97 protein-coding genes, 1 tRNA gene and 1 riboswitch (2 of these 99 running past the window's edge) are annotated in these 115,343 nt (G+C 42.0%); of the genes, 56 read left to right on the forward strand and 42 right to left on the reverse strand.

Annotation, left to right across the window (positions count from 1 at the left end):
* From AS141_RS14065 to AS141_RS14080, 4 genes are all read left to right on the forward strand, one after another.
* Nucleotides 1-347: the end of an MFS transporter gene (locus AS141_RS14065; RefSeq protein ID WP_057938305.1), read on the forward strand. Its footprint begins 835 nt before the window's first position; 347 of the gene's 1,182 nt are visible here — the last part of the coding sequence; its start codon lies beyond the left edge, outside the window; it ends in the stop codon at nucleotides 345-347.
* A 196-nt stretch (nucleotides 348-543) separates the two neighbouring features.
* The gene (locus tag AS141_RS14070) at nucleotides 544-1,653 is read left to right on the forward strand and encodes a lipase family protein (RefSeq protein WP_057938306.1); all 1,110 of its coding nucleotides are present in this window, start codon (nucleotides 544-546) and stop codon (nucleotides 1,651-1,653) included.
* 344 nt (nucleotides 1,654-1,997) lie between these two features.
* Nucleotides 1,998-3,002 carry a YncE family protein gene (locus AS141_RS14075; protein ID WP_057938307.1) on the forward strand — a complete coding sequence of 335 codons (1,005 nt, stop codon included), beginning with the start codon at nucleotides 1,998-2,000 and terminating at the stop codon, nucleotides 3,000-3,002.
* Nucleotides 3,003-3,006: 4 nt separating this feature from the next.
* Nucleotides 3,007-4,035: a 6-bladed beta-propeller gene (locus AS141_RS14080; protein WP_157243480.1), complete on the forward strand. Its 1,029-nt coding sequence runs from the start codon at nucleotides 3,007-3,009 to the stop codon at nucleotides 4,033-4,035.
* 155 nt (nucleotides 4,036-4,190) lie between these two features.
* On the opposite strand, the gene AS141_RS14085 is transcribed toward AS141_RS14080, so the two are convergent.
* The gene (locus AS141_RS14085; protein ID WP_232424922.1) at nucleotides 4,191-4,997 is read right to left on the reverse strand and encodes a glycoside hydrolase family 130 protein; all 807 of its coding nucleotides are present in this window, start codon (nucleotides 4,995-4,997) and stop codon (nucleotides 4,191-4,193) included.
* A 2-nt stretch (nucleotides 4,998-4,999) separates the two neighbouring features.
* The gene (locus AS141_RS27100; protein ID WP_232424923.1) at nucleotides 5,000-5,290 is read right to left on the reverse strand and encodes a hypothetical protein; all 291 of its coding nucleotides are present in this window, start codon (nucleotides 5,288-5,290) and stop codon (nucleotides 5,000-5,002) included.
* A 103-nt stretch (nucleotides 5,291-5,393) separates the two neighbouring features.
* Here AS141_RS27100 and AS141_RS14090 point away from each other — a divergent pair, with 103 nt between their 5' ends.
* Together AS141_RS14090 and AS141_RS14095 are read left to right on the forward strand one after the other, a co-directional pair.
* On the forward strand, nucleotides 5,394-5,864 hold the full coding sequence (locus AS141_RS14090; RefSeq protein WP_057938309.1) for a GAF domain-containing protein: 471 nt from the start codon (nucleotides 5,394-5,396) through the stop codon (nucleotides 5,862-5,864).
* Between the two features lie 112 nt (nucleotides 5,865-5,976).
* On the forward strand, nucleotides 5,977-6,321 hold the full coding sequence (locus AS141_RS14095; RefSeq protein ID WP_057938310.1) for a hypothetical protein: 345 nt from the start codon (nucleotides 5,977-5,979) through the stop codon (nucleotides 6,319-6,321).
* Nucleotides 6,322-6,400: 79 nt separating this feature from the next.
* On the opposite strand, the gene AS141_RS14100 is transcribed toward AS141_RS14095, so the two are convergent.
* The 5 genes from AS141_RS14100 to AS141_RS14120 form a co-directional block, all read right to left on the reverse strand.
* Nucleotides 6,401-7,561, reverse strand: coding sequence for an efflux RND transporter periplasmic adaptor subunit (locus AS141_RS14100; RefSeq protein WP_057938311.1), 1,161 nt, complete (start codon nucleotides 7,559-7,561; stop codon nucleotides 6,401-6,403).
* A complete protein-coding gene (locus tag AS141_RS14105) occupies nucleotides 7,561-11,883 on the reverse strand; it encodes a CusA/CzcA family heavy metal efflux RND transporter (protein WP_057938312.1) in 4,323 nt (1,440 codons plus the stop codon). Before AS141_RS14105 ends, AS141_RS14100 begins: the two co-directional genes overlap by 1 nt.
* 74 nt (nucleotides 11,884-11,957) lie before the next feature.
* Nucleotides 11,958-13,337 (reverse strand): sensor histidine kinase, encoded by a 1,380-nt coding sequence (locus AS141_RS14110; protein WP_057938313.1) that lies wholly within the window; start codon nucleotides 13,335-13,337, stop codon nucleotides 11,958-11,960.
* Nucleotides 13,334-14,002: a response regulator transcription factor gene (locus AS141_RS14115; RefSeq protein WP_057938314.1), complete on the reverse strand. Its 669-nt coding sequence runs from the start codon at nucleotides 14,000-14,002 to the stop codon at nucleotides 13,334-13,336. The genes AS141_RS14110 and AS141_RS14115 overlap by 4 nt, the downstream gene beginning before the upstream one ends.
* Nucleotides 14,003-14,461: 459 nt before the next feature.
* A complete protein-coding gene (locus AS141_RS14120; protein ID WP_057938315.1) occupies nucleotides 14,462-15,718 on the reverse strand; it encodes a PepSY-associated TM helix domain-containing protein in 1,257 nt (418 codons plus the stop codon).
* 490 nt (nucleotides 15,719-16,208) lie between these two features.
* On the opposite strand from AS141_RS14120, the gene AS141_RS14125 reads away from it, so the two are divergent.
* The 8 genes from AS141_RS14125 to AS141_RS14160 all read left to right on the forward strand — a co-directional run bounded on the left by AS141_RS14125 (nucleotide 16,209) and on the right by AS141_RS14160 (nucleotide 27,181).
* The gene (locus AS141_RS14125) at nucleotides 16,209-16,763 is read left to right on the forward strand and encodes an RNA polymerase sigma-70 factor (RefSeq protein WP_057938316.1); all 555 of its coding nucleotides are present in this window, start codon (nucleotides 16,209-16,211) and stop codon (nucleotides 16,761-16,763) included.
* Between the two features lie 251 nt (nucleotides 16,764-17,014).
* Entirely contained in the window at nucleotides 17,015-17,938 is a 924-nt protein-coding gene (locus AS141_RS14130; protein ID WP_057938317.1) for a FecR family protein, read from the forward strand.
* Nucleotides 17,939-18,137: 199 nt separating this feature from the next.
* Nucleotides 18,138-21,614, forward strand: coding sequence for a SusC/RagA family TonB-linked outer membrane protein (locus tag AS141_RS14135; protein ID WP_057938318.1), 3,477 nt, complete (start codon nucleotides 18,138-18,140; stop codon nucleotides 21,612-21,614).
* Between the two features lie 115 nt (nucleotides 21,615-21,729).
* A complete protein-coding gene (locus AS141_RS14140; protein WP_057938319.1) occupies nucleotides 21,730-23,190 on the forward strand; it encodes a SusD/RagB family nutrient-binding outer membrane lipoprotein in 1,461 nt (486 codons plus the stop codon).
* Between the two features lie 225 nt (nucleotides 23,191-23,415).
* A complete protein-coding gene (locus AS141_RS14145; RefSeq protein WP_057938320.1) occupies nucleotides 23,416-23,859 on the forward strand; it encodes a hypothetical protein in 444 nt (147 codons plus the stop codon).
* Between the two features lie 57 nt (nucleotides 23,860-23,916).
* The gene (locus AS141_RS14150) at nucleotides 23,917-25,086 is read left to right on the forward strand and encodes a pyridoxal phosphate-dependent aminotransferase (RefSeq protein WP_057938321.1); all 1,170 of its coding nucleotides are present in this window, start codon (nucleotides 23,917-23,919) and stop codon (nucleotides 25,084-25,086) included.
* 15 nt (nucleotides 25,087-25,101) lie between these two features.
* Complete coding sequence (locus AS141_RS14155) at nucleotides 25,102-26,238, forward strand: AEC family transporter (protein ID WP_057938322.1); 1,137 nt, start codon at nucleotides 25,102-25,104, stop codon at nucleotides 26,236-26,238.
* Between the two features lie 160 nt (nucleotides 26,239-26,398).
* Nucleotides 26,399-27,181 (forward strand): DUF6503 family protein, encoded by a 783-nt coding sequence (locus AS141_RS14160; RefSeq protein WP_057938323.1) that lies wholly within the window; start codon nucleotides 26,399-26,401, stop codon nucleotides 27,179-27,181.
* Between the two features lie 20 nt (nucleotides 27,182-27,201).
* Here the strand turns inward: AS141_RS14160 and AS141_RS14165 are convergent, their stop codons facing one another.
* Together AS141_RS14165 and AS141_RS14170 are read right to left on the reverse strand one after the other, a co-directional pair.
* Entirely contained in the window at nucleotides 27,202-28,188 is a 987-nt protein-coding gene (locus AS141_RS14165) for an alpha-E domain-containing protein (protein ID WP_057938324.1), read from the reverse strand.
* Nucleotides 28,189-28,203: 15 nt separating this feature from the next.
* Nucleotides 28,204-29,628, reverse strand: coding sequence for a circularly permuted type 2 ATP-grasp protein (locus AS141_RS14170; RefSeq protein ID WP_057938325.1), 1,425 nt, complete (start codon nucleotides 29,626-29,628; stop codon nucleotides 28,204-28,206).
* A 264-nt stretch (nucleotides 29,629-29,892) separates the two neighbouring features.
* Here AS141_RS14170 and AS141_RS14175 point away from each other — a divergent pair, with 264 nt between their 5' ends.
* The gene (locus AS141_RS14175) at nucleotides 29,893-30,798 is read left to right on the forward strand and encodes a YitT family protein (protein ID WP_057938326.1); all 906 of its coding nucleotides are present in this window, start codon (nucleotides 29,893-29,895) and stop codon (nucleotides 30,796-30,798) included.
* A gap of 47 nt (nucleotides 30,799-30,845) precedes the next feature.
* Here the strand turns inward: AS141_RS14175 and AS141_RS14180 are convergent, their stop codons facing one another.
* The 5 genes from AS141_RS14180 to AS141_RS14200 are packed head-to-tail and all read right to left on the reverse strand — an operon-like array spanning nucleotide 30,846 to nucleotide 34,405.
* A complete protein-coding gene (locus AS141_RS14180; protein WP_057938327.1) occupies nucleotides 30,846-31,301 on the reverse strand; it encodes a DUF4268 domain-containing protein in 456 nt (151 codons plus the stop codon).
* A 2-nt stretch (nucleotides 31,302-31,303) separates the two neighbouring features.
* Nucleotides 31,304-32,167 carry a ChaN family lipoprotein gene (locus AS141_RS14185; RefSeq protein WP_232424924.1) on the reverse strand — a complete coding sequence of 288 codons (864 nt, stop codon included), beginning with the start codon at nucleotides 32,165-32,167 and terminating at the stop codon, nucleotides 31,304-31,306.
* Nucleotides 32,160-32,525: a dihydroneopterin aldolase gene (folB, locus tag AS141_RS14190; RefSeq protein ID WP_057938329.1), complete on the reverse strand. Its 366-nt coding sequence runs from the start codon at nucleotides 32,523-32,525 to the stop codon at nucleotides 32,160-32,162. The genes AS141_RS14185 and folB overlap by 8 nt, the downstream gene beginning before the upstream one ends.
* Nucleotides 32,525-33,487 carry a DivIVA domain-containing protein gene (locus AS141_RS14195; RefSeq protein WP_057938330.1) on the reverse strand — a complete coding sequence of 321 codons (963 nt, stop codon included), beginning with the start codon at nucleotides 33,485-33,487 and terminating at the stop codon, nucleotides 32,525-32,527. Before AS141_RS14195 ends, folB begins: the two co-directional genes overlap by 1 nt.
* 3 nt (nucleotides 33,488-33,490) lie before the next feature.
* The gene (locus AS141_RS14200; protein WP_057938433.1) at nucleotides 33,491-34,405 is read right to left on the reverse strand and encodes a WD40 repeat domain-containing protein; all 915 of its coding nucleotides are present in this window, start codon (nucleotides 34,403-34,405) and stop codon (nucleotides 33,491-33,493) included.
* 34 nt (nucleotides 34,406-34,439) lie between these two features.
* Here AS141_RS14200 and AS141_RS14205 point away from each other — a divergent pair, with 34 nt between their 5' ends.
* Nucleotides 34,440-35,069: a 4'-phosphopantetheinyl transferase family protein gene (locus AS141_RS14205; RefSeq protein ID WP_057938331.1), complete on the forward strand. Its 630-nt coding sequence runs from the start codon at nucleotides 34,440-34,442 to the stop codon at nucleotides 35,067-35,069.
* On the forward strand, nucleotides 35,070-35,639 hold the full coding sequence (locus AS141_RS14210; protein ID WP_057938332.1) for a redoxin domain-containing protein: 570 nt from the start codon (nucleotides 35,070-35,072) through the stop codon (nucleotides 35,637-35,639). It begins immediately after the preceding gene.
* Here AS141_RS14210 and AS141_RS14215 read toward each other — a convergent pair.
* Both AS141_RS14215 and AS141_RS14220 read right to left on the reverse strand, forming a co-directional pair.
* Nucleotides 35,633-36,478: a transglutaminase-like domain-containing protein gene (locus tag AS141_RS14215; protein WP_057938333.1), complete on the reverse strand. Its 846-nt coding sequence runs from the start codon at nucleotides 36,476-36,478 to the stop codon at nucleotides 35,633-35,635. The genes AS141_RS14210 and AS141_RS14215 overlap by 7 nt on opposite strands.
* Nucleotides 36,479-36,535: 57 nt before the next feature.
* On the reverse strand, nucleotides 36,536-38,131 hold the full coding sequence (locus AS141_RS14220) for an acyl-CoA carboxylase subunit beta (RefSeq protein ID WP_232424927.1): 1,596 nt from the start codon (nucleotides 38,129-38,131) through the stop codon (nucleotides 36,536-36,538).
* 264 nt (nucleotides 38,132-38,395) lie between these two features.
* A riboswitch (TPP riboswitch) is annotated at nucleotides 38,396-38,499 on the forward strand.
* Between the two features lie 37 nt (nucleotides 38,500-38,536).
* Between AS141_RS14220 and thiS the strand changes: the two genes are divergently transcribed.
* From thiS to AS141_RS14260, 8 genes are all read left to right on the forward strand, one after another.
* On the forward strand, nucleotides 38,537-38,740 hold the full coding sequence (gene thiS, locus AS141_RS14225) for a sulfur carrier protein ThiS (protein ID WP_057938335.1): 204 nt from the start codon (nucleotides 38,537-38,539) through the stop codon (nucleotides 38,738-38,740).
* Between the two features lie 3 nt (nucleotides 38,741-38,743).
* Nucleotides 38,744-40,591, forward strand: a complete 1,848-nt coding sequence (gene thiC / locus AS141_RS14230; RefSeq protein WP_057938336.1) for a phosphomethylpyrimidine synthase ThiC — start codon at nucleotides 38,744-38,746, stop codon at nucleotides 40,589-40,591.
* Nucleotides 40,591-41,190: a thiamine phosphate synthase gene (locus AS141_RS14235; protein WP_057938337.1), complete on the forward strand. Its 600-nt coding sequence runs from the start codon at nucleotides 40,591-40,593 to the stop codon at nucleotides 41,188-41,190. The genes thiC and AS141_RS14235 overlap by 1 nt, the downstream gene beginning before the upstream one ends.
* 87 nt (nucleotides 41,191-41,277) lie before the next feature.
* A complete protein-coding gene (locus AS141_RS14240; protein ID WP_057938338.1) occupies nucleotides 41,278-42,027 on the forward strand; it encodes a hydroxymethylpyrimidine/phosphomethylpyrimidine kinase in 750 nt (249 codons plus the stop codon).
* Nucleotides 42,020-42,652, forward strand: a complete 633-nt coding sequence (locus AS141_RS14245) for a thiamine phosphate synthase (protein WP_057938339.1) — start codon at nucleotides 42,020-42,022, stop codon at nucleotides 42,650-42,652. The genes AS141_RS14240 and AS141_RS14245 overlap by 8 nt, the downstream gene beginning before the upstream one ends.
* Complete coding sequence (locus tag AS141_RS14250) at nucleotides 42,639-43,406, forward strand: thiazole synthase (RefSeq protein ID WP_057938340.1); 768 nt, start codon at nucleotides 42,639-42,641, stop codon at nucleotides 43,404-43,406. Before AS141_RS14245 ends, AS141_RS14250 begins: the two co-directional genes overlap by 14 nt.
* Nucleotides 43,399-44,523 (forward strand): 2-iminoacetate synthase ThiH, encoded by a 1,125-nt coding sequence (gene thiH, locus AS141_RS14255; RefSeq protein WP_057938341.1) that lies wholly within the window; start codon nucleotides 43,399-43,401, stop codon nucleotides 44,521-44,523. Before AS141_RS14250 ends, thiH begins: the two co-directional genes overlap by 8 nt.
* Nucleotides 44,516-45,226 (forward strand): HesA/MoeB/ThiF family protein, encoded by a 711-nt coding sequence (locus tag AS141_RS14260; protein WP_057938342.1) that lies wholly within the window; start codon nucleotides 44,516-44,518, stop codon nucleotides 45,224-45,226. The genes thiH and AS141_RS14260 overlap by 8 nt, the downstream gene beginning before the upstream one ends.
* Before the next feature lie 103 nt (nucleotides 45,227-45,329).
* Here AS141_RS14260 and AS141_RS14265 read toward each other — a convergent pair whose 3' ends face one another.
* The gene (locus AS141_RS14265) at nucleotides 45,330-46,130 is read right to left on the reverse strand and encodes an N-acetylmuramoyl-L-alanine amidase family protein (RefSeq protein ID WP_057938343.1); all 801 of its coding nucleotides are present in this window, start codon (nucleotides 46,128-46,130) and stop codon (nucleotides 45,330-45,332) included.
* A gap of 118 nt (nucleotides 46,131-46,248) precedes the next feature.
* Between AS141_RS14265 and AS141_RS14270 the strand changes: the two genes are divergently transcribed.
* Complete coding sequence (locus AS141_RS14270; protein WP_232424925.1) at nucleotides 46,249-48,927, forward strand: putative LPS assembly protein LptD; 2,679 nt, start codon at nucleotides 46,249-46,251, stop codon at nucleotides 48,925-48,927.
* 301 nt (nucleotides 48,928-49,228) lie between these two features.
* Here AS141_RS14270 and AS141_RS14275 read toward each other — a convergent pair whose 3' ends face one another.
* Nucleotides 49,229-50,443, reverse strand: coding sequence for an arginine deiminase (locus tag AS141_RS14275; RefSeq protein WP_057938344.1), 1,215 nt, complete (start codon nucleotides 50,441-50,443; stop codon nucleotides 49,229-49,231).
* 198 nt (nucleotides 50,444-50,641) lie between these two features.
* Between AS141_RS14275 and AS141_RS14280 the strand changes: the two genes are divergently transcribed.
* Nucleotides 50,642-51,382, forward strand: a complete 741-nt coding sequence (locus tag AS141_RS14280) for a DUF4197 domain-containing protein (protein WP_057938435.1) — start codon at nucleotides 50,642-50,644, stop codon at nucleotides 51,380-51,382.
* Nucleotides 51,383-51,404: 22 nt separating this feature from the next.
* On the opposite strand, the gene AS141_RS14285 is transcribed toward AS141_RS14280, so the two are convergent.
* The 3 genes from AS141_RS14285 to AS141_RS14295 form a co-directional block, all read right to left on the reverse strand.
* Complete coding sequence (locus AS141_RS14285) at nucleotides 51,405-51,791, reverse strand: VOC family protein (RefSeq protein ID WP_057938436.1); 387 nt, start codon at nucleotides 51,789-51,791, stop codon at nucleotides 51,405-51,407.
* A gap of 324 nt (nucleotides 51,792-52,115) precedes the next feature.
* Nucleotides 52,116-53,819, reverse strand: coding sequence for a lysine--tRNA ligase (gene lysS / locus AS141_RS14290; RefSeq protein WP_057938345.1), 1,704 nt, complete (start codon nucleotides 53,817-53,819; stop codon nucleotides 52,116-52,118).
* Between the two features lie 116 nt (nucleotides 53,820-53,935).
* On the reverse strand, nucleotides 53,936-55,138 hold the full coding sequence (locus tag AS141_RS14295) for a proline dehydrogenase family protein (RefSeq protein WP_057938346.1): 1,203 nt from the start codon (nucleotides 55,136-55,138) through the stop codon (nucleotides 53,936-53,938).
* A gap of 557 nt (nucleotides 55,139-55,695) precedes the next feature.
* Here AS141_RS14295 and AS141_RS14300 point away from each other — a divergent pair.
* The 10 genes from AS141_RS14300 (at nucleotide 55,696) to AS141_RS14345 (ending at nucleotide 67,572) form a co-directional block, all read left to right on the forward strand.
* The gene (locus tag AS141_RS14300; RefSeq protein ID WP_057938347.1) at nucleotides 55,696-56,793 is read left to right on the forward strand and encodes a chorismate mutase; all 1,098 of its coding nucleotides are present in this window, start codon (nucleotides 55,696-55,698) and stop codon (nucleotides 56,791-56,793) included.
* Nucleotides 56,794-56,877: 84 nt separating this feature from the next.
* The gene (aroB, locus tag AS141_RS14305; RefSeq protein WP_057938348.1) at nucleotides 56,878-57,921 is read left to right on the forward strand and encodes a 3-dehydroquinate synthase; all 1,044 of its coding nucleotides are present in this window, start codon (nucleotides 56,878-56,880) and stop codon (nucleotides 57,919-57,921) included.
* Between the two features lie 27 nt (nucleotides 57,922-57,948).
* Nucleotides 57,949-59,175, forward strand: a complete 1,227-nt coding sequence (locus tag AS141_RS14310) for a 3-phosphoshikimate 1-carboxyvinyltransferase (RefSeq protein ID WP_057938349.1) — start codon at nucleotides 57,949-57,951, stop codon at nucleotides 59,173-59,175.
* 1 nt (nucleotide 59,176) lies between these two features.
* Nucleotides 59,177-60,001 carry a prephenate dehydratase gene (locus tag AS141_RS14315; protein WP_057938350.1) on the forward strand — a complete coding sequence of 275 codons (825 nt, stop codon included), beginning with the start codon at nucleotides 59,177-59,179 and terminating at the stop codon, nucleotides 59,999-60,001.
* Nucleotides 60,001-61,146 carry a pyridoxal phosphate-dependent aminotransferase gene (locus tag AS141_RS14320; RefSeq protein ID WP_057938351.1) on the forward strand — a complete coding sequence of 382 codons (1,146 nt, stop codon included), beginning with the start codon at nucleotides 60,001-60,003 and terminating at the stop codon, nucleotides 61,144-61,146. The genes AS141_RS14315 and AS141_RS14320 overlap by 1 nt, the downstream gene beginning before the upstream one ends.
* A gap of 6 nt (nucleotides 61,147-61,152) precedes the next feature.
* On the forward strand, nucleotides 61,153-62,001 hold the full coding sequence (locus tag AS141_RS14325; RefSeq protein WP_057938352.1) for a prephenate dehydrogenase: 849 nt from the start codon (nucleotides 61,153-61,155) through the stop codon (nucleotides 61,999-62,001).
* A gap of 248 nt (nucleotides 62,002-62,249) precedes the next feature.
* The gene (locus AS141_RS14330; RefSeq protein ID WP_057938353.1) at nucleotides 62,250-63,221 is read left to right on the forward strand and encodes a Kelch repeat-containing protein; all 972 of its coding nucleotides are present in this window, start codon (nucleotides 62,250-62,252) and stop codon (nucleotides 63,219-63,221) included.
* A 188-nt stretch (nucleotides 63,222-63,409) separates the two neighbouring features.
* Nucleotides 63,410-64,111, forward strand: coding sequence for an SIMPL domain-containing protein (locus AS141_RS14335; protein ID WP_082632299.1), 702 nt, complete (start codon nucleotides 63,410-63,412; stop codon nucleotides 64,109-64,111).
* Nucleotides 64,112-64,157: 46 nt separating this feature from the next.
* Nucleotides 64,158-64,733, forward strand: coding sequence for an O-methyltransferase (locus tag AS141_RS14340; protein WP_057938355.1), 576 nt, complete (start codon nucleotides 64,158-64,160; stop codon nucleotides 64,731-64,733).
* Between the two features lie 310 nt (nucleotides 64,734-65,043).
* On the forward strand, nucleotides 65,044-67,572 hold the full coding sequence (locus AS141_RS14345) for a phosphocholine-specific phospholipase C (protein ID WP_057938356.1): 2,529 nt from the start codon (nucleotides 65,044-65,046) through the stop codon (nucleotides 67,570-67,572).
* A gap of 479 nt (nucleotides 67,573-68,051) precedes the next feature.
* Here the strand turns inward: AS141_RS14345 and AS141_RS14350 are convergent, their stop codons facing one another.
* Nucleotides 68,052-70,226 carry a B12-binding domain-containing radical SAM protein gene (locus AS141_RS14350; protein ID WP_057938437.1) on the reverse strand — a complete coding sequence of 725 codons (2,175 nt, stop codon included), beginning with the start codon at nucleotides 70,224-70,226 and terminating at the stop codon, nucleotides 68,052-68,054.
* Nucleotides 70,227-70,440: 214 nt separating this feature from the next.
* On the opposite strand from AS141_RS14350, the gene AS141_RS26600 reads away from it, so the two are divergent.
* From AS141_RS26600 to AS141_RS14370, 5 genes are all read left to right on the forward strand, one after another.
* A complete protein-coding gene (locus AS141_RS26600) occupies nucleotides 70,441-70,632 on the forward strand; it encodes a hypothetical protein (protein WP_157243481.1) in 192 nt (63 codons plus the stop codon).
* Nucleotides 70,633-70,642: 10 nt separating this feature from the next.
* Complete coding sequence (locus AS141_RS14355) at nucleotides 70,643-71,533, forward strand: dienelactone hydrolase family protein (RefSeq protein WP_057938357.1); 891 nt, start codon at nucleotides 70,643-70,645, stop codon at nucleotides 71,531-71,533.
* A gap of 168 nt (nucleotides 71,534-71,701) precedes the next feature.
* Nucleotides 71,702-73,030, forward strand: coding sequence for a polysaccharide deacetylase family protein (locus AS141_RS14360; protein WP_057938358.1), 1,329 nt, complete (start codon nucleotides 71,702-71,704; stop codon nucleotides 73,028-73,030).
* A 131-nt stretch (nucleotides 73,031-73,161) separates the two neighbouring features.
* Complete coding sequence (locus AS141_RS14365) at nucleotides 73,162-73,944, forward strand: NYN domain-containing protein (RefSeq protein WP_057938359.1); 783 nt, start codon at nucleotides 73,162-73,164, stop codon at nucleotides 73,942-73,944.
* 314 nt (nucleotides 73,945-74,258) lie between these two features.
* Nucleotides 74,259-74,954: an NAD-dependent epimerase/dehydratase family protein gene (locus tag AS141_RS14370; protein ID WP_057938360.1), complete on the forward strand. Its 696-nt coding sequence runs from the start codon at nucleotides 74,259-74,261 to the stop codon at nucleotides 74,952-74,954.
* A gap of 59 nt (nucleotides 74,955-75,013) precedes the next feature.
* Here AS141_RS14370 and AS141_RS14375 read toward each other — a convergent pair whose 3' ends face one another.
* From AS141_RS14375 to AS141_RS14400, 6 genes are all read right to left on the reverse strand, one after another.
* Nucleotides 75,014-76,177 carry a DUF4221 family protein gene (locus tag AS141_RS14375; protein WP_082632300.1) on the reverse strand — a complete coding sequence of 388 codons (1,164 nt, stop codon included), beginning with the start codon at nucleotides 76,175-76,177 and terminating at the stop codon, nucleotides 75,014-75,016.
* Between the two features lie 4 nt (nucleotides 76,178-76,181).
* Nucleotides 76,182-77,318, reverse strand: a complete 1,137-nt coding sequence (locus AS141_RS14380; RefSeq protein WP_057938362.1) for a hypothetical protein — start codon at nucleotides 77,316-77,318, stop codon at nucleotides 76,182-76,184.
* 50 nt (nucleotides 77,319-77,368) lie between these two features.
* A complete protein-coding gene (locus tag AS141_RS14385) occupies nucleotides 77,369-78,250 on the reverse strand; it encodes a formate/nitrite transporter family protein (RefSeq protein WP_057938363.1) in 882 nt (293 codons plus the stop codon).
* A 139-nt stretch (nucleotides 78,251-78,389) separates the two neighbouring features.
* Nucleotides 78,390-79,058 carry a 3-keto-disaccharide hydrolase gene (locus tag AS141_RS14390; protein ID WP_057938364.1) on the reverse strand — a complete coding sequence of 223 codons (669 nt, stop codon included), beginning with the start codon at nucleotides 79,056-79,058 and terminating at the stop codon, nucleotides 78,390-78,392.
* A 271-nt stretch (nucleotides 79,059-79,329) separates the two neighbouring features.
* Complete coding sequence (locus tag AS141_RS14395; protein ID WP_057938365.1) at nucleotides 79,330-79,725, reverse strand: group III truncated hemoglobin; 396 nt, start codon at nucleotides 79,723-79,725, stop codon at nucleotides 79,330-79,332.
* A gap of 7 nt (nucleotides 79,726-79,732) precedes the next feature.
* Nucleotides 79,733-80,971, reverse strand: coding sequence for an alkaline phosphatase family protein (locus AS141_RS14400; RefSeq protein ID WP_057938366.1), 1,239 nt, complete (start codon nucleotides 80,969-80,971; stop codon nucleotides 79,733-79,735).
* A 333-nt stretch (nucleotides 80,972-81,304) separates the two neighbouring features.
* Here AS141_RS14400 and AS141_RS14410 point away from each other — a divergent pair, with 333 nt between their 5' ends.
* Nucleotides 81,305-81,982: an OmpA family protein gene (locus AS141_RS14410; RefSeq protein WP_057938368.1), complete on the forward strand. Its 678-nt coding sequence runs from the start codon at nucleotides 81,305-81,307 to the stop codon at nucleotides 81,980-81,982.
* A 65-nt stretch (nucleotides 81,983-82,047) separates the two neighbouring features.
* On the opposite strand, the gene AS141_RS14415 is transcribed toward AS141_RS14410, so the two are convergent.
* The 3 genes from AS141_RS14415 to AS141_RS14425 form a co-directional block, all read right to left on the reverse strand.
* Nucleotides 82,048-84,423 carry a tetratricopeptide repeat protein gene (locus tag AS141_RS14415; protein ID WP_057938369.1) on the reverse strand — a complete coding sequence of 792 codons (2,376 nt, stop codon included), beginning with the start codon at nucleotides 84,421-84,423 and terminating at the stop codon, nucleotides 82,048-82,050.
* 148 nt (nucleotides 84,424-84,571) lie between these two features.
* The gene (locus tag AS141_RS14420; RefSeq protein ID WP_057938370.1) at nucleotides 84,572-85,087 is read right to left on the reverse strand and encodes a GNAT family N-acetyltransferase; all 516 of its coding nucleotides are present in this window, start codon (nucleotides 85,085-85,087) and stop codon (nucleotides 84,572-84,574) included.
* A 139-nt stretch (nucleotides 85,088-85,226) separates the two neighbouring features.
* Nucleotides 85,227-86,228: an SGNH/GDSL hydrolase family protein gene (locus AS141_RS14425; protein WP_232424926.1), complete on the reverse strand. Its 1,002-nt coding sequence runs from the start codon at nucleotides 86,226-86,228 to the stop codon at nucleotides 85,227-85,229.
* Between the two features lie 148 nt (nucleotides 86,229-86,376).
* Here AS141_RS14425 and AS141_RS14430 point away from each other — a divergent pair, with 148 nt between their 5' ends.
* The 11 genes from AS141_RS14430 to AS141_RS14480 all read left to right on the forward strand — a co-directional run bounded on the left by AS141_RS14430 (nucleotide 86,377) and on the right by AS141_RS14480 (nucleotide 99,265).
* Complete coding sequence (locus tag AS141_RS14430) at nucleotides 86,377-87,246, forward strand: DUF808 domain-containing protein (RefSeq protein WP_057938371.1); 870 nt, start codon at nucleotides 86,377-86,379, stop codon at nucleotides 87,244-87,246.
* A 107-nt stretch (nucleotides 87,247-87,353) separates the two neighbouring features.
* Nucleotides 87,354-88,916: a serine hydrolase domain-containing protein gene (locus AS141_RS14435; protein ID WP_057938372.1), complete on the forward strand. Its 1,563-nt coding sequence runs from the start codon at nucleotides 87,354-87,356 to the stop codon at nucleotides 88,914-88,916.
* 153 nt (nucleotides 88,917-89,069) lie between these two features.
* Entirely contained in the window at nucleotides 89,070-89,699 is a 630-nt protein-coding gene (locus AS141_RS14440; RefSeq protein WP_057938373.1) for an NAD(P)H-dependent oxidoreductase, read from the forward strand.
* Between the two features lie 105 nt (nucleotides 89,700-89,804).
* A complete protein-coding gene (locus tag AS141_RS14445) occupies nucleotides 89,805-90,140 on the forward strand; it encodes an MmcQ/YjbR family DNA-binding protein (protein WP_057938374.1) in 336 nt (111 codons plus the stop codon).
* Nucleotides 90,141-90,188: 48 nt separating this feature from the next.
* Nucleotides 90,189-92,489, forward strand: coding sequence for an FdhF/YdeP family oxidoreductase (locus tag AS141_RS14450; RefSeq protein ID WP_057938375.1), 2,301 nt, complete (start codon nucleotides 90,189-90,191; stop codon nucleotides 92,487-92,489).
* Nucleotides 92,490-92,709: 220 nt separating this feature from the next.
* Entirely contained in the window at nucleotides 92,710-92,922 is a 213-nt protein-coding gene (locus tag AS141_RS14455; protein ID WP_057938376.1) for a hypothetical protein, read from the forward strand.
* The gene (locus tag AS141_RS14460) at nucleotides 92,919-94,331 is read left to right on the forward strand and encodes a sodium:solute symporter family protein (protein ID WP_057938377.1); all 1,413 of its coding nucleotides are present in this window, start codon (nucleotides 92,919-92,921) and stop codon (nucleotides 94,329-94,331) included. Before AS141_RS14455 ends, AS141_RS14460 begins: the two co-directional genes overlap by 4 nt.
* Nucleotides 94,321-95,700 carry a glycoside hydrolase family 88 protein gene (locus AS141_RS14465; protein WP_057938378.1) on the forward strand — a complete coding sequence of 460 codons (1,380 nt, stop codon included), beginning with the start codon at nucleotides 94,321-94,323 and terminating at the stop codon, nucleotides 95,698-95,700. Before AS141_RS14460 ends, AS141_RS14465 begins: the two co-directional genes overlap by 11 nt.
* Nucleotides 95,697-97,142 (forward strand): oxidoreductase, encoded by a 1,446-nt coding sequence (locus tag AS141_RS14470; protein WP_057938379.1) that lies wholly within the window; start codon nucleotides 95,697-95,699, stop codon nucleotides 97,140-97,142. The genes AS141_RS14465 and AS141_RS14470 overlap by 4 nt, the downstream gene beginning before the upstream one ends.
* On the forward strand, nucleotides 97,139-97,909 hold the full coding sequence (locus tag AS141_RS14475) for a 3-ketoacyl-ACP reductase (RefSeq protein ID WP_057938380.1): 771 nt from the start codon (nucleotides 97,139-97,141) through the stop codon (nucleotides 97,907-97,909). The genes AS141_RS14470 and AS141_RS14475 overlap by 4 nt, the downstream gene beginning before the upstream one ends.
* 189 nt (nucleotides 97,910-98,098) lie before the next feature.
* On the forward strand, nucleotides 98,099-99,265 hold the full coding sequence (locus AS141_RS14480) for a Gfo/Idh/MocA family protein (protein ID WP_082632301.1): 1,167 nt from the start codon (nucleotides 98,099-98,101) through the stop codon (nucleotides 99,263-99,265).
* 229 nt (nucleotides 99,266-99,494) lie between these two features.
* Here AS141_RS14480 and AS141_RS14485 read toward each other — a convergent pair whose 3' ends face one another.
* From AS141_RS14485 to AS141_RS14505, 5 genes are all read right to left on the reverse strand, one after another.
* Entirely contained in the window at nucleotides 99,495-100,298 is an 804-nt protein-coding gene (locus tag AS141_RS14485; RefSeq protein ID WP_057938381.1) for a 3-keto-disaccharide hydrolase, read from the reverse strand.
* Between the two features lie 80 nt (nucleotides 100,299-100,378).
* Nucleotides 100,379-101,284 (reverse strand): diacylglycerol/lipid kinase family protein, encoded by a 906-nt coding sequence (locus AS141_RS14490; RefSeq protein ID WP_057938382.1) that lies wholly within the window; start codon nucleotides 101,282-101,284, stop codon nucleotides 100,379-100,381.
* 17 nt (nucleotides 101,285-101,301) lie between these two features.
* A complete protein-coding gene (locus tag AS141_RS14495; protein WP_057938383.1) occupies nucleotides 101,302-102,267 on the reverse strand; it encodes a phosphatase domain-containing protein in 966 nt (321 codons plus the stop codon).
* 105 nt (nucleotides 102,268-102,372) lie between these two features.
* Nucleotides 102,373-103,425, reverse strand: a complete 1,053-nt coding sequence (locus AS141_RS14500; RefSeq protein ID WP_057938384.1) for a M42 family metallopeptidase — start codon at nucleotides 103,423-103,425, stop codon at nucleotides 102,373-102,375.
* Nucleotides 103,426-103,565: 140 nt separating this feature from the next.
* Nucleotides 103,566-105,449, reverse strand: a complete 1,884-nt coding sequence (locus tag AS141_RS14505; RefSeq protein WP_057938385.1) for an amidophosphoribosyltransferase — start codon at nucleotides 105,447-105,449, stop codon at nucleotides 103,566-103,568.
* Nucleotides 105,450-105,918: 469 nt separating this feature from the next.
* Here AS141_RS14505 and AS141_RS14510 point away from each other — a divergent pair, with 469 nt between their 5' ends.
* Entirely contained in the window at nucleotides 105,919-107,319 is a 1,401-nt protein-coding gene (locus tag AS141_RS14510; RefSeq protein WP_057938386.1) for a sigma-54-dependent transcriptional regulator, read from the forward strand.
* Here AS141_RS14510 and AS141_RS14515 read toward each other — a convergent pair.
* The 5 genes from AS141_RS14515 to lepA form a co-directional block, all read right to left on the reverse strand.
* The gene (locus AS141_RS14515) at nucleotides 107,316-109,832 is read right to left on the reverse strand and encodes a hybrid sensor histidine kinase/response regulator (RefSeq protein WP_057938387.1); all 2,517 of its coding nucleotides are present in this window, start codon (nucleotides 109,830-109,832) and stop codon (nucleotides 107,316-107,318) included. The genes AS141_RS14510 and AS141_RS14515 overlap by 4 nt on opposite strands.
* A 45-nt stretch (nucleotides 109,833-109,877) precedes the next feature.
* Nucleotides 109,878-110,420 (reverse strand): DsrE family protein, encoded by a 543-nt coding sequence (locus tag AS141_RS14520; protein ID WP_057938388.1) that lies wholly within the window; start codon nucleotides 110,418-110,420, stop codon nucleotides 109,878-109,880.
* 295 nt (nucleotides 110,421-110,715) lie between these two features.
* Nucleotides 110,716-110,799 (reverse strand) — tRNA-Leu (locus tag AS141_RS14525).
* A gap of 124 nt (nucleotides 110,800-110,923) precedes the next feature.
* Nucleotides 110,924-111,805, reverse strand: coding sequence for a bifunctional 5,10-methylenetetrahydrofolate dehydrogenase/5,10-methenyltetrahydrofolate cyclohydrolase (locus tag AS141_RS14530; protein ID WP_057938389.1), 882 nt, complete (start codon nucleotides 111,803-111,805; stop codon nucleotides 110,924-110,926).
* A 289-nt stretch (nucleotides 111,806-112,094) separates the two neighbouring features.
* A complete protein-coding gene (lepA, locus tag AS141_RS14535) occupies nucleotides 112,095-113,888 on the reverse strand; it encodes a translation elongation factor 4 (protein WP_057938390.1) in 1,794 nt (597 codons plus the stop codon).
* Nucleotides 113,889-114,101: 213 nt separating this feature from the next.
* Here lepA and AS141_RS14540 point away from each other — a divergent pair, with 213 nt between their 5' ends.
* Nucleotides 114,102-114,641 (forward strand): DUF4924 family protein, encoded by a 540-nt coding sequence (locus AS141_RS14540; RefSeq protein WP_057938391.1) that lies wholly within the window; start codon nucleotides 114,102-114,104, stop codon nucleotides 114,639-114,641.
* Between the two features lie 32 nt (nucleotides 114,642-114,673).
* Here AS141_RS14540 and AS141_RS14545 read toward each other — a convergent pair whose 3' ends face one another.
* Nucleotides 114,674-115,343, reverse strand: the 3' portion of a protein-coding gene (locus AS141_RS14545) for an AAA domain-containing protein (protein WP_057938392.1). The gene runs 1,262 nt beyond the window's last position; only the last 670 of its 1,932 coding nucleotides appear in the window; the start codon falls outside the window, past its right edge; it ends in the stop codon at nucleotides 114,674-114,676.

The raw sequence follows: 115,343 nt of genomic DNA on the forward strand, positions 1-115,343 counted from the left end.
AAGGTCTTATTGCAATTGGCTTGATTTTATTGTTCATGCCATTTAAGGCTATGCTTTTACCGGGATTTATTTTAGTCGGATTAGGGTGTGCGCCGATATTCCCAAGTCTTTTACATGAAACTCCGGTGAATTTTGGAGAAAAGTACGCTCAAAAAATTATGGGAATGCAAATGGCCAGTGCCTATGTAGGAATTACGGTGATGCCTTTTCTTTTTGGAAAAATCAGCAAATGGGCTGGTTACTCTTCATTAGTTTTATTTTTGGGAATATTTCTGCTGCTGATGCTATTGCTTACCAGAGACTTATTTCAAAAAACCGGTAAAAAAACTACTTCACCGGATTCCTAAAATCCTTTGAACCAGACATTTTATCAGTTAGTGGTCTGCGGAGCACAGACCACCGCGAATAGAAGCTTCAATTCGCTTGCACATTAGGAAACTAAGCCTTGGATCTGAACCAAAGGATAGGTATTTTCAGAAGCTTATATAAGAGCATTGGACAAGCTAGCATACAAATTCAATCAACTTATAAAACAATTGTAAATTGACCTCTATCAAACTCCTGATTATAACAATATATGTCCTCTTTTCCACTGCAGTATTCGCTCAGGAACTGAAACCTGGATTTGATAAGGCAGAGTATATAGAAACATTAAAAATCAACCACAAAGTCCACATCCCGCTAGACAAGTGGAAGGAGAACAAAACTGTTCCTGACCCGCAGGAATTTACTTTTACCTATAGATCTCCTGTAGTTGCTTTTGATAATATTTGGGATCTGTGGATACATAACCAAAAGCCTCTTGCCTTGATTGCTGTGCAAGGTAGTATTCCTACAGATGCCAGTTTCTTGGCAAACCTCTATGCTGCCATGGTACCAGCCAAAGGTGAACTACAACTTACTAAGAACTTCAGGTTCCAGTACAAATTAGCTGATCATCCCAATGCAGCCGTGCACGTAGGCTGGCTGGTGGCAATGGCTTTCTTATCCGAAACAGTGGAGTCCAAGATCGATTCGCTGTACACTGCAGGAATTAAAGATTTTATCCTGACCGGACATAGTCAGGGTGGTGGAATCACCTATATGCTCACAGCTTACCTGCACCAGTTGCAATCAGACGGTAAACTTCCGCAAGACATCCAATTCAAAACCTATTGCAGTGCAGGACCTAAGCCGGGCAATTTGTTTTTTGCCTATGACTATGAGAAAATGACTGAAGGTGGTTGGGGGTATAATGTGGTGAACACCGTGGACTGGGTGCCTGATGTCCCTTTTTCTATACAGACAGTGAATGATTTCACAGCGGTTAATCCATTTAGAAATGCAAAGTCACTGATCAAAAAGCAGAAATTCCCCAAGAATATCGCCTTAAACCATGCGTACAATCAACTCAGCAAACCCGGGCTGAAAGCACAAAAACAGTACGAAAAATATCTGGGTAAAATGATCTCCAAAGGGGTAACCAGACAGCTTCCCGACTTTACTCCTCCTGCCTACGTCCAATCAAATTACTATGTCAGAACAGGAAACACCCTTGTGTTAAGTCCCGACGAAGCGTATTTCAACTTATACAGCAACAAAGCAGACAATAAAAATATATGGCAACACCATCTTCCTGTGCACTACCTCTTTTTAACCGAGAAACTTGAGTAGAAAATTACTTAGTGGAAGGACAAAGTCTCAACTTTTCTTGACCGCATGCCGAAAGATCGAAAAAGTGTGATTAAAAAAAATTGCATCTAAGACAATTATAGGTAACTTGAATTATACATGCAGAGGTCCGTTGGCTACTGTTTAAAGAAGTACGGATTCCATGGTCCTCATACTTGTTTTTGTGATTTTGCAGAATTTACTGGCAAAAGCTACCCTTCTTAAGGGAACTGTGATAGTTTAATCGCTGCTTCTTGACGGGGATACAACAGAACAGTGACTTATTTTGAAGTATTATTTCTCCCAATCATTGGAGTCATCATTCCTCCTTTTTTAGAATAAAAATTATGACATCCCTAATTCTTCCATATCTAATTGCCCTTCTAAATTTTTCCAACCCTAAAGACATTGTCGTTGAGCACGTCTATCTTGATCGCATCAATGCTACCGCAATAGCTGACCAAGTCCAAACCTTTGATCTGAAACAGGATTATATCAACATTAGGCATATGGTGATCAGCAAGGATTTTTACTTAATCTCCCCAGGTGAAGAGAAGTCAAAAGGATTTGCGACTTCAATTGCTAAATTGGATAAATCAGGCAACTACCTACATGAGATTTATAGATCCAAAGAAGGACATACAATTCGGGATATAGCCTATGATCCTTCAAAAAACATAGTGTTTGTAGCGCATAACAATAGGATCGTATGCATTAACCTTACCAATAACTCCATAATCCATGAGGTCAAATTTGATAAGAGTATTCACGGCGCAAAACTATTTAACAACAAACTTTACATTGCAAGTTTAGTAACCTCAGAGAAATCAAAAAGCTACTTTCTAGAATCTTATGATCCCTCAGGTTTAAAGCTTATAAAGCTTGAAAAAGAAATGAAATACAAGGCCGAAAACAATAAATCTTTCGCTTTTTCAAGATTCCCTACTTTATCAACAAGCGACAATAACCTGTTGTTATCCATGGGGGAGGTCAATGAGATCTACTCTTCGCATGATGGTTTTATTGATCCGGTTATAAGCTTCAAAAACATCTACAAAAACAGACCTGCTGATGGTGACATTATTTTTTCTTTAAGACAGGGAGTGGTCGGGAAATTTACCACCACAGGTTTCAGATACAGAAATAACCATTATGTGTATTTTTATGATCAAAAAACCAATAAACAATACCTCAGTAAGACCGGGGAAAGCTCTGGTGTTTATGATGATGTAACTGATTCTGGCTATTACACACCTTTTCTTACCAACTCAAATGAATACATGTTTTCCTACAAAAGATTCAGTTCAAATGACCAAAAGATCAAAGTCATTTTATTTAATATCAAGTCTTAAATTCTTGCTTCTATTCCTTGCAGGATGCTCTTCATCAAATGATAAGGGCATTACTTCTTTTGTCGTTCCCAAGGAAGTTAATGCTGAATTCCAGCTTTCTGAAATTGCAAAGTCAGTTGAATACCTTTCTCTAGAAACGAGTGAGGCTTCTTATTTAAGTTTAATCCAAGATGTTAAGTCCTTTAAGGATAGAATCTATGTGGTAGATTTTCCCGGACGTATTCTTGTTTTTGATAAAGCCGGGAAATTTATCCAACAAATAGGAACAGAAGGGGAAGGACCGGGGGAATTCTACAACCTCTCTTCATTTACCATAGATGAAGATTCAGAAATACTGTATGTGGCTACAGGCAGAAGATTGATATCCTACACCCTAAATAATGAATATTTAGCTGAAAAAAAATTTCCTTTTATCATTGATTACATAGAAATCATTGACAAAAAACTAAATCTTGTAGCAGGGGAAGACGGTGTAAAATCCGGAAACAAATTCGTAAACCTTCGTTCATTGTTTAAAGTCGATTCCGGATTGGATATAGTAGATTCAATCCCCCTTATTTATAGGGAAATGGATGAACAAACTGGAGCGAACTATCCCTATAAGAATTTTATTTCAACTATTGAGGATGAAAACTTTATATATACTCCGGTTTTAACTGATGAAAGTATTATTAGAGACACCTTATTTAAGATTGATGACCTAGCACTAAAACCATCAATAAAGCTTGATTTCGCTCCACCATTATTCAATGAAGATGGCAATAAATTGATTCTCATCAAGAATGTGATCTTATCCAAAAACTTTCTCATCTGCGAATACAACAGAGAAGGAAGCAGCGCTCTTTACATAGGAGCCAGAAACACTGATTTCTCGATTAATCTGAAAGAAGGATTATTAATTGAAGATGAGGAAAGTGTGATGTTAAGACCATTTGATCTATCAAGCGATCAATTCTACTTTGTAAAGACCTATAATTTCACTGATGCTTCAGAAGAGGAATTGAACCCTATGATCGGGATTGTAACACTTTGATAGAATTTTGTTTGGACAGTTCAAAAAACGAGCGAAACCTCCCACTTGGTGTAGATTATACATTGAACTAGTTGGGTTTTTAGCCACCCCATTTTATTTTCCAGCAGTGCAATTCAACGCCCCTTACAGCATAACCAGATAGCCTCGGATCACAACTACTTAGCATCGGTAGATACTACTCCCACCATACTATCCGCTGTTCCATAATAAAGTAGCCAGTTGCCTTGGAAGTACACCAAGCCTTCCAGAAAGGTGGTTCCCTCAGGGTATTGTCCTGATTTTTCGAACGGCAAGGTAGGTTGGATAAAGGGTGTTTCTGTCCTATCAATCAACTTCCAGGGCTCCGTAGCAGAAAAGAGAGCCTGTCCGCCTGTATAAACCCGGTTCCCCAGGTTTTTCACCCCTACCTGTTGAGAGTTGCCTGCATTGTAGAGCACTACAATTCCATCTTTGGTCAGTACGGGAGGAGGGCCTGCCTCCACCAGCCAAGAATCAAAATATCCTGGACGTGGACTAAGCACGGGAACCCGGTTTCCTTCATGGTTTTCTACCGGCTGCCAATGGATCAAATCCTCCGAAGTAGCCAACCAAATATGTGGAACCCCATAATACATCCAATATTTTCCATCTATTTTAGTGGCTGTAAGCTTTCCGTCTTTCAGTTCAGTGACGATTGCACCGGATTTGGATTCCGAATTGTGGTATTTCCCATCCTTCCAATCTTTGAAAATCGGCCCATGTTTTTCCCAGTTTCGAAGATCTGTAGAAGTGGCCACAGCCAGTCTTGGCACATCCCGGTTCCACTGCGTGTAGGTCAAGACATACAGCCCCTCGGTGGTCTCGATTATCCGGGGATCTTCAGTCCCACCTGTCCATTCAAATTTCTTTTGATTGTCCTCTTTCGGATAAAATATCGGCTCATGCTCCCTCTCAAAAGCAAAGCCGTCTGATGATGTGGCCAAACCTATTCTTGGGTATGCCCACCGATTTCTTTTTCCCCCAGTTTTTCTTCCGCCCGGTAGAGTATAAATACGATTCCGTCCCGGACGATAGCAGCAGGATTAAAGGTAGCCATAGATTCCCAAGCTACCCTTTTACCAGTCATTGGATCTACAAAACTGGTCTTAGACTGCGGAGATATAATAGGCATGGCTCCTTCAGATCTATGAAAAGGCCCCAGCATCCAGGGTTTTTCCTGGGCTTGCAGAGACGTAAAAGAAAATAAAAGCAGGATGAATGAAATCGATTTCTTCATTTGGGTTGGGTTTATTACGTTCAAGGTAAACCCAAGAAGCACAAAAAACTATCTTTGGAAATCGAAACCTGATCGATAAATACATTTTAACTAGCCAATATCCATGAACAATACAGACTCCATCATCACTTCCATCAGAAAAACATCAGGAGAGCCCAATTGGCAAGAATTGCTGGAAACTATTATTTCATCCTTTGATTGCACTACAGGAACGATCCACACACTAGACCGTACCACCAATCTATTAGTACTCAAATCCCAAAAAGGAATCCCCGACTTCCTATTGCCAAAAATGTCCTCCATTCCTATCGGTAAGGGAATGGCAGGAATCGCCGCCGAACGGAAGGCTCCTGTGGAAATGTGCAATTTGCAGACCGATGATTCCGGGGTAGCACGTCCAGCAGCAAAAGAAACCAAAGTGGAAGGATCCATAGCTGTTCCGATGATGCTGGAAGGGGAATTGTACGGAACCTTGGGCATCGCAAAGTCTGAACCTTATGATTTCACCCAGGCAGAAAGTGCTGCTTTGTTAGCCATAGGGGAGGAAATTGCCAGAAATATTAAAAACATATGAATTCGACCCTGACTAAGGCCAGACAGGTATTATTCAATAGTCATCCAGTGAATGATTTGTAGCATTCGAGATTCAGGACACGTTATGACCATTAAAGATTAAATCATAAAGGATGAAAACAAGAATCACTCTTTTGCTTTTACTTTTCTGGGCTGTCTCGTGCGAAAAAGAGGATATGATTGACAAGGGATTTAAAATTGTGGTGGAAAACAATTCTGATATTTCCTGCGGGCTTCCTGTAATCAGGTTTCTTAATAAAGAAGCCGAAGTAAAAGCGCTTACGGACTTAAAGACATTAACCTATAATGCATACCACCTCGACAACTCCTTGAATGCTGTTGGGAATACATTAATCGTTGAATTCACCCAAGTTATGGAAGAAGATTTACGCGCTTGCCTGGCCATTGGAATTAGTTACCCAGGAATATCTATCATTAATGCCAGACTCACAGATTGACACCCTGCTGCCACTCCGTTTCTCATGCCGCCACGGCCATCGTTCGTGCTCCACGAACGGCTCTTTGCGGTTAATACCTCTAAGGCAGCAGATTAAAGCCTCCCTGGGTTAAAATCACCGTAGTTTCATCCAAGGCTTCATTTGGCAAAAGTTCTATCATCCCATCACTTTCCAGGCCTGTATTCACTGCCACCTTCTCCAGCTTATATCCGGAATCTGACTTTTCACGCTGTACCAGCACATAGCTTTCCCCTTCAGACACAATCACTGAAGTCACTGGAACAACCCATGTTTCTTTTGGGTCTTGGACAATTTTTGCTTCCAAAAACATTCCCGGAACAAGCATTTCCCCCTCTTTTTCATCTGGGAGATGCGCGTGTATGTTGATCTGTCGCTCAGCATTAATCGACTGACCTACTACAAACACTTCGGCCTCGAAAGTTCGTCCAGGCAGATCAGGAATGGAAACCTGCACTCTTTGTCCCTTATGGATATTGGCAGCATCTTTCTCGAAAATCACCAACTCTATATGCAAATGCTCTTTACTAATAATAGTCATTGCCTTCCCACCAACTGACAGAAACGAACCCTGTACCAGATGAATCCCATCTACAAAACCCGCAATGGGTGACAGTACCGGGACTTTGGAACGGATATTCTCCGGCCTCAGCTCATCTGCGTTGATATTGATCAGTGCCAACTGACGCTTCAAACTTTCAGTTCTGGCTTTTGCACCCTGATAATCAGCTTCCGCCTTTAAGTAATTTTTCTGCGAGGCAATCTTCTCGCCAAATAGTGTTTTCTGTCGCTCATATTCTGCTTCCAAATAACCCAATTGACTATTCGTCTCCAAAAAATCCTGCTGCAACTGGATGAAATCGGGGTTTTCCAGATAGAAAAGCACCTCCCCTTTCCGAACAGGCTCTCCCTCCAGTTTATTTAACCCACTGACATATCCTCCAAAAAAAGCTGAAATCTCTTGGATTCCTTCCACAGGAACTTTCACCATCCCCTGCACTGACAATCCTTCAGAGAAATCCTCCAGTTTTGGACTTCCCCATTTCATCTTCATCGTCTCAAATTGCTCCTGAGAAACCCTAATAAAAGGTCCCGACGATGTACCTGTCTCCACTTCTACGCCTTCAGTTTCGGAGGTCTCTGAACCGCTGCATTGAAAAAACAAGAGGCTACCTGCTAAAAGAGAGACGTTTAGGATTGATTTTATAGGAATATTCTTCATCAGTTCAGAAGGTAGTTGATGTCCAAAATAGTTTGTTGATAGGCAAATTTGCTTTGCAGGTATTGAAGCGTAATCATTCGGGAATTCTCCATCAGCTGCACGTACTGGAGAAAATCAATTTCTCCTTCCTGGTAGGAGCGTTGGGCATGTTCCAGGATTTGAACTGAAAGCGTTTTGCCTTCGGTTTCATAGTAGTTTATGACACGCATATTCTGATCCAACTGCCGGTGTAACTGCTGTGCCCTACTTTCCAGTTGATTTCTATACTGCTCCGCTTCAAGCTGGATTTTTTGCTGCTGGTACTCACTGGTTTTGACTTGGGATTTTTGCGCTCCGAAAAAAAGAGGAACAGCAATCCCCGCCTGAAATCCCGGGTAAACTTTGGAATTTGCACCCGGGTTTGTCCCCCGGAACACTTCTACGTTGATATCAGGAAGTAACTTCCGCCTTTCGGCCTGAATCTGATATGCTGACTGACTGACAGCACTTTGATAATATTCCACTCCGGGATGTACTGACCAGTCTTCGGATAGAGAAGAGTCCAATAAAACATCTTCTTTCGCCAGTACCAGCTCCCCTTCCCAGTTCAGCAATAATTTCAACTGATCCAAAGCCATCAGGTAATTTTCATTGGCCTCACTACGCTTAAGGTTGATTTCCTGCCGCTTGCCTTCGGCAGTGAGTTTTTCCAGGTAATTGCTTTCACCCGTTTCAAACTTTCGGGTAGCTGCACGGGTGAATTCAGTATAAAGCGAATCAAGATATTCATAGTTTTCTATCAATTCTTGCCAATATTTTACCGTAATAAAGCTTTTGCTGATCTGTCCTTTAAGCTCTCTCTTTTTTAGTTCAAATTGCTTGAGTTGCATTTCTGCTCCAGATTCCAATGCATTTTTCTGCGCTCCATAAAGTGTAGGAAAAGCAAAATTTTGACTCAATCCCCACTTTCTATTATAGATCCCGTTTTCGGCGATGTCATTTTTGTCCTCGGCATAGTAGACAGTTGTTTTATCCAGGTTCCAACCCAGTCCGATTTTGGCCTTTGCCATCTCCAGGGACTTGTCTGCTGCCTGAATACCGAGATTTTTCTCCAAGCCTCTCTCTACGGCTTGCTCTAAGGTAAAAGGAGTCTCCTGAGCTTTCGCAGTAAAAGAAACCATCGCAATCAACGCCAGGGAAGCCAGCACTTTTTTGGGAGATGAAGACGGTCCTGATTTGGTTTTAAACAGAACGTAGAGCACAGGAAGAACAATCAATGTCAGAAATGTCGCGGAAATCAACCCTCCTACCACCACAGTGGCAAGTGGCCGCTGCACTTCAGCCCCTGCGGAATTGGATATTGCCATTGGCAAAAAACCCAGAGCAGCAGCGGATGCAGTAAGCAATACCGGCCTCAGGCGTTCCTTTGCGCCTTTTATTACCAAGTCTTTGATATTGATATAATGCGATTCCATGGATTTGAAATGTTCTATTAATACAATCCCATTCAGCACGGCTATGCCAAAAAGTGCGATGAATCCCACGCCGGCAGAAATACTGAATGGCATACCCCTGATCCATAGCAAGACTATTCCTCCTATGGCCGAAAGCGGGATTGCCGAATAGATCATCAATGCGTCTTTGGATGAGGAAAATGCGAAATAAAGGAGCACGAAAATCAAAAATAAAGCTATTGGAACTGCTATCATCAGCCTGCTTCTGGCCTTTTGGAGATTTTCAAACTGCCCTCCATAATCCACTCTATAGCCCTCAGGAAGATCAATCTGGCTGGAAATAATCCCCTGAATATCATCTACCACAGACTGCAAGTCACGGTTTCTCACATTGACTCCTATTACAACTCTTCGATTGGTGTTATCCCTGGATATCTTAGCAGGCCCTTTGGTGTAGCTGATTGTAGCCAATTCAGAAAGTGGAACCGAGCCTCCATTTGGAAGCTGGATAGAAGCCTGCTCCAGATGTCGGATATCCTTTCGGAAAGGCTCTGCAAATCTCACGACTAAGTCAAATTGCTTCTCGCCTTCGAAAACAGTTCCGGCGGTCATCCCGGCAAAGCCCATGGTCACGACCTCATTCAGATCAGAAATATTCAAACCGAACTTGGCAATTTTCCCCCGGTTATATTCAATTTTCATCTGTGGAAGACCATCTACCTTTTCCAAAATAATATCCGCAGCACCTTCTACTCCTTGGATAGCAACTTGGATTTCCTCAGCCGTCTTCAGCAGCACATCCAAATCCTCACCGAACACCTTAATTGCCAAATCGGCACGTACACCGGTAATGAGTTCATTGAAGCGCATTTCTATTGGCTGAGTAAATTCATACTCCATCCCGGGAATGACTTCCAGTGCTTCTTTGAATTTTTCCGCAAGCTCATCTTTGGTCTCTACCGTGGTCCATTCCGAACGGGGTTTTAGCGTCACGATCACATCGCTCTCCTCCATAGACATAGGATCTGTGGGGATCTCGGCAGCTCCGATACGAGTCACTACCTGATTCACTTCAGGAAATTCCTTGAGGATTTTCTCAATCTCAGTGATTGTTTCCACAGTATTGGTAAGTGTAGTACCGGTTTTCAAAAATGGTTGGATAACAAAATCACCCTCATCCAGCGTGGGCACAAACTCAGACCCCATAGAAGTGAAAAGAAAAATTGTACCAACCAACAATCCAAAAGCTGAGATCAGCACTGCTTTACTATGATCCAAAACCCAGGTAATAGCCGGGTCGTAAATTTTGTTCAGCCCATTGATTATCCGTGTAGAAATATTTTTTGGGCCTGGAGGTGTTGTCTTTAGGAAAAGCGCTGAGACTACGGGCACGTAGGTCAGCCCAAGGATCATAGCACCGATCAAGGCAAATGAAAATACTTCAGCCATTGGACGAAACATCTTGCCTTCTACCCCTGTAAGCGATAAAATCGGGATAAATACAAGGATGATAATGATCTGTCCAAAAATCGCAGAATGCATCATTTTGGAGGCTCCTGTAAAGGAAATTTCATCTTTCTTCACTTGTCTTTGTGCTTTGGACAATCCCGCCAACTGATGATCGGCTCTCGTAAACTGGAAAGCAATAAATTCCACAATAATCACGGCACCATCGATGATAATCCCAAAGTCAATCGCTCCCAGGCTCATCAAATTGGCATCTACCCCAAAAATATACATCATCGACAAGGCAAAAAGCAGACTCAGCGGAATCACCGAGGCCACCACCAATCCCGATCGAAAATTCCCCAGCAGTAAGACCACTACAAAAACCACAATCAAACAACCCAAAATCAGATTTTCTGCAATTGTGAAGGTCGTTTTTCCAATCAATTCGGAGCGGTCCAGAAAACCATTGATGATTATTCCTTCAGGAAGGGAGGATTTTATTTCTTCCAATCGCTTCTTTACCCGGTCAATCGTCCCTTTGGAATCTGCGCCCTTCAGCATCATCACCTGCCCCAGAACCTTTTCGCCTTCTCCATTTGCAGTGATTGCCCCGAATCTATTCGCATGACCAAAACCTACTTCTGCGATATCGCGGATATATATAGGAGCCCCGTTCCTGACTTCCACGACTATGTTCTCGATATCCTCCAGACTGGCTACCAGCCCTTCCCCACGGATAAAAAAGCTTTCGTTGGTTTTTTCTATGTACCCTCCGCCCGCTATGGAGTTATTCTGCTTCATCGCATGAAAAACCTCTGCAATATCAATCTGCATTCCCTTCAGGCGCTCCGGATTAATGGCTACCTCATATTGCTTTAGAAAACCGCCCCAGGTATTTACTTCCACCACACCATCTATTCCCGAAAGCTGTCTTCTTACTACCCAATCTTGAATGGTACGCAGCTCTGTAATGTCATAGTCACTTTCATATCCCGGCTCTACATCAATCACATACTGAAAAATCTCCCCTAACCCTGTCGAGATCGGGCCCATCACCGGAGAGCCAAATCCTTCAGGAATGCTTTCCTCCGCTATTTTGATTCGCTCCGCAATCAGCTGCCGGGGAAGATAAGTTCCCATTTTATCTTCGAAAACTATTGTAACTACAGAAAGGCCAAATTTAGAGACAGAGCGGATTTCGATCACCCCGGGGAGATTTGCCATTTCCAATTCCACCGGATAAGTCAGGTATTTCTCCACATCCTCCGTCGCTAGATTTCTGGAAGTAGTAATGACCTGAATCTGGTTAGTCGTGATATCAGGAACTGCGCCTATCGGCAAATTGCTCAAAGCAAAAACCCCAAAACCAATCCAGGCGGCTATAAAAATGAAAATGATGAGCTTATGCCCAATACTCCAATGTATAATTCTATCTAGCATGAGAGCGGTCGAAATTGAATTACAAAAATGGCCTACTGGTTTCTCAACGCCCGAAAAACTTCCTTAAGATTGTCTTAAATCTCAGTGCTGAAAATCAATCGAAATAAACTGCCTTTGCCTTTTTCGCTCTCTACTTCCACCTGAATATTGGATTCCATTGCCAGTTTTTTCGCAATAGCAAGGCCTAGCCCTGTGCCCTGGATAGCGCTTCCCGCTTCATTTGCACCTCTATAGAAAGGGTCAAAAATTTTATCCAATGATTCGCTGGATATCCCTTTTCCCTCATCTCTGACTGACAGGAAAGGTGATCCTTCGTGACTACCTACCTGAAGTTGGATCTTAGTAGCCGGAGAAGAGTATTTGATGGCGTTTTGGGTAAGATTAGTCAGGATCATATGGAGAGATTTTTTATTGACCATCGTAAAAAGGGGCGTGGAAAGATTGGTCTCCACTATAATCTCCCTTCCCGCATCCAATCCTACCTGCTTTGCAAAATCTTTTGTAAACGAAACCAATTCTACCTCTTCCCGACTCATTTTCCCTTTTCCTACTCTTGCCAGAGAAAGCAACTGATCTATCATCTCGGACATGCGGTCGATACTTCCCAAAGCCATTTTGATCTTTCCCACGTATTCTTCTGTTGTTCTCGGCTTACGGACCAGCACCTCAAGAGTACCCCTTAAAACAGCCAGAGGAGTCCTCAGCTCATGCGAGGCATCAGAAGTGAATTGCTTCTCACGTGTCAATGCCTGTTCTAACCGGGTCAACAACTCATTAATTGACCGTGTAAGCTGGGCGATTTCATCATTAAGATCGGCGACTGGAATCCGTTCATTGAGGTTAGTCTGGGAAATCTGATTGGTTTTTTGAATGATCTTCTGAATCGGCTGAATACTTTTCCCCGCCAAAAAACGCATGGACAAAAACAAGGAGACCAGGATACCCGGATAAAGTATCATCAGGATATTCCTCAGATTAGTCAGCAGATCTCTGGCATCTTCAAAGGACTTCGCCACCAGCATATAGCCCTCCTGTTTTCCTGCATGATTCAGCGGAATCTGCATCTGCCGCACTTCCCTGCTTCCTGTTTTTAATGTCCAAGCCTCGTTATTTTCTGCCCTTTCGGGGTAAAAACCCAAATGATGTTCTCCGAGATTTGGAGATTTATCCATAGAATTACCCTCCATATCTACGATTTCTATGAAGATAGGATTGAGTTGGATCTGGCTATGCTCCTGCTCCAGCCACTCGTCCTTATGCACAAATTTTATCTCCCTGTTTACCAAAAAAATCTGACCTACGTGCTTTTCAGTCTCCAATTTTAGTTCTCGGTCTATGCTCTGAACCACTGTATAGTCCACTACCAGATAAATAATCGCAAACACGATAAGCACGATCAAAGCGGTGACCAGTGTAAGTCTGCGTGCTATCCTTTCCTTATAAGAAACATTCATAAATCCTTGGCGATATATCCCACTCCCCTCACCGTCTGAATATAATCTTCATTTGTATTGAACTGTAGTTTTTTTCTAAGTGAATTCATAAAAACATCAATCACACCTGTATTGTAGTCAAAGTGGATATCCCATACTTCTTCGATAATCTGAGTCCTTCGGCAGACCTTGTTTTTATTCTTCATCAGGTATTCCAGCAACGCAAATTCCTTTTGGGTCAGCTGAACCTCTACTTCATTTTTCAGCACCATATGTCTGCCCGTGAAAAGGACAATGGGACCAAGCGTATATTTCTCTTCCGTTCCGCCCCTGGTGCGTAACTGCACACGGATCCGCTCCAATAATTCTTCAAAATGAAAGGGCTTTTTGATGTAATCATTAGCTCCGCACTGCAATCCTGTGATTGTTTCATCCACTGTATCTTTTGCAGTGAGAAAAATCACCGGGGTATCTGAAAATTGCCTTCTAAATTCCCTACAGACTTCCAATCCGTTCCTGATAGGCAACATCCAGTCCAGAAGTAATAGATCATACACCCCTGTAAGTGCCATTTGAAGACCTATTTGCCCATTTTCAGCAATATCCACCAGATAGGATTCCTCTTCCAATCCTTGTTTTAAAAATCCGGAAATTCCCGGCTCATCTTCTACGACTAAAATCCGCATGATTCTCTTTCCATTTTATACACAAAGCACAAAGGTCGCTGTTAGGTTAGTAGCTTTACAGGAGAACTATGCGATTCCCACAATTGTCATTAAATCCTCTCTCTCTTTCCTGTTTGCACTTTGCAAAAGTTAACAATTCAATCCAAGCAGTATAATTATAGCGCTTAATATTCTCTTGAGTTTTGGAGGAATCACTTGAGCGAGCCTTCAGAAAACAAAAAGAACACGATAAAGAGAGTCTGTGGAGAAAAAAAACATGGATCCGAATCCAGCTTCTGAAGAAATAGGACATCAGAAGAAATACTGTCGCCATGAATAATGAAGGCCTGACCATGGTAACCTGGCCAAGTCTGAAGAACCAAATTGTATACTGCATACCGCGAAAAACTCCGCTAACTTTACCGTTAACTAATTAACAAAAAAAAGACCTTCCAAAATCAAAAGGTCTCCTACTGTGATTTATGCCATTTCTGCCACTTGACGAGTGACAGGTTTTTTCTTGCTTGGTTTTTTCTTTCGCTTATTCCACCAGATTAATGTTCCGGTAATGGGTAATGAAGTAGCAATCAAACAGGCCACAAACCAAAGGAACTTAGAAAATTTCCCAAAAATATCTCCAACATGGAGCGATTTCACCGATCTGCCTATCTGCTGGCGGAAAGGTAGATCCGAAAACAGACTAGCCTCCACCACTGACAAATCCGCTGATGACAACTTCAGTTGATCAGCACCGGCCCTGGCAAAAAAACCCACCCTATATTTACTTACGCTGACAGGATCAGTAGCTTTGGATGGAATCGAAACTCTTATGTTTCCAGCATATGGAAGCTCTGTATTGGTTTTTGCAAGAATATCCTCCAGGGAGATCATCGCAAGTTTGTCTTCTTCTTCAGGATTTCCTCTTACCGATTTCGCTTCTTTTTTTGCTTTTTCACCTCCATTTTCTCCTTTTGGAGCAGGCTCTTGATAGGTATCCCACGTTTTTTGCCATCCTTCCCTATACCAACCATAAGACCAGAACGGACCTGTAGCCCCCATGATAAATAGGAAAATCAAAGAATAAAACGCTAAGGAATTATGGAGATCATGGTTTATCCGCTTCCAATTGGCAGACCATTTGATCTTCAACCCTTGTTTCCAGCTCTTCACTTTATTCGGTACCCAGATCACTATACCTGTAATCACTCCCAAAAGAAACAACAGCGTAGCGACTCCATTGATAAATCTGCCCAAATCACGGTTCCCCATACTTTCAAGTATTGGCTCTTCGATCCTATCCAGCAGCAGCCATCTGTGCAAGCTGAACATATAGCCCATAAATTCAGATGTCTTCGTCTTATCTCCCGTATTCCCTAATATCTCCGCAGAATATGGATTTACATAGTAAGTGGTTCCCCTCCCCTCTTCTCCTTCTTTCTTCAATGTGAACTGAACACTACGATCAGGATCCTCACTCCACATCAGACCGACCACTTCGGATTCAGTGCTTTCTTCCAAAGAATTTTTCAGTTCATCCGCAGACATACGAACCCCTGATTCCTCCACAAAGTAGAGTTCCGAATCCATAAACTCTCGGATCTCTGTGTTATACACATAAATCGTCCCACTAAGGCAAACCGCAATTACCACCAGGCCTGAGATCAAGCCTGCATATAAATGTATTTCGTCAAAAATATTTCGGATACTTTTCCAGGCCGTAGATTTTTTAGGCTGCATAAAACGGTCAGTTTAAAGGGGATGAGAATGAATATAGATTGCAAAAATAAGGAAGAATTTCATTATTTAGATTTAATCTAATAAAGAATTGAAAAAAGTCCCTAGAGCTTCTGTGGAAAAATCTGAAGATTAAGAATAGAGAATATAGATTTCATCAGTTTATTTTTTATTTCTCTGCGGCCATATGGAATCTCGCACGATGAATAATCATCCCTCTGTGTGCCTTTTTCGACATGCTTGATTTCATCTAATTAAAAAATAATTAAAACGTTAATTATCAAATAGTTAACTGCATGTGTTTCAAAACAGGTCTTTAAAACCATTTTTTTATCCTCATTTTCAAATAATCAATCAAATATTCAAGATTTGTATTTAATTTGAACCCAAGATTTAATAATTTAACAGTAAAACAATAATTAATAGTTAAATTTTTAACCATGTTTTTGGAATTCAACAAAAAAAATAGTCAAATTATTAAGTTAAAGACCCTATGCCTGAAAAAGTATTAAATGAGCAAGAACTTCTAGTAAGAATCAAAAATGACGACGAGTCAGCATTTATTGAAGTCTACGACCTCTACTGGAAACGTCTGTTCAATTTCGGTTACAAAAAACTTGGCAAAAAAGAGATAGTAGAAGGCATTGTACAAGAGGTTTTCATTGACTTTTGGACCAAAAGATCCAAACTGGAAATCCACAGCTCTCTCACCTCCTACTTATTCACTTCGGTGAATTACAGGATCATCAATCACTACAAATCACAGAGTATACGCGACAAGTATGCGGCACATGAAAAATCCAAAGGAGAACAAAAGAATTCATCAACCGACGAAAAGATCCTCTTCAATGACCTAAAATCAAACATCAAAAAAGTAGTGCGGAAATTTCCTCCACAGCGCAAGAAAGTATATCAATTACGCTTTAGTAAAGGCTTGAGCTATATAGAAATTGCAGAAAACCTGGAAATCTCTGTAAGTACGGTAGAAAAGCATCTTATGCGTGCCTTGAGGGATATCCGGGTGAGCCTAAGAGAACTGACACTTTGACTATTTACTTATTTAGGGCCAGGCTCTCTTTTCTGAAAGCCTTTAAGGCTGCCGCCGACCTAAAGACCGTCAGACTAATTTTTTTTGCCCGGGGCAGGCAATATGATTTTAGAATTAAAAAAGAAAATCAGGTTAAAAAAGACCATTAAACATTCAAAAAACTCAGGAAAAATAAAAAAGTTGGTTTATTTTTTATTTACAATGGAGGATATTTCTGTCTGAATTGACTTATACAGTATAACACAAAAGCAATGACTCAGGGCAACTCCAATTCATTTCATGATGAAAATGTAGAATCTCTTTTAGGATTTGAAGAAACCTTTGAAACTGGTTTTGTAGATCAAATGGATGCGCAAGACCAACACGTCTTGAAGAAAAAACTATTCGGAGAAATAAAGTCAGGGATCAGAAGACATGAGGAAAAGGCTGAAATGAAAAAGAAGCTTTGGCACACTATAAAAATAGCAGCCTCATTTCTCTTACTGATCGCTTTAAACTTCGGGTTATGGCAAGCAATAATTCCAAGAGAACAGAGCTACCAAACAGGGGCAAATGAAACGTTACAAGTAAAATTACCTGATGGATCTACAGCTTTCCTGAACTCAAATTCCTCATTGACCTACACCTATTATTGGGCGTTGGGTTTTGACAGAAAAGTGGAATTGATAGGTGAAGCTTATTTTGACATAGCCAAGAAGGGAGACCAAAGATTCATGATCAATGAAGGCGAAGTGATGGAGGTTGAAGTATTCGGAACTGAATTCAATTTCAAAAACCAACATCCCATTCACAAATTAACCTTAATAGAGGGTAGTGTAAAGCTCGGTTATCAAAGCGAAGAAGGCAATACAAATCGCATGGTTGTTCCTGGAGAGACCATTAAACTAAACGTAGAAAACCATCAGATAGAAACCAAAATGATGGCTGACCCAATCAAAATTTTAGCCTGGCAGGACCGAAAAATACGGATGAATAATGAAAGCCTGGAAGAAGTGCTTAGTATAGTGACAGAGCTTTATGATTTGAAATTAATAGATCAAAAAATACCACCAACCAACCAACTTATCTCCGGAAGCTTACCACTGACGGACAACCCAACTGAAGTGATCAATAACATCCAGGTGCTATTCAACACAAAAATCAACCTGGAACAGAACACAATTCGAATACGATAGATTACCGCTTGCCTTACGGCCGGATTGCAAGCAACAATAAATAATAGTAAAATTAATTCGAGCAAAAGCACTGGTGAAGACCAGCAGCTAAAATTACACTAGTGAGGTCAGTGTATCTACCCTACACAGATCTATGAATGATTAGCAATTGACCCAAAGTAAACGCGAATTATCATTCTAACCACTAACCTGTTAATCTATGCTCATCAAATTTACCCGTTATCTGTTGGTAGCCGGGGTGACTGGAGTGCTCGCACTCCCACTTTCCGCAAAAGGCCAAAATCTCACACAGCTTGCCAAAGGACCAACTACTGAGCAGAAGTTGGAAAAAAAGAACCTTGAATCCTCGCTCAAAGAGCTGGAAGATCTTTATGCCATTTCGATTGCATACCCTTCTACTTTGGTAGATTCTGAAAAAAGAATCCCTGCTGCAATCAACTCCAAACTCACTGCTGAAGAGAACCTACAGCGCATCCTAAAAGGGAGCCAAATTCAATTCAGAAAAGGCTCAGGAAGCTTCTATATGCTTGAGCAATCCGAGACTCAAGATCCTAAAACAGCTCCTGCACCCGCTAATTTCACTTATCAAACACTAACTCCAACTACCCGAAAAATAGAGAGAACTATCCAGGGGGTTGTCCTCGATGATACTCAGGTCCCCATTCCTGGTGCAAGTGTCCTAATAAAAGGGACGATGAACGGGGTGGTGACTGATATTGATGGAAAATTCACACTTACCCTGGAAGATGACAGCGCCGATGCAACCCTGATGGTTTCCTTTATAGGATTCACAACACAGGAGATCATAGTCGGGACCACCTCCATGTTCACGATAGAATTAGCCTCATCTGATCTGGCATTGAATGAGGTGGTCGTTACTGCATTTGGGCTAGAGCGGGACAAAAAAGCACTTGGATATTCTACACAAAGCGTAGATGGAAAAGCACTTACCGAATCCCGGCCAAGTAATGTGGCAAACAGTCTCTCAGGTAGGGTGGCAGGTGTTCAGGTGACAGGAAATTCCATGCCGGGAAGCGGTGCCCATGTAGTAATAAGAGGCTCTTCCTCAGTAGCGGGAAATAACCAGCCTCTTGTGGTAGTAGATGGAGTACCGTTAGAGCAAACTTCCAGCAGACAGTATGGAAATGGGCTATCCGAAATAAGCCCGGACAACATCAAGGAAATGACCATCCTGAAAGGTGCTACAGCTGCCGCATTGTACGGTTCACGTGCAGCAAATGGAGTGATCATGGTTACCACCAAGAATGGCGCCGGCACCAAAGGTATAGGCATAGAATTCAACAGCAACATGACTATAGACAACCCGCTGATAAAACCGGACTTTCAGAATACCTACGGGGGAGGCGCTGGCTATAGAACCTGGTATGTGGACGGAAGAAACGGATTTGACGCAGATGGAATCCGCGGAACTGCCGGGGTGGATGAAAGCTGGGGAGCTCCTATGGACGGCAGCATGGTACCTCTCTGGTATTCTGCCCCGGAAAAAGTAGCCCTTTTGCCGCAACCAAACAACTGGGAGGATTTCTGGGAAACAGGACATAGTGTTTCGAATACCATTGCTCTTTCTGGAGGAAATGACCAAGGCAGCTTCAGGGTAGCTATAGGCAGATTGGATCAGACCAGTATAATGGCTGACAACGATTATTACCGGAACAACTTTAAACTAAACACCTCCTATAAGTTCGTCCCAAAGCTCCAAATGAGTGTGAATGCGGAATATGTTAAGTCAGGCTCAGACAACAGAGGTTTCACTGGTAGCCAGGATTTCATCTGGGCTCACCGACACACAGACTACACCAAGCTTAAGAACTGGGAAGATTATTACGAAATCCAAAGACAAACTTTCAGACCGGGTGATGACTATCCCTACGCGAACTGGCAGCATGAATACTTTTCAAATCCATTTTTCAACCAAGTGTATTTGCCCAATTCAAATGAGAAAGACCGTTTAGTAGGAAGTATTGCACTGAACTACGACATAAGTGAAAACTTCAGCATTATGGCTCGATCAGGAACGGATTACTGGACTGACACCCGAATCAACATCACCAGTGCTGAAAGTTTCAAAAATAATGTCAAAAGATTTGGATCATACTCAGAATCAGTCCTAAACAGTCAGGAAACAAACAGCGATGTAATTCTGACTTTTGATAAGGATCTGACACAAAGACTTTCTCTGAAAGTTCAAGCCGGAGCAAACAACAGAGTCAACAATTACAAAAGTAACGCTGTAACCGTAGGTCAGCTTACCATTGATGGATTATACAACCTAGGCAATTATGCAAGTCCTGTCACTCCTTCCAGTACGATCAGAAAACAAGTTGTAAACAGTGTTTTTGGTTCAGCGCAATTTGGCTTCAACAATTACCTTTTCCTTGATGTAACCGGGAGAAATGATTGGTCCAGTACACTTCCGACCAATCAAAACTCATTCTTTTATCCGTCTGTAGCTATGAGTGCAGTATTGACGGATATTTTCAATGTGCAATCTGGAATCCTATCATTCGCCAAAATCAGAGGAAGTATAGCCCAAGTAGGCAACGATGCAGATCCATACCTGTTAAATCAAGTATATACTTCAGAAGGTCTTTGGGCGGGAACTACTCCCACCTATGCAGAATCAAACGAGATAGCTAATAGAACACTAAAGCCAGAAATCACCACAGGAAAAGAAGTAGGATTGGATTTGAGGTTTTTTGAGGGACGGGCAGGAATCGACTTCACTTACTACCACCAGTCCACTGTAAACCAAATCCTGGCGGTATCTATCTCTACGGCATCAGGATATAGCAGTCAAATTCTAAATGCAGGTGAAATCACCAACCAAGGCATTGAACTTACTGTAAATGCCACACCTATCAACACCGCATCTGGATTTAGCTGGTACACCGCATTCAATTTTGCGAGAAACAGAAACAAGGTAGTAGAACTGGCTAAGGGTCTGGAAAACTACATTTTGGGTACCCAAAACTCGCTGACATCTGAAGCCCGGGTTGGCCAGCCTTATGGCTCGCTTTACGGAAGAAGATACCTTCGTAGTCCTGAGGGAGAGCTAGTGTATAACAACGGGCTTCCTATTCTGGAGGAAGGAACCTTTATTTTAGGCAATATCCAGCCAGATTGGATAGGCGGATGGACCAACTCATTGGCATACAAAGGTCTTGAGCTAAACACCCTGATCGACATGAAAATGGGTGGAGATATTTTCGATGTAGGTACCGGCCTTGCCAGAAAAACAGGACAATATGCTGAGACGGCCATCGGACGTGAAGAAGGAGTAATAGGAAAGGGAGTAATGAATGTAGGCACTAGTGAAGAACCTATATATGTTCCCAATGATGTAATCGCAGATGCCACTACTTTCTGGAATTCCCAAAACCCACGAACCTATCATGAAACAGGAATTTTTGATGGGACCTATGTAAAGCTACGGGAACTATCACTGGGATACGTTTTCCCTAAAAGATTCTTAGGTAATAAGTTTATCCAGACGATGAAGCTCTCTTTGGTCGGACGAAACTTGGCTATACTTTATAAGAACCATCCTCATATGGATCCAGAAGTAGATGGAAAAGGTGGGAATGGTCAAGGGTTTTCTTATGGAGAAATGCCCTCCACCCGGAATCTGGGATTCAATCTTAATGTGACATTCTGATCAATCATTCTACCTACAAAGAACTCATCATGAAATCGAGCATAACGTCACTCAGACTGATAATTATCCTACGTGCGAGATTCCATGTGGCCTTTGAAAGACAAATTATTAACACATGAAAAGACTATACATTTCTTCCATCGCACTATTTCTTCTGACTTTCGGTACAATGACATCTTGTACCAAGGATTTTGAAGAAACCAACACAGATCCAAACAATCCGGTTTCCATTGCCCCATCCTTGCTTCTACCGAATGCAATTCAAGTGGTGGTAGACAGATACTGGGGACATAGCACCAGATATGAACGGCTCAACATCGATGCGGCAATGTGCTGGATCCAGCACCTATCGCGGAATATCTACATTAATGCTGAAGGGGATAGTTATGAAATTCCTCTTACAATCTCTTCTGGCACCTGGAACAATCTTTACCGGGATGCATTGATCAATTTCGAAAAAGTAAAATCACTATCCGCTCCGGGAGAACCTTATGAAAATGCCAATTATGTAGGCATCGCTATGGTGATGCAGTCATTTGCTTATGCATACCTAACAGATGTATTTGGCCCTATTCCCTACTCTGAGGCACTTAAGGGTACTGCAGAAGAAGCCATAAACTCGCCCAAGTACGATTCTATGGAGGAAGTGTATGCAGGGATACTAGCGGATCTGATGGAAGCAAACGACCATCTTTCCACTTCTGCCCCTGCGGTAGTCGGAGATATCATGTTTAACGGAGACATCATGAAGTGGAAGCGTTTTGCAAATTCACTCGCACTGAGAATCGCAAATAGACAAGCGACTAAAAAACCCGCTGAGTCTAAAGCTATCATGAGCCAAATTCTCTCAGATCCTGCTAAATACCCAATTATCGAAAACAATTCCCAAACAGCTGAATTAATCCATTTCGATGTGATAGGCAGCAGAAACAAAATGTTTGATGTCTTCTCAACCCGGTCTGACTGGAACATCAGCTCTACACTAATAAACAAACTTCTTGAACTTGATGATGAACGAATCACAGTGTATGCCCAACCTCTTGAAGACGGATCCTATGCAGGACTTCCAAATGGACTGACGGATGCAGCAGCAGGCAATTACAACGCTTCCAGAATCGGGCTTAAATACTTAGACCCAACCGCCCCGAGCGTCCTGATGACTCACGCAGAGGTGGAATTCATCAAAGCCGAGGCGGCATTGGACGGTGATATAGAAGGAGATGCAGCCGAATTTCTGGAAAGCGCCATTAAGGCATCTTTCATACAGCAAGGCCTGATCATGCCAAGTGACTACATGAACCGCATAGGTGGGGTGACTAAAGAAAATATCATGACCCAAAAGTGGATAGCCCTTTTTGGACAAGGTGTAGAAGCCTGGAATGAATACCGAAGAACAGGCTATCCGGTCATGCCCGCACCTAATCCCAGCGCCGTGTTTTCCAATGAAGGGATACTTCCTACCCGCATAGAATATCCTACTTCAGAATATTCACTAAACAAAACAAACCTGGACGAGGGAGTAAGCAAACTCGGTGGCTCAGACAACATGAGGACTCCACTGTGGTGGGTAGAATAACTAGCCCCAATCTCTAAAATTAAACGGAAATCTATATGAAATCGACACGATTAAAATCATCATTAAAACACAAGGCAACGGTTATTTTAATGGTCAAAGATTCCATCTGACCATCTTAAAACAATTATAAACAGATGAAATCGAGCATGTCGAAAACGACACACACTGGGATGATTATAATCCATGCGAGATTCCATATGACCCTAAAAGACAAAATATAATCATATGAAAAAGACATTCAATATATACCTAGTGCTTGCAGCCTTCTCCACAATTGCTTTCACTTCATCTTGTGTGGAAACTGAAGACTTGGCAACGCCAAACGTAGCATCTCCTGTGTTGGTCTTGCTTAACGGAACATCATTCGGTGCTGAATCCCCAGTGACTGTGGGATCCAAATTCTTGGAACTAGACAAAACAAACATCCTAGACCACACGCAAGGCATAGACTCTATCCCAGTCCCTAACCTTAATATCGCTGTCTTTATCAATAACACTACAGAGGTAGCGAGTCTAGTGACCGACACCGAGGGAAGCGCAGACCTTGTTATTTCATGGGCTGACTTGGGTCTCTCTGAGGTGACAAGTGGCAGTCAGGTTCGATTAGAATTTACCGGCACCTACAAAGACGTATCCTTCAGGAAATATCATACAGTCCGGGTTAATTAACAAAACTCATCAATTAAACAATCCTACAAAATTTTCTATAATCTTAACACAACAGCTATGAACCACTCAATTAACAGACGAAATTGGATCAAATCCAGCCTTATGGCAATGGGAACTATGGCAATGGCACCAGCATTTGCCCTTCCAAAAAACAAAGCACTAGCTGCGTACCAGCCAGACTCCATCCTGAATGAGCACATCCCGGTTTTTCGATACGATGAAGCTCGATTGGTTGCAAAACTGAATGCCAATGAGAACCCTTACGGGCCTTCTCCGAAAGTGATCAAAGCCATTACAGACTCCATTACTTTGGGTAACCGATACGGTCATGGTGAGGCGAAAATACTTATCGATATGATTGCCGAAAAAGAAGGGGTAAGTGCCGATCACATCATGTTATCACCAGGTTCGTCGGACATTCTGGAAAAGACGGCATTTGTACAATTCATGAACGGAGGTAATGTAGTGTCAGCAGATCCTTCATACATGTCTCTGATGAATACTGCCCAAAAACTTGGAGCAACCTGGAAGCCTGTATTATTGACTGGAGATTATCAGCATGATCTGGAGGGAATGGCTAAAGCTGTAGACTCTGAGACCAACTTAGTCTATATCTGCAATCCTAACAACCCAACAGGGTCAATTACTGATGCCGCCAAATTAAAGGCATTCTGCTCTTCTATATCTGAGAAAACACCAGTGTTCGTGGATGAAGCCTATCTCGAATTCCTGGATAAACCTGAAGAAAGTTCAATGGTAAGCCTAGTGGCTGAGGGAAAGGATGTGATGATAGCCAGAACATTCTCCAAAGTCCACGGAATGGCAGGGCTTAGAATCGGATATTTAGTAGCACTTCCAGAGCGAATCGAAAGCATCACCTCTAAGGTGAGAAGTACCATGGGACTTTGTGTCACCTCTTTGAACGGCGCAATTGCAAGCATGAAAGATCCTGCCTTCATTACCAACTGTAGGAATATGAACACAGAATGCAGAGAATACACCAAAGGTGAAATTGCCTCCCTTGGATACGATATCATTCCTTCCCATACAAGCTTTATGATTTTCCCTCTTCGCATGGAAGGACAGCCATTTATGAAAGGTATGTATGACAGTGGAGTGGGCATCCGGGTGTTCAATATTGATAACAAACCGTGGTGCAGAGTGAGCATGGGAACCATGGACGAAATGGAAATTTTTGTCGATGCTTTCAAAAAAGTGACAGCCTAAGATTTACAACCAACTATGAGTATTGCACTTCAGAAGACCCTATCGCTGCTTCTTTTGATAGTAATCGGGATATTTCTCCAGAAAAAACTACAGAATGAGGACCAGAAAAAAGGGTTAAAAACTATAATTCTAACTATCGCTTTGCCGGCTATGATCTTTGTCGCATTGTTGAAAATCCAGATCAATCCGGATCTCCTGATTCTTCCGGTTTTGGCTCTGGTATTCAACATTGTAATGATCTTCCTTACCAGATACTCCCTACCATTCTTTGGAATCAGTGCTGATACTCCAGCTATGCGAACACTAATGTTGCTTCTTCCTTCATTAGCCCCAGGACTGACTTGCTTCCCATTTATAGTAGAATATTTGGGAGATGATGTGCTTGCCTGGGCTGCACTGGCGGATATTGGAAATAAACTATTCGTATTGGTGTTAGCTTATTTACTGGCTATGTCATGGTATTACAAAAACCAAAAACTCAAAGCTAGATCCAATGGCCAAAAAGTAAAAGAATTGCTGATAGCCATGATAAGTGAACCTATCAACCTAGTGATTCTGGTTGCTATAGTTCTGCTCAGTTTTGGCTTCAACATGGAAAGTATGCCCGGATATCTTAGCGAATCCATCTTGATGATGAAGGACATGATGACCCCGTTGGTTTTGATTTTCATAGGAATAGCTGTGATTTTCAAATGGGATCAACTGCGCATGATTGCTTCTATTCTCACTTTCAGAGCTGGATTCACCTTTGTGTTGAGTGGACTATTCATCTGGCTAGTACCTATGCCCTCTGAAGCGGCAATACTGCTAGCGGTAGTATTTCCTCAAAGCGCAGTGAGTTTCTGGCCATTTGCCCATATGTCGGCGATACGGAAGTTTGAATATGAAAATGAATCCCAGAAAGGCAATCCAACCTTTGATCTTGAATTGGGGATAAATGTCTTGGCAGTGTCTATGCCCTTCAGCACCTTATTGATTTTGGGCGTTTTCACTTCGGGCAGCTACTTCACTTCCCCACTTCATGTCATCTCAATAGGGGCGTTGTTGGCAGGAGGAGCAATAGTACCTAAAGCTATCCAATGGATCAGAAGTGCTGATTTCAGCTTTGACAGCTTAAGCGATAAGGAATTAAAAGATAGTCCAGCGGAATAACACCCAGTTAGTTTAGAGAACAACAGATAGGTCTGATCAAATTAAAAAGCCCGAGCAATGCTTGGGCTTTTTTTTAACCAAAATACCACTTAGCTTTTGATGATTGATTGAAAAACATCAAGTTTGATAATTCTAATTTCCTTATAAATTGATCTATAAAATGTCATACAATAAGAATACATTAATCCAGGCTGCTGCCAACATAATCCTCTTCTTAGCCATTGTTTCTTGCCAGAACAAAGTGGAAAGACAGCTTCCCGAGCTATCGCCTGAATTTATTGAGGTACTGGATGCTCATGGTGATTGGAAAAAATGGTATAATGCCAAAGCTGAAAGCTATGCAATGATCCACGAAGGGGTTATGACCGAAGAAAATGCTTTCATCAATTTGGAGAGCAGAAAAATTCGACTCTCCAATACCGAGTTTGAAATTGGTTTTGACGGGAATCAGACCTGGATCAGCCCAAACAGAGAGGCATACAAAGGGAAGTCGGTCAAATTTTACCACAACCTATATTTCTATTTTTTCAATATCCCTTATGTGTTTACAGACCAAGGGGTAACGGTAGAGAAAATAGCCGACAAATCTCTCAATGGTAAAAAGTACACGACTTTTCAGGCAAAGTTTGATTCAAATACAGGCTCCAGTCCACAGGATCAATATTTCATGCTGATTAACCCAGAGACAAAAAAAATAGAATATCTTCTTTATACTGTCACTTATTTCGGCGATGAGCACCCATCATTAAATGCATTGAAATACGAGGACTATCGGGATTCAGACGGGGTGTTTTTCCCAAGGATCCTTACCGGATATACGTTGGAAAACGATTCTACGACGAATGTAAAATACCAAGTAACCTTTGCAGACGCACTACTCCTGGATGAGGAATTTGATTCAGAGATCTTTGAAAAACCTGAAGATGGCTTTTTTGCTGATTAAGATTTTGGCATGTAAGCCCATCAGCTCTGGGATTGACTTTGGGTTTGAAGTGTATGATTATCTCTAATCGTAAAGAAGTTCGAGTCCACCAGGTTAGATACCCCGTTAATCTTCAGCTGTAGATTATCAAGGTATTCGTGAAGTCCAAAACCAATAATTTCCCCTACCTCAGCAAACTCCATCCGCGACCGAAGTTCGCCCATTGCCTTTTCAGCTGAATTCATATACCCGCCACCCAAATTACCTGAGATATTGTGAAGGCATTTTTCGGCTTCTTTTATGCAGTGATATATTGAGCGGGGAAAATACTTATTCAACACCAAAAACTCCACCACGCAAGCTGAGTCAATATTCCCATACAATCTGCGGTAGGTATTAAATGCCGTGACTGATTTGAGCAGAGCCATCCAGTGTAGAAAATCAAGAGGAGTACCTACTTCCTGATCAGACGGTAAGAGGATATGGTACTTCACATCCAATATTCTCGAAGTTTTATCCGCACGCTCGAGGTATTGCCCCAGCTGCCGGAAATACCAGCCTTCAGTCCTTGCTACATTGCTATCAGCTATACCATAAATCAATAAAATCTGATTTTTTACTTTTTCGAAAAATGGTCTGGGGTCTTCTTTTTTCCAGACTTTTCTTTCCAATCCCTCCTGCATCATATAGTAAAGTTCATTGGTTTTCTCCCAAGTTTCCTTGTTTAGATTCTCACGGATGACCCGAGCGTTTTCCCGTGCATTTTTGATGGTTGAAAGCATTGAATTGGGATTTTCAGGGTCGAAACCCAAGAAAAACAAAACCTGATTTCTCTCGTACCCTTTGCATTTTGACTCATAAAGCTCCAAGTCGCCTGTGGCAGCGATTAAAGGATGCCATTGCTCTTTTAGATCCACAGGGAGATCTTGCATCAGATTGAAATTCACATCTATAAATCGCGCGTAATTCTCTGAACGCTCCAGATACCTCCCCAACCAATAAATACTATTCGCTACTCTACTTAGCATATCCTTTCTGTTATTTTAATATAAAACCCACGTGTCCTTACTTCCTCCACCTTGCGAGCTATTCACTACCAGTGAGCCTTTTTTCAAAGCCACGCGGGTCAATGCTCCGGGAATCACCTCTATCTCCTGACCGTACAAAATGTAAGGTCTTAAATCCACATGCCTTCCGCTTATTCCCTCATCAGTTAAAGTAGGTACTGTGGAAAGCGATAAGGTGGGCTGAGCGATATAATTTGTCGGATTATTCATTACCAAATCCCTGAATTTAGCATGTTCTTCCGCTGTAGCTTTGGGACCTATAAGCATCCCATAACCTCCCGCCGCATTGGTTTCTTTCACCACCAATTCCTCAATATGATCCAACACGAATTGTCTTTCTTCTTCCTCTCTACAGAGATAAGTGGGGACATTTTTCAAAATTGGCTCCTCGTCAAGATAATAGTTGATGATTTTTGGCACATAAGCATAGACTGCCTTATCATCCGCCACGCCAGTCCCAGGAGCATTTGCAAGGGCAATGTTCCCCGCTTTATAAGCCTCAAAAAGGCCAGGTACTCCAAGCATAGACTCGGGATTAAAGGTTTTTGGATCCAAAAATGTATCATCAATCCTGCGATAAAGCACATCAATTTGCTGCAATCCTTTCGTGGTCTGCATATAAACCCTTTTATTCTCCACAATCAAATCTATTCCATTCACCAGCTCAACTCCCATTTGCAAGGCCAAATATGAGTGCTCATAATAGGCAGAGTTATAAATTCCCGGAGTCAAAACCCCAACTATGGGCTTTGGCTTGTCCGAAAGATTCTGCAGCATCCGCAGCAGCTTTGTCGGGTAATTGGATACTGGCATCACCCCCTTCTTATTAAAGATATCAGGGTAAACACGTTTGATAATCTCCCGGCTTTCCAACATATATGACACACCGGAAGGGCATCTGAGATTATCTTCTAAAATGTAATATTCTCCGTCTTTACTTTTTACCAGATCAGTCCCGGTGATATGACACCAAATACCTTTTGGCGGAGACAATCCTATACAAGGCTCAAGGTAATCCTTGCTCTTAAGTATCAAATCCGAAGGCACAATCCCGTCCTTTAGGATCTTCCGATCATTATAAATATCCTGAAGAAAAAGGTTCAGCGCCTGAGTTCTTTGCTTCAGCCCAGCTTCCAATTTTTGCCATTCAGAATTGGGAATAATTCTGGGAATGATATCCAAATGGAGGATTTTTTCCATCCCTTGATTATCATGATAGACATTAAAAGTCATACCCATCGAGCGCTGTGTCTGATTGGCTGAATGCTGCAGTTGGTTCATCTTTCGAGAACTGGTCTTTTTTAGATGCTGGTAAAATTCGTAGTAGTGTTCTCTGATTTTTCCATCTCCAGAAAGCATCTCATCGTAATGTTCTCCTGCATTATATCCTTCTGTCTTCATAAGTTTATCTAAAATAAAAACAAGCTTCAAAAAGATAGATGAAAAAGAATAATTCTCAAAAAAATAACGAAAATTGGTTCAATTTTTCATCAAAATATTAAATTATATAGTTAATCATCAATAATTAAGATGAAAAATTATCAATCCATCAATCCTCATTAACCCTTTACCATCCTTCTCATATATCATAAGTTACGTATTTATTTCCAAGGTAAGATTCTTTTGAAGGCGGGACTGTTGATTAAAAAACTCTATTTTCGCGCTATGGTTAAGCGGCTTTTAAAAATTCAAGATAACGCGCTGGTAAAAAGAATTACAATCTGGCGGCAAATCAAAGACGGGCTTTTCATTGCGATTGGGGTAGTGATGGCCAGTATAGGATTGAAAGGTTTTTTGCTGCCTAATGGATTTTTTGACGGTGGTGCTATGGGCATGTCCCTTCTCCTGGAAATGCTTACCCCTGTCAACCTTTCCGTGTTGATCATCCTAATCAATCTCCCCTTCATTTTGTTGGGAGCCAAGCAAGTATCGATACCGTTTGCAATTAAAAGCACACTTGCCATTTTCGGTCTTGCACTGCTTGTGCATTACATTGAAGTTCCTGCGATCACTGCGGACAAACTTCTTATTGCAGTCTTTGGCGGATTTTTCCTCGGAAGCGGGATAGGATTTGCAATTCGGGGCGGGGCCGTAATTGACGGCACTGAAGTACTCGCTATTTCGGTCAGTAGAAAGTCAAGCTTGACTGTTGGTGATTTTATCACGATTTTTAATGTCTGCCTATTTACCGTTGCTGCAATATTTGTGGGAATAGAGACGGCTATGTATTCCATGCTCACTTACTTTTCTGCTTCCAAAACGGTGGATTTTATCATCAATGGTGTAGAGGAATATCTTGGTGTAATGATCATGTCACCACACAATGAAGAGATCAAACAAATGATTTCATACGATCTTGGCCGTGGGGTAACTGTGCTCAAATCCGACGGAGGCTATGGTGATAAGGCCAATGAAATGCCTGACAGAAAAGTATTATTCTGTGTAATCACAAGACTTGAAGTAACCAAAGTACTTGTAGAAATCAATAAAATCGATCCAAAAGCTTTTGTCATCCAATATCCTATTAAAGATACCAAGGGAGGAATGATTAAGAGGCGACCATTACATTAGGATTTGATAGCCGGAATTGCAACATTCACCTTCCCCAAAAAGAAATCTCAGCTCTCAAAACCTGGTTTCACACTATTCCAAAACTCATCCAGCGCAATAATCCTGGGTTTGAGGAACGCTATTATATCTGGCCAATCTTCTGAATCCATCACAGTTACGGCAGGCAATATTTTCTCTATCCTAGAGATAGCCTGACCAAATTCATTCTTTTGATGCAACTTCCAATTCCACTCCTCACCTACTATTGACTCAAACATTTTTTTGAATTGTCTTAATTGCTCAAAATACAATTCCTGTAATTCTTCGTCAGGATGAGCTATCTCTATTCCAATGGACGCAAAATCACGCTCTGCCTTCATTCGGAAATAAATATGCCGGACACCCGTTTTGTAATTTGGCCAGTTGATCCTTCTCCCTTCAGCATTCGGGATTGGCTTCATGTATTGCCCAAAAGCAATCCAAAACTCCGAACGGATTCTTGATGTTTCAGCTTTGTTGTACAAGGCTAAAACGTAGTATGACTGTCAGCTGGCAAGACGAGAATAATACCCCCACCCTTGGCATGTTTAGTATCCAACTTGTCTAGGTTATCCTGAGTCACCATGTGGATATTCAAAATCTTTAGATCAGGAAGCTCTCTTTTCAAATACCAAAGAATCCCCTCCCCGTCTTTCGAATGATATGAACCATTGATATGATAGATTTTTTCACCGGCGGAAAGCGGACCAACTAGCGACTCAGCCATAGTTGCATCTTTTAGTGCCTGAGCCTGCATCATAAATTCCGGATTGCCTGGAGCTCCATGCATCATATCTTTCATGGCCTCATATCCAGGGAGCGTCCCATCAAATGCTATTGGCAGCTTCGCAAAATAGGTTTTCGCCTGATCGGTCAGACTGTCCAACACCCCAAACCCAGACTTGCTCACCATAGAAGCATATTTCCGGGGAACATTAGTCGCAATGAATCTTAGATCTTTCTGCTTCGCATACCGCAAAATCGGACGATAATCCGTGGCGTAATTCTTCCAAAGCTTTGCTTCAGTCTCGAAACTACTTTCGCTGATCTGATCAGAAAACCACTCGTCCAAGTTCAACTGATCTTCCCGCTCAAAAACCTCAGACCCTACTACCAAATTTGGGTTTTCGGCTTGCATTCCTTTCAATACCTGTAGTTGTAGCCAGTGACCCAGACTATTATTATGAAGCTCTCCGAAGAAAACTGCGTCCATCTCTTTTGCCTCTTTAAGAACTTGTTTGAGATCGATTTTTTTGCCTTTACCTGTAAAAAACTGGTAGGCCTCGCTCTGAGCTTTGAGTGTTCCCATGGAACCGAGCAACAGTAAAATCGCCAAGAAATAATTACGCATAGTCTTCAGGATATTGAATTTGTACAGAAGAGTGGTTAACCAACCCTCCCAGTGCAGGGTGATGTTTTTTAAGAGTCAATCTGATTTTGGTGGTTTTCGGATATGCCTCCAGAATATCTGTGACGATCACATGCCCCAAATGCTCCAGCAATTTCACCTTCACGTCCATTCTGGCTTTGATCAGTCTGTAAAGTTTGGAGTAGTCCACTGTTGCGCTTAGATCATCGTGTAGCATTGCCTCACGAAAATCCGTCTCCAACTCAAGATCCAATGTGAAGCGGTTCCCAAGAATTGTTTCTTCTGGGTAAGCTCCATGATATGCGTGAAATTCTATCCCTTCCAGGGCTACCTTTCCCATCAGTCAAATTGATCAAAAAATGATCCTGAACCGCTCTTTGAATCTTCCGGGTATTTGTGCTGAGCTGTCTGCGGCTTGAGGTTCTCGACGACCGGCTTATCCTTCGTTTCTTCAAGTTCATCTATATCCTCTTCAAGAACTTCATCTTCCAGCTCCATCTTGGTATCTTCCATTTCCAGCTCTTCTTTTTCTTCTTCACTGATTTCCAACTCTATATCAGGAGTGGAATCGTGACCTTCCAGTTCTAGCTGCTCCTCGATTACTTCCTCTTCAGTGAGAGGGCTATCATCGATTTCCTCTCCCAATGCCCCCTCTTCTTTGTAGCCAAGTTTCTCTAGATTTGCAAAAGTAAATGTCTGTGACCTGCTTAATTCGTCTATTGCCCTAGCATGAGCTTTAGCATCAATTCTGGAGAAATTCGCCTCCGAAAGATCCATTTGATTCAATGTATCCTGCGCAATTCTTTTCAGGCTTTTTACCATAGATTCCCGTTGCTCCGCGAGACCTTCGTAAGACCGGACTAATCCTTGCATGCTTTCTCTTAGCTCTACAATCGTCTCTTTGGCCTTGGTCTCAGCGGCACCAATAATAACTGCGGCTTGCTGCTCAGCCTGCCTTCTTGAATCGGTTACCAGCTGATCTATATGTTTGGTGGCATTTTCCGCTGTCTCATTGGCTTCAGAGATAATCAGATCCGCCGCCTCATTGGCTTCTACTATAATCGAGGCACCAGTATCTTCGGCTGTTTTTAGCGTACGGAAAAGTGATTCCTCCACATCCTTTAAGCGTTTTGCCTCAGCTTCTGTATTCTGAAGCCTGGTTTTAAGCTCCATATTTTCCTTATGAAGCGCATCTACGATTTCACTGATTTCATCCAGAAATACAGCAACGTCTTTTTTCTCATATCCTCTGAATCCAACTTCAAAGGTTTTTTGCCGAATGGCTGCAGGTGTGATTTTCATGGGTTAATTCGCTTCAATTTGCCAAATAGAAATAGTACGGTCGTCAGACACCGAAATTACATTGCCTTGGTAGCTACTCCAAATCACTTTGTTTATTGAAGTACCGTGGCCTGCATTTCTCGCCTTGTCGATGACCTTTAGGAGTTTTTTCTCAGCTGTATCCCAAATCTTGATTGATTTGTCCATGGAACAGGTTACCAGAAGATTGCCATCCTCTTTGAAATATAAATAATTAATGGCATACATATGTGCCACAATGTTCTCTAGCAGAGAATAGGTGTCAGTTTCCCAAAATTTCATCCGCGCATCCCGACCTGCACTGACCAGGATTGATTCATCGGGAGCATACGAAAGTGCGAATACCGAGTTGGTATGCCCAGTCAGATTAGCAAGAGGATGAAAATTGTCCGATAGGTCAAGAACCTTGACTGTGTTGTCGCTCAATCCAATGGCCAGCTGTCTTTTGTCTTTTGCCAATGACATGACACGGATGCTTTTAGCACTCAGCTTGATATGTTTCTTAATGCTTCTAGAATTGATATCCACTACGATCAATACTCCGTCTCCAGTGCCGATATAGGCTTCATCGCCAAAGACTTTAATATCAAAAATAGCCTGATCAGTCAATTTCAGAGACCAAACCTCTTTATTCTCTGTCAAATCAACCACATGTATCCCCTCGAAATTATGACCGATGAAAAGCAAATTCCTGAGTGAATCAGTTGCCAATGCATAGACTGAATGAGGAAGTCTCGCGACCAATTTCCCGTCTTTTGGATGATCCAAATCCCATTCCACTACCATTCCGTCTCCGGCACCTGTATAAAAAAACCGGGGATCACAGCCTTCTGTCAACGCGTAGATACAGTCATTGTGCCCTGTTAGTGTTTGTAATTTATTAACTTCTATTTTTGACATATATTGGACGGAGACTTTGGTGCCCTTCTGGCCTATGCAGACAAAAATAGAAAAAATTGATTCTTCCTCGGCTTTGGCCATCAAGATTATCGAAACTCAGGATGAGAATGCGTTGGAATTCCTCAGCTTCCGCGAAAAATTGGCTTACGCAAATATTTCACATCTGGAAAAAAAAAGGGAATGGGCCACAGCCAGGATGGCAATCCGGGATGCACTGGATGTATTGCATGTCCCATATCCTGGATTTTTTAAGGATGAGCATGGTAAATCCCAAGCGATGAACGGACATGGGTACATGTCACTTTCGCATACCATGGGCTATGCAGGTGCGATTTATCACCGGGACAATCCAGTTGGGATTGATATGGATTTGATCCGCGAGAAAATATTGAAAATTGGATTTCGTTTTCTTGATCAATCGGAATTAGCCTTTTTGGAAAAAGATCCACTACATTACACGATGGCATGGTCAGCAAAAGAGTCTATCTTTAAATGTCAGGGAAAGCGTGGTGTATCTTTCAGGGAAAATATCCTCCTGGAGCCGTTTGATTCGAAGACAGGAACCATTAAGGGCAGGATTCGGGGAACCGATTTCACAGACCATCATTATACGGTACAAGTCCGTATAATCTCCGACGTCGTACTTACCTATACCATCTGGTAAATGAAAAAGCTAAGCTTAGTTTGCATTATTCTACTATCTCTCACTTTCCCTCTTTCGGCTCAAAGTCTACAGGGAATTAGTCTCACAGATGCAGTGACAGGAAAAATCATCCATATGCAATCTGAACTAAAAGGAAGGGGGCTGGTATTAATTTTTCATAGTTTGGCATGTCCTTTTGCGAAAATGTATGAATCTCGCCTGATTGCTTTGCGAAGCAAATATCAAAGTCAGGGTTTTAATTTCATCTTAGTGAACCCAGAGGCCAGCAATAATGCCACGGATAAAACAGCTTTACAAAGCTATATCGATCAATCCGATATTAACATGCCCTACCTGATAGATGAGAATCAAGTACTAACCAAGTTATATAAAATCACAAAAATTCCCGAAGCCATATTGTTATCCTCAGAAGGGAAAGTCAGTTACAGAGGCGCCCTGGATAATAATCCTCAGTCGGAGAGTGCTGCGTCTGCCAAATACCTGGATAAAGCAATGGATTCTATTCTCAAGGGAGAAGAACCAAGCCCCGGACAAGTCAGGGCAGTAGGTTGTAATGTAAAAATCTATTGAATATTCAGAAGTGCTATCAACTCCTGGATTTCTTGTACTTTGTCTTGTTCACCCAATTTCTCAAAAGAATTTTCCAGATTTCTAAACATTCTTAGCATAATCTGCAGATGGGCGCAGGGCTCGAAGTAATCCTCTTTCGGCTCAATCTTCAATTGCTCCAAATAATTAAAAATATCTTTTCTGCTAAAGATCAATCCTTTATTGAAAGCATTGATATAGAAAGTAATATCAGCCGATTTATACGTAAGAACGAATAGATTCGGGAGATTCACGCCATAAATCGGCAAGCCAAGTTTTTTTGCAACAAGCAAATAAATAGAACAAAGTGTCAATGGATTTCCACGCTTGGAGTCAATCACCGAAGATAGCATACTATTCCCGGGGGAGTGAAAATTCTTGGTATTGGCAGAGAAACGAAGCGTATGAAACAACACATTATTGATCGCCCTAACCTGCTCATAAGGGGTCAAATCATTTTTGAAAGCAGTCCAGACTTCAAAATAAATCTGGTGCATTTCAGCATTTAGCTTCCCGTATTCCAAGTCAGGATATTGATAGGTATTGATGATCCATAGTCCGGTAAGCAAGTCCCGGTCATCGGTATCTCTCCAGTCAATTAGTCTCTCTTTGAGTAGAGAAAACTGTAGGTCATGAACCAATTCTTCTATCTCTTTCTGTATGTCAGGATTGAAGCTGTTCTCCCACTTTTTCTCCAAAAAAGGAATAATAGTATTTCCCATAGAAATAATCCGCTCCCGTACATGCATTCTCACTTCACGATCTGAATCATCCAATAAGGAAACTAAGGCATTTAATTCTGCAGGTGTCAATTCACTCATAGTCAAATGGCTACAGATAAAAGGATAAAACTCTTATAAAATATACTAAAAACCACTTTAAGTCTGGATCACTCCTACGTTAAATCTTTCAGTAATCGGTGCATGATTTGCAGCTTCTATCCCCATACTGATCACCTTTCTAGTTTCCCGAGGATCAATTACTCCGTCCACCCAAAGTCTGGAAGCAGCATAATAAGGGCTCAGTTCCTCGTTGTATTTAGTAGTGATTTCGTCCAGCAATTCCTTTTCATCTTCTGGAGATATTATTTGTCCTTTCTTTTTTAATCCTGCTACTTTGATCTGCAGTAGGGTGTTTGCCGCTGCTGCACCAGACATCACCGCCATCTGAGCCGTAGGCCAAGAATAAATCAGTCGAGGATCGTAGGCTTTCCCGCACATGGCGTAATTGCCTGCACCATAGCTGTTGCCCAGAATAAAGGTGAATTTAGGCACTATAGAATTAGCCATAGCATTGACCATTTTGGCTCCGTCTTTAATGATGCCTCCATGCTCTGCCTTGCTTCCTACCATAAATCCGCTGACATCTTGAAGAAAAACCAACGGGATTTTTCGCTGATTGCAGTTCATGATAAAACGGGCAGCTTTATCTGCTGAGTCAGAATAAATCACCCCGCCCATCTGCATTTCTCCATGGGAGTTTTTGACGATTTTCCGCTGATTGGCCACTATTCCTACAGCCCACCCATCGATTCTGGCAGTTCCACAGATGAGCGTTTTACCGTATTCTTCCTTGTACTCATCAAAGTCCCCGCCATCTACTAGTCCCTTTATGATCTGAAGCATATCATAAGGCTTCACTCGCGCTGTAGGAAATGATGCAATAAGCTTCTCTCCTGTCATACCAGGTTCTAATGATTCCACCCGGTCAAAACCAGCTTTGGGGTTATGCCCTACTTTATCAAAAATCTTTCGGATAGCATCCAGACAATCCTGATCTGTATCGTATTTATTATCCGTTACTCCTGAGATTTCACAGTGCGTGGTCGCCCCACCGAGTGTTTCATTGTCTATTGTTTCACCGATTGCTGACTTCACCAAATAAGAACCAGCCAGGAAAATGGAACCTGTCTTGTCCACAATCATCGCTTCGTCAGACATGATCGGAAGGTAAGCCCCGCCTGCCACGCAACTACCCATGATCGCAGCCACTTGCACAATTCCCATTGCCGACATCTTTGCGTTGTTACGAAATTGTCTTCCAAAGTGCTCCTTATCCGGAAAAATCTCATTTTGCATGGGAAGAAATACCCCAGCACTGTCCACCAGGTAAATCACTGGCAGACGATTTTCCATGGCAATCTCCTGGGCCCTGAGGTTCTTTTTTGCTGTCATAGGAAACCAAGCTCCAGCCTTTACAGTTGCATCATTGGCTACAATCATGCACATTCTCCCGCTCACATAACCGATTCCCGTCACCACTCCTGCTGAAGGACAACCCCCCTCCTCTTCATACATGCCATCTGCCACAAACGCTCCTATCTCCAAAAATTGCGTCTCTTTATCCCGTAAGTAGTCAATTCTCTCGCGGGCTGTTAGCTTTCCTTTTTCGTGCTCTTTTTCTATTCTTTTAGTACCTCCACCTAATTTCACCTGCTCGTTTTTATCCTGAAGGACTTGAAGCAAGTCATACATATCTGTAGCTAGCTTGTGCTTAGTTGCTGTCATTAGTCAAATTTGGGTTTAGTTTTCAAAAACTCGTTCTGTGTAAGTTTAGTTTAATCTTCAAGTTAAAAAACATTCAGGAAATAGAACTTCGCAACAAGAAATATGGTGGAGCAATTCCGCATCACCTGAAAATAACCAAACCCTAAAAGAATTATCAATAAAAAGCGAATTGCCGTTCTCCAATGAAAACTTACATTCTACTTTTCCCTCTCAATAATTATCTGTAGTTTTCCGCAACTTTAGGGGTGTCCATACGGAAAATTGTACGGACTGAGATTATACCCTTTGAACCTGATGCAGTTAGTACTGCCGAAGGAAAAAGCGAAGTGATACACTCGGTGTGTCTCCCCTGAAGTATATAATTTTTACAGGATGGAGATAACATACAACGATCAGATTCAGCAAGTAACGAAAGAAACATCCGTTTCAGAATTTGTCTTTTCCCAAATCGGAGAAAAGCAAAATGGTATTGCTGTAGCTATCAATGAAACTATTGTACCTAAATCCGAATGGGCCAAGACCTACTTAAAAGCAAACGATAAGTTATTAATCATCAAAGCAACTCAAGGCGGATAAGTTATGAGCAGAAAAGATAAATCACCCAAACAAGGGCTAATATCCACAGGACCTATAAGCGGATCGAGAAAAATATATGTACCAGGGAAAATACATGACATAAAGGTAGCGATGCGCGAGATTTCAGTTTCACCTACTAAGCTATTCAGCGGTGGGACGATGAAAAACCCACCTGTCACAGTGTATGATACAAGTGGTCCCTATACAGATGAAAATACCGAGATCGACATTAAAAATGGATTGCCAAGAATCCGGGAAAGGTGGATTCTAGAACGCAACGATGTAGAGCATCTGGAGTCAACCACTTCGGATTATGGTCAGGAAAGATTAAACGACAGCACCTTAGATCATTTACGTTTTGAACACATTGCAAAACCATTACGCGCAAAAAAAGGAGCAAACGTTTCGCAGCTACACTATGCGAAAAAGGGGATCATCACTCCCGAAATGGAATATATCGCTATTCGCGAAAATCAGCGGATTGAAGCGTTGAAATCACAGTGGAACGGCCAATATGACACGATGTGCGCTCAGCATATCGGCGAAAGTTTTGATGCCAATACGCCTATAAATCTGATTACCCCAGAATTTGTACGTGATGAAGTGGCAGCAGGAAGAGCCATTATCCCGAACAATATAAACCATCCGGAAAGCGAACCGATGATTATCGGGCGCAATTTCTTGGTAAAAGTCAATGCGAATATCGGTAACAGCGCGGTGACTTCTTCCATTGAAGAGGAAGTGGAGAAAGCAGTGTGGGCATGCCGCTGGGGTGCAGATACCATAATGGATCTGTCCACCGGGGATAACATACACGAGACAAGAGAATGGATTATCCGAAATTCCCCTGTTCCGATCGGCACAGTACCGATTTATCAGGCGTTGGAAAAAGTAAACGGAAAGGCAGAGGATTTAACTTGGGAAATCTTCAGGGATACCTTGATCGAGCAAGCTGAGCAAGGTGTATCCTATTTCACAATCCATGCAGGAGTTCTTTTGCGCTATGTTCCATTGACAGCCAAGCGAATGACGGGAATTGTCTCTCGCGGTGGGTCTATTATGGCAAAATGGTGTCTCTCTCACCACAAAGAGAATTTCCTTTATACGCACTTCGAAGACATCTGTGAGCTCATGAAAGCATACGATGTGGCTTTCTCTCTTGGGGATGGACTGCGTCCCGGCTCAATTGCCGATGCGAACGATGCTGCGCAATTTGCTGAGTTGGAAACGCTGGGAGAATTGACCAAAATTGCCTGGAAGCATGATGTCCAGGTAATGGTAGAAGGCCCGGGACATGTGCCTATGCATATGATCAAAGAAAACATGGACAAGCAATTAAAAGAATGTCAAGAGGCACCTTTTTATACCTTAGGACCTTTGACTACAGATATTGCACCGGGCTATGACCACATTACCTCAGCAATCGGTGCTGCGATGATAGGATGGTTTGGTACAGCAATGCTTTGTTACGTTACTCCAAAAGAACACTTAGGCTTGCCAAACAGGGAAGATGTAAAAACTGGAGTTATTACCTACAAACTTGCAGCCCACGCCGCTGATCTGGCCAAAGGGCATCCTGGAGCACAGTATCGTGACAATGCTTTAAGCAAGGCCCGCTTCGAGTTCAGATGGGAAGATCAGTTCAACTTATCCTTGGATCCGGATACAGCCCGTGAATTTCACGATGAAACCCTTCCTGCTGAGGGGGCAAAAGTAGCCCACTTCTGCTCCATGTGCGGCCCAAAATTCTGTTCAATGAAAATCAGTCAGGAAATTCGCAATGATGCGGAAGCTGGAATGTTTGAGAAGTCGGAAGAATTCAAGGAAAAAGGAAGAGAAATTTACTCCTGATGCTGCTGGTAGTCTCCAGTCCCGAACAGCTCGAAAATGAACCGGCAATTATCAATCAGTTATGTGCCGCAGGATTACCGTTGTTTCATTTGCGAAAACCCAGAATGGGAGAAGAGAAATTCAGAAGCTTGCTGGAGGGCATTTCAGAAGAGCATAGGTCAAAACTTGTACTTCATCAGCATCATCAGATGGCAAAGGAATTTGGGATAAATAGAATCCACTTCAAGGAAGCAGATCGAAAAAAATTGACAGCTAGCGATTTGCAGCGCATGAAAAATACGGAGATGGTTTATACCACCTCCGTGCATTCTCCTAAAACCTTCCTAAGCTTGGATCAGGTATTCCGTTATGCCTTCTATGGGCCTGTTTTTGAGAGCATCTCCAAACCAGGTTACAAGCCTGAAAAAGAAGCACCGCATGATTTTGGTAAAAATAGATCAACACGATTGATTGGAATCGGAGGAATTACACCTGACAACGCAACTTCAGTGATGGAGAGTGGATTTGATGGAGTAGCCCTTTGCGGCACAATCTGGCAGAGTAGGAATAAAGTAGACGCATTTAAAAAAACGCTCAGGAATTTGAGCATCTCAACCTGAAAGGAAAGAGTTGATTCAATTAGGGAGATCAGTGTCCTTTTGAACTGATACCTGAAGGAACTATTTCAAACTATCATCAAAGTCCCTATGCAAAACAGACCTTATGTATTGACTATTGCAGGGCTCGACCCAAGTGCAGGTGCAGGCTTGACGGCTGACACCAAAACGTTTGAACAGCATAAAGTCTATGGCCTGGCCATCTGCTCGGGGATCACCCTGCAAACAGAAGACACCTTTATTGCCATGCGTTGGGAGAAAATAGAGGAAATTCTACAAGCAGTCGAGATGTTATTGACAAAATATCCAGTCAACGTGATTAAGACCGGTATTTTGCCCAATGTAGACTATTTAGCTAGGATCATAAGCTATGTAAAGCTGAATTTTGCATTGATTAAAATCATAGTAGACCCTGTTTTTAAAGCATCCGCTGGATTTGAGCTATTTGATTTTTCATCTAGAGATCGGTTTTATAAAAGCTTGGAAAAATGCTACTTGATCACCCCAAACCTGGAAGAAGTGAAATGGATCACAGGAGAGGAAACAGAAGAAAAGGCTGCAGAAGAATTGGCAAAATACTGTGCCGTTTTTCTCAAAGGAGGACATAGCACAACTAAAAAAGGAGTGGATTATCTGTATGATAAAAAACAAATCACTGAGTTTTTGCCGGCAATGGAGAGCACAAACAGCAAGCATGGGACAGGATGTGTCTTATCTGCTGCTATAGCGTCCAATTTGGCTCTGGGATTTTCTCTGGAAGAGGCATGCCGGAGAGGAAAAGCCTATTTGGAAAAAGTATTGGAGAGTAATCATATCTTATTAGGATACCACAATGTATAATAGATTTCAATATATATCTCAAGGTCGTACACCTGAAGAACATCTAAGCAACTGCGAAGAAGTCTTGGCTGCAGGAGGAAAATGGATCCAACTGCGCATGAAGAATTTTTCTGATGAACAAGTCGAGAAAACAGCAATAGGATTTCAATCCTTGTGCGCCAGTTTCGGAGCAACTCTTATCATCAATGACAACGTGGATCTGGCTAAAAAAATCAATGCCGACGGAGTTCATCTCGGTTTGACAGACATGCCAGTCATAAAAGCACGATTACTCTTGGGACAGGACAAAATCATTGGCGGGACGGCAAACACCCTGGAGGATGTGATCCAACGTATTGATGAAGGCTGCAACTACATCGGTCTAGGCCCATTCAGATTCACCAGTACCAAAGAAAAACTGAGCCCTATACTCGGGCTGGAAGGTTATCAAAGTCTGATAGGGAAGTTGGATGAAGAACAAAGAAAAACTCCCATTGTGGCAATCGGAGGGATTCAACTTGAGGATATATCATCCATTCTAGCTACAGGAATCAGTGGAATAGCTTTATCGGGAATCTTGACCAACTCAAGCAATACAAAAGAAATTGTGGAACGCATACATACGATACTTTATGAACCCGCTTAGGATAGCAGACAAGCAATTCAATTCCAGGTTATTTCTGGGGACTGGCAAATTTGGCTCCGCATCAGCGATGAAAAATGCCATTATCAATTCGGATTCTGAATTGGTGACGGTCGCATTGAGAAGAATTGATCTGGAAGCGGATACTGATTCGATTCTGGCTCATCTGCCCAAATCAGTCAATTTACTTCCGAACACCTCAGGGGCGAGAAATGCCAAGGAAGCTATTTTCGCAGCTCAGTTGGCACGGGAAGCTCTGGAGACAGATTGGCTGAAACTAGAAATCCACCCTGACCCCAAGTATCTGTTGCCCGACCCATTAGAAACCTTGAAAGCTACTGAAGAATTGGCGAAACTGGGCTTTACTGTTCTCCCCTACATTCATGCAGACCCGGTCTTGTGTAAATTATTGGAGGATGCAGGCACAGCAGCAGTCATGCCCTTAGGCTCGCCGATTGGAACCAATAAAGGACTGAGAACAATAGATTTTTTGGAAATTATAATCGAGCAAAGCCGTGTCCCGGTGATTGTGGACGCAGGAATCGGCGCTCCTTCAGATGCAGCAAAAGCCATGGAAATAGGAGCTGATGCCGTTCTGGTTAATACCGCCATCGCAATAGCAGGAAATCCTGCAGAAATGGCCTCAGCTTTCAAGATGGCAGTTATGGCAGGCCGATTGGCCTATGAATCGAAATTGGGAAAAATCCAATCTTCAGCGATTGCTTCCAGTCCGTTAACCTCCTTTTTGAATGGGTAGCTTTATAGAAACTTTCAACACCCTCTCGTGGGACCAGATCAAAGAATCTATCTATTCCAAGACAGAAAAAGATGTGCTTTGCGCATTGTCTTCCTCGAAGTTGTCACTGGAGGATTTTAAGTCACTGGTTTCTCCTGCTGCCGAACCGTTCTTAGAGCAGATGGCTGCCAAGTCGAGTGAGCTTACGCAAAAGCGCTACGGAAAAACAATACAACTGTATGCGCCCATGTATCTGAGCAATGAGTGCAATAATATCTGTACCTATTGCGGCTTCAGCCTGACCAACAAGGTGAGACGCAAGACTCTCTCTGATGATGAAATCATCAGAGAAATAAAATCACTTAAGAAAAGTGGGGTTAACCACATTTTATTGGTGACAGGAGAAGCCAACCACACGGTGAACATCAATTATTTCTTACGGGCCATAGAGCTTATCAAACCATATTTTGCCAATATTTCAATAGAATTTCAGCCCCTAAGTATAGAGGAGTATAGGCAAGTTCATGATGCAGGGGTTCATTCAGTGTTGGTCTATCAGGAGACCTATCACAAGGATGTGTATAAGTCCTATCATACCAAAGGCAAGAAATCAAACTTTGATTACCGCCTGGAAACTCCTGACAGAATAGGTGATGCTGAAATCCACAAAACAGGTTTGGGTGTGTTGCTTGGACTGGAAGATTGGAGGGTTGACTCTTATTTTTGCGCTGCCCATTTGGATTATCTGGAGAAGAAATTCTGGAAAACAAAATACTCGATCTCATTTCCCCGAATGCGTCCTGCGGAGGGAATTATCGAACCCAATGTGATCGTAACTGACAGAAATCTGGTGCAATTACTGACAGCTTATCGACTTTTCAACGAAGATGTTGAACTGTCCATTTCCACAAGAGAATCGGAGCACTTTAGAAATAATATTATTCCACTTGGGGTTACATCTATGAGTGCCGGCTCAAAAACAAATCCAGGTGGCTATGCAGTAGAACCTGAGTCGCTGGAGCAGTTTGAGGTTTCTGATGAACGTATGGTCCAGGAGATTGTGGAATTGATCAAAGGCAAAGGATACGAGGCAGTTTACAAAGATTGGGACAGGAAATTCAGCCAAACCTATGCTTAGTAGAGAAGAAGTAAATCGCTACAGTAAGCAAGTCATGTTGGAAGACGTGGGCTTACTAGGGCAGAGCAAATTGAAGGAAGCTAAAGTGCTGGTGATCGGAGCTGGTGGATTAGGAGCTCCTTTACTTCAATATTTGACATCCATAGGTATAGGCACTATCGGCATTGTGGATTTTGATGTAGTAGAACTAACAAACCTTCACCGTCAAATTTTATTTACTCCTGATGATGCAGGAATGCCCAAAGTGGAGGTAGCCCGGTGGAAACTGGGAAAGCAGAACCCTTATGTTTCCATAAAAACCTATCCTGTAGTGTTGTCAGAAGAAAATGCGGAACAATTTTTTACTGAATACGATCTTATAGTGGACGGCTGCGATAATTTCTTAACACGATATATTGTCAATGATACCTGTGTAAAAATGGGAAAAACCCTCGTGTATGGAAGCATTTTAGGGTACCAGGGTCAGGTAGCTGTCTTTAATTATAAAAAAAGCAAGCATCTTCGTGATCTATTTCCCGAGCCTCCAAACGCTGAAGATGTGCCGAGCTGCTCTGAAAACGGTGTCATGGGATATGTTCCCGGAATTGTGGGGTTATATATGTGCGATCTTGTGACCCAGCTGATTCTTGGACAATTTGAACAACCTAACACACTTTTCTTGATGGGCCTGAAAACACTGGAGATCAGGAAGATTCGTTTTTAACCGAAAAATCAGTTTGAAAAGCAGGCTTCTGATTGTCAAATAAACGGTAAAAAAAGCCCTTTTTCTTAAGAAAAGGGGCTTAGTCATTGCTAGTAGCTAGGGATTAATTTGCTTCAATAGCTTCCTTATAATCCCGGATGGATCTATAGATGGCGGATGCCATGTATTCTTTACCTTCCTGACTCATTAGGAATTTCTCTTCAGTGGTATTGGATAAAAAACCCAACTCCACCAACACAGAAGGCATGGATGGTGTCCAAAGCACGTAGAAAGGACCTTGCTTAACGCCGCGGCTTTTACGTCCCACCCGATCTTTGAACTGAGTCTCAATGTTATCGGCAAGTGACACAGAGTTTTCAAAATGAACCTTTGAAAGCAGGTTGAATGTAATGTAGGATTCTGGGGAAGATGGATCAAATCCTTCATAGTTTTCCTCGTAGTTATCCTCCAATAGAATCACCGAGTTTTCCCGCTTTACTATGTCAAAGTTGGATTCGAAATGCTTGGTTCCCATCACAAATGTCTCTGTGCCATAGGCCGATTTATTTGCAGCAGAATTAGAATGGATGGATACAAAAAGATCTGCCTTGTTTTTATTTGCAATCATCGGCCGCTCTTTTAACGTAGGAAAGCTATCATCTTTTCTGGTATAGACTACTTCTACGTCAGGCAGATTCTCTTTAATATATTTCCCCACCAGCAGAGTCACAGCTAGATTAATATCCTTTTCTTTAGACCTTGAGCCCAGATTCCCAGGGTCTCTGCCGCCGTGCCCGGCATCAAGAACTATTTTTTTCATCCGAAACTTCGGCATCATTGTTTCGTTGGTGATAAATCCGCCGAATACAAAGGGAATGCATAATATTAGACTAAGAAGAATTTTTTTGTTTTTGGACCGTTCCATGAGGGCAATAGAATTAACTTTACACGAAATTTCACTCAAATTAAATAAAGCGTAAGCAACAGTGCAGGGATTCAGGCTCTTTTTATTTTGCTTTTTTGGGCTATTGATTGTTCCGCTGGTGGCGTCTGCACAAAACCCAGTCCGCAAACTTGAGGAAAAGCCAATAACACTTCCAGATACATTGATGCCGCCTTTGCAGGACTTTATAGATCTGGATACTATTCCAAATCCTACTGATACGCTTGCGCTCTCTGATTCGACAAAAATGATGCCCAGGAGTGATATCTCTACAGATATTACCTATTACGGAGAAGACAGCATCGTTTCGGATTTTACAGAAAACAAAGTTTACCTTTACAACCAAGCTTGGTTTGAGTATGGGGCGATGAGACTGGAAGCAGATCTTATCATTATAGATTGGAAAAACTCCGAACTATATGCTTCTGGTGTCACTGATAGTCTGGGGAATTTGACTGGAGCCCCTTTCTTTAAAGATGGAAACTCTTCCTATGAAATCCGCAAGGAAATGCGGTACAACTTTAAAACCCAGAAAGCGATCATTAAAGATGTAGTAACAGAGCAGCAAGACGGTATCCTGAGAGGAGAAACCATTAAGAAAATGCAGGATGGCAGTGTCTATTTGGCGAATGGATATTACTCTACCTGTACACTGACCACCCCCCACTACCATGTAGCCGCTAATAAAATCAAATCCGTAGATGGTGGACAGATCGTGGCTGGCCCTTTCAATCTCTATTTCAATGGCATTCCTACGCCCCTCGGGCTGCCTTTTGGTATTATTCCGAATACCCCTGAAGAAAAGGCTTCCGGAGTTATTTTCCCTTCTTATGGGCAAGAACAAAAGCGTGGTCTATACCTTCGTGACTTAGGCTACTACTTTGCAATCAATGACTACATCCATGCCCGGGTGACAGGCGACATCTATTCCAACGGAGGCTGGGGACTCAAATCACAGGCTGTATATAAAAAGCGCTATCGATTTGGTGGGTCATTCAATATCGACTTCCAAAAATTCAGGTCTCCCGAAACAGAGCTGAATCCTGTGGATTATAATACATTCCGGATCCAATGGTCACATACACCTGTATCCCGTGGGAACAGTAATTTTGCTGCATCTGTGAACGCAGGTTCCACCAGTTATTTCAACAACATCGTCAACCCAAATAACTTCACGAACAACGTGACTGCGGATTTGTCTTCGAACATTAATTACACTAAAACCTTCACAGGTACTCCTTTCTCCTTCGGTGCAAGTATGAGGCATTCGCAAAGTGTACAGACCGGGGAAGTTCAACTCAGCTTGCCCACCATGAATCTGAGTATGAATAGGCAGAGCCCATTCAAAAACATGAAATTTGAGCCTCTAAAAACCTTGAACATTGCCTATAATTTTGATCTACAAAACAGCATTACCAATAAAGTAACCCAGGAATTTGGTGTAGATCCGGAATTAGTGGACAATACGGAGGCTCCGGACTTGGTGGATTTTACTCCAGCAAACTTTGGCTATTTGCTCCAAAACGCAAATAACGGGGCGAGGAACAGAATCCCGATAAGTTCTAATTTCAACCTTTTCAAATATTTCACAGGTACAGCATCTGCAAGTCTGACAGAATTGTGGTATCTCAAAAGAATCAATTATTTCTATAATCCTGAGGAAGAGCGTGTAGATAAAATCCTGGAGGATGGCTTTAACCGGGTGACATTTTATTCAAGCTCATTTAGTCTGAACACCAATATCTACGGGTATTTCGATTTTAAAAAAGGAAAGATCAAAACGATCCGTCATCATATTCAACCCTCTCTGAGTTTTACTTTTTCACCTGATTTCTCGGCCCCGTCTTATGGGTATTATCAGGAGGTAAAGGTCAATGAAGAAGGTGACACCAGGCTAATGTCCAGACACCAAGGCTTCTCCTATAGTGGTGCGCCTATGGGGGAAAGCAGGGCTATGAGCTTTAGTATCCGAAGTGTGTTAGAAGCTAAAATCCTTAATAAGGAAGATTCTACAGGAGAAAACCCAACAAAGAAAATTCCACTTTTGGAAAATATCGATCTAAACTCCAGCTATAATTTTGCTGCTGACTCTTTTAACCTTGCCCCAATTCGGATTAGTGCCCGGACAAGTTTTTTCGACAGAAGGCTCTCGGTAAATATGAGTTCGACACTGGATCCCTATGCTACTCAAAGATACACAAAAACAAACGGAGAGGAGTCTTTCCGGTCTATCAATCAATTTGCCTGGAAAAATGGTCAAGGAATAGGAACCATTAGAAGTGCATCATTAAACATGAATGCTTCTATCAATCCCAATAGTGCCCAAAATCCAGGAGAGGTCAGAGATGAACTCACCCAGGAATTTATGCAGCAAGGCGGTGTAATGGATGAATTTGTGGAAAGTGAAATCAATCGGATTGCTACAGATCCCAGTCAATACATCGATTGGAGTATCCCTTGGAACGTTTCATTTGGTTATGTGCTTTCCTATAGCAATCAAATCTCAGCACCCAAAAGAATCACCCAAACGGTCAGTATGAATGGAGATTTTTCCTTATCTGATAAGTGGAAAATCAACTTCAACACGGGCTTTGATGCACAAACGAAAAAATTAACACAAACCATGATCGGCATCGCAAGAGATCTTCACTGCTGGCAGATGAACGTCAATTGGGTTCCGTTTGGCGCATTCACCTCTTACAACATTGACATTCGAGTTAAATCTACCATCCTTCAAGATTTAAAAGTCTCTAGAAGAAGATCTTTCTTCGACAACTAGTCGATGTAGGATTGTTGATTGAGGATTTGTGAATCGGTGTTCAGCACATGTGAGCGTGGTAATTGCTCGATTGAAAACCTGTATTATATACTTATTTTGGAATAGTTATTTATTCACTTTTATAGTCATTTTTATCATGGATGAGCTATTTAAGCAGTTTTTCATGGGCGATCCAAAGCAGAAACCATTGCCAAATTAGGCATAGTGGAAGAGGAAGCGTACCAGCCTTTGTATTGGTTAGAAATTTTGAAAAAAGCAGGGATTGTTTCCGCGGAAATCAGAAATCCCAAATCCGGCATCCCTACACTCTCGATCTGCTGATAGGCATGGTCATACACCTAGGGCCACCTAGCCCCCGTGAAAGCTCGGAAGAAGGAATTTCCAACACTTCTACTCCCATATTTCTCAAGGCCCTATTGGTATGGATATTCCTATTGTAAGAAATCACTCTCCGTGGACCAATTGCGAATACATTTGCTCCATCAAACCACTGCTCACGCATTGCATAGTCAGGATTACCGTCAGCTGTATGCAGAATTTCCAAATGTGGAATTTCTCTTTCCAAAACTGTAAGCAAGGATTCTTTCAGTACTTCCCGCTTGATATGGACCTTATCATCCTTAATTTCCTTCAGCGTGTATAGAGAGGTCTGCAATACTGAATTCATCGCATCCGGATAGGTCAACACCAGATTTTCATCCAAGACGGTAAATACAGTATCCAGGTGCATGTACTGGCGCTTTTGCGGAAGGTGCACTTCATAAACCCGCTCTACAGTCCCCTCAGCCAGCAGTGCTTTTGCCGCATGGTAAATTGCCTTCTCATCCGTACGCTCCGAATTACCGATTGCCACAGCCTTTTGGGAAAGGACAATAACATCTCCACCCTCAATGCTTGGAGGATTGTCATGTCCATTTACTGGATAAAGTTTGTTGATATTATCCTTAAAGTCGGGGTGATTTTCAAAAATAGTCCGCAATAAATCCGCTTCCCGCTGCCTGCCTTCCATCCGCATACTGGAGAAAATAATCCCACCAGGGGTGAGTGCCATAGGGTCACGTTGAAAATAAAGATTGGGACAAGGTGCAATCAGAAATGCGAATTCCATAAGCTCCCCGGCGTTGAGATTTGGAAGTTTCTTTCTAAGTTCATGTACTTTCAGGCCTGCAGTCAAAATCCCCGCACATTCCGCAGTAGAATACCTCACTAAAATTGACTCAGCCAAATGAACCATACCTGATCGCTTAAGTGATTCTTGCATCAACTGAAGCAGGATATTCTGATCATAAAGTACGCGGATGAGCAAGTCCCGTAATTGATATACATGAGCACCGGTTGACTCTTTGATCAAATTTGAAAATGCATCATGTTCCTTTTGGAGTGCCTCCAAGTAGGGCACATCATCAAACAGCAGGAATTCCTTATTATAAGGAGTTAACCGATCAATTTCCCTCCCCGGTCTATGCATTAAGACAGCTTTGAGCGCACCGAATTCCGAATTAAGCCTTAGATTCATTTGATTAACACTTTAACATCTATTTTAACAAAAAATTACCATATCTCCAAAAATATAAGTTATCCATTGATAAAATGAAAAACTGAAGCCATAATAAGATCTCCTCTATAAAAATTAAACACTCCCTGATTATTGCCCCAAAAATTAATTTTGGGGCATCATTGTTGAATGCCAGTAGAATCACCTAAACCGATTCCAATGAAACTAGAAAATACCGGGTTCAAAAAATTTTCAATTACGTTCACCCTAATCAGTGTTCTGTTTCTGGGTAGTTGTGACACGCTAAGCCAATTAAGCAAATCGTTGGACCTGGGTACTCCGACAGATTCGGAGATTAATTCTGGACTGAAGCAGGCATTGGAATATGGCACAAGCTATGCTTCGGATCGTCTCTCGAAAGAAGATGGATATTTAGGAAATCTGGCTATCAAAATTGTATTTCCGGAAGAAGCCCAAAAAGTGGAGAAAACGCTCCGTTCAATTGGCCTTGGTAGCCTGTGTGATCAGGTAATCACCAGTATAAACCGGGCAGCAGAAGATGCCGCCATCGAAGCCAAACCCATATTTGTAGCCGCTATCAAAGATATGAGCATTGCTGATGTAAAAAATATCTTGCTCGGCTCGGATAATGCCGCTACCAAATATTTTGAAAGTAAAACCACAACTTCTTTGGAAGGGAAATTCAACCCTATTATTGAAAGTAGTTTGACTAAAGTGGGCGCCACCAAATATTGGGGTGAGGTGATTGGGCGGTACAATAAGATTCCTCTGATGACCCCAATTGAGGCAGATTTATCGAAGTACGTTACCCAAAAAGCGATTGATGGCTTGTTTTATGAGATTGCAAAAGAAGAATTGAAAATACGCGAAAATGCAGCTGCAAGAAGCACCCTATTATTGCAGAAAGTATTTGGCTATGCTGATAAAGCAGGGGAATAATCAATTATGCAGCCGGTCACTTCTAACTTTGCTGCGTACTGACAGACCAATAATTTCCGGCAAGGTCATAAAATGATCCTCGGGTATCTGGATCGTCAGCCTTATTTACAGGCTTTTCGATAAGTTTACAGCCCTTTTTAATAGCCTTCTGGAAAGTACCAAGTACATCCGGTACGTACATATGAAGCATAGTTTTGTGAGCCGGATAATCGGCCGTGCTGCTGCTTATCATGATGACCGAATCATCGAGTCTGAGCTCAGTATGCATGATTGAGCCGTCTGGACGATCGTATCTGCGAAGCTCTTCAGCATCAAAGATTTCTTTTAGCTGATCTATTAGTTCCTGCGCTTTATCTACGATCAGGTACGGGGAAAGTGAATTGTACGACTCAGGTTTGTAGGAATTCATGTTTGGGAATTTGGCGATGTTTGAATTTATCAAAAAAAACATTGTCAAACTATAAGAAATCTTTTCACTTGAAGATGGCTAGCTAGTATTATTAAAGGCCTTACGCTTCTTACCTCTGGAAGAAAGACCTTACATTAAACCATGAAAAAAAAAGTGTGAGTGCCCCACACCATGACGAACAAGGGTTTTTAGATAGCAGGAAGGCTGTGGGTACGACATTGACAACAGAGAAAATCTCTTTGCACTCCCCTGCAAACCTCCGTACCTCCTTAAAACAAAAAAACGGGCCTCTCAGCCCGGATTTTTTTTTATAGTCTTTCTCTTTTACATCGGGTGTACCGTCAGCAGGTCACCATCTTTTTGGACTTTTGCCAGTTCCTTTTTGCTCAATCCTTTCATCGCCAAATCCCACTTCTTATTGCTTAATCCAGCTTGTTCTTTTAGCTTAGTCAGGTCTATAGGATGTTCTTTTTTAAGTAGATCCAGTACCAGTTTCTCCTCCTCGGTAAGTTCTACCGCTTTCTTCTCAGGTCTCATCTGAGGGAAGAAGAGCACTTCCTGAATCGTGGTATTGTTGGTCATCAGCATCGTCAGACGGTCGATACCGATACCCAAACCGGAAGTTGGAGGCATCCCGTATTCCAAGGCACGAAGGAAATCCTCATCCATCGCCATGGCTTCATCGTCTCCACGCTCCGCCAGCTTTAATTGATCTTCGAAACGCTCTCTCTGATCGATCGGGTCATTTAGTTCGGTATAAGCATTTCCGATTTCCTTACCATTTACAAAAAGTTCAAATCGCTCTACTAATCCTGGTTCAGTCCTATGCTTTTTGGCCAGCGGCGTCATCTCTATCGGATAATCTGTGATATAGGTAGGCTGGATCAAATTAGCTTCCACCTTCTCTCCGAAGATCTCATCCACCAGTTTACCCTTACCCATAGAGTCATCCACTGCGATTCCCATCTCCCCACAGACTTTTCGCAAGCCTTCCTCATCCATCTTACTCACATCGATGCCCGCATATTCCTTGATGGAATCATACATAGTCAGTCTTCTGTAAGGTCCCGCAAACTCAATTTCATTAGTACCAACCTTGATTTTGGTTTTGCCATGAATAGCCTGAGTCACTTGCTCGATCATCTCCTCCACCATTTCCATCATCCAGATGTAGTCCTTATAGGCCACATAGATCTCCATGGAAGTAAATTCAGGATTATGCGTACGGTCCATGCCTTCGTTTCGAAACATTTTTCCAAACTCATACACTCCATCAAACCCTCCTACAATCAGCCTTTTCAGATAAAGCTCATTTGCTATCCGCAAATATAGCGGTATATCAAGGGTATTATGATGGGTGTTGAAAGGACGTGCAGCAGCTCCTCCATGTACAGCCTGAAGGATTGGTGTCTCCACTTCCAGCCAACCATGATCGTCAAAATATCGACGCATCTGGGTGATGATTCTTGAGCGGGTAATAAAAGCCTTCTTTACCTCAGGATTCACTGTCAGATCCACATAACGCTGACGGTATCTCATCTCAGGATCGGTAAATCCATCGTGTACATTGCCTTCTTCATCTCTCTTCACAATGGGTAAAGGCTTCACGGCTTTTGAAAGCACGGTCAACTCCGTCACATGAAGAGAAATCTCGCCAGTCTGTGTAGTGAAAATATAGCCTTTCAAACCAAGGAAATCCCCGATACCCAAGAGCTTTTTAAATACCGTATTATACAATGTCTTGTCTTCCCCTTCACAAATATCATCGCGGCGCACGTAGAACTGCAGACGGCCGGTGGCATCCTGAATCTCTCCAAAAGATGCCGAGCCCATAATACGTCGACTCATCAAACGGCCTGCTATAGAAATGCCCTTGTAGTCGTTTTTGCGATTTTCATAGTTACGATGAATATCCTCTGAAGTGACATTGATGGGAAAAGCCTCTGCCGGATAAGGATTAATTCCCAGCTTCATCAGTTCTTCCCTGTCTTTACGTCTTTCTATTTCCTGTTCGCTCAAAAGTTGCATTCTAATTTATTAGATATTTATTGTTCCTTTTATTGTTGGGTGACAGATACCCTATGTATGCCGCAAAACTTACAACTTTACAACCTTCCTATCTCACACCTTTTACTACTTACAGTTCAAACTGAGACTGATAACTGCCTACTCTTCTTCCGTCTCTCCATCTCTCTTTTAATCAACTCAAACTCCCGGCTGCTCTGTCCCGCAATACTGGAGTTCTCAGCAGCTCTCCGAGTTAGATAAGGCATCACTTTTTCCACCGGGCCATAAGGCACGTATTTCAACACCCGATAACCGGCATTGGCCAAATTGAAAGAAATATTATCACTCATTCCATACAACTGTCCAAAGAAAACCTGATCTGATCCGGGATCAATCCCAAATTTATCCATCAGTTCCACGACTAGCAAATTGCTGTTCTCATTATGTGAACCACTCATGAGGTAAATCTGCTTATGATTTATGAGACAATATTCCACACCTGCATTATAATCTCTGTCCGTAGCAGCTTTGTCCGGCTGAATCGGGCTTGTATAACCAAACTCCTCTGCCCGCTCCCGCTCCTTTTCCATATATGCTCCACGAACTAACTTTGCGCCTAATTTAAACCCAAGTTGCTCTGCCAGCATCTTCGCTTCCTTCAATCTACCCAACATATCCGCCCGGTACATCTGATAGGTATTGTAAACCACACATTTCTCTTTGTTGTACTTTTCCATCGCCTCGTAGGCCAAGGTATCGACTACATCCTGAAACCAGGACTCTTCTGCATCGATTAAAATTTTCAGATCAAGATCATGGGCAGTTTTACATAGCAAATCGACTCTGGCCTTGCACCGCTGGAAAGCTTCTTCATCAGCTTTGGTAAGGTTTTCCTTCTCTTGGATTTTGGTAAGAATATGATAATCTCCTAAGCCGGTGACTTTCACCACACCAAAAGGCAGGTAATCCGTTTTGGCAGATTCTATCAATGTCTGACGGATTTCCTGAGTTGTTTTTTCAAAACTCTCTTCGTCACCTTTGCCTTCCACCGAATAGTCCAGGCAGGATTCTACTCCATATTCAGCAAGTATTTTGCAATCCTCCACACTCTCCGCAATGGTCTCACCACCGCAGAAATGGCCAAACATAGTTTGCTTCATGATCCACTTGATCGGAAGGTGAAGTTTCAGTGCAAAATGTGTCAAAGCAATACCTAGATCCGAAACCGTCTTGTTGTTCAGCAAAGCAAAGACCAGATACATTCTCTTCAGCTCTGCATCTGACTTAGATGCAAAAGCTACTCTTAGATTCTCAAAAGAAATATTGGGTTGGGCGGGCATAATCCTCAAATAAGGCTGCAAAGATATCAAAAAAACTGCTTTTGGATAGGTATCCTTCGGATAATTGAAGTTGACTTACTTGTTATTATTCACCTCTTTACAGTCTAGAATAAGCAAAAAGGCTGCGTGGTATTGTATAGCTAGATAGTTTTTGAAAAATAAAAAGTACTACCGAGGGTGTGGAGAACATTCATAATCAGAAGGTTTGACGAATTTTTTTTTGTGAAATAATTATAAAAAATTCAAATCAAAATCGGAATATAATTTTGCAAAGCCTTAATTTTCATAAGGAAATTGTAGAAATTGTAAAGATTTAGGCTAGGTATTAGGAGAATGTTAATTTTGGAGAAGAAAATTTATTTTGTTTTTAAAAATCACCCTGTTACATTTGGCACATGTTAAACACAGCAGCGACATATTTTAGCTTCTTTTACTTTTACTTTCGAAGACAAAATCGAATCGGAGTTGTGTATTGCCTAGCCTAAACTAAAAAGAACATATAACACATAAAGCCCGATTCGAAAGAGTCGGGCTTTTTTCATTTAAAGCTCAGTAGTATGAAAGAACACAAACAAATCAAAGACTGGGGCCTAGGACTAACAGGCCCAACCATCATCGCAGGTCCCTGCTCAGCAGAGACTCCAGAGCAAATCGAGCAGATTTGTATTGAGATGAAAGAAAATAATGTAATTCCGTCTATGTTCCGGGCAGGTATCTGGAAGCCGAGAACAAGACCTGGAAGCTTCGAAGGGATCGGTGAAGAAGGATTAAAGTGGATGGAGATAGTCCGTCATCATCTAAACATCCCTATCACTGTAGAAGTGGGAAATGCTGCTCACGCGGAAATCGCCCTTAGAAATAAGGTAGACGTGGTTTGGGTAGGTGCAAGAACCACAGTAAATCCTTTCGCTGTACAAGAAATAGCAGATGCATTGAAAGGATCAGATATTCCTGTAATGGTGAAAAACCCAATGAATCCGGATCTTGACCTTTGGATGGGAGCTCTGGAAAGATTCCACGCAGTAGGCCTTACTAAATTGGCAGCAATTCATAGAGGATTCTCTGATGCTTATGATAAGCGATACAGAAACAAACCGAACTGGTCAATGCCTATGCATTTAAAGCGTGTATGGACTGGAATGGAAGTGATCAATGACCCTTCTCACATCGTTGGGAAAAGAGATGGCATCCTGGAGATATCCCAAAAAGCGATGAACTTCGGTTTGGATGGCTTGATGATAGAGACCCACCACGACCCGGACAAAGCTTGGTCTGATGCGAAGCAGCAGGTAACTCCAGCCCGTCTCAAAGAGATTTTGGATGCTATTGACTTCAAAAAACCTTTAGAGTCCGAGCAGCCAAGCGAGCGTCTCAATGACTTGAGAAGAGCTGTGGATCACTTGGATGATCAGTTGTTGGACATCCTTCAGGAAAGATTCGCTGTGATCGACCAGATCGGCGCGCACAAAAGAGAGCATCACTTATCTGTATTTCAGTCTGATCGCTGGAAAGAAGTAATGGAAGGACGTACCGCAAAGGGAGTGCAGAAAAACCTTAGCGAGAAATTTATGAGAGAGTTGCTTTATTGCATTCACGAAGAATCTGTAAAACGTCAGGAAAAGCAACTTAGAGAAGCTGATCCTGTAAAAAAGTAAATTCGTCATCACTGAGCTAATTCAAGTCTGAGGGGGTAAGGTTCTCCCCTCAGTCTAACTTTAAATCAGCAAACTCTAGTCTTCGTGAACTCAATTATATTTTCTGAAAATGCATCTGTTGATTTGACCGCTGTCCTCAGCGAGATCAAATTTTCCAGTCTTTTTGTTTTGACAGATGAAAATACCAAAGCACATTGCCTGCCTTTGGTAGAGGAAATTTTCTCATCCAACAGTACTTTTTTCACCATAGAACCAGGGGAAAAGAGCAAAACCATAGCCACCTGCATGCAAATCTGGGCAGCGATGACCAAAGCCCAACTGGACCGAAAAGCACTTTTCCTGAATATTGGTGGAGGCGTCTTGGGAGATATGGGCGGTTTTTGTGCAAGTATTTATAAAAGGGGAATCCGGTTTATCAATATGCCCACCACGCTCCTTTCCCAAGTGGACGCAAGTGTAGGCGGAAAACTGGGAGTAGATTTTGAAGGGCTGAAAAATCACCTCGGTGTATTCAATGAACCCGAGACAGTAATTGTAGCTTCAGAATTCCTGAAAACTTTACCTGAAAATGAAATCCGATCTGGATATGCTGAGATTATAAAGCACGGACTGATCCGGGACAAAAACTATTTCGAAAGCCTGGATTTTGATCACTGGGAAAAATCCTACTGGGCTCCGCTGATTCACCACTCTGTGGAAATCAAAAAATCCGTAGTCAAAGAAGATCCAAAAGAAGCCGGTCTGCGCAAGATCCTGAACTTCGGGCATACCATCGGCCATGCCTTTGAAACTTACTTTCTGGACGGCCCAAGACATTTATTACATGGAGAGGCTATCGCTGTCGGCATGATTTGCGAAGCCTGGCTTTCCCACAAGAAATTAGACCTTTCTATGGCTGAACTGAAGAAGATTCAGGAAGCTTTTCTGAAAGTTTATGGTAAAATCGAAATCCAGGAAAGCGACTTGGCCCCCGTATTGGATTTTTGCCTACAAGACAAAAAGAATGAAGGCAAAGAGCTGATGTTTTCGCTACTGAGTTCCATTGGCAACTGTACCTATAATATTCCTGTCACACGGGAAGAAATCCGGGAGGCCATTCACTATTACCAAAACCTATCTTATTCCTAATATCCAAGTCCCTTGAAAACCGAAACCATGGAAGTTATTCATCTGGCTCAAAAATCAGATTTTTTGGCTACACATATTCCTCTCCCCTCTTCCAAAAGCGAATCCAACCGTGTCCTCATTATTGATGCGCTGACTGAAGGGAAAAACAAACTCAGCAACTTGGCCGAGGCGCGTGATACGCAGACCATGATCAGTTTGCTTAAGAAAAACCCGCCGGTGTATGATGTTTTGGACGCAGGGACAACGATGCGGTTTTTGACTGCTTATGCAGCGATCACCAATCAAAATAAAGTAATGACAGGAACGCCCCGTATGTGCGAGCGTCCGATCGGGATTTTAGTAGATGCGCTAAGAACTGTGGGTGCTGAAATTCATTATTTGGGTGTGGAAGGCTATCCTCCGATGGCGATCCACGGACTTCCTGAACAAAAAAGCGATAAGATAAAAATTAGGGGAGACGTTTCCAGTCAGTACATTTCCGCGATGCTGATGATTTCACCTTTGCTGCCTCAGGGATTGGAAATTGAGCTGGAAGGCAAAGTCGGTTCCAGATCTTACATAGAAATGACATTGGACTCCATGTCTCAATTTGGAATCAACTACACATGGAATGAAAATAAAATAACTGTTCCTCATCAAACCTATCAGTCAACTACTTTTGCGGTAGAAAGTGATTGGTCCGGAGCGGGATACTGGTTCAGCCTATTGGCCTGTGCTGATTCAGGTGAACTTTTTCTGTCAGGGCTGAAAGAAAACAGTCTCCAGGGAGATTCGGCGGTCGTAGAAATCATGGGGCATCTAGGTGTAAAAAGTACTTTTCAAGACGGCGGAGTTTTGTTGCAAAAGCAATCAGTAAAAGGTTTGAAAGATTGGGACTTCACGCATTGCCCTGACTTGGCTCAGACGATCGCTGTAACCTGCGCCATTCTTGGCCAAAACGCAACTTTTACAGGATTGGAAAGCCTGAAAATAAAGGAAACTGATAGAATCCATGCATTACAGCAGGAGCTTGCAAAATTCAATGCGGACTTAAGGGAAATCGAACCTGAAGTATATCAGGTAATTCCATCCGTGACTATGCCAGCGGAAGTAAAGATCCATACCTATGAAGATCACAGAATGGCGATGGCTTTTATGCCTTTGATTACCAAAACACGGGTAAGTATAGAAGATCCATCCGTAGTGAATAAATCTTATCCAAGTTTTTGGAAGCATTGCCAGCTTGCGGGAATTTCTATCGTAAGTCAATCCTAATATGAGCAAGCATAAAATAGCCATTCAAGGCGTTCCCGGCTCTTTTCATCATCAAGTAGCCCTTCGCACCTTCGGTGAAGACATAGAAATTCTTGATTTCACCACCTTTGAACCCGTTGCCCGATCAGTCGCTAATGGTGAAGCTGACTATGCCGTAATGGCAATCGAAAATTCCATTGCAGGTGCGATTTTGCCAAATTATGATTTGATAGATCGCTATGGATTGAGCATTCGGGATGAATATTACCTTCCTATCGGGCATCAACTCATGGCTCTTCCAGGACAGACTATCGATGACATCAAGGAAGTCCGTTCCCACCCTATGGCATTGTTGCAATGCAAGGCTTTTTTTGGGCTGCATCCCCATATCCAACTCAAAGAAGATACAGACACAGCCTCAGTGGCACGTGATATTGCAGACGGAAACTGGAAAGGTGTGGCAGCTATTGCATCGAGTATTGCAGCTGATATCTATGGAATGGAGATCATCGCGCCGGATATTCAGACGGTGAAAAGTAATTTTACCCGCTTTATAATCCTTCAAAAAGAAGTTGTCAAGCCAGCTAATCCAGCTAATAAGGCATCTATTAAAGTAACTATCCAAAACCAAAAAGGTGGCTTGGCAAAATTGCTTACATTGATTTCCGAGAACGGAATAGATCTGAGCAAAATCCAGTCGATTCCTGTAATGGAGAAGCCATGGGAATATGCATTTTTTATTGACTTAGTTTTTGAAGATCATGACATTTTCTCACAGACAATTGAGGAAATTCGAACTAGTTTTGGTGAAGTGAAAATTTTTGGAGAATACATAAGTAGAAAATAATGAAAGGCTTTGCAGATCGAGTAAGCAGTGTAGAAGAATACTATTTTTCCGCCAAGCTCCGTGAGGTAAATCAGATGATAGCGGAAGGAAAACCAGTCATAAATCTCGGTATTGGAAGTCCGGACATGGCGCCGGATAAGCTGGTGACTCAGGCGCTGAAAAACACGGCTGATAATCAACAGGCGCATGGCTATCAGAGCTATCAGGGAATTCCTGAATTGAGAGCATCCATTGCTAATTTCTACGCTAGAGAATATGGTGTGAGCCTTGATCCAAATAGGGAGATCTTGCCAATGATGGGTTCCAAGGAAGGAATTATGCATCTGAGCATGACTTTCTTAAATCCTGGAGACGAAGTTTTGGTTCCAAATCCCGGTTATCCAACCTATACATCTGTCACCAATTTGCTCGGTGCCAAGCCCATTTATTACGGGATAGATTTGGCTAAATCCGGAAGACCAAACTTGGAAGAATTGGAGAACCAGGATCTCACTAAGGTGAAACTCATGTGGCTCAACTACCCGCATATGCCCACAGGCGCACCGGGAAGCAGAGCTATTTTGCAAGAACTGATAGCTTTCGCCAAAAAGCATGAGATCGTATTACTTCATGACAACCCGTACAGTCATATATTGACGAAGGAGCCAATTAGCATTTTGTCAATTCCCGGAGCTAAGGATGTAGCGATGGAGTTGAACTCTTTAAGTAAGGCGTTCAACATGCCGGGCTGGAGAGTGGGAATGTTGGTAGGACGTGAGGATTGGCTGGCGAAAGTGCTGAAAGTGAAAAGCAATATGGATTCTGGGATGTTTTTGGGAATTCAAAAAGGGGCAATTGCAGCACTGAATCTGGGAGAAGGTTGGTTTTCGGATATTGAAAGCACGTACCAAAGTCGCAGAAAACTGGTTTGGAAGCTGGCAGACAAACTCAACTTGACTTACGACACCAAAGCCGCCGGGCTATTTGTCTGGTGTAAAGTACCGGATGAAAAGACTGCCGATCAGGTGGTAGACGAGCTACTATACGAAAGAAATATATTTATCACTCCCGGTAAGATCTTTGGTTCGGAAGGGGAAAGCTATGTACGTTTTTCCCTTTGTATGCCTGAGTTTAAGATTCTAGAAGCAATCAATCGCATTAAATAATTAGTAATGAAGAAATTACACATTGTAGGACTTGGACTTCTTGGAGGTTCATTTGCTTTGGCAGCAAAGGATAAATTCCCTGAGATTATAATCACAGGTTCGGACGCAGACGAAAAGAATGTTCAGGACGCACTAAATCTAGGGATCATCCAGGAAACTAAAGACATTCCTGACACTGACACCGATATTGTCATTCTGGCTACTCCAGCTGATTCTTTGGGTGACTTACTTTTGAAAACGCTTGATCAAATTGGGGAGCACACCTTGGTTTTTGATGTGGGATCTACCAAAGCCAGACTTTGTGCTATCGTAGCAGATCATCCCAAAAGAAAGCAATATCTGGCAGCTCACCCCATCGCGGGAACAGAGTATTCAGGGCCGAAAGCTGCATTGAGAAACTTGCTGGACCGTAAAGTTTTGATCATCTGCGAACTGGAAAAAACTGAATTACAACTCAAGGAAAAGGCTTACGAACTTTTTGATGCGCTAAACCTTAAGCTGAGATTTATGGATCCTGAGGAGCATGACCGCCATTTGGCCTTTGTGTCACACCTTTCCCATATTTCCTCTTTCATGCTTGGCAAAACCGTGTTGCAGAAAATGGAGGATGAGAAAAATATTCTAGACATGGCCGGCTCAGGATTTGCTTCTACTGTACGCTTGGCCAAATCAAGTCCGGCAATGTGGGCTCCGATTTTAACTGAGAACAAAGATAATATCCTTTCTGCTTTGGATGGTTATATATCCAATTTGATAGCTTTCAGGGAAAAAATTGCTGCAAATGATGGGGCTGGACTGTCCGATGAAATGGCAGAAATCAATAAGATCAAAGATATCCTGGATTTGGGAAAATAAGTTGATTTTGGAAATCGGGATATAACTAAACGCAATTTGTAGGAATGCAAATAGCGTTTTTTAATGATAGTTTAGCCATAGAAAACAGAGAGGATTTTACAACCATCACTATGTTAAACGGCAAACTCCATATATTCTTGATTCTACCTAGTAACATAAAAAACCTGAGTAACGTAATCAAGAATTCGCATTAACTTTTAAGATTAAAATTCCGTAATTTCATTCTCAATAAACCTAACTCCAAACCCATGAAACACCTTTTTATTGTTGTCTTTTCCTTCTTAACTTTTATAGGTTTCTCTCAATCCAAGGAGCACTGGACTACTGTTGAAACAGCCAATCACCCTCTTCCTCGGCATGAAAATTCATTTGTTGAATGTGATGGGAAGTTTTACCTGCTTGGAGGAAGAGGTATAAAGCCTATCGAAGAATATGATCCAAAGACCAAAACATGGAATACTTTAGCGATGCCGCCGATGGAATTCCATCATTTTCAAGCCATCTCATTCAAAAATGAAATCTATGTGATCGGAGCCTTGACTGGGGGATATCCACATGAAACACCGTTGACACATTTTTTGATTTTCAACCCAAAGACAAATACCTGGCGCGAAGGTGCAGAAATCCCAGAAGATAGACGCAGAGGTTCAGCAGGAGTCTTGACCAGAGGCGACAAGATCTATATGGTGTGCGGAATCGTCGATGGGCACTACGCAGACTTTGTGCCTTGGTTTGATGAATATGATACTAAAACGGGTGAGTGGAAAATCCTGCCCGACGCACCTAGACCACGGGATCACTTCGGAGCTGTATTGGTTGATGACAAAGTTTACGCTGCGGGAGGGAGAACTTCCCATGCTGAAATTGGGAAAGTATTGGATCTGGTGATCTCGGAAGTGGACTTCTTTGACTTTAAAACAAACACTTGGAATACAGTGGAAGCAGGTTTGCCGACTCCAAGAGGTGGAACTTCTTCCATCGGAAAAGGACCTTATTTGCTTGTCATGAACGGAGAAAGCACAGTGCAGGAGGCTTCGCATGCTGAAGTGGAGATTCTCGACACAAGAAATGGCAAATGGTCGAAACTGCCAGATCTAAATCAAGGTAGACACGGCACAGGAGTCATTTACTACAAAGGCAAACTTTACGTAGCAGCAGGCAGTGCAAAAAGAGGTGGCGGGCCGGAGCTGAATGACATGGAAGTGCTGGATTGGAAGTAACGATTTCAGGTTTCTGATAGTTGATTTCGGATTTTCTTGCCCAATGAAGTAATTGATGGGATATATTGGGACCGTATTGGAAATACCAAGCAATCTTCATTTCCTTAATTTCTCTTAACTGAATCGTTCTTCTCCAAAACTGGCTTCGATTTTGAATATTTATCTGCAGAACTAAACCAAACACGCACATGAAAAATTATTTAACTATTGTATTTACCTTATTATTAGCCGTTCCCGTTTTTTCTCAGGACAATATGACCGTTCCATTGATTGAAGTGGAGGGATTTAGCGAGCGGAAGATAGCTCCCGATGAAGCCAATTTTCAGATTAACTTGGAAGAAAAAGCAATGAAAGTCTCCGATGCCGTCGCAGTTTTAAACAAAAAAACGCAGAAGCTTGCAGATGCCTTGAAGAAAGCCAAAATCAAGGATTATAAATTAATTGCTGACAATTACTCTGTAGATGTCAATCGGGTTTATAGAAGTGGAGAGTCCCGTGACTCAGGATATGTTGCACGACAAACATTACAGGTGATCACAAATAGTAAAAATGAGGATTTGCAAAAAATCGTAGAGTCCATTCAGGGGGCAGGAGACATGAGTTTCAATTTGCATTTCCAGATTTCAGAAGCCACGCAAAAATCACTTGAGGACGAACTGCTTGCCGAAGCTTTGAAAAATGCAGAGAGCCGAGCCTTGTTGATTGCAAAGACTTTAAATATTAAATCAATCCACGTTCATAGAGTTTCTTTAGAAACACAGCCTATAGTTCGTCCCTATGCAAAAATGGAAATGATGCGTTCCAGTGCTGATGCAGCGGCAGCACCTCCAATGATAAATCCAGACGATCAAAGTTTGGAAAAAAGAGTTTTTGTAAAGTACACCTACTAACTTAAGGCCGTGAAAACGGCCTTTTTCCTATTTACTGAAAATCTAAATGAATCCAGCTGAGAGTGTTCCTGGTAACTACAAAAAACTGTTGGAGAAATGTCTGGAAATCGGATTTACAATGCCCGCCGACTTAGGTGTAGGCTCTCTTTTGAAAACGTTGGTTGCCGGTAAACCTAATGGAAATTTCCTTGAATTAGGAACGGGAATTGGCCTTTCCCTTTCTTGGATGGTAGATGGAATGGATGATGGCGGGACAATTACTTCCATTGACAATGATCCCAAGCTTACCGAAATAGTAAATTCTTTTTTTACACTTGATCCCCGTGTGAATATCCTTTGCCAGGATGGTGCAACCTGGCTCAAAAATAATTCGAAAAACAAATTTGATCTGATTTTTGCAGATACCTGGCCTGGCAAATACAGTGAATTAGGGGAAGTTCTAGCTTTGCTTAAAGTTGGCGGGATGTATATCATCGATGACATGGATCCTCAGCCAAATTGGCCAGAGGGTCACGCAGAAAAAGCTCTTGCATTAGTAGAAAAGCTGGAGAACCTGAAGGACTTCACCTTTACGAGGATGAACTGGTCTACGGGGATTATACTCATGACAAAAACCCGGTAATCAATGAAGATTTTTACTTGTTTCTTCCTTATCCTCTTATAAAAATTCTGAAGGAATGTATTCCGTACTGATATGATTATTCCTAAAAGGCGTCTGGAAAATAGGATGTGTGCATTTGGTATTTTGTCAAAACCACTGTCTTCTATTGCATTTTGAGAAAACACAATTATCTCCTCATGCCACAAGAAATCTCAACGCTCTGAAAGCGTTTCACTTGGGTATTTGATGCAAAACCATAACAAAAAGGAAATCCCAGAAAAGCTTCCAATATCCCAAAAAGTCCCTATACTTAATCCATAAAACTGAGTATATGAGCGATTCAAGGAGAGAATTTTTAAAGAAAGCAGCTTTGGTTACCGGCGGAGCAAGTATCTGGAGTTCCATGCCAATGGCAGTACAGCGCGCCATGGCTATCCCAGCTGCTCAGGGAACGACTTTTTATCATGCAGAGCACGTGATCATGCTGATGCAGGAAAACAGATCTTTCGATCATTGCTTCGGCACCATGAGAGGTGTACGTGGATTCAACGATCCGCGGGCAATCTCTCTTCCTGATAATAACCCGGTTTGGCTTCAGCCAGACAAAAACGGAAATCGCTTTGCCCCTTTTCGCTTTGACATCAAAGACACCAAGGCCACCTGGATGAGTGGAACGCCACATTCTTGGGAAAATCAAGTGGATGCCAGAAGCGATGGCAAGTACAATAATTGGATAGAGGCTAAACGACCGGGAAAAGAATATTACAATCTTCCGCTGACCATGGGCTTTTATAACCGCGAGGATTTACCTTTTTACTATGCGTTGGCAGATGCTTTCACGGTGTGTGACCAGCACTTTTGTGCAGCACTCACAGGTACCACTACAAACAGAAGCTATTTCTGGACAGGCAAAACCCATGGAGCAGACGGAGAAAAACCCAAAGTCAGAAATGGAGAATTGACGTATACAAAAGAAGGGAATTGGAGAACTTTCCCAGAGCTGCTGGAGGAAAACGATATCTCCTGGAAAGTCTATCAGAATGAAATCAGTATCACGACAGAATTGGAAGGTGAGGCTGAAGCGCTTTTGGCAAACTTCACCGACAACAACCTGGAGTGGTTTTCTCAGTTTGGGGTGCGTTTTCATCCCGAGCATTATCTTTTTCTCCAAAAAAGACAAAAAGAACTGCCTTCCGAAATCGCGGCATTAAAAGTGACTATCGCCAGCAATCCTACCAATCTAGAGGAATTGCAAAAGGAACTGAAGGAAAAGGAAGATAGCCTGGCTTACATGGAAGTTTACTTGGAAAAATGGAATGCCGAAGAGTTCGAAAAACTCTCTGATAATTCTAAAAACCTTCATAAAAAGGCTTTCCAAACTAATACCGGTGATCCGGATTATCACCAAACTGAAAAGCTCAGCTATCAGGAAAATGGCGAGGATCGGGAGACCCTGATTCCCAAGGGAGATATTCTTTACCAATTCCGAAAGGATGTAAAGGAAGGGACTTTGCCTACTGTCACCTGGCTGGTCGCTCCCCAGAAATTCTCTGACCATCCCAGTGCTCCTTGGTATGGTGCATGGTATGCTTCGGAAGTGATGAATATACTGACTGAAGATCCTGAAATATGGAAGAAAACGATATTTATCATCAATTACGATGAGAATGATGGCTATTTCGATCACATCCCCCCTTTCGTGCCACCACATCCCCAAGAACTAAATGGTAAACTATCAGATGGACTTTCCAGTGTAGGAGAATTTGTAACCGCCGAAGAGGAATTGAAAGCAGGCTTCAAACCTGAAGAGACAAGAACAAGTCCGGTAGGATTAGGATATAGAGTTCCTTTAATCATCGCCTCTCCATGGTCAAGGGGTGGATGGGTGAATTCAGAAGTCTGTGACATCACTTCTACGATACAGTTTTTGGAAAAATTTCTTTCAAAAAAGACGGGGAAAAGCATCAAAGAAACAAATATCAGCTCATGGAGAAGAACTGTAAGCGGTGATCTGACCTCAGCATTCAGACCATACAATGGTGAGAAAATCAAACATGCGAAACCTGTAAACCAGGAAAAACTTATAAAGCAGATCTACAACGCAAAATTCAAAAATATACCCACCAATTTCATAAAACTATCCGAAGCAGAAGCCAAAAGAGAAGCACAAAATCCAGGTAGCTCTTCGGTCTTTCCTAAGCAAGAAACCGGAACCAAGCCTTCTAATGGACTGAAATATGACCTGCATGCAGATGGAAAACTCAGTCCCGATGGCAAGAAGTTTATCATCACCTTCACTTCCTCACAAGAAATTTTCGGAAAGGATGCATTGGGCTCAGGGTTCAATGTGTATGCTCCCGGAAACTACCTTAATCCAAAAACAAAAGCTTTTGAACCGGTGAAAACCTGGGCGTTTGCAGTGAAGTCAGGTGATAGTATTTCCTATGAATGGCCTATTGAAGAATTCGAAAATGGAATACCTCATCTACGGGTATATGGGCCAAACGGGTTCTACAGGGAATTTAAAGGCTATTCTCCTAATACTGCAATTCAAATACATGTGAAACCAATTTTTAAAAACAACAATGTAAAGGACGAGTTAGTGCTGGTAATCAAAAACACCTCCACAACTGAGCAAATCTTTTTAGTCAATGACGAGGTATATCTAAAATTAAAAGAGAGCTTTAAACTTCCTACCGGAGCAGAAAAAACCCTGCAAATGAACACTAAGAAATCCCGGGGCTGGTATGAAATCAACCTCTCTGCCAAGGAAAGTCCAGATCTAAAAATCACTTACGCCGGAAGACTGGAAACTGGTAAAGACAGCATATCAGATCCACAGATGGGAGGTGTAGTGTAGCTAAGTAAATTAGCTACACTGTCCCAAAAGGAAAAAAATCAGAACGAAAACGAGGATAGTTCCTAGACATCCTCCGCCTAGTTTGTAGGCTCCGTAGCCAGCGATTAATCCTTTGAAAAGGTTGTTCATGTTTGGAAAATTTAAGTTTTAACTTATTGCTATGGCTTCAATTCACAAGTTGTGCCATAGCAATTATCATTTTGGAAACACATTGGCAAACCCAAAAAACCGAGCTTTTAGAAAGATTATTGGATTTTTCTAAGCAACCTTTGAGTAAGAAAATCCCGATTTGAGACAAGAACGATTTCCCAATCTGGGGAAAAGTTAACGTTTATTTGATCTTGTTATGTTTATCAAATGCATTCAAAAGATAAATACTTAGGGATTTGCTCAACGCTTATATGCCACTTCCATCACCCTATTAGGTCTTCTAGTAAGGAAATAGGGCTAATTGCATTTTTGCGGATAATCAAATCTTTTTAAAACACCAATAACCCATGCTCTCTCAGGATTTCCCACACCTCCGATTCCAGTAATTCATCAAAATCTCCAATTGCCAATTCATAACTTTCACAGATCGGTTTGAGAGTTTGAAGGTTTTGCCCATAGCCTACCCTATGAAGCATTTCAACTACCCACTGACCTAATTCAATTGGAAGCTCCATAGCAAAGTCTTCTTTTTTGCCTGAGAAAATTAACTCACAAATCCCATCTTCCTCGAAGACCTTCAACTCAGGCTGAGCACCAATCCACAAAACTCTGTTTCTATCCTTATACTCTGGAATAGGCTCATTTCTGATTTCATTTGCGATGAAATTCTTCGCTACCGTAGTCTTTGGGACTTTGGTATCAAACCAATCCTGCAGAGGCACATCAAAGCAGACTCCATGCATGTAGTTGAAAAGTGATTTGCGCAGCCCTTCACCGAATAGCTCATGATCAGCTCCTGTAGGATCATCATGAGGCAGATCATTGTTGGCAAAAGAACCTGCAGTAGGCATGAGATTGACTGCTCCGAAAGCTTTTGGATCTAATCCCACGGGGCTGTGCGCAGTCATTGCAAATCGATGCCAGAAACCCGATTGGATCACTCCTGCCTGGATCAACTGCCTGACCATTTCCAGGGAATCTATTGTCTCTTGGGCCGTTTGAGTAGGAAAACCATACATCAGATAGGCATGAACCATGATTCCTGCCTGGGTGAAATGATTCGTCACCTGGGCCACCTGGGAGACAGTCACTCCTTTTTTGATCAATTCTAAAAGCCGATCAGAAGCCACTTCCAAGCCTCCAGAAACGGCAATACACCCCGATGCACGGAAAAGTCGGCAAAGGTCTGCTGTGAAACTGCTTTCAAAGCGGATATTCGTCCACCAGACTACAGAAAGTCCACGGCGGAGAATCTCTATAGCCAAGTCCCGCATCAAAGCCGGTGGTGCCGCCTCATCCACAAAGTGAAAACCATTTTCACCCGTCTGCGAAATAATCTCTTCGATGCGGTCACAAAGAATAGACGCGGTAATCGGCTCATATCTCCCGATGTAATCCAGAGAAATGTCACAGAAAGTGCATTTCCCCCAGTAGCAGCCATGTGCCAGTGTCATTTTATTCCAGCGGCCATCCGACCAAAGTCTGTGCATGGGGTTCGCTACTTCTATCACAGAAAGGTAATCCCGGATCAGCAGATCACTGTAATCTGGAGTGCCCACTTCTCGCTGAGGGACATCTTTGGCAGGATTGCTATTGCAAAAAACAACCTTACCATCCACTCGAGTAAATGCTCTTTTCAATTCTGAAACAGGTATTTTTCCATCCAGATGATCTAGCAAAATCCTGATTGGGGCTTCTCCATCATCTAGGACTATAAAGTCAATGTAATCAAAAACACGAGGCTCCTTAAGTGAGCGCAATTCGGTATTGGGGTAGCCTCCCCCCATCCAAAGCACCAGTTCAGGATGATGCTTTTTCAGGTAATAACCGCACTTGAAAGCGCCATATAGGTTTCCGGGAAAAGGCACGGAAAAAGCCACCGAAGTAGGCTGAAACTTCTGGATTTTTTGCTCCAGCAAGGCATAGAGTAACTCATCGATTAAACCCGATTCCTGATTAAGTGCCTCATGCATTTCATCAAAAGAATTGGCAGACATGCCCAAGCGCTCGGCGTATCGGCTAAAACCAAAGTGAGGATCGATCTGCTCAGTGATCAAGTCCCCGATATCTTCCAGATAAAGCGTGGCGAAATACCGGGCTTTGTCCCGGATTCCCAGTGTCCCAAATGCCCACTCCAGATCATCCAATTGCTCAAAGCGGCTTGCTTCTGGCAAATAATCCCCTTCTGCAATACGGTATGCAAGTGTGGGATTTCTGTCCTGAAGAAAAGCAATCACCGGATCAATTGTCTGCAGGTAATTTGCTTTCAATCGCACAATCCTGGCAGCATTCTCCGACAGATCAGATTCATTTATCTGGATTTCCTGGAAGATTTTGTTCAACCCCTCTTTAGAAAAAAGCTTCAAAATCACCTCAATTCCCAAATCCACCTGATTGGAAGCCACCCTGATCTGATTGAGGTATCCTTTCAGGTAAGCCGTGGCAGGATATGGCGTATTCAGCTGGGTAAACGGCGGGGTGATAAAGAGAACTTTCGAAGCCAAGATGTAGGGGAAGTGATTTGCAGGTGCAAGTTCGGAAGAATAGTTAAGTTTTAAGTGATTATCCACTTATCTACGGTTAAACTAATCCAATCAAAAGATAATTTATCGTTCAATATGGTGACATGAAATCGAGCATGTCGAAAACGACACACACCGGGATGATTAATCATCATGCGAGATTCCATGTGGCCCTTAAAAGACAAATTGTAATCATATGAATTCAATAAATTTCGGACGGGATCCGAAGGAGCCTAACTATTCATCCCCCTATACCTCGGCTTTATTGACGGCTACGAATAGTTTCAATCCTTCGGATTTTCCTTACGAACCTCTCAGCGTAAATATAAATTACACGAGCGAATTCATTTACTTCTTGCAAATCAGTAAATTACAGCAAACCCTATAAAACCATAACCATGAAGGAATTAAAAAAAGAAGACATCAATCAGGAGGTTTTTGACCTCTATGATGCATACGCACACAACAAACTCGAGCGCCGGGATTTTATAGAAAAGCTATCAGCCTACGCCGTGGGCGGGATTACCGTAGCAGCGCTTATGAGTGCCATGATGCCAAACTACCGGGACACACGCACAATAGCGACGGGAGATTCCCGCTTGGCATCCGAATACATCACCTATGATTCACCTAAGGGCGGCGGCAAGATCAAAGGACTGCTCTCCATCCCTCAGGGAACTACCGGCAAAGTACCGGGAGTAGTGGTTGTCCACGAAAATCGTGGTCTTAATCCCTACATCGAGGACGTAGGAAGAAGAACTGCCGTAGATGGATTTATCTCTTTGGCACCTGATGCCCTGACTCCTCTTGGCGGCTATCCCGGAAATGACGATGAAGGACGAGCAATGCAAAGCAAAAGAGACCGAAACGAAATGCTGGAGGACTTTATCGCAGCTTATGAATACCTGAAAAACCATCCTAACTGCACGGGAGAAGTGGGTGTGGTTGGCTTCTGCTTCGGTGGATGGATAGCCAATATGATGGCAGTACGGATTCCAGACCTCGGCGCGGCAGTTCCTTATTATGGAGGTCAGCCTACAACCGAGGAAGCAGCCCAGATCAAAGCACCACTGATGCTGCAATACGCAGGTTTGGATGAGCGGGTAAATGCCGGCTGGCCAGCCTACGAGGAAGTACTGAAGGAAAACGGAGTAGAATATCAGGCATTTATCTATCCAGATACCAATCATGGTTTCCACAACAATACCACGCCCCGCTACGATGAGGCTGCTGCTGCTTTATCCTGGGAAAGGACAATAGGTTTTTTCAAAGCACATCTGCAAGGATAGATAACTGAAAAACAGAATATTTAACCAATAATTTTGTCAAGTTGAGCGGAGTAAAAATATGGCTGTATTGAGCTTAAATAGCTTTCGCCTTCGTTCAGCCTAAGGCCAAATAGCTTTCTAAGACGGACTCTTTTTATGCTCTAACCAATTCTAAATTTTCTTAACTAAATGAAATCGATCCCCATTTCTACTGCATTTCTGATCTTACTATTTTTCTCATTTTCTTGTGCTGATCGAAAAAAGGACTGGTCGCAGAAAACTGAAATCACCAAGTGGCCCAATGATAAAAATGGCGCGGTTTCCATCACTTATGACGATGGTATCATAAACCAATTCACTATCGCAAAACCAATAATGGACAGCCTTGGGCTTCCTGGAACTTTTTTCATCATCACTGGAAAAGTAGAAGGATCAGCAAAAGGAAAATTCATAGGTAGGGATCAAAATACCATTATTGCTGAAACGGCTACTCTCAAAACTGATTCTACCAACTTCTTTGAGAGAGCATCCTTGATTGCTTTCACAGGAAATACAGAAGCCGAGGAGTACCACGCGAATGTCGGGTCACTTTACGAAGCTGGCAAAGTGCAAGAAGCCTATCAACTCCTAGATGAAGGCTATGAGAAAATAAGAAATGGCCGCATGAGAGACACTGATGACGTTGTTTTTCACAATAATCCGGTAGACTCCACTACCTGGGAGCAATATAAGTCATATGCTAAGCAAGGGCATGAAATTTCCTCCCACACTGTCACCCACCCAAGACTTGCTGTACTTGATGATGCGAACATGCTGTTTGAGTTGGAACAAAGCAAAGCCGACTTAGCGAGGTTTATGGGAGAGGCAGCCACATTTTCTGCCGAAGGCCCGTATGGAACAGAGAATGAAAGAGTTATGGAATATGCGCACAAAATTTATCCGGCACTAAGAAACAGGATGCCCGAAGACTGGCTAGACGAAATAAACCGAGGCAGTAAATCTCTTCCCGGTAACTCTACCAATGAATATGTTCAATGGCAAAGAGGTGCACTAAGCACAACGGGAATTGATCAGATGAAAGCCTGGACGGATACGGTGATAGCACATGATAACATCTGGCTGGTGTTGGTCATCCATGGCGTTGAAGATTATGGATGGGAACCCTTGAAGAGGGAGGAGTTAACCCAATATTTTGCGGATCTCAAAGGGAATGAGGATTCTCTATGGATTGCGACATTTGGGGATGTGACCAAATACATTCGGGAAAGAAAAGCTGCTAAAATCAGATCCACACTTGAGGGAAATAAAATTAGCATCACACTAAACTCAGATTTGGATTCTAAGGTTTATAACGTTCCGTTGACTTTCAAAACTTATCTGCCAGATGACTGGAACGGGGCGAACTTGATAAAAAAGGAGGGGAATAATTTATTGGAAGTCATGTCAGATAGTGGCGGGAAATATGTGTTCTGCTCTATTCCTATATCCGAAGGGAAGATTCAACTTGCTAAGGTCTAGTTTGAAACTTACGAGTGGTCTGTGACACAGACCACTCTAATAAATTCACTTAAACAGGATTTTCATCTCTCAATTCCTCTCCTCGGCGTACAAATTGCTATCTTAAAGGTCAACAACTTTTAGTTTTATACATGCAAGACAAAAAATTCAACATTGCCGTTCTGATCGACGGGGACAATGCCCAGGCAAAATTGATCAAGGAAATACTCGAAGAAGTTTCCAAATACGGTAAAGCCACCATCCGGAGAATTTACGGAGATTGGACCACGCCTCATATGAATAGCTGGAAGGAAATGATCAACCTACATTCCTTCAGCCCCATTCAGAAATTCTCCTACACCACCGGCAAAAACTCCACTGACAGCTCTATGATCATCGATGCGATGGATATACTCCACAGCAATAGTGTGGATGGATTTTGTATCGTTTCATCAGATTCGGATTACACAGGTTTAGCCAAAAGAATCCGTGAAGAGGGCATGTTTGTGATGGGAATCGGGCGGAGAATTACCCCCAAAGCCTTTGTGCAATCCTGCGAGATATTCACTTATGCCGAGAATCTTTTGCCTGAGGAAAAGCCAAAATCCGCTCCCAAAAAAGTGGAGAAGTCCCAGGTCAGTACTACTCGAAAGAATGTGGTGGTGACTGAGGAAATCAAAAAAGAACAACCGGAAAAGGAAACCGCAGAACTGGATCTGAGTATTATAGACAAGGCTTTTGAGATCTCCTCTGATGAGGAAGAGGAAATCCACATTGCCAAGATCGGTGCCTCTCTGAGAAAGATCGACCCAAGTTTTGATCCGAGATCCTATGGATTCCGCAACCTTACGGAGCTCTTCAGAAATCTCGACAAGTACGTGGTGGTGAAGAATCTGGTGAACGGATTGAATTATCCGCTGGTGAAGCTGAAGTGACGGATGCTGGGTGTCCGATGTCAGGTGACCGGTGTAGCTTGAATCTAGTGTTAAGCACTTTCTATATTGCTTTTATCTCATCTCATTTCGATCAAATACAGCTAAAATTTAAAGGAATTGCTAAACCTTACGATACGGCTACACCGGGCATCGGACACCAGACACCAGACAAATGTCATAAGAGGATTCGAAGGATCGGGCATAATAAAGGACAATCATATGTTATGAAATCGAGCATGTCGAAAACGACGCACAGAGATGATTATAATGCATGCGAGATTCCATATGGTCCTTAAAAGACAAAACATAATCATATGAAAATAATCATCACAGGAACAACTGGTATGGTCGGAGAAGGCGTGATGCAGCGCTGTCTGGAAAACCAGCAAGTCGAAAAAGTTTTGGCTATAAGCCGCAAGCCAAACGGTCACCAACATCCGAAACTGGAAGAATTGATCCATTCTGATTTCATAGACTTAAGCACTGTAGAAAACCAACTTATCGGCTACGACGCATGCTTTTTCTGCGCAGGAATATCTTCGTTAGGGATCAGTAAAGAGCAATACGAGAAAACCACCTATGAATTGACGTTGAGCTTTGCCACCACTTTAGCCAAGCTAAATCCCGAGATGACTTTCACTTATGTATCTGGACAGGGAACTGACAGTTCCGAAAAAGGGAAAAGCCACTGGGCAAGAGTGAAGGGTAAAACCGAGAATGAGCTGAAGAGGCTTCCATTCAAAAACGTATACGCCTATCGGCCTGGAGGTATGAAACCGATGGAAGGTGCCAAACACGTACTATCGTACTATAAGTACTTTGCATGGATGTATCCCATAGGCAGAAAATTATATCCAAATGGATTTAATACACTCGCCGAGGTCGGGGATTCCATGGTTTATGTAAGTTCAAATCCCTATACCAAATTTATCCTGGAAGGCAGGGAGATCACCGAAACGGCAAATCTTCTGAACTTAAGCAAATCTATCTTAAGCTTTGTGAAAGAGTAAAACTAGAATGTGATTGGCTAAACTTTACGATGAGGCAGACATCCGACATCCAAAATCCATCACTCCAGTTCCCTCAGCTTAAACACTTCAAAACTCATCAGATCTTCCTCATTTTTGGGATTATCAGGATGGCTGATGGAAATATACAAGCCGTCCTTTCCTACAAAGGAATTCCCTGGGTAGTAGGTGTTTTCAGGCATCAGGGTTTCTCCCAGCATATTCAGATCCTTGTCCAAAATCATCACGGCGAACTTCCTGGGGAATCTTCTGAGTTCATTGATTTCCTCCTCATTTTCTACTTCTACCTTAGGGAAAACAAAACGGTAAAACACTCCGCGGTACTCGTCATACAAAAGGCGCTCGTAGCGGTCAGAGGCGAGCACATATTTCATCGTATTGAATTGATTCGTGCCTTCATTAAAACTAGGAAAACTCTGATCTACGAACTGGCTTTTGGCATCTGCAGTCTTTATGGAGTTTCCATCTAAGTCAGTTACATAAAGGGTATGATCCGCCACGAGCGAGTAAACCAAGTTCACTCCGTCAGAAGCCATGCTAAAATCCAGAAGTTTTGGTCCAGATTCATTGTACCCTTTTGGCCATGTGATTGGCAAGAGACCTACCTCGGAACTCTTCAAGTCAATCGTATAACTGAGCTTTTTTGAAGCAAGTGTATCATCCGTAACTTCCCGTATATTACTTTCAAACTTTGCATTCACCAATAACTTATTCCCTCTCAGAATGGGGGAATAATTATAGTGGGCATTGTGTACAAAAGCGGCTGTGTATCCAAGTGGGGGTTCATATTTGTAATTTGCCTTGATTTTCGCACTTGTGTCAGTCAGATTAAGATTGCGCATTGGATAGCCAAACAGAAAAATACTATCCATCGAGTGCACGTGGATTCCCGAAATATATTCCACTCCTTCTGGTCCCTCCAGGTCAAAGATCATACGCTTTTCCAGAGTCCTTGAATCAAGATTATACAGCTGAATCTCATTATTAACCTGGTTTACATTAAACAGCCAGCTGCCATTTTCATCCTGAAAAGCCACCAAACCACCGCTGACATTGGAAGTCTGGCTATCAATCTGCAGTGAAACCAACTGTCCGTCAGAAACCAATTCCTGAGGAGTGGTGATGTATTCAGAGTCTGATCCGCAGCTTTGCACAAGACAAATGCCGCTGCAAAGCACCAACATAAGAGCAGTGTACTTTTTCATACACTTAATTTAAAAGTTTCAGCTTATAGTACACTACAAAATCCTCTTCCACCCCAAAGAAATCTTGATTCTTCTTAGCTAGAATTTCGCCCTTTTCTGTAATCATACTGCTAAACACTAAGCCCTCAGGAAGCTCTATTTCATTCATTACTAAGTTATTTTGCTCGTCAAAGACTGCCGCAAAATCCTTATCGACAAGCTCTACCGATTCATCCGCCTGACTTTGCAGAACCAGATCCTCTGGAAATCCTTTCCGATAAATCACAATAGTTTTTCCTGCATAACGATACAGCTGGAAGATATACCCAGGCTTGATGCTATGTGTGAGTTCTAAGTACTGTCCTACTTCGCTGAATGGAAGTGGCTTTGGCAGCACGGCATCTAAAGCCTCCAAGTCAACTGTCTTCTCTAATACCAACTCCTCGCCCTCTTCCTTATACACGAAGTATTTCAGTTCCTTCCAAAAATACAGATACCAGCGATCAGCATATTTCTTCACTGTAGGGAAAGGAAAAAAATAAAAGTTGCCATCAGCATACCTAGAGGTCTGGGGAAATGCCATGGTTTTCCTGATTTCGCTGGACAACGTATCCATCACCTCCAGCACTGGTTTGGTATATTGATCCTCAGCCATCCATTCCATTCCTCCAGTGATGCTGTCCCTATTGATAGGTCTCAGGTAAGCAATCTCATTTCCCAAAGAATTAAAAGCCCCTCCTAAACCAGGACCAATAAACATATATGGATAAGGAAGGGAGATTTTGGACTGGATAACTCCATCTGTATTCAAAGAATAAAAGCCGGTATCGGAATCAAGAATCTTGATCTCCGAATTTCTAAATGATAATGAGAATATACCATGAATTGCATTAGGCCCTTCCAGCGCTATAGTAATCACGGAAGTGATCTCGCCTGTATCGTTGAATACGATGAGCTCCTGATCCGTTTTCTCTGTGACGGCGATATACTGCCTGCTAATGGAATCATAATCCTGAATCCATAAAGACCCAAGGCGATCAATCCTAATGGAGTCAACTATCTCCAGGTGAAAATCAGCAGAACCTTTGACTGTGTCATTATCCTTCTGACTGCATGAAAAATAACAAAGTACTAAAACGAGGGGAAGTAAAAATCTTTTCATACCCCAAGATAAATAGCTTAAACTAACATGCTAAGTTAATTTTTCCTAAGTCAAGGTTTTGCGCTAATGTTAAATACAAAAGCCCGGTACTTCAATAATGCTACGAAAATCGCCCCGCCAAAAGCATTGCCGAGCAAGGCCGTCCCCTGAAAGGAAAGATAATCCAAAAGTGAAATTTCTGGTGAACTCAACATGCCGGAAAATACTTCTACACTACCAATAATACTGTGGTGCAATCCTGTGAAGGCCATCACCGAAGTGATCATATAGATCATCACTATTCTACTTATCGTATCTCTGGATGATGCCAGCAGCCATGACAGCAAACCCATCAGCCATCCTGCTACTATTGCGCTTACCAATATTACCGGAAGCTCTGTTCGCAGGGTGTGAAGGGCGATGATCTCCACGACCTCATTATTGAAAATGTCCAAATGCGGCCCCAGCCACAGTAAAATCGCTGAAATAATAAACCCTCCTACCAAGTTTCCGGCAATCACTATTCCCCAAAGCTTCAACATACTCAACATAGTCCTTTTCTTGTTCAGAACAGGTAAAGTCAATAAAGCCGTCTGCTCTGTGAATAGTATGCTTTGACCTAGGACCACCATAATAAACCCCAAAGGGTAAACCAGCGAAATAACCCGGATAATGGAATGGGAATCGATCTTCCCCATTAAAAAAAAATAAAGTGTACATAGCATCAAGTAACTAAAACCTATCTCCAAGCCTGCGGTGAGTGAACTGGTGAAAAGACTGATGGTACGCTTATCGTAGACTTCAAGCGCATCTATAATCTGATCCCGTAGAATTTCCCCATGGGTTTTGGCCGAATCCCTACTCTTAGACTTGGGGTTCTTTAATTCATTATCAATTTCCTTCTGCAGCTCCTTCGCCAGTTGTTCCTCCGTTTTCTCTTTTTTCCAGACCATTCGAATGTTGGTAATGATTTTCTCTAGGCAATTTAATCTAATACAACATGGAAAATAAAATTAAGTTTAGCAGTAAACAGAACAGGCAAAAGGGTTATAGCTTAGAAAAAACCAGCCAGCTGATTGTCAACAGTTCTCCTTATAACTCCGTAAGCAGAATATTCTTAAACTCCACCTCTGCCCCCTCTGCCTGCAAGGCGATTTTCCCGCGGGTAGCTGTTGCATTGAACCCATCATTGACCAGATCTCCATTCAGCCAGACAGTCACTTTATCTGCGTCACAGGTGATCTTGATATGATTCCACTCACCAAGCGGCTTCTCCGAGTCATCCGTTAGATTTTTGATTCGTCTTTCCTTCTTGCCATTTACACCCCAGTTTTCTTTTGGACCACGTCTGGCCTCCATATCCTCCACTTCAATGTTTTGCTGGATACACCAAAAATCCCCTGCATTGCTGTGCATGAGTTGCACTTCTATAGATTTGGGAAACATATCATACAAAGCCCGGGGTGTAGATGCGTGTACCAAAATCCCGCAGTTGCCTGGTTTTCCCGCAAATCTGTAATCAAGTTCCAGCGTGTAATTATCATACTCAGCCTCTGAAATCAAGTGACCTTGAGGAGTGCCCAAACTAACCAGAAGTCCGTCCCGGATAACAAATGGAATTCTCAGAGAGCTGTCTGCCTCAAGGTCGGGAACATCCATATACCAACCAGCTAGGCTTTTTCCATCAAAGAGATTTTTGGTTTGACTTTGGGCGAAGAATGAAGCAGAGACAAAAAGTAGAAGTATTGAGATATTTTTCATGGTTTTGAGATAGTGTTAAGGATCCTTCAAGCTAAAAATAATCCACCAATTATCCTGAGATACTTTCCTGTAGTCAATTAGCTTGCTGACCTGGTTCAGTCTGGTGACTTAGACCTATAATACTTGAGTCTTCATACTCCTATCAGTTAAAGATGCAGCATGAAGTTTGCAATAAAATGGGAACTAGTCATGAGACCCTTGTGCCATAGTGTCCTCTACCTCACACACTTTACTTCCTCAATTCCTAAAAACTGAGACTGAACACCAGAAACTATCTCTCTCTGGCTTCCCAGATCCGCATAAAAAGCATATGCGCCATTCTCCTTGCATGCTCCTTTGCGTAATCTGCCACTTCTCCTTCAAAATACCGGTCGATGGTCCCAAACCACAGTTCAAGCCAGTTCCCAAAATGAGCTTGTTCTATGCTGTTGTTCACTTCCGCATCCACATTCCTGTGCACTTTTACGGGATTAAACTTCCCTGCACCTGGGCCAGTTTGCAGAAGTATCATTTCCCAAAAATCACTTAAATGGATCAAATGTGTTTCCCAATCTTTAACCACTTTATTGAAAATAGGCCCCAATGTATCGTGTTTCCTGATTTGATCATAAAATCTCCTGACCAAAAAATCAACTTCCTTCCTAGATCTGATTTCTACTCTCTCCATTGCTTTTTTATTTTAGAATAGGCTCCAACACTTCCAATTTACCATCAATATTGCCAGGAATCGGCAAACCGAGAATTTTACAAATCAAGGGATACACATGTATGTTTTGAAAAGTCTCTATCTCAATGCCTGATTTAAACGCCGGCCCATTGGCATAGAAAATAGCATGCATATCTTTGTACGCAGGGCTGAAACCATGTTCCCCGAAAACCTCAGTATCCAATCGTTCTGCATTCTCATCAAGGTGCTTTAATGTGGTCTCCCAAGCCAAATAATAATATCGATCAGGAATAATCAGGATGTCTCCGATTCTGTCTTTATACATCAGATTCTGATAATTCTCTTTATGATCCACATCTGTGATGTGAATGGGCAAATCAGATTTTTCCAGTTGCCTAATCACTTTTGCTTTGTCTTTTGAATCCTCAAGGTAGAGGTGTGCCAAAGCCCCATTATTAACTATCCTAGCCGGAATATCCTTAGTCAGCTCGCTTAAATTTAGGAAATGACCCATCGGTACATCCATCATTCCATGATCTGAAACGATAATCACATTAATATCCAGCTCATAACTTTTCAAACCCTCAAACAAGGCTCCCAACACATGATCCAGTCGCTGTAGGGTGGTTTTGAGTTGTTTGTCATTACTCGGTCCATAGCGATGACCAATATCATCCATATCCGAGAAATAAAGGGTAATCAGCCGTGGGCGCTCATTCTTCGGCAGTTCCAGCCATTTGAACACCTCAGTTACTCGAGCCAAATTACTTACTCTCCCATCATAGGGATGATAATAACTCGGTCGGACTCCCTGTACATCTGCCTCTGATCCTACAAAAAAGTAACTTGCTGCTTTCATATTATTCTGCTCAGCCAGTACCCATAGGGGCGTTCCTCCATACCAAGAACCATCTTGCACTATCTCCGTTTTACCGATTCCGTAAGTTTGGTCTTTCTCAGGATCATAAAAAGAATTATCCACCAGACCGTGGTGCTCCGGCTTCAACCCGGTGGCAATGGTATAATGATTGGGAAAGGTCTTGCTGGGAAAAGAAGGCATCATGCTCTCTGCTGCTGCACCTGCTGCTATAAATCTTCCCAAATTCTCAGGTTGAAAACGCTCCACATAGTCATATCTGAAACCGTCTAAGGAAATCAAAATCACGATTGGTTCCTCCCCTTCTTGGGAAAATGCGAAAGTGGGATATACGAATACGGCCAAGAACAGCCAATAAATCTTCTTCATTGAATAAGCTTTTGCCAAAAATACCAGCTGCATCCATGGTAAACAATCCAATCACCACTAATAACAGTTTGATAAACCAGTGACGGATTACCATCCCATTGCTCCACAGTTTTGGGAAGTTTTTCCCATGTAAACTTTCGAAAAGTCTTTCTTTTCCCCAAATAGCCGATTTGGTACATCTATTGAGTAGCTCAATACTTCATACGGTCCTGAATATGGGATTGGGCATGGCATAAACGATATACCAAGAGAGAATTATCCATAAGGTTAGATTTTCCCGAAACGATTTCTGGACAGGCTATGTAAACTATTAAAGACAACTATTATTAAAACATGAAAACGACGAACAAACTTTTAATGGCAACCTTAATCGCAACGACTACTCTGGGGGCTGTGAGTTGTAAATCAAGTAACGCGGTAAAAGGCGGTGCAATCGGCGGTGCTGCGGGTGGAGTGCTGGGCGGCGTGATCGCCGGCAAAGGCAATACCGCTGTAGGCGTACTGATTGGGTCTGCAGTCGGAGGCACTGCTGGAGCACTCATTGGAAATCAAATGGACAAAGCTGCAGATGAACTTCAACGTGACCTTGAGGGCGCAAAAGTAGAGCGTGTGGGAGAAGGCATCAAAATCACCTTTGATTCCGGACTGATGTTCCCAGTGGACAAATCTGAGCTGAGTGAAGCATCTAAGCAAAACTTGACTGACCTAGCTGAAACATTGAAAAAGTATGAGGACACAAATGTCTTGGTGGAGGGACATACAGACAACACCGGTTCAGATGATTACAACCTGAAGTTATCGGAAAGGAGAGCATACTCTGTTGAAGATTTCTTAACTGCAAATGGCATTGCGAAAAACAGGATGGAAATCACAGCTTACGGAGAAATGCAGCCTATCGCTACCAATGAGACCTCGGAAGGACGTCAACAGAACAGGCGGGTAGAAGTGGCAATATATGCAAACAAAAAGATGCAGAAAATGGCAGAAAGAGGTGAGTTGGGTGGCGAATAGCCCTCATATTAATCCTAGTTATTATTCCAAAAGGCGACCAATAAGGTTGCCTTTTTTAGTTTATCTCACTGATTCTGCTTCAATAAACCTTGGTAATACTCAGCTCGTTTTTCATCACCGAGCGACTTATTGATTAAATATAAATTGCCTAACACCACCTTGTTGGAACCATATTCCAGTGCTTTCTCCAGCACTGGCAATGCCTCACGCTCTTTTCTCTGCGCCAGCAAGACAGAGCCCAAATTCATGTAAGCGTTAAAAGGATCCTCTGGGTTTTCAAGTGTTGCAGCTCGATAATAACGCTCAGATGCAGCATAGTTTTTATCTTTCAAAAAAGCTATCGTGCCCAGGTTTGTAAGCACAACAGGATTGGCTGGATTGACTTCATACGCTTTCAGGAATTGCTTTTTGGCAGCCAGCGTATCTGAAATTTCCAATAGGGATTTTGCATAAGCTGCGTAAAAAACCGGGTATTTTTCTGCTCCACCAAATTCCTCAAAGTCCTGGTCACATTTAGCGTATTTCTCCGCTGCTTTGGAATAATCTTTCCGCTGAAAAGCAGCATTTGCCTCAGACATCGCATATAGAAACGTTATTTCCTCCACTGACCGCCCTGTAGAATCCCCGACTTGATATTGCATAGCCTTCTCCCTATTTCCAGCTTCCGAATAGAGATAAGAAAGAGTGGTTTTGGTAGCATTATCATCTTGGTATTCCAGCGCTTTTTCGAGCATTGTAATAGCTTTCAGAAATTCCCCTTTCTTCATATAAGTCAACCCTAGATTCTTGTAATTCGGAAAATATTCGGGCCTATCTGCTTTCAAGCTTTTCAAATAATACGCTTCTGCCTGACCATAATTGCCTTTCTCATAATTCAGCATGCCAAGTTTGAACCACCCAAAATAGGCTCTTGGATTCTTTTTTACACTTTCTTCGAAGACTTTTACTGCCCGAGCTGAATCTCCATAACCAAGAAGTACTTCACCCAGCGCATTCAGGTATTGAGACACGGTGTTATTCTCACCCAAAATTTCATTAGAAATATCAAATTCCTTAATCGCCTCAGCGAAATAGGGCTTAGCAGAATCTACTGAGGATTTTTCAATCTCCTTCCCCTTCAAGCGTAATTCTTCTGCGTACATCACATGCGTTCTCCAGCTCTTCGGAGCAGTTTCAATTCCTGATCTGGATAGGGTCAGATTACTTTCCCATACCTTTGAACGATCTAGGGTTTTCCAAGAAAAAGCCAATATCACTGGTATAAACAAAAGAGGCATCAGGATATGGAGCTTTTCCGGCTGAAATTTCTGAATCAAATAATAAAAGCCATACACCGCCAAAAAACAGAAAGCGATGGAAGGTATAAACATAAACCGTTCCCCCAGATTGGAACCGATGGTCAGCGAAGTCGTTAAATTGGCGAAAATAGAAAAGGTTGCCAAGTAAAACAGAACCCCAAAACTGAAAAGGTTTCTAGTTCTATATCCTCGATATGCTAAGAAAATCATTCCGCCAAAAAGCAGTAAACTCAACCATACTACCGGGTTTCTAAAAGTCTGTACATCTAGCTGCGCAAAAGAATAATCCCAACTCAGAGGATGCGGAAAGATCAGTAATTTGATGTATTCCAGATAAATGTAAAGGTTGGTTGCCAGGCGCTCGCCTCCGCCCAAACCATAAAGAACTGAGTTGATCTTCGAATCGTAAGTTGTGCTGGCACTATCCAAAACGGCCGCTCTAATAAGCAAATAAACCACCGCGGGAATCACAAATGGCAGGGTAGTTTTTAAGGCGGAAACTACGGTTTTCTCTTGAAAGAAATAAGCTATTAGAACGACCAAGGCAATTAATGGCAGTGATTCCTCTTTGGAAAGCAAGGACAGAAAAAAAAGAAATCCGATTAAAACCGACCTCGGGGCAGACACTTTATTCTCTCCATTCATCCAAGTCAAAACTGCAGAAAATGCAAATAAAGAAGCCAGTAAAGTATCCCGGCTTTTGACAGAAGCCACCACTTCGCTGTGAATCGGATGAACTGCATACAGCAGCAATATTAGTATTGGAAGAATGATTGGCAGGTTTTTGCGGGCACAAAGTTTCAACAAAACCAAACCCAGAATCACCAGCAGCCCACCATACAGCAACACATTCAATATATGCCCATTTCCCCCCTTGAACTCACCAAAAATCTGATGCTCAACCGCAAAAGTCAAAAGTGTAAAAGGTCTATATATACTCGTATTGACCGGGTTAATCTGAATGAAATTCATAGAACCGTACTTGAATAGTTCTGCCCATTCTTCCAGTCCTTTCTGTGTCACTCCGTTGAAATAGGCATAAATTCCATCATCTCCAGAATATCCATAATTGTACGTTTGTGCATATAGCAAAGTGCCAAAAATGGCTACCAGTAGAATCCAAAAAAATGATTTCTGCTTCATTAAGATATTCAGTGATTGGAAAAATGAAAATAGGAATAAAATCCCTAACCTGCCATTCTGAATAAAACACTACTGACTTTTCTAGCCAAGATTCTAAAACCAGCACTTATTCTTCCAACCATCCGAAATGACACGCTAGCGGATCACATTAGAAATCCATCCGCATCAAAAAATCAGTCTGAACTTCATCCCCAAAAGGAAAAGGATGAGAACTAAAGATGCTCAAGCCATTCTTTTCGTAGAATTTAATCGCCCGTATATTCTTTTCCCACACACCCAGCCACAGGTACTTTTTCCTGTTAAGCTTTGCAAAGTTGATCGTATGATTTAGCAAAATTTTACCCAAACCTTGTCCAATGTATTTTCGGAGGAGGTATAGTCGGGCAACTTCCAGACTAGAGTTATCATGCAGGTCCGTTTGTGCCGGAACAAAATTCACTTTGGCATACCCGGCGAGCACTCCATCTACTTCAAGTAGAAAAAACACGGATGCCGGATTTTCCATCTCATCCATAAATTGCTCTTCAGTAAATGCCTCTTCCAGGTAAGAATTTACATTTTCAATTTTATTTCCTTCGGTAAAAGCTTCGACAAATGAGGCCCTAGCCATTTCCACCAAAGGACTCAGGTCAGCAAAATTGGCCTTTCTGATTAAATAGGACATGTAGTAATAGTATGATTCTGAATACCCGTTGCAACAGGCTTATCAATTTTCAGACAAATCTAATTTGATTTTTCTCTTCTCTGACTTGTAAGCCATTCTTTTCCTTACTTCTGAAGTAAATAGAAAAGACTTCAATACTTTATTTTTGATTTTCAAGCTGGTTCCTTTCATCCAAATCATCAGGAAACTTGATTTTCAAAAGCTTCTTTATTTGTTCTTCAATGGCTTTAGACTTTTTTTCAGCTTCACGAATAGGAATACCATCTGCCATCCCCGGGCGCAAATGTCCAGTAGATGTAAGCCAAGCATCTTTGAGTAAAGATTGTCTCTTAGAAATAAGTTCCAGTATTTTTTCGCCAGATGGAAATGTCGCAATCGCTTCATGAATATCCCCATAGTGTCTTACCCCGGATTCTCCCAAACTAAGCAAAATTTCCTTTGCCATTAACCAATGCCCTACTTCCCCTGGGTGAACCCCATCTTTGGCTAAATAAAACGTACTGTCCAAAGCCCGTTGCTCTTCTAAATAGTGACGCATAGGCCAATGGATATCAATGACCTTCCATTCTTGCACATATCTTCGAGACAGCAGCCAATCTGAATAATTATCCAACACATTGGCATAAGCCGCTCCTTTTTTAGGATCATATACAGGGGGAGTGATATAAATTGCTTCGGCTTCGATTTCCGAAATCCTAGAGTCAAGCCAATTAAGCCCGTCTTTGTATTCCTGGAATCTTCCCTGCTCCAAGGGTAAGTAAATCCCATCATTCATTCCATAATTTACGAAAACCAAATCAGGTTTTAGTTGATTAAAAACCCTGTCCAGTCGCTCGTGTAGATCCGGTCTGGGAAAAGCCCCATTGGCATGATTTTCCTCAGACAGGCCGGAGACGGTCTCACTTGGCAACCCCATATTAATCCATTCCATATCACGATCTGGATGTTTTAATCTAAAATAGGTTTCCACATAGCTGATATACTGGCCACTGTAGGTAATACTATTTCCCAAAAAAACAATCCGGTGAACCTCCTGGGGGATCAGATAACCCTCCTGGGAAAAGACCGGGAAACCTGATAGGAATGAAAGAATAAAAAGGAGTGCGCCACGTATCATCGCTGCTATTTTGGTATAAAACATGTGTTAAAATTCCAAGTTAAAGAGATTATTTGGCGCTTCAGCAAATCATCCACTGTGAAAATATTCATTTGTATGCATCGCAGGAGCAAAGTATCTTCACCCTCAGTTTCTATAAATCAAACATAGTTTTCAAAAAAGATCGGAACAAATGGCTTCAGGAATATTTGCATTGTTAGATGATATCGCTACACTAATGGATGATGTGGCGGTAATGAGTAAAGTAGCAGCAAAGAAAACTGCTGGGATTTTGGGAGATGACTTGGCCGTAAATGCGGAGAAAGCTTCTGGTTTTGTCTCCGATCGTGAAATCCCGGTGCTCTGGGCAATCACCAAAGGCTCCCTTCTGAACAAAGCCATAATTCTCCCCTTTGCTTTTTTGCTCAGTGCTTTTGTCCCTACAGCGGTCACAATCATTTTAATACTGGGAGGATTGTACCTCGCATACGAAGGAGCAGAGAAAATCTACGAATACTTTGTGCCGCACGAGCATGAGAAGCATATAAATCTAGCTGAAGATCTTACGAAAGAACAGATTCTGGCCCGAGAAAAGGAAAAGGTAAAATCCGCTATAGTTACTGACTTTATTCTCTCAGTGGAAATTGTGATTATCGCGCTTGGCACTGTGGTCGGAGAACCCATTTTGGAGCAGATCCTCGTAGTTTCTATTATAGCTCTGATTGCCACAGTCGGCGTCTATGGTATCGTGGCTGTGATCGTACGGATGGATGAGTTTGGGTATAAGCTGATCGCAATGAATGAACAAGAAGATAGCTTTTCTGATAAAGTCGGCTTGGTTATGGTCAATGCTCTTCCTAAACTCATCAAAGCCATGGGCTTCATAGGAACTATAGCTTTGCTTCTGGTCTCTGGAGGAATTTTCGTCCACAATATTGACTTTTTCCATCACCTCTTTCCTTCATTTCCAGCCATCATCACCGAATTCCTGATGGGTCTGATAATTGGTTTTATAGCTTTTGGGATTATTTCCCTTGGGAAAAAGCTGTTAAAAAAGAACTAGATATTGTTCTAAAAATTCATTTTTAGCATTTCATCATAGCTTCCCTTTAAATGGACAAGATTTTTGCTGCTTGTTATTATCTTATAGTTCTTCAAAAAAAACTATAAATGAAAACCTGTTATAGCTACTTAGCAAATCTGATAATTCTTGTCCTTTTCTCATCCCAGGCTTCATTTGCTCAGGACAAAAGAGCCGAAGGGTTTACGCCTACTTTTAATCCAACCTATAGAATACCAGTCTTTGAGCAGGATCAGCGAGTTGAAAAGATCAAAGAAATACGTCCTGAACTTGAAGCCCTCATGGCAAAATACGCAAAGGAAAATCACATTCCGGGAATTGCCTATGGTATAGTAGTGGACGAGGAATTGATTCTGGCCTCTTCTACAGGCGTACTTAATTTAGAGAAAAACACGCCAGTAGCCACCACGTCAGGTTTCCGAATTGCTTCGATGACCAAGAGCTTTACTGCCATGGCTATCATGAAACTTCGGGACGAAGGAAAACTTTCTCTTAATGATCCTGTAGAGAAATACATTCCTGAGATGGCAAAACTTCAATACCTGACTGATGATGCTCCGGTGATTGACATAGAAAATCTTCTGACGATGACAGCTGGATTTCCGGAGGACAATCCCTGGGGAGACCGCCAACTTGATGAAGATGAGCAGATGCTTTTGGATATGATCAACGATGGAATTTCCTTCGCCAATGTACCTTCTTTCCAATACGAATACAGCAATACAGGTTATGCGCTCCTCGGTCACATTATCTCAAAAGTATCAGGTCAGTCCTATCAGGATTATATAAAAGAGAATATTTTGCAACCTCTGGGAATGACTCATACTTTTTGGGAAATTGACGATGTTCCGGAAAAGGAGTTGGCAATCGGCTACCGCTGGGAGGATGAGCAATGGAAACTTGAACCTATGTTACATGACGGGGTTTTTGGTGCAATGGGCGGATTAGTGACTTCTATTGAGGATTTCAGCAAGTATGTAAGCCTCCATTTATCTGCCTGGCCTCCACGAAGCGGTAAAGAAAATGGCCCAATAAGAAGAAGTTCGCTAAGGGAAATGCAGACACCTCAATATTCTAGGTTAATTAAAACCGGAGATTGTGCTATTATGAGTGGCTATGGTTTTGGTTTGGGGATTTCTCAAAACTGTAAAGGAACAAAATGGGTATCCCATGGAGGCGCACTACCAGGATTTGGTAGTAACTATCGTTTTTTTCCAGAATTTGGAATTGGGATAATGGCATTTTGCAACTTGACTTACACCACTCCATGGCCGCTTTCAGAAATTGAAGAGTTGCTTTATGAAAAAGGAATTATGAAACCAAGACAAATACCTGTTTCGGATATTCTGGAAAAACGCAAAAATCAACTGATAATTTTAATCCAAACAAGCAACAAAGACCTTGAAGCTTCTATTTTGGCAGAAAACTTCTTTTTGGATCAGTCTAAAGAATCGCGCTATGCTGAATACAAAACAATTTTGTCCCAAGCTGGAGAAATCAGTAACATAACTTCTCTTAAGCCAAGCAATCAACTTCGGGGTAGCTTCACTCTTAAAGGAGAAAATGGAGATGTCGACATTTTCTTTACACTCACACCCGAGCACGACACTAAAGTTCAACAACTCGATTTGAACTTCAAACCGAAAAAGTAGCTCAAAACAACGCTGAATTACGCAGAGAATATAAATAAATATCTATGTATATACATTTATTTTCTAAACATTGAACTTTACAAGAGGCAGAATGTTTAGTAATCATTGCCTTCAGGCGGAAGCCAAAAAGCTTGAAAACTAAACCAACTAATTATGCAAGTTTTAGAAAATTTGAATTGGCGATATGCCACCAAATCAATGAACGGAATTTCAGTTCCCCAAGAAAAAGTGGATTACATTCTAGAAGCAGTGAGACTATCGGCTTCTTCCTCAGGATTGCAGCCTTATGAAATTTTGGTGATTACTGATCCTGAAGTAAAAGAGAGAATCAAACCAATCGCCTGGAATCAAAGCCAAATCACCGACGCATCACACATCCTGGTATTTGCAGCCTGGGACAACTATACTGAGGAGAGAATCAACAGTGTATTCAAATACAACAATGAGCAGAGAGGCCTACCTGACGCGGTCACTGACGAGTATAGGAACAAGCTTTTGCAAAGCTATACTGCCAAAACCGCTGAAGAAAACTTTACCCACACCGCCAAACAAGCCTATATAGCGCTGGGCACAGCATTGATTGCAGCAGCAGAGCAAAAGGTAGACTCCACTCCCATGGAAGGTTTTGATCCTGTAGCACTGGATGAGATTTTGGACCTTAAATCCAAAGGATTGCGCAGTGTTATTGTGTTACCGCTTGGATATAGAAATGAGGAAGATGATTGGTTGGTAAACATGAAAAAAGTACGGACTCCGAAAGAAAAATTTGTGACAGTTATCTAACTGGAATAATTTTCAGGAATACAAAGTGGATTGGGCAAGCGCTCAATCCACTTTTTTATTTTGTACCGGGAAATTCTGAACTTAGGGATGACAACAAACTGATCCATGATAACTCCAGAATCATTTGCTAAGCTGGCACTTTCCTTTCCAGGCACTGAAAGCGCTCCCCACTTTGATAGAACTGCTTTCAAAGTGGTGAAAAAACGGATATTTGCTACCCTGCATGAGAAATCTCAAACAGCAAACCTTGTATTGACATTAGATGAGCAAAATGCTTTTTGTGAATTTGATCCTAATGCAATATACCCTGTACCAAACAAATGGGGGGAAAAAGGCTGGACAACGTTTGACCTCCAAAAGGTTCCAAAAGAAGTGCTTTTCGAAGCTCTGAATTCTGCCTATTCGGATGTAAACAAGCATAATAGAAAGCCTAATCCATAAACATTTTGGCCTTTATCTTTAAAAAAACGACCAAAAAAACATCAATATATGTCTTCATCCACGAGAAAGAATATTGAAACTCAAAGCTCCAAAGAATTCACTGGAATTGAACTTAAAAACCCAGCTACTTATGCTGCCGGATTCACTGGAGTAAAGGTCGCACTTCAGCATACTTTCAAAGAAATGGGTGCAATACGGGCTATCAAGACACTATCCCACATGAATCAGCTGGATGGTTTTGACTGTCCTGGGTGTGCTTGGCCAGACCCTGAGCACAGATCTAAACTGGCAGAATACTGCGAAAATGGAGCCAAGGCATTGGCAGAGGAAGCGACTAACCAAATCGTGGATAATACCTTCTTTTCAAATTATTCTGTGCAGGAAATGTCCCGCTGGTCAGACTACAAAATTGGGAAAAGCGGTCGATTAGTTGCTCCAATGATCCTTAAGCCAGGCTCGAACCATTACCAGGAAATTACTTGGGAAGATGCATTTAGATTGATTGCAGATCATTTACATGCGCTTTCAAATCCAGATGAAGCCATTTTTTACACTTCTGGCAGATCCAGCAATGAAGCCGCTTTTCTATACGGACTTTTCGCTAGAGCATTTGGGACGAACAATATGCCAGATTGCTCCAATATGTGTCATGAATCCAGCGGAGTAGGACTTTCTCAGACACTGGGAATAGGAAAAGGATCAGTAAAATTGGAGGATTTTGACAAAGCCGAAGTAGTTATGGTAATTGGGCAAAACCCAGGAACAAATCATCCAAGAATGCTTTCAGCGCTGGAAAAATGCAAAGCGAATGGAGGAAAAATAATAAGTGTTAACCCGCTTCAAGAAGCTGGGTTAATCAGGTTCAGAAATCCTCAGGGGTTAAGTGGAATGTTGCTCAACGGACAGGGTTTAACAGATATATATCTTCAGGTAAAAATCAATCAGGATGTTGCCCTTTTGAAATTGATAGAGAAAAAACTGGCCGCATTAGATAAAGTCGATAAGAAAGTTTTTGACCATGAATTCATAGTTAACTACACCGAAGGCTACGAATCTCTTATAGTTCATTTAGACAAACACACAGAACAAGAATTACTTGAACTCTGTGGAGTGGAAGAGAAATTGATAAACGAAGCTGTTACTCTTTTAGCCAAAAAAAGTCGAATCATCATCTGCTGGGCCATGGGATTGACCCAGCACAAAAACGGTGTAGAAAATATCAAGGAATGTGTCAATCTTCTCCTTCTTAAAGGTAGCCTTGGAAAGCCTGGCTCAGGCACCTGTCCCGTTCGGGGACACAGCAATGTACAGGGAGATCGAAGTGTCGGAATTATGCACTACGTTTCCAAAGAATTAAATGCTGCTATAAAAAACACCTTTGGCTTCGATGCACCTGATCACGAAGGAGTAGATGTGGTAAAGGCAATTCCTGCTATGTATGAGGGGAAATCCAAAGTCTTTATTTGTTTGGGAGGGAATTTTGTATCTGCTGCATCCGACACAGAATACACAGCCAAAGCGGTTCAAAACTGCGACCTTACGATCCAGATCAGTACTAAACTCAATCGTAGTCATTTGATTACCGGAAAGACAGCCTTGATTTTGCCCGCACTTGGAAGATCAGATAAGGATGTAAAAGATGGGGAGAAACGTCATTTGACGGTAGAAAACAGTATGGGAATAGTGCATCAATCCAAAGGATTTCTAGATCCAATTTCGGATGATATTAAAAGTGAACCAGAAATTATTGCCGGAATTGCTGCAGCGTACTTCAGAGAAGTCCATCCTGTAAAATGGAAGTCGCTGGGATCAAATTATGAGTTGCTGCGTGAGAAATTAGGAGAAGTGATTTCCGGTTTCAAAGACCTGAATACCAAGTCTGAAGGTTCAGGATATTATTTACCAAATAATGTGCGAAATCTAGATTTCAGTAAACTGCCAAATCAGAGGGCTCAGTTCAGCATGACTGAATTACCGATTCACAACCTAAATGAAAATGAATATCTGTTGATGAGTATTCGCTCACACGATCAGTTCAATACGACAATCTATGGTCTTAATGATCGCTACAGAGGTATTCATAATGAGCGCAGAGTTCTTTTTATGAATGAAACCGATATGGCTCGGGAGAATTTCAAGAAAATGGATGTGGTGAATATTATGAGCAATTATCAGGGACAGGAGCGTAAAGTCTTTCAATTTTTAGTCATACCATACCATATCCCCCAAACAAATTTGGCAGCCTATTTCCCAGAAATAAATCCTCTCATCCCTATTCATGAGTATGCAGAAAAAAGCAATACACCCATTAGTAAGTCGGTCAAGGTGAGTTTGGAGAAGGCAGATTGAACTTTGTAAGTAGTAAACCAGGGAGTAATAAGTATTGGTGAATTTTATCGTTTACCACTTTGCATTTATACTTCTTCTTTATGCAATCCATTTCGTAACAAAATCAAATCAGCGCACCACTACAGGTTAGTATTAAAGAAGATAATTACTATTTTAAGCCAAACTTAAATTGATTTTTAGGTCAAACCCGAATTATCCAAAATAACCTTAACCTATCCCCATGAAATCCAAACAATGGAAACAGCTGGTACTTGCTGTGATCGTACTGACAGTCGCTTCCTATCTTTTTATCTTCAAAGAAGGAAAACTTGTTCCCACTTTGGCAGATGTACCTTTTGTCTTTTGGTCAGGATTCCTGATTACGGTGCTTGTAGTATTCGCCACCTTTATCGGATCCAAAGTTTTTCCATTTGAAGATCCTAAGAAGCAATGATTGCATGGTTAATATTCTTTTTCTCGCTATTTCTGGCGATGCTAGGCTACGCTTCTTATCGCTCCTATAAAAAAGACAGAACTTCCGACGACTTCATTTTCGCAGGATCGAATATCGGTACCATCCTAGGTTTCCTGACATTTTCGGCAGCCCTATTCTCTGCTTTCACCTTCATGGGCATGCCGGATTTCTTCCGCACTCACGGGGTTGGGGCCTGGATATTCCTGGCTTTATCTGATGCGCTGATGGTTTTTTTTCTGATATGGTTTGGGTATGCATTAAGAAAAAGAGCTTCAATCAACGGATATAAAGGAGTAGCCGGTTTGATGAAATCCTGCTATGGCCATTCATTCCCTGGATATCTGGTATTTGCAAGTGCCTTCCTCTTTCTGATTCCCTATGTAGCCATCCAAATACGCGGCATTTCTATCTTTTTGGATGCGGCATTTCCTGATATGCTGCCTTACTGGTCTTGGTCGGCACTTTTGGTATTTATCATGCTGATTTATTCTGAAATCGGAGGGCTAAAAGCAATCGTGTACAGTGACGCTATCCAAGGCGTGATCATGCTTACTGTGATCTGGATTATTGGCGTGACTTGCCTTCAAATGAGCGGAGGGCTGGAGTCCGGGTTGGCAAAAGTGTCTGAAACAAATGCAGATTTGCTGACACTTCCTGGCCCGAAAGGATTATTCACCAGCCCCTTTCTGATAGCTTCAGCCATAGCTATTGTACTTATCCCTGTTTCCCAGCCTCAATTTACCACTCGTCTGGTAGTGATGAAAAATCTAAAATCCGTCCATAGGATGGCTTATGCTGTTGGTATTTTTGCAATTCTTGTAATTCTGCCGACTGCCTTTATTGGGCTTTATGGTGCTATCAAATATCCTGACGCAAGTACTGCAGACTTCCTTACCAATGCGCTCTTATTTGATCAGGCGGTACCCGTTGCAGCTCTCGCTGTAGTCGGACTTTTCGCAGCTTGTCTCTCTACTACAAATGCGCAGATCTTTGCATTAGGCACCGAACTTAGGTCCCTGCTTTCAGGATCTGACAAGTCCAATATGCGGGTCACTAAGATTTCAATCTTGATATTTTCGTTGATCGTTTTGGTATTTTCCACTTATATGAGTGATGAATTGGTATTGTTGGCACGTGTGAGTTTTGCAGGCACATCTATGATAGCACCCGTAGTATTGGGCGCTGTGATATTCAAGAACCCTCCCAAAGCACTAATCTGGCTTTCAACCTTCGCACTGCTCACATTCGTATTGTCACTTGTAGGAGTCGTTCCCGATCGTATTGGCGGGTATCCTCTTGATTTCTTGATGTACTGTGTACTCTTTATCCTAACTTTTATCTTGATGCTAAGACATCATTTGACTCAAAAAACAACGCATGAAGCTTGATTCAAACATTTCCACAACTCAACTGGAACAGCCTCTCATAAGATTCTGGGAGCTTTCTGCACAAAAAATTCTACAAATAGAAAAATATTTTGACCCCAATACGGGGGCACCGGTTTTCACAGAAAATGGAAAATATGTAACCCGAGGCTGGACTGAATGGACCCAAGGCTTTCAGTATGGCTCGTCAATTCTTCAGTTTGACGCAACTGGGGACCAGCAGTTTTTAAAAATAGGAAGAGACAACACATTAACCAAAATGGCTCCTCACCTCACCCATACAGGAGTGCACGATCATGGATTTAACAATGTCAGCACCTACGGAAATTTACTCAGGCTAATTGAAGAAGGGAAAATTGAAAATTCCGATTGGGAGAAAAACTTCTATCAGCTTGCGCTAAAAGTAAGTGGTGCGGTACAGGCAACACGCTGGACTGTAATCCCTGATGGCGGATTTATTTATTCGTTTAACGGTCCCCATTCTTTGTTTGTAGATACCATTCGCTCGTGCAGGGCACTAATCGTTTCGCATGGGTTAGGCCATGTCTTGCAGGGAGAAAACGACAAACGCATATCGCTCATCCAGCGGGCGATCCAACACATTCTTAGCACTGTCCGCTATTCGCTTTTTTATGGAAATGGTAGAGACACCTACGACACTGCAGGGAGAACTGCACATGAAATCATCTTCAACATAAATGACGGAAATTACCGCTGTCCAAATTCTCAACAAGGCTATACCGGCTTCAGCACCTGGACCCGGGGTTTGGCTTGGGCTATTTGCGGGTTGGGTGAAACACTTGAAATTCTAGACAGGATTGACGAGCTGGACTATTCAGCAGTTATCTCGAAAGAGGATCTTATCTCAGAACTTACTAAAGCAGCCATCGCAACTACCGAGTTTTACCTTAGTAATACACCGACAGATGGTATTCCCTATTGGGACACTGGAGCACCGAATCTGCATAAAATGGGTGATTACCTCAATGAGAAATCTGACCCATATAATGCCTATGAACCAATCGATTCTTCTGCAGCTTGTATAGCCGCACAAGGATTTATCCGAATTGGGAATTGGCTGAAAAATTCCAACCCGATACGGTCGGAGAAGTATATAAATGCAGGAATTCAAATAGCCAAAAATTTATTTGCTGAGCCATATCTCTCTACAGATCCTGACCATCAAGGTTTGATATTACATTCTATCTACCATCAGCCAAACGGCTGGGACCATCGTCGGGAACCAAATAAAGTTCCATACGGAGAATCATGTATGTGGGGGGATTATCATGCACGTGAGCTGGCGCTATTACTCCAGCGTATGCTAAAAGGCGAAATCTATTATAGCTATTTAAATTGTATAGGGCGATGAACACTGGAAAATACAAACCACAATACCCTAGAGTTGCTCAGCTGAAAACTACAGAAAATCTTCGTGATCATCTGAAAAAAGCAGGCATAAGAATGGATTTCGATGAGGATTTGAAGACAGGAGAGCATTCTCCATTTACGAAAGCACACACCACACGAGCTGGTAACATCATAGGAAATGCATTCTGTATCCTTCCTATGGAAGGCTGGGACGGCACTACTGACGGGAAACCTACCGAACTCACCAAAAGACGATGGAAGAACTTTGCGATTTCCGGAGCGAAATTACTTTGGGGCTGTGAGGCTGTCGCCGTACAACCGGCAGGCAGAGCAAACCCAAACCAATTAATGATCAATGAAAAAAACCTAGGTGATTTTGAGCGATTGTATCAGATGGTTGAGCAAGAGCATACAAGTGCTTTTGGAAGTTCGGATGATTTGCTCACCGGTTTGCAGCTAACACATTCAGGTAGATTCTGCAAACCGAATAGCAAAACGAAGATGGAACCTAAAATCCTCTATTCCCATCCGGTTTTGAATAAGAAATTTGGTCTAGCGGAAGATTACCCATTGATGACGGATGGAGAAATCTCAGAACTGATCGATGCATATGTAATTGCGGCTGTCCGCGCGCAGCAGACTGGGTACAAATTCGTTGACATCAAGCATTGTCACGGCTATTTGGGACATGAATTCCTGAGCGCCTACGACCGTGAAGGAAAATATGGGAAGTCAATCGAAAACAGAACACGCTTCATCCGTGAGATCGTAGCAGGAATCAAAGCCGAGGCACCTGGGCTGGAAATCGGTGTACGAATGAGTATTTTCGACTGGATGCCCTTCAAGCAAGGCCCAGAAGGCACTGGGATTCCTGCTGCAGAAAGTCCATACAAATATGCCTTTGGAGGAAATGAATCCGGAATTGGTGAAAACTTATCTGAGTCTTTTGAATTCCTCAAAGAACTGGAGAAGCTGGATATAGAACTGCTTTGCACCACAGCCGGCAGTCCTTATTACAATCCACATATTCAGCGTCCGGCGCTTTTCCCTCCATCAGATGGCTACACCCCTCCTGAGGATCCTCTTCAGGGAGTGGCGAGGCAAATCTCTGCCGTAAGCAAAGTGAAGAAAGCTTTTCCAAGTTTTTATACTGTAGGTTCAGGCTATTCTTATTTGCAAGAATGGTTACCAAATGTGGCACAAAATGTATTGAAAACAGGAAAAGCAGATTCTATTGGCCTGGGCAGAATGGTGCTCAGCTATCCGGAATTACCCGCCGATGTGCTTGAAGGTACTCCAATGAAACGGGCAAAAATCTGTCGTACTTTCTCCGATTGTACTACAGCACCTAGGAATGGGATGATTTCTGGCTGTTTTCCGTTGGACCCTTTTTATAAAAAAATGGAAATACACGAAACACTTAAAACTATCAAAGCATCATGAGTCGAGTCGCATTGGTTACAGGTGGAACACGGGGAATTGGCTTAGGGATAGCCCGAAAACTTGCTGAAGAAGGCATTAATTTAGCCATCAATGGCGTACGTGAAGAGTCAGAGGTAAGAGAGGTCTTGGAAGAGCTGAAAGGATTTGGTGTCCGAGTAGAGTACCTTCAAGGGAACATTGCATCCAGTAAAGATCGCAAGACGATTGTTGAAAGCTTATTAGCGAAATTTGGGAAAATCGATATTCTCGTAAACAATGCCGGAGTGGCCCCTAGAACTAGAAGTGATTTTTTTGATGTGACTGAAGAAGATTATGACCATCTAATGGATATCAATCAAAAAGGCACATTCTTTTTAACTCAAGCTATCGCAAAATGGATGGCAGACTTGAAGAAAGCGAGCCCTGAATCGGAAATCTCTATCATCACCATCACCTCTATTTCATCCACTGTTGCCTCAACGACTCGGGCTTTCTATTGCATGTCCAAGTCTGCGTTATCCATGCTTTCAAAGGTTTTAGCAGTGAAAATGGCAGAATTTGACATCCCAGTTTACGAAATTCGGCCCGGGGTAATTGAGACAGATATGATTGAAAAAGTCCGCGAAACTTATCACCACGGAGTGAAAAACGGAATGACACTTGAACGAAGAATGGGAGTTCCTGAAGATATCGGCAAAGTAGTCACTGCCTTAGTAAAAGGCGATTTTCCTTACTCCACTGGTCAAGTTATTTGCGTAGATGGCGGTATGACTATCGCGCGGATGTAATTGATTGTTATATTAACCGGAATGATTGGGTTAGCAATATCTTCTTAAATTAACGGCTGGAAGACCGAAAACGAAGTAGCCCCAAGGCTAGTGTTTTTCTAATTCTTTGATGCTTTAAAGACTATACTGACAAAGCTATCTGAAAATCATATTTAAATTTTACACAGCGAACTTTTATTCCCATTGAGTATGACTTATGAAAAAAACCAACCAAGCCTTCGAAAATTGCTGTTTTCAGTCAATCCAAAGGCCATAAAAACCCAATTCATATTAAGTCTTTTCCTTTTTGCCCTTTGCATCAATCCATCTTTTGCGCAGCAAAAGCGAACTAAAATTGGTGTAGCAGGACTGACTCACGGTCATGTAGGATGGATCTTGAATGCTAAAGACCGGGAAGATTTGGAAATCGTCGGAATAGCAGAGCCGAATAGAGAGTTAGCAAAAAGGCTAACTGAACAACACGGAATTTCTATGGATTTGGTCTTTGACTCGCTGGAGGAAATGCTAGAGAAAACAAATCCTGAGGCAGTCACAGCTTTTGGAAATATCTACGATCACCTTGCAGTGGTTGAAGCTTGTGCTCCAAAGGGAATTCACGTAATGGTAGAAAAGCCTCTGGCTGTAAGCTTGGAGCATGCGGTGAAAATGAAGGAATTGGCAGAAAAGCATAACATTCATCTGATCACCAATTATGAAACAACTTGGTATCCGAGCACTTTCAAGGCGTATGAGATTCTCAAAAACGGTGAAGTCGGGGACCTGCGCAAAGTGGTGGTTCGAGACGGCCACCGAGGGCCAAAAAAAATCGGAGTCAGTGATGAGTTTCTAGAATGGCTAACTGACCCGAAGCTGAATGGCGGAGGAGCGCTGATAGATTTTGGCTGCTATGGGGCAAATCTGGTAACTTGGTTGGAAAATGGACAGCTCCCAAAATCTGTAACAGCAGTGACTCACCAACTTCAGTCAGAAAATAATCCTAAAGTGGACGATGAAGCAACTATAATCTTAAACTATGAGGATTCTCAGGCCATAATTCAGGCTTCCTGGAACTGGCCAATTGGTAGAAAGGATATGGAAATCTACGGACTGAAAGGTGCCATCTATGCTGATAACCCAACAGATATCCGGGTTCAATATGCTGAAGGCTATTCCGGTTTTGAAGAAAATGAGTTTGAATTGGAATATCAGAATACACCTTTTGAAGATCCCTTCACTCTTTTCCTGGCCGTCATCAACGGAGAACTGACGCTGGAAGCATATGCTTTGCCTTCCTTGGAAAACAACATGATCGTCGTAAAAATACTTTCCGCTGCTGTAGAAAGCGCAAAGACTGGAAAGACGGTTTTTTTGAAGTAGAGGTTTTGAGAAGGAAGGTAGGAGAAATGCTATCGAAGTGAAACAAGGAAGAGCATCATTCGGCAGAAGAAGATTTTTCAGATAGTTTTACAAACTATCTGAACTAAAAACTCTATTCGTACCCCCAAGAACTGCAGCAACTATTTTATCTGATTTCTGACTCCAAAATTTTAGAATCTTGGCTCTTTATCTGAAACCATGCTACCCACATCTTACTCCTAAATACTTCTTAAAGCTCCTTAATCTTCAGATTCTTAAATATCACGCCCTGGCCTTCACTCTGCAATCCTATATAACCTTCGGTTAGCGCTTGACCATCAACTTTGTATTGGGGATCAAAATTATTGGCCACTCCGCCTCCTATTTGCGGCTTAGTGTATTGAAGTACCGTATCTCCATTCACCATGTGGATCACCAAGGAATCGCCGAAAACGATCAGGTCGGCTTTCACCCACTCGTCCCATTTGAAAGTCGGGGAAGTGGAATTGATACAGTGCCTTGGATCTTTTTCACCTTTGAAAAAGACGTCTGTCCCTGGTGAGCACATATTTCCTGTCGGTCTCGGAACTCCTTCTTCTTCTTCAGAAAGCATCTGCCATTCTACCGAAATCGGCCAATCCTGCTCTTTCAGAATCGTTTCTGGTGCCTGAGAGTGAAACATCACTCCACTATTTCTATAAGTATAGCTGGCCGCATCTTCTAGCCATTGATCTGTGAATCTATATTCCCAGGTCATATGAAAAGCTGAAAAAGGCTTTTTGTAAAACAAATGCCCATAGCGATCATTAAATCCCTCATTGTAATCATCGTAATTCACCTCAATTGCGCCATCCACTACACGAAAGGTGTTTTGATAATTATCCCCAGCTTCGTGATGATAGATTTTTGGAGTCCAATTCTCAAGATTCTCTCCATTGAACATATCAATCCATTCTGCCTTTGGCTCTTGTACTTCTTGAATTTCTGTTTTCTCGGAGTTACAGGAAACCAATATACTTCCCAGTAGGGATGCTATAAGTGCTTTTCTAAACATGAAGGTAAAAGTTGAAATAAATAGAATGAGGTAAGTTAAGCAATTCCTGGATTTAAAATTCCAGTTTGGTCTGAATGAGCTCAATCTGAGGAAGTATGGCAAGCAGCAAATGATTTTCCAACTAAAAACTGAAATGCATGTTTTTGGATTTTGGCCGTAATTGATTCAACAGTACCCATCATTTCTCCGTCAATTTGAAATTCCGCCCCTTCTGGGTTCAAAAGCTGACATTCCTCAACTGCCCAGGTTTTGATTCCTTCAACTTGATCCAAATCCCCTTTAAAGAAGGCCATTGTCATTCGAATATAATCTTCGACAGTCTCGGGGTTAAGGGCAATAATTTCGAATTTACCATCATCCATGAGTCCCTTGCAATTCACAATTGCTCCGGTACCGTACTGGTCACCATTGGCAATCACAATCATTTTGGCTCTAAGTTCTATTGCCTTTTCCGCGATTGTCAGGCGAAAGCTCTTTGCCTCTGTACCGAAAATTTCAGAAAATGAATTTTTCACATAACCCAGCATTCCCCGGGATTCCTCTTGTTCAAATTTTTGAATCAGGTTGGCATTAATCCCAAAATCCGCCAAATGCAAACAAAGCTCCCCGTTGATGTCAATTGCATCAATGGGGTGGATATCAAAATCCCGAACAGCTTCCCAGGAATCCACAATATCATTGATTCCCAGACATTTTGCCAGGCCATTAGCTGATCCTAAAGGTAAAACACACAGCGGTGTCTGCTTACGATGAAGGCATTTGGCTACCAGCTTAACTGTCCCATCTCCCCCTCCTATCATTACAAGATCAGGTTTGAATTCTTCATATTTAGCAAGGATTTTTGATTCATCATGCTCACCTGTAGTTTTCCATAATTCTACCTCAAAATCAGAAAGTTTAACTTTCGCCATTTCGAGAAGTTCAACTTCAGTAGTAGAGTCGTTCCCCGAGAAAGGATTATATATTAAAAGACATTTTCTGGCCATTGGAAGTACAGGTTAAATTACTGGATCATTAACTCTTTTTCTACTATTGCTATTGCCTCTTCAGATGACTCTATGAAATGGAATCGATCAAATTCATGAAGATTCTTCAATTCACTTTTTCTGGCTGAATCCAACTTACCTACTACTCTAATGAAAACATCTTTCACTCTTCCGGGATAATCCTGAATGACCTGAGCATAGATCTCAGGATCATGCTGACCGCTATCTCCAATCAAGTAAAATAACATTTCAGGATACATTTCCATAAGCATCTCGATCTTTTGTAATTTGTGAAAGTGATCACCACCACCAGACTTCCAGATATTCTTCATGTTGATATGCTTGTCCTTAAGCAAAATTGGCCCTTCGGGAATATGCCTATACCGAAGAAAATCTTTAATCAAGTCAAAAAGTGACCAATCGCTACTCGATACATAAAATATAGGTAAAGCATTTTCATTGGTTATTTTCTTATAAAATTCCGACACCCCAGGCAAGGGTCTTCTTGTGTAGGCATTCTTCGAAATAGAAAGCCAAAACTTCTTTCCAATTTCAGAAGAATGGGAGATAATAACCGTATCATCTATATCAGATATTACACCTAATTTACCTGCATACCTCGTCACCTCCATATACGCAACCAGAGACTTCTTAGAGGCTGGCTCCAAGACCTGAAAAGTCACTACCTCATTCTGCTCAGTACTGGGTTGTGAATCCCCGATCTGTAGTTCAAAAACCCCATCCTCATCAGTCGAAACTGTATAGCTTTTTTCCTGAAAGGTAATTTCCACTTTTGCCATAGGCACAGATGAGCCTGAATACCTTTTCAGTGCCGCAATAATATTGGAGAGCCAATTATTTCTAGATGAAGGTCTTTTCTGCGTGTAAGCCTTGATTACTCTTCCTTTGAAAAAAACTTCAGTGTCATTTCCAAATGCTAAAAAAGGCTCTACTTTAATTCTGTCCTGCTTACTAATTCTCATCGAATAGTCTGATAGTTGGTACACTAGCACTAACGCAAAAATCACGCATATAGTAAGCAGGACATTTCTCATTTATCAAGAAAAGAGCCTCGGAAATATTTTACATCAGTGTTTCCAATCGTAGTCATCAATCTGCTCAAGGCAAGATTTAAGCAAAGCTATTGAATCAGCAATATCTTTCTTGTGAGCCATCTCTATCACCTGATGTAGATGTCTAGTCGGGATAGAAATCGCTCCAGCTATCGCTCCCTGTTTCCCCATACGCTGTACCCCGGCTGTATCTGTTCCTCCCGCTACCAAGATTTCAGGCTGCCATAAAATTTTGGATTTATCAGCAGTTTGCTTCATAAATTCGACCATACGATAATCACAGATTGTCATGGCATCCATGATTTTGATTGCTGTCCCTTTGCCAAGCTCTGTCACTTTCTCATGAGCCTGAGCTCCTGGAACATCGAAAGCAATCGTGGTATCCAGGGCAATTCCGAAATCAGGATTAATACCATGCGCAGCTACATTTGCTCCTCTGAGACCAACTTCTTCCTGCACGGTGAAAGTCGCGTAAACATCATAAGCCGGGTTTTCCAGCTGTCTCAGTGTTTCTATAAGAATGAATACAGCGACACGATTATCGATCGACTTACAATTAACGCAATCTCCCATTTCGATCAATTCCCGATTTCTGGTGACCGGATCTCCTACCGTGACGTATTTCTCCACTTCCTCTTTAGGCAAACCCAGGTCTATAAAAAAATCTGTGGTTTTAGGAAGTTTAGTTCTTTCCTCGGTAGACATTACGTGTATTGGCTTGCTTCCCATCACACCTACCAGATCTTTTTTGCCATGCACGATCACGCGCTGGGCAGTAAGTGTTTTTGGGTCAAACCCACCCAAAGTATGGAATCTCAAGAATCCGCAATCATCAATATGAGTGACAATAAATCCTATTTCATCCATATGCGCAGCCACCATCACCCGCTTTCCATCTGCGTTTCTCTTACCTTTTTTGAGGGCAATCACATTCCCTATATTATCAACCCTCACATCATCTGCCAGTGGAGTGACCAGATCAATTACTAAATCACGAACTCTTTTCTCAAACCCGGGAGCTCCGGCGATTTCACATATTTCTTTTAAAAGGCTTACGTTTATGTCCATTTTCTATTTTTTTGATTGTGTGAAATTAAGGATTTGATATATCTTGAAAACAACAAAGGCACAAAGAATAGCTTCCTTGTGCCTTTATTTCTTGATTTTTATGTCTTAGTTAAAAACATAAAATATAATAAATTCTACTATTAATATGCCCTAACTGTCTTGCCTTCCATAAAATTGACGAATGACTTATTAACTACCCTCATGCCCCCAGTGGTAGGGTAATCTCCTGTGAAATACCAATCTCCAAGATGCTCAGGGCAGCACTTGTGAAGATTATCTACAGTCTGGTAAATCACTTTCACTTCAGCCTTGATATCTTCATTGGTAACGATCTCGGAGATTTTTTCAGAGATCTCATCATCAGTAAATGAGTTGTAGACACCTTTCACAAAGTTTTCGGTAGAATAGGGAGATGCCACGCAAGAATCGTAGACCTGATCTAATGTGTTTTCGATTTTTCTCTCCTTGATTAAAGCCAAAGCAGCCCTGAAAGCAATAAACTCTTTCATTTTGGACATATCTATGCCATAACAGTCAGGGAATCTGATCTGAGGAGCTGACGAAACAATGATAATACGTTTCGGATTTAGTTTATCCAGTGTTGTGAGTATGCTTTTCTCAAGGGTGGTTCCCCTTACAATACTATCGTCTATCACTACAAGTGTATCAATACCAGATTTGATTACCTCATATGTGGTATCATACACATTGGCCACAATAGAATCCCGATCATCATCATTGGTAATGAAGGTTCTCAATTTCACATCCTTACTTACGAGTTTTTCCACTCTAGGACGGAAATTCAACAATTCATCTAAATCACCCATGTGGGGTTTACCGTCCACGAATACTTCTCTTCTTTTGGCTGCCAAATAATCCTCCAAACCTTCGATCATACCCAGAAATGCGGTTTCCGCAGTATTCGGTATGTACGAAAACACAGTGTTTTTCAAATCGAAATCAATTGCTTTTAAGATCTGGGGGATCAAAGCTCGACCAAGGTTTTTTCGCTCTTGGTAGATATTAGGATCTGTTCCTCTAGAGAAATAGATTCGTTCAAAAGAGCAGGATTTTTTCTCTCTTGCCGGCATTATTTCCGATTCCGCGAACGAGCCATCCTTATTGATGACCAAAGCATGTCCAGGCTGAATCTCCTTGATGGAATTAAAATTAATATCGAAGGCTGATTTAATTGCTGGCTTTTCCGAAGCAACTACAATCACCTCATCATCAGCATAATAATATGCAGGACGAATACCTGAAGGATCTCTAACTACGAAAGCCGAACCATTTCCTACGATGCCAGCCATAGCATAACCACCATCAAAGTCTCTGCAAGATCTTCTAAGGATCCTAGCCATATCCAATTCATCCTCAATCACTTGAGTAATCTGTTCATTGGAGAATTGGTGCTTATATTTATCAAAAATACGTTGGTTTTCCTCGTCTAGGAAGTGACCGATTTTCTCCATCACTGTGACAGTATCAGTTTTTTCCTTTGGGTGCTGACCTAGCTGTACCAGCTTATCAAAAAGCTCCTCAACATTGGTCATGTTGAAGTTACCGGCCATGACCAAGTTACGGCTTCTCCAGTTATTCTGCTTTAGGAAAGGGTGACAGGTTTCTATCGAGTTTTCTCCATGCGTACCATATCTCAGATGTCCCAGCCAAACCTCTCCTGTGAACGCGATATTTTCTTTAAGCCAAGTTCCGTCAGAAAGTGCATCATGACCTCCGATTTTCTTGGCTTTTTTATACTTTCGGTTGATTTTATCAAAAATATAATTGACAGCGGAAGGCTCAATGGATCTATATCTACTAATATAACGGGTCCCAGGCTTTGTGTCAATCTTGACATTGGCGACACCTGCACCATCCTGGCCTCTATTGATTTGTTTTTGCATCAAGACATAGAGCCTGTTAGAGGCGAAAGCCGCTGTCCCATATTTATCGATGTAATACTGGGCAGGTTTTCGCAATCTAATCATTGCTATGCCGCATTCGTGTTTGATAGCGTCACTCATAGAGTCTGGCAAATGTTATTTTGAAGAATCAAAGGTAATTGTTTTTTGAAGATATTCTGGGCAAAATAAGTTCTCTTTGCTTTCCTAAAATTTGGCAAATCATTCTTTTTTTGATCTATCTCAAATACTCTTCCTACTCTCCTACACTTGGTTTCCTAGTACAATCTGACGGAATATTCCACAATCAATTTTAGTGATTTCCCCGCTACCACCCCCTATCTCCTTCTAATCCCAGCTGGCACGATGATAGTAGTCTAAAAACAAGGGAAACAATATGATCTTAATTTGATAACAGCTCCCAAAACTATTTATATAAAATGGCCAAAGTTATTCTTGCTAAGTCAGCGAAAGCATTTTCTATCGCGTGGAAGAATCAAAAATAGTTGCTCAATCTCCTAAGTAAAAATGCACCGGACATTTGTCTGGTGCTTTTTTTGTTAATTAGCTCTATAAAGAAAGAAAGTAATTCATGAAGAATATATTATTAGTAGAGGATGATCTGACCTATTCCAGGATTGTCAAGACTTTTCTTGAGAAAAATGGATTTGCTGTTCAGACTGCCGTCAAAGTCAAAGAAGCCCAGCAATTTTTCAGTAACTCTAAATTTGATTTGATCATAGCCGATTTCAGACTACCTGACGGCACAGGAATGGAGCTACTTCAGTGGTCAAAAAGCAATTACCCACAAACTCAGGTAATTCTGATCACCCATTATTCTGATATTCGGATTGCTATAAAAGCCATGAAACTTGGAGCATTCGAATATATTACCAAGCCAATCAACCCCGATGAACTATTGGCGACTGTAAACGAATCTCTATCGGCCAGCGCGCCGAAAACTACAACTGCAGAAACCAGCGCTGCCCCACCTTCTTCAAAGAAAAAAAGCAAAAGCAGCTATGTGGTAGGAAGCTCAGTAGAAGCCAACAAACTTGAAAAACATATTCAATTAGTCGCACCTACCGATCTTAGCGTGCTGGTGCTAGGAGAAACGGGAACAGGAAAAGAGTTTGTTTCAAGAAGAATTCACGATTTATCTACCAGGAAAGACGGTCCTTTTATCGCAATCGATTGTGGAGCTTTACCTAAAGAACTTGCTGGAAGTGAACTTTTTGGACATGTAAAAGGGGCCTTTACTGGAGCACTGGAAAACAAAACAGGCCATTTTGAAATGGCTAATGGAGGCACAATCTTCCTGGATGAAATCGGAAACTTGGGCTATGAAGTTCAAATCCAGCTTCTCAGAGCAATACAGGAAAGAACAATCAGAAAAATCGGTGGCAACAAAGAAATCCAAATCGACGTGCGGATTATAGCAGCTACAAATGACAACCTATTGATACAGGCAGGAGATGGGCATTTTCGTGAGGATTTATATCACCGCCTAAATGAGTTTACACTGAGTGCGATTCCCCTCAGAAGCAGGAAAGAGGATTTGGAAGATTTTGCAGATCAATTCTTGGACGAAAGTAATGAGCGACTCGGAAAAAATGTCAAAGGATTTTCTCCGGAAGTTTGGGAGATTTTTCTTGGCTATGACTGGCCAGGAAACTTGCGGGAATTAAGAAATATAATCAAACGGGCAGTACTACTTTCCCCCGGCTCCCATGTAGAAAAAGAATCTTTGCCCACAGATCTGTATGAGCCTTCCTCGAGCTTTCCGGGAACCAAACCAGGTCTTAAGTCCTTCTCAGTACCATCGGATTTGCCTTCACCAAAAGACTACAAATCGCAATGGGTAGAGCAAGAAAAAGAATTAATTCAAAAAGTCCTGATGGACACCAAATTCAATAAATCCAAAACAGCGCGCATTCTTAACATGGACCGTAAAACCCTTTACAGCAAAATGGAAAAATATGGACTGGACTAGGTTATTACATTAGCGGTTTTTTTGATGGTCTCGGTAAGAGCTCCCAGCAAGATTCGGATCTCCTCATCAAGCTGATTAAGTGTATCACCGAGGCCATTTTTATTACCAATTTTCAAGCTGTTTTCTACTTTTCTGGCTGTCTGGCCAGCGGGACTTTTTATTTGCCCCAGACGACTTCCCAACTGATGGCAAATCTCCAAGATCTGGTCAAAATCCTCATTCCTCCTTGCCTCTTTCATTTTGTCGAGATCCTTTTTCGTCTCTGTTATTAACTCCCGCACGATGTCCTGAAGTAATAATTCATCTCCCATGCAGAATCTAGCTAAGTCCTTAAGCTGAAACAATGTACTTTCAGATTCGCTTATTGACTGAGTTGTAGGTATATCTTTTACTATGTGATTTGGAAAAAACTTACCTAAGCATTCAATCAGAACACGCTCTTGGAAAGGTTTGAAAATAATTTCCGTAAACCCGCTTTCCATCATTTTTTCCCGCTCCTCCAGGAAGACATTAGCTGTCATGGCCAGGATCGGCATTTCTTTATACATATCAATATGCCTTAGCCTACTCACTACATCGAAACCAGAGAACTCAGGCATCTGTATATCCAAAATAGCTAGATCAAAATCAATTGCTACAAATTCATCCCTGAAGTTTGTTCCACCAGGATAAGTAATAATTGAAGCCCCGAAATAACTAAGAATGGTTTCTAAATACCTAATTCCTACTTTATCATCATCTACCAGGAGGATTTTGAGGCCAGACAAATCAAGGGACACGATTTCATCTGCGTTGAATTCTATATGCTGGGATTCTGTAGCCGTCATTGGTAATTTCACCAGCATAGAAGTTCCCTCGTGCTCCACGCTTGATGCTGTAATCTCTCCTTCCATCAAAGACACGAGACGCTGCACAATCGCCAATCCCAGGCCTGTTCCCCCATATTTTCTGGAAATCGAAGTATCTGCCTGATCAAATTCTCGAAAGACCTTTTCAAGTACCGCATGAGACATGCCTATACCGGTGTCCTTAATTTCCACAGTTAGCACACCATTACCCCACCCCACATTTACACAGATTGACCCTTCTGATGTGAACTTGAAAGCATTACTCAGCAAGTTGTTTAGTATCTGCTTGAGCCTAAGCTGATCTCCAATCAACCACATATCTTTAGGGAGATCCAGAGACCACTCAAACCCGATCTTTTTTTCTGCCGCCTGTAATTCGAAGAAATTCTGCAAGGAAGAAAAAAGCGATTCCGGATCGAATGGACGTGCTTCCAATTTTAATTTGCCCGCCTCTAGCTTGGAAAAATCCAGTACTTCATCAACAATTTCCATCAGTGTATCAGAAGCAAAGCCTATCATTCTCAAATGAGATTGCTGGTTGGAATCCAGTTCAGATTTTTCCAAAACTGATCTATATCCCTGAATTACATGAAGTGGATTCCGGATCTCATGACTCATATTGGCCAAAAATTCCTGTTTAGATCGCGCCAGTTGTTCAGATTTCAGTCTGGAAACCTCCAGATTTTCCTGATATTTCTTAGTCACTTTGATCTCCTTCAAGATAGAATAAACCATGATAGCAGCACCTATTACGGCCAAGATCACAATCATGATCAAGAAATAGGTCATATCATAGGTCAACTTATATGCAGAATCATTTTGGCGATCTGATTTCTCAAGAGCACGTTGTTGTAGGGTGCTTACCAGATTCTGTATTGTGTTGATGATCTTGCTTTGGCTGATTGAAATATCAGCTTCCATTTTTGCCAGCCTCTGCCGCTGAAAAGCCTCTTCCCGGTTAACTCTATTAATAACACCTTTGATACTATACAGGACACTATCTAATGTCTGCACTGCAGGTAAATTGGGATCCCGAAGATTTTGCCTTTGCAAATCTCGTAGATAGGCAATAGACTGATCATCTTCCCTGCTTATGATAGCCTGATCAGCTTTGGCTTCCTGACGCATAGAGATTTCTTGTTCCAGTTCATTAAAAAGATAATCCTTCGGGTTGATCTTGCCAATGGGTCGTTGTTCGAGGGTCGCTGCACGTCTGCGAATTCCAAGCTCCACTTTATTTAGCGCTTCTTGGGTGAAATTCTTATTGGCTAAATTTGACTTTACCTCATATAGATTAATGTAGCCAACAATAAGCGTGTCTAGATTGGTCTGTACACTTTGTATGTAAGTTCTTTCAAGGGAATCCTCTGCAAGAGAGCCTAATTCCCGAAGCTTCTTCTTGAGTGAAGTGACACTGGAATCCTGAACTCTAAAATCCGCATCTATCCCTGAGTGGTCCAGTTGGGTAATTTGTATGATTTCGGATTGAAGTTCATTGAGAAGATTGAGTTTCTGATTAGGTTCGGCAAGCTCCTTCATGGTGGCAAGGAGTCTATTCTGTGTATAATAAGTCAACCCTGCCATCCCAATCAGGAATATAGCAGCTATGAAAAAGCCGGTAACGACTTTCCCTGCGGTACTCGAACTTGGGGACTTTCTTTTCATCAAAAACACATTACCCCAGAAACCAATAACTATTCCAAGTGGGGATTAAAACTTTAGGACAGTATAACCTTTTGGTACATACGTAGACACCGTTGTCAGGGCCGAAAGGGCCACTGATGCTCCTGGGTATAAATCATCTCTATTGAAACCCCTGGCATGCATCGATTGTCCACAAACCAGCACCTCTACTCCCGCCGCTTCCAATGCCTCATACACCGGGAGATTAGGGTTGTCAGTATTAAAACGTTTATTGTACTCCTCATTGTTCAGTACAGTAAAGATCGCTGGGCCATGAACCACAACTTTCACATGCATACGTTCATTAGGAACACCGGCCAGACCATGAAGATTCATCATTCTGGCCACATTATCAACCCAACGGCTAATCTCAGCATTTTCTGCACCGCCTGTAGACATATCCACTAAAATATAATACTCCAGGTTTCCATCAGGTTTTTCGGTAGCGTCAGGAACTTCATAAACACCTCCAAATCCCTTTACGAGAGGGAACTGGGCAGTTTGGGCAAAAGAAAGCCCAGTGGCAAAAAGCGCAAAACAAAAAGCAGTCAAAGCTAATAAACGTGTCATATGTGAGTAATTAGGCTGAAAATGTAAGGAAAATAATGGGGAGAAGTGAGGAGGCAGATGGAAAAGGAGAACTTAATTTTCATTCAGTTGAATTTAATAGCCGCCTTTCCTCTCATCACGAAGGGCATATGCCATTTCCCCAAGTTTTGGTTTCTGAAGACACAAACCGCGGGGAAGATACTCTTTTATAGAATCTAAGCCTCTTGGAGTTAAAGCCATAACCGAAATTATAATTGCTTTAAAAAGTGCTATAAATTAAAATAAAAAAGGCTTATACGTTCAGTATAGGCCTTTGTGCGCACGAGAGGATTCGAACCTCCACACTACTTAAAGCACCAGCCCCTCAAGCTGGCGTGTCTACCAGTTTCACCACGTGCGCGGTTAACAGTTTGCAAAAGTACCTGACTTGCCTATTCGATGCAAATCGGACACAAATCTTTTGCAATTATTTTATCGGGAAGTCCTTTACGCCCCCTGCTATATCTCACGAAAGGAAGTAACGATTACCCGTAAACTTTTTTCTCTGCTGCCAAGAGTGTATTGTATAGTAATGAGGCAATGGTCATCGGACCTACTCCACCAGGAACGGGGGTGATCGCAGAAGCAATTTCAGACACTTCTTCAAATTTCACATCTCCTACCAACCTGAATCCTGACTTTTTACTTGCATCCTCGATTCGGTGGATTCCCACATCAATTACAACTGCACCAGGCTTCACCATATCCGCAGTTACGAAATGAGGTTTGCCAAGCGCCACAATAAGAATGTCTGCGGTTTTAGCGATTTCAGGAAGATTGGCAGTTCGGCTATGAGTCAGGGTCACAGTGGCATTCCCTGGATAGCCATTTCTAGCCATCAGAATACTCATCGGGCTTCCCACGATATGACTTCTCCCAATCACTACGCAGTGCTTGCCTGATGTCTCGATATTGTACCGCTTTAGCAATTCAACAATCCCGTAAGGGGTGGCTGCTACATAAGCCGGCCAGTTCAAAGCCATACGTCCCACATTTGCCGGAGTAAAGCCGTCTACATCCTTCTCAGGCTTAATTTTATCAGTTACTTTCTCTACAGAGATATGCTTTGGCAAAGGAAGTTGCACGATCAATCCGTCGATGTCAGGATTCCCGTTGATATCTGCTACCACTTTAAGAAGTTCATCTTCAGAGACATTTTCTCCCAATTTCACCAGAGTTGACTCAAAACCACACTCCCCACAAGCTTTTACTTTAGCGTTAACATAAGTTTGACTTGCGCCATCACTTCCCACAAGGATTGCAGCTAGATGAGGTGTCTTCCCTCCTTCTGCTTTGATTTCTGCCACACGGGCAGCGATTTCGGATTTGATTTGAGATGAGGTGAGCTTTCCGTCAATTAAGATCATTTGATTTACGAATTAGGATTTTGGATTTACGAGATCCTCAGGGACTCCAACCCTTAAATTTTTATAATGATCCAAAAAATCCAATTTAGAATTAGAAGGATCATGCTGTTTTAATACTAGCAACTACAATAGCTACTAATTACTCTGCTTTTTTAATTAGTAGTGTTATTTCGGGAGATAATTCCAACTTGGTATTTATTTCATCAACCCCTGAAAACTCAACAATGAAAGTTGAGAATCGAGGTGCAATTTAAACTCATAAATCGTACTTCTTAAATCGTAAATTCCCTTAATCAAGCTTCAGCACCGCCATAAATGCTTCCTGTGGAACCTCAACGTTTCCGACTTGTCTCATTCGCTTCTTGCCTTTCTTTTGTTTTTCAAGCAGTTTACGCTTGCGTGAAATATCCCCACCATAACACTTCGCCAATACGTTTTTACGCAAGGCTTTTACTGTTTCCCTGGCAATAATTTTCTGTCCAATTGCTGCCTGAATCGCAATTTCAAACATTTGACGAGGCACTAGTTCCTTTAACTTTTCACAGAGTCTTCTCCCCCACTCGTATGCCTTATCGCGGTGAACCACTGCTGACAATGCATCGACAGGCTCCCCATTCAACATCACATCCAGTCTCACCATATGAGAGACCTGATAGCCTTTTAATTCATAATCCAATGAAGCGTAACCTCGAGAAATGGTTTTCAGCTTATCAAAGAAGTCAAAGACAATTTCAGCCAAAGGCATATCAAAGGTCAGTTCCACACGCTCAGAGGTCAGATAAACCTGATTTTTGATCTGCCCCCGCTTATCCATACAAAGCGTAATCACTGCCCCTACATATTCAGCAGCAGTAATGATGGAAGCTTTCACATAAGGCTCTTCAATATGCTTCATCCGTGTTGGATCCGGCATATCTGAGGGTGCATTGATCACCTGATAGGTATCGTTGGTCATCAACGCTTTGAACTGAACGGATGGAACAGTTGTGATCACTGTCATATCAAATTCGCGCTCAAGACGCTCTTGAATAATCTCCATATGAAGCATTCCCAAGAATCCGCATCGGAACCCAAAGCCCAAAGCCATGGAAGTCTCAGGTTCCCAGACAAGTGAAGCATCATTTAGCTGAAGCTTCTCCATAGATGCTCTCAATTCCTCATAATCGGTGGTCTCAACAGGATAAATACCAGCAAAAACCATTGGCTTCACATTTTCAAAACCTTGGATAGCTTTCTCACAAGGTCTCTTAATATGCGTGATGGTATCCCCTACTTTTATTTCTTTGGCAACTTTCACCCCAGAGATCAAATAGCCTACATTCCCGGCACTCATGGTTTGTTGAGGAATTTGGTTCAAACCCAAAATTCCAATTTCATCCGCCTCGTATTCCCTGCCAGTATTTACAAACTTGATTTTATCGCCTTTACTGAAGGTTCCATTGAAAATCCTAAAAATCACTTCAACACCACGGAAAGGATTATAAACCGAATCAAAAATCATTGCTTGAAGCGGCGCATCTGCATCTCCCTTAGGAGCTGGAATTCTAGTGACCACAGCTTTCAGGATATCGTCAATACCAATGCCTGCTTTGCCGGAGGCTAAAATAATATCCTCTCTGTCGCAACCTATCAGATCAATCACCTCATCAGCAACTGCCTCTGGATCTGCACCCGGAAGATCAATTTTATTCAAAACCGGAATGATCTCAAGATCATGGCCAAGAGCCAAATATAAATTGGAAATAGTCTGAGCCTCCACTCCCTGAGAAGCGTCCACAATCAGTAAAGCTCCTTCGCAGGCGGCAATAGACCTGGAAACCTCATAAGAGAAGTCAACGTGACCAGGCGTATCAATCAGGTTGAGCGTGTAAACTTCCCCCTCATGGGTATATTTCATCTGGATCGCATGAGACTTGATTGTGATCCCACGTTCTCGCTCCAAATCCATATTATCCAATAACTGGTTCTGCATATCGCGATCTGCGACAGTATCGGTTTGCTGCAGTAACCTATCCGCCAACGTACTTTTCCCATGATCAATATGGGCTATAATACAGAAATTCCTTATTTTTTGCATATCCATTCTTGGCGCAAAAGTAGTAAATAACTAGGAGATAAGAGAATTTTCAAACTCAATCATCAAGTTTCGCTGACCAAATCCAATCAGCGACCTTCTTCATTACCAAAAGTAAGAAACGAATACCGAAGCAATCTCGATGTTAAAAGATTGCTTCGACCATTTTTCCCTGCCAATAAGATAGCATTTCCTAACTTCGCCCTTTCAAAATCAATTAAAATGCAAACTGTATCCGAAAACAAAAAAGCCAATAATATAGCCGAGTACATTATCTACATGTACCAAATGGAGGACTTGATCAGGTCTTATCAGGGGAATCCAGTCGAAATCAAAACCTTTGTAGTGGAAAAATACCCCGTGCCGGAAGAAGAAAAGGATAAAATTGCTGATTGGTATTTGACACTTCTTCATAAAATGAAATCTCAGGATATTCTGGAAAAAGGCCATCTGGATGAGTTGAATTCGATAGTTGCTGAGCTGGCCCAAATCCACTGGAACCTCCTCAAAACTGACCCCGCCTATTTTGAAGCCTATTCGAAGACCAAGCCATTCCTTATTGAAGCGGTAATGCAGGCAGAAGGGCAAGATCTTGGAAATGAAATCCAGATCTGCCTGAATGGAATTTACGGCTTATTACTATGCAGGCTTCTGGGCAAGAAAGTCTCAGACGAGCAACTGAAGTCAGCAGACGCTTATGGCGCTATTCTCAGCACGTTGAGTTACCATTATAAAGTGAAAAACGCTATTTCAAAAAATTGAATTTTGTTTGAAAAATTTAAAGATTGTCTCTTTCAATCCTCCAAAAACTCCCACACACTCCTATATCCATTATTCTTCTCAAAATAGTGAAGCAGCTCATCAAAGAAAGTATGTTGAGCCAGTGTGCTGCTATCCCCTATAAGTATCAGTCTACGCTTTGCACGTGTGAGAGCAACATTCATTCGTCGCTCTTCTGCCAAGAAGCCAATTTCCCCTTTTTCGTTGGATCGTGTGAGAGAAATCATCATCAGATCCCGCTCTTGCCCTTGAAAGCCATCCACTGTATCTATAGTAATTTGACCTTTCACAGTATTTAAACCTGAATATGCCTGTGAATCAAAAATTAAGGACCGCATCCTCCGGACTTGCGCTCCATAAGGCGCAATCAAACCAACGCTCCAATTATTACGAAGGAAATCATCTACCCCAATTTTTTCCACAAGATCATTTAAGTATTTCGCTGCGAACAAAGCTTCCTCAGGGTTGAAGGTACTCAGGCTTTCCAGCTCCTGCTGATCAGAATAGCCCGCTCCCGCTGTATCAATCCATTCTAAAACCACATTTTCTGCGGGGAAAACATGAGCTTTAGTGCTTTCATCAGCGATCAGTTTTCCTTCGTAAAACTGCTCATTTGAAAAGCCCATAATCGCTTCGGGCATCCGGTATTGTACTTGCAGCATTTGCGCCGCTTGTGGTCTTCTC

This window comes from Algoriphagus resistens (assembly GCF_001442615.1).
Classification (GTDB): Bacteria; Bacteroidota; Bacteroidia; order Cytophagales; family Cyclobacteriaceae; genus Algoriphagus; species Algoriphagus resistens.

Excerpts from the sequence above, each read along its gene's own strand:
- AS141_RS14075 (WP_057938307.1), top strand. The coding sequence starts at position 1,998 with ATGACATCCCTAATTCTTCCATATCTAATTGCCCTTCTAAATTTTTCC.
- AS141_RS27100 (WP_232424923.1), bottom strand. The coding sequence starts at position 5,290 with ATGAAGAAATCGATTTCATTCATCCTGCTTTTATTTTCTTTTACGTCT.
- AS141_RS14090 (WP_057938309.1), top strand. The coding sequence starts at position 5,394 with ATGAACAATACAGACTCCATCATCACTTCCATCAGAAAAACATCAGGA.
- AS141_RS14095 (WP_057938310.1), top strand. The coding sequence starts at position 5,977 with ATGAAAACAAGAATCACTCTTTTGCTTTTACTTTTCTGGGCTGTCTCG.
- AS141_RS14100 (WP_057938311.1), bottom strand. The coding sequence starts at position 7,561 with ATGAAGAATATTCCTATAAAATCAATCCTAAACGTCTCTCTTTTAGCA.
- AS141_RS14105 (WP_057938312.1), bottom strand. The coding sequence starts at position 11,883 with ATGCTAGATAGAATTATACATTGGAGTATTGGGCATAAGCTCATCATT.
- AS141_RS14110 (WP_057938313.1), bottom strand. The coding sequence starts at position 13,337 with ATGAATGTTTCTTATAAGGAAAGGATAGCACGCAGACTTACACTGGTC.
- AS141_RS14115 (WP_057938314.1), bottom strand. The coding sequence starts at position 14,002 with ATGCGGATTTTAGTCGTAGAAGATGAGCCGGGAATTTCCGGATTTTTA.
- AS141_RS14120 (WP_057938315.1), bottom strand. The coding sequence starts at position 15,718 with ATGCAGCCTAAAAAATCTACGGCCTGGAAAAGTATCCGAAATATTTTT.
- AS141_RS14125 (WP_057938316.1), top strand. The coding sequence starts at position 16,209 with ATGCCTGAAAAAGTATTAAATGAGCAAGAACTTCTAGTAAGAATCAAA.
- AS141_RS14130 (WP_057938317.1), top strand. The coding sequence starts at position 17,015 with ATGACTCAGGGCAACTCCAATTCATTTCATGATGAAAATGTAGAATCT.
- AS141_RS14135 (WP_057938318.1), top strand. The coding sequence starts at position 18,138 with ATGCTCATCAAATTTACCCGTTATCTGTTGGTAGCCGGGGTGACTGGA.
- AS141_RS14140 (WP_057938319.1), top strand. The coding sequence starts at position 21,730 with ATGAAAAGACTATACATTTCTTCCATCGCACTATTTCTTCTGACTTTC.
- AS141_RS14145 (WP_057938320.1), top strand. The coding sequence starts at position 23,416 with ATGAAAAAGACATTCAATATATACCTAGTGCTTGCAGCCTTCTCCACA.
- AS141_RS14150 (WP_057938321.1), top strand. The coding sequence starts at position 23,917 with ATGAACCACTCAATTAACAGACGAAATTGGATCAAATCCAGCCTTATG.
- AS141_RS14155 (WP_057938322.1), top strand. The coding sequence starts at position 25,102 with ATGAGTATTGCACTTCAGAAGACCCTATCGCTGCTTCTTTTGATAGTA.
- AS141_RS14160 (WP_057938323.1), top strand. The coding sequence starts at position 26,399 with ATGTCATACAATAAGAATACATTAATCCAGGCTGCTGCCAACATAATC.
- AS141_RS14165 (WP_057938324.1), bottom strand. The coding sequence starts at position 28,188 with ATGCTAAGTAGAGTAGCGAATAGTATTTATTGGTTGGGGAGGTATCTG.
- AS141_RS14170 (WP_057938325.1), bottom strand. The coding sequence starts at position 29,628 with ATGAAGACAGAAGGATATAATGCAGGAGAACATTACGATGAGATGCTT.
- AS141_RS14175 (WP_057938326.1), top strand. The coding sequence starts at position 29,893 with ATGGTTAAGCGGCTTTTAAAAATTCAAGATAACGCGCTGGTAAAAAGA.
- AS141_RS14185 (WP_232424924.1), bottom strand. The coding sequence starts at position 32,167 with ATGCGTAATTATTTCTTGGCGATTTTACTGTTGCTCGGTTCCATGGGA.
- folB (WP_057938329.1), bottom strand. The coding sequence starts at position 32,525 with ATGGGAAAGGTAGCCCTGGAAGGGATAGAATTTCACGCATATCATGGA.
- AS141_RS14195 (WP_057938330.1), bottom strand. The coding sequence starts at position 33,487 with ATGAAAATCACACCTGCAGCCATTCGGCAAAAAACCTTTGAAGTTGGA.
- AS141_RS14200 (WP_057938433.1), bottom strand. The coding sequence starts at position 34,405 with ATGTCAAAAATAGAAGTTAATAAATTACAAACACTAACAGGGCACAAT.
- AS141_RS14205 (WP_057938331.1), top strand. The coding sequence starts at position 34,440 with ATGCAGACAAAAATAGAAAAAATTGATTCTTCCTCGGCTTTGGCCATC.
- AS141_RS14210 (WP_057938332.1), top strand. The coding sequence starts at position 35,070 with ATGAAAAAGCTAAGCTTAGTTTGCATTATTCTACTATCTCTCACTTTC.
- AS141_RS14215 (WP_057938333.1), bottom strand. The coding sequence starts at position 36,478 with ATGAGTGAATTGACACCTGCAGAATTAAATGCCTTAGTTTCCTTATTG.
- AS141_RS14220 (WP_232424927.1), bottom strand. The coding sequence starts at position 38,131 with ATGTATGACTTGCTTCAAGTCCTTCAGGATAAAAACGAGCAGGTGAAA.
- thiS (WP_057938335.1), top strand. The coding sequence starts at position 38,537 with ATGGAGATAACATACAACGATCAGATTCAGCAAGTAACGAAAGAAACA.
- thiC (WP_057938336.1), top strand. The coding sequence starts at position 38,744 with ATGAGCAGAAAAGATAAATCACCCAAACAAGGGCTAATATCCACAGGA.
- AS141_RS14235 (WP_057938337.1), top strand. The coding sequence starts at position 40,591 with ATGCTGCTGGTAGTCTCCAGTCCCGAACAGCTCGAAAATGAACCGGCA.
- AS141_RS14240 (WP_057938338.1), top strand. The coding sequence starts at position 41,278 with ATGCAAAACAGACCTTATGTATTGACTATTGCAGGGCTCGACCCAAGT.
- AS141_RS14245 (WP_057938339.1), top strand. The coding sequence starts at position 42,020 with ATGTATAATAGATTTCAATATATATCTCAAGGTCGTACACCTGAAGAA.
- AS141_RS14250 (WP_057938340.1), top strand. The coding sequence starts at position 42,639 with ATGAACCCGCTTAGGATAGCAGACAAGCAATTCAATTCCAGGTTATTT.
- thiH (WP_057938341.1), top strand. The coding sequence starts at position 43,399 with ATGGGTAGCTTTATAGAAACTTTCAACACCCTCTCGTGGGACCAGATC.
- AS141_RS14260 (WP_057938342.1), top strand. The coding sequence starts at position 44,516 with ATGCTTAGTAGAGAAGAAGTAAATCGCTACAGTAAGCAAGTCATGTTG.
- AS141_RS14265 (WP_057938343.1), bottom strand. The coding sequence starts at position 46,130 with ATGGAACGGTCCAAAAACAAAAAAATTCTTCTTAGTCTAATATTATGC.
- AS141_RS14275 (WP_057938344.1), bottom strand. The coding sequence starts at position 50,443 with ATGAATCTAAGGCTTAATTCGGAATTCGGTGCGCTCAAAGCTGTCTTA.
- AS141_RS14280 (WP_057938435.1), top strand. The coding sequence starts at position 50,642 with ATGAAACTAGAAAATACCGGGTTCAAAAAATTTTCAATTACGTTCACC.
- AS141_RS14285 (WP_057938436.1), bottom strand. The coding sequence starts at position 51,791 with ATGAATTCCTACAAACCTGAGTCGTACAATTCACTTTCCCCGTACCTG.
- lysS (WP_057938345.1), bottom strand. The coding sequence starts at position 53,819 with ATGCAACTTTTGAGCGAACAGGAAATAGAAAGACGTAAAGACAGGGAA.
- AS141_RS14295 (WP_057938346.1), bottom strand. The coding sequence starts at position 55,138 with ATGCCCGCCCAACCCAATATTTCTTTTGAGAATCTAAGAGTAGCTTTT.
- AS141_RS14300 (WP_057938347.1), top strand. The coding sequence starts at position 55,696 with ATGAAAGAACACAAACAAATCAAAGACTGGGGCCTAGGACTAACAGGC.
- AS141_RS14310 (WP_057938349.1), top strand. The coding sequence starts at position 57,949 with ATGGAAGTTATTCATCTGGCTCAAAAATCAGATTTTTTGGCTACACAT.
- AS141_RS14315 (WP_057938350.1), top strand. The coding sequence starts at position 59,177 with ATGAGCAAGCATAAAATAGCCATTCAAGGCGTTCCCGGCTCTTTTCAT.
- AS141_RS14320 (WP_057938351.1), top strand. The coding sequence starts at position 60,001 with ATGAAAGGCTTTGCAGATCGAGTAAGCAGTGTAGAAGAATACTATTTT.
- AS141_RS14325 (WP_057938352.1), top strand. The coding sequence starts at position 61,153 with ATGAAGAAATTACACATTGTAGGACTTGGACTTCTTGGAGGTTCATTT.
- AS141_RS14330 (WP_057938353.1), top strand. The coding sequence starts at position 62,250 with ATGAAACACCTTTTTATTGTTGTCTTTTCCTTCTTAACTTTTATAGGT.
- AS141_RS14335 (WP_082632299.1), top strand. The coding sequence starts at position 63,410 with ATGAAAAATTATTTAACTATTGTATTTACCTTATTATTAGCCGTTCCC.
- AS141_RS14340 (WP_057938355.1), top strand. The coding sequence starts at position 64,158 with ATGAATCCAGCTGAGAGTGTTCCTGGTAACTACAAAAAACTGTTGGAG.
- AS141_RS14345 (WP_057938356.1), top strand. The coding sequence starts at position 65,044 with ATGAGCGATTCAAGGAGAGAATTTTTAAAGAAAGCAGCTTTGGTTACC.
- AS141_RS26600 (WP_157243481.1), top strand. The coding sequence starts at position 70,441 with ATGAATTCAATAAATTTCGGACGGGATCCGAAGGAGCCTAACTATTCA.
- AS141_RS14355 (WP_057938357.1), top strand. The coding sequence starts at position 70,643 with ATGAAGGAATTAAAAAAAGAAGACATCAATCAGGAGGTTTTTGACCTC.
- AS141_RS14360 (WP_057938358.1), top strand. The coding sequence starts at position 71,702 with ATGAAATCGATCCCCATTTCTACTGCATTTCTGATCTTACTATTTTTC.
- AS141_RS14365 (WP_057938359.1), top strand. The coding sequence starts at position 73,162 with ATGCAAGACAAAAAATTCAACATTGCCGTTCTGATCGACGGGGACAAT.
- AS141_RS14370 (WP_057938360.1), top strand. The coding sequence starts at position 74,259 with ATGAAAATAATCATCACAGGAACAACTGGTATGGTCGGAGAAGGCGTG.
- AS141_RS14375 (WP_082632300.1), bottom strand. The coding sequence starts at position 76,177 with ATGAAAAAGTACACTGCTCTTATGTTGGTGCTTTGCAGCGGCATTTGT.
- AS141_RS14380 (WP_057938362.1), bottom strand. The coding sequence starts at position 77,318 with ATGAAAAGATTTTTACTTCCCCTCGTTTTAGTACTTTGTTATTTTTCA.
- AS141_RS14385 (WP_057938363.1), bottom strand. The coding sequence starts at position 78,250 with ATGGTCTGGAAAAAAGAGAAAACGGAGGAACAACTGGCGAAGGAGCTG.
- AS141_RS14390 (WP_057938364.1), bottom strand. The coding sequence starts at position 79,058 with ATGAAAAATATCTCAATACTTCTACTTTTTGTCTCTGCTTCATTCTTC.
- AS141_RS14395 (WP_057938365.1), bottom strand. The coding sequence starts at position 79,725 with ATGGAGAGAGTAGAAATCAGATCTAGGAAGGAAGTTGATTTTTTGGTC.
- AS141_RS14400 (WP_057938366.1), bottom strand. The coding sequence starts at position 80,971 with ATGAAGAAGATTTATTGGCTGTTCTTGGCCGTATTCGTATATCCCACT.
- AS141_RS14410 (WP_057938368.1), top strand. The coding sequence starts at position 81,305 with ATGAAAACGACGAACAAACTTTTAATGGCAACCTTAATCGCAACGACT.
- AS141_RS14415 (WP_057938369.1), bottom strand. The coding sequence starts at position 84,423 with ATGAAGCAGAAATCATTTTTTTGGATTCTACTGGTAGCCATTTTTGGC.
- AS141_RS14420 (WP_057938370.1), bottom strand. The coding sequence starts at position 85,087 with ATGTCCTATTTAATCAGAAAGGCCAATTTTGCTGACCTGAGTCCTTTG.
- AS141_RS14425 (WP_232424926.1), bottom strand. The coding sequence starts at position 86,228 with ATGTTTTATACCAAAATAGCAGCGATGATACGTGGCGCACTCCTTTTT.
- AS141_RS14430 (WP_057938371.1), top strand. The coding sequence starts at position 86,377 with ATGGCTTCAGGAATATTTGCATTGTTAGATGATATCGCTACACTAATG.
- AS141_RS14435 (WP_057938372.1), top strand. The coding sequence starts at position 87,354 with ATGAAAACCTGTTATAGCTACTTAGCAAATCTGATAATTCTTGTCCTT.
- AS141_RS14440 (WP_057938373.1), top strand. The coding sequence starts at position 89,070 with ATGCAAGTTTTAGAAAATTTGAATTGGCGATATGCCACCAAATCAATG.
- AS141_RS14445 (WP_057938374.1), top strand. The coding sequence starts at position 89,805 with ATGATAACTCCAGAATCATTTGCTAAGCTGGCACTTTCCTTTCCAGGC.
- AS141_RS14450 (WP_057938375.1), top strand. The coding sequence starts at position 90,189 with ATGTCTTCATCCACGAGAAAGAATATTGAAACTCAAAGCTCCAAAGAA.
- AS141_RS14455 (WP_057938376.1), top strand. The coding sequence starts at position 92,710 with ATGAAATCCAAACAATGGAAACAGCTGGTACTTGCTGTGATCGTACTG.
- AS141_RS14460 (WP_057938377.1), top strand. The coding sequence starts at position 92,919 with ATGATTGCATGGTTAATATTCTTTTTCTCGCTATTTCTGGCGATGCTA.
- AS141_RS14465 (WP_057938378.1), top strand. The coding sequence starts at position 94,321 with ATGAAGCTTGATTCAAACATTTCCACAACTCAACTGGAACAGCCTCTC.
- AS141_RS14470 (WP_057938379.1), top strand. The coding sequence starts at position 95,697 with ATGAACACTGGAAAATACAAACCACAATACCCTAGAGTTGCTCAGCTG.
- AS141_RS14475 (WP_057938380.1), top strand. The coding sequence starts at position 97,139 with ATGAGTCGAGTCGCATTGGTTACAGGTGGAACACGGGGAATTGGCTTA.
- AS141_RS14480 (WP_082632301.1), top strand. The coding sequence starts at position 98,099 with ATGACTTATGAAAAAAACCAACCAAGCCTTCGAAAATTGCTGTTTTCA.
- AS141_RS14485 (WP_057938381.1), bottom strand. The coding sequence starts at position 100,298 with ATGTTTAGAAAAGCACTTATAGCATCCCTACTGGGAAGTATATTGGTT.
- AS141_RS14490 (WP_057938382.1), bottom strand. The coding sequence starts at position 101,284 with ATGGCCAGAAAATGTCTTTTAATATATAATCCTTTCTCGGGGAACGAC.
- AS141_RS14495 (WP_057938383.1), bottom strand. The coding sequence starts at position 102,267 with ATGAGAATTAGTAAGCAGGACAGAATTAAAGTAGAGCCTTTTTTAGCA.
- AS141_RS14500 (WP_057938384.1), bottom strand. The coding sequence starts at position 103,425 with ATGGACATAAACGTAAGCCTTTTAAAAGAAATATGTGAAATCGCCGGA.
- AS141_RS14505 (WP_057938385.1), bottom strand. The coding sequence starts at position 105,449 with ATGAGTGACGCTATCAAACACGAATGCGGCATAGCAATGATTAGATTG.
- AS141_RS14510 (WP_057938386.1), top strand. The coding sequence starts at position 105,919 with ATGAAGAATATATTATTAGTAGAGGATGATCTGACCTATTCCAGGATT.
- AS141_RS14515 (WP_057938387.1), bottom strand. The coding sequence starts at position 109,832 with ATGAAAAGAAAGTCCCCAAGTTCGAGTACCGCAGGGAAAGTCGTTACC.
- AS141_RS14520 (WP_057938388.1), bottom strand. The coding sequence starts at position 110,420 with ATGACACGTTTATTAGCTTTGACTGCTTTTTGTTTTGCGCTTTTTGCC.
- AS141_RS14530 (WP_057938389.1), bottom strand. The coding sequence starts at position 111,805 with ATGATCTTAATTGACGGAAAGCTCACCTCATCTCAAATCAAATCCGAA.
- lepA (WP_057938390.1), bottom strand. The coding sequence starts at position 113,888 with ATGGATATGCAAAAAATAAGGAATTTCTGTATTATAGCCCATATTGAT.
- AS141_RS14540 (WP_057938391.1), top strand. The coding sequence starts at position 114,102 with ATGCAAACTGTATCCGAAAACAAAAAAGCCAATAATATAGCCGAGTAC.